This window comes from Heyndrickxia shackletonii, assembly GCF_001420715.1.
GTDB classification, from domain to species: Bacteria; Bacillota; Bacilli; order Bacillales; family Bacillaceae_C; genus Margalitia; species Margalitia shackletonii.
Genome location: NZ_LJJC01000004.1, coordinates 3,669,082 through 3,784,424, shown reverse-complemented (window position 1 = coordinate 3,784,424; position 115,343 = coordinate 3,669,082). Strand labels below are relative to the sequence as shown.

At 37.7% G+C, this 115,343-nt stretch carries 109 protein-coding genes and 1 tRNA gene (2 of these 110 only partly in view); 87 read left to right on the top strand and 23 right to left on the bottom strand.

What is annotated here, in order from left to right:
* Together AN964_RS18185 and AN964_RS18180 are read left to right on the top strand one after the other, a co-directional pair.
* Window positions 1-125, top strand: partial view of a ribonuclease J gene (locus AN964_RS18185; protein ID WP_055741046.1) — the 3' portion only. The gene continues 1,549 nt to the left of window position 1, outside the view; the window shows 125 of its 1,674 coding nt (coding positions 1,550-1,674); its start codon lies beyond the left edge, outside the window; the stop codon is at window positions 123-125.
* Between the two features lie 570 nt (window positions 126-695).
* Complete coding sequence (locus tag AN964_RS18180; protein WP_055741045.1) at window positions 696-1,073, top strand: RidA family protein; 378 nt, start codon at window positions 696-698, stop codon at window positions 1,071-1,073.
* 169 nt (window positions 1,074-1,242) lie between these two features.
* On the opposite strand, the gene AN964_RS18175 is transcribed toward AN964_RS18180, so the two are convergent.
* From AN964_RS18175 to bla, 5 genes are all read right to left on the bottom strand, one after another.
* Window positions 1,243-1,428, bottom strand: coding sequence for a type Z 30S ribosomal protein S14 (locus AN964_RS18175; RefSeq protein ID WP_055741044.1), 186 nt, complete (start codon window positions 1,426-1,428; stop codon window positions 1,243-1,245).
* 195 nt (window positions 1,429-1,623) lie between these two features.
* A complete protein-coding gene (locus AN964_RS18170; protein WP_055741043.1) occupies window positions 1,624-2,133 on the bottom strand; it encodes a DUF3231 family protein in 510 nt (169 codons plus the stop codon).
* A 226-nt stretch (window positions 2,134-2,359) separates the two neighbouring features.
* Entirely contained in the window at window positions 2,360-2,842 is a 483-nt protein-coding gene (locus AN964_RS18165) for a hypothetical protein (protein ID WP_055741042.1), read from the bottom strand.
* A gap of 93 nt (window positions 2,843-2,935) precedes the next feature.
* Window positions 2,936-3,142 (bottom strand): hypothetical protein, encoded by a 207-nt coding sequence (locus AN964_RS18160; protein ID WP_055741041.1) that lies wholly within the window; start codon window positions 3,140-3,142, stop codon window positions 2,936-2,938.
* A gap of 205 nt (window positions 3,143-3,347) precedes the next feature.
* Entirely contained in the window at window positions 3,348-4,217 is an 870-nt protein-coding gene (bla, locus tag AN964_RS18155; protein WP_055741040.1) for a subclass B1 metallo-beta-lactamase, read from the bottom strand.
* A gap of 302 nt (window positions 4,218-4,519) precedes the next feature.
* Here bla and AN964_RS18150 point away from each other — a divergent pair, with 302 nt between their 5' ends.
* The gene (locus tag AN964_RS18150) at window positions 4,520-5,398 is read left to right on the top strand and encodes a M15 family metallopeptidase (RefSeq protein WP_055741039.1); all 879 of its coding nucleotides are present in this window, start codon (window positions 4,520-4,522) and stop codon (window positions 5,396-5,398) included.
* Between the two features lie 197 nt (window positions 5,399-5,595).
* Window positions 5,596-6,300 carry an FHA domain-containing protein gene (locus tag AN964_RS18145; protein ID WP_055741038.1) on the top strand — a complete coding sequence of 235 codons (705 nt, stop codon included), beginning with the start codon at window positions 5,596-5,598 and terminating at the stop codon, window positions 6,298-6,300.
* Between the two features lie 141 nt (window positions 6,301-6,441).
* Here AN964_RS18145 and pdxR read toward each other — a convergent pair whose 3' ends face one another.
* Window positions 6,442-7,845 carry a MocR-like pyridoxine biosynthesis transcription factor PdxR gene (gene pdxR, locus AN964_RS18140; protein ID WP_055741037.1) on the bottom strand — a complete coding sequence of 468 codons (1,404 nt, stop codon included), beginning with the start codon at window positions 7,843-7,845 and terminating at the stop codon, window positions 6,442-6,444.
* A 111-nt stretch (window positions 7,846-7,956) separates the two neighbouring features.
* On the opposite strand from pdxR, the gene AN964_RS18135 reads away from it, so the two are divergent.
* On the top strand, window positions 7,957-8,391 hold the full coding sequence (locus tag AN964_RS18135) for a GNAT family N-acetyltransferase (RefSeq protein ID WP_055741036.1): 435 nt from the start codon (window positions 7,957-7,959) through the stop codon (window positions 8,389-8,391).
* A 569-nt stretch (window positions 8,392-8,960) separates the two neighbouring features.
* Here AN964_RS18135 and AN964_RS18130 read toward each other — a convergent pair.
* Entirely contained in the window at window positions 8,961-9,950 is a 990-nt protein-coding gene (locus AN964_RS18130; protein ID WP_055741035.1) for a DUF4003 family protein, read from the bottom strand.
* Window positions 9,951-10,119: 169 nt separating this feature from the next.
* Between AN964_RS18130 and AN964_RS18125 the strand changes: the two genes are divergently transcribed.
* The 12 genes from AN964_RS18125 (at window position 10,120) to AN964_RS18070 (ending at window position 23,863) form a co-directional block, all read left to right on the top strand.
* Complete coding sequence (locus tag AN964_RS18125) at window positions 10,120-11,160, top strand: serine hydrolase domain-containing protein (protein WP_055741034.1); 1,041 nt, start codon at window positions 10,120-10,122, stop codon at window positions 11,158-11,160.
* Window positions 11,161-11,165: 5 nt separating this feature from the next.
* On the top strand, window positions 11,166-11,705 hold the full coding sequence (lepB, locus tag AN964_RS18120) for a signal peptidase I (protein ID WP_055741033.1): 540 nt from the start codon (window positions 11,166-11,168) through the stop codon (window positions 11,703-11,705).
* Between the two features lie 260 nt (window positions 11,706-11,965).
* The gene (locus AN964_RS18115; RefSeq protein WP_055741032.1) at window positions 11,966-12,991 is read left to right on the top strand and encodes a LacI family DNA-binding transcriptional regulator; all 1,026 of its coding nucleotides are present in this window, start codon (window positions 11,966-11,968) and stop codon (window positions 12,989-12,991) included.
* Window positions 12,992-13,125: 134 nt separating this feature from the next.
* Window positions 13,126-14,802 (top strand): ABC transporter substrate-binding protein, encoded by a 1,677-nt coding sequence (locus AN964_RS18110; protein ID WP_055741031.1) that lies wholly within the window; start codon window positions 13,126-13,128, stop codon window positions 14,800-14,802.
* A 221-nt stretch (window positions 14,803-15,023) separates the two neighbouring features.
* Window positions 15,024-16,007: an ABC transporter permease gene (locus AN964_RS18105; RefSeq protein ID WP_055741030.1), complete on the top strand. Its 984-nt coding sequence runs from the start codon at window positions 15,024-15,026 to the stop codon at window positions 16,005-16,007.
* Window positions 16,008-16,012: 5 nt separating this feature from the next.
* Window positions 16,013-16,954, top strand: a complete 942-nt coding sequence (locus AN964_RS18100; RefSeq protein ID WP_083489402.1) for an ABC transporter permease — start codon at window positions 16,013-16,015, stop codon at window positions 16,952-16,954.
* Window positions 16,929-17,915: an ABC transporter ATP-binding protein gene (locus tag AN964_RS18095; RefSeq protein WP_200915601.1), complete on the top strand. Its 987-nt coding sequence runs from the start codon at window positions 16,929-16,931 to the stop codon at window positions 17,913-17,915. The genes AN964_RS18100 and AN964_RS18095 overlap by 26 nt, the downstream gene beginning before the upstream one ends.
* Before the next feature lie 3 nt (window positions 17,916-17,918).
* Window positions 17,919-18,905: an ABC transporter ATP-binding protein gene (locus AN964_RS18090; protein ID WP_055741028.1), complete on the top strand. Its 987-nt coding sequence runs from the start codon at window positions 17,919-17,921 to the stop codon at window positions 18,903-18,905.
* A gap of 57 nt (window positions 18,906-18,962) precedes the next feature.
* Complete coding sequence (locus AN964_RS18085) at window positions 18,963-20,297, top strand: GH1 family beta-glucosidase (RefSeq protein ID WP_055741027.1); 1,335 nt, start codon at window positions 18,963-18,965, stop codon at window positions 20,295-20,297.
* A gap of 629 nt (window positions 20,298-20,926) precedes the next feature.
* Window positions 20,927-21,685, top strand: coding sequence for a sugar phosphate isomerase/epimerase family protein (locus AN964_RS18080; RefSeq protein WP_055741026.1), 759 nt, complete (start codon window positions 20,927-20,929; stop codon window positions 21,683-21,685).
* Window positions 21,686-21,712: 27 nt separating this feature from the next.
* Window positions 21,713-22,735 carry a Gfo/Idh/MocA family protein gene (locus AN964_RS18075; RefSeq protein ID WP_055741025.1) on the top strand — a complete coding sequence of 341 codons (1,023 nt, stop codon included), beginning with the start codon at window positions 21,713-21,715 and terminating at the stop codon, window positions 22,733-22,735.
* A 126-nt stretch (window positions 22,736-22,861) separates the two neighbouring features.
* Window positions 22,862-23,863: a DUF3231 family protein gene (locus tag AN964_RS18070; protein ID WP_055741024.1), complete on the top strand. Its 1,002-nt coding sequence runs from the start codon at window positions 22,862-22,864 to the stop codon at window positions 23,861-23,863.
* Window positions 23,864-23,920: 57 nt separating this feature from the next.
* Here AN964_RS18070 and AN964_RS18065 read toward each other — a convergent pair whose 3' ends face one another.
* Window positions 23,921-24,706, bottom strand: coding sequence for an ABC transporter ATP-binding protein (locus AN964_RS18065; RefSeq protein ID WP_055741023.1), 786 nt, complete (start codon window positions 24,704-24,706; stop codon window positions 23,921-23,923).
* Window positions 24,707-24,950: 244 nt separating this feature from the next.
* Here AN964_RS18065 and AN964_RS18060 point away from each other — a divergent pair, with 244 nt between their 5' ends.
* The 5 genes from AN964_RS18060 to AN964_RS18040 all read left to right on the top strand — a co-directional run bounded on the left by AN964_RS18060 (window position 24,951) and on the right by AN964_RS18040 (window position 30,764).
* The gene (locus tag AN964_RS18060) at window positions 24,951-26,138 is read left to right on the top strand and encodes a sensor domain-containing diguanylate cyclase (protein WP_055741022.1); all 1,188 of its coding nucleotides are present in this window, start codon (window positions 24,951-24,953) and stop codon (window positions 26,136-26,138) included.
* Between the two features lie 302 nt (window positions 26,139-26,440).
* Window positions 26,441-27,706 carry a glycoside hydrolase family 18 protein gene (locus AN964_RS18055; RefSeq protein ID WP_055741021.1) on the top strand — a complete coding sequence of 422 codons (1,266 nt, stop codon included), beginning with the start codon at window positions 26,441-26,443 and terminating at the stop codon, window positions 27,704-27,706.
* A gap of 370 nt (window positions 27,707-28,076) precedes the next feature.
* Window positions 28,077-28,880 (top strand): SGNH/GDSL hydrolase family protein, encoded by an 804-nt coding sequence (locus AN964_RS18050; RefSeq protein ID WP_055741020.1) that lies wholly within the window; start codon window positions 28,077-28,079, stop codon window positions 28,878-28,880.
* Entirely contained in the window at window positions 28,877-29,791 is a 915-nt protein-coding gene (locus tag AN964_RS18045; protein ID WP_055741019.1) for an ABC transporter ATP-binding protein, read from the top strand. The genes AN964_RS18050 and AN964_RS18045 overlap by 4 nt, the downstream gene beginning before the upstream one ends.
* Window positions 29,784-30,764: a DUF2705 family protein gene (locus tag AN964_RS18040; RefSeq protein ID WP_055741018.1), complete on the top strand. Its 981-nt coding sequence runs from the start codon at window positions 29,784-29,786 to the stop codon at window positions 30,762-30,764. Before AN964_RS18045 ends, AN964_RS18040 begins: the two co-directional genes overlap by 8 nt.
* 36 nt (window positions 30,765-30,800) lie before the next feature.
* Here the strand turns inward: AN964_RS18040 and AN964_RS18035 are convergent, their stop codons facing one another.
* The gene (locus AN964_RS18035; protein ID WP_163258580.1) at window positions 30,801-31,052 is read right to left on the bottom strand and encodes a hypothetical protein; all 252 of its coding nucleotides are present in this window, start codon (window positions 31,050-31,052) and stop codon (window positions 30,801-30,803) included.
* A 334-nt stretch (window positions 31,053-31,386) separates the two neighbouring features.
* On the opposite strand from AN964_RS18035, the gene AN964_RS18030 reads away from it, so the two are divergent.
* The 13 genes from AN964_RS18030 to AN964_RS17970 all read left to right on the top strand — a co-directional run bounded on the left by AN964_RS18030 (window position 31,387) and on the right by AN964_RS17970 (window position 47,520).
* Window positions 31,387-31,707, top strand: a complete 321-nt coding sequence (locus AN964_RS18030; protein WP_055741016.1) for an iron-sulfur cluster biosynthesis family protein — start codon at window positions 31,387-31,389, stop codon at window positions 31,705-31,707.
* A gap of 190 nt (window positions 31,708-31,897) precedes the next feature.
* Window positions 31,898-32,647 carry a GTP cyclohydrolase II gene (locus AN964_RS18025; RefSeq protein WP_055741015.1) on the top strand — a complete coding sequence of 250 codons (750 nt, stop codon included), beginning with the start codon at window positions 31,898-31,900 and terminating at the stop codon, window positions 32,645-32,647.
* 317 nt (window positions 32,648-32,964) lie between these two features.
* A tRNA-Gly gene (locus tag AN964_RS18020) sits at window positions 32,965-33,038 on the top strand.
* Between the two features lie 113 nt (window positions 33,039-33,151).
* The gene (queG, locus tag AN964_RS18015; RefSeq protein WP_055741288.1) at window positions 33,152-34,282 is read left to right on the top strand and encodes a tRNA epoxyqueuosine(34) reductase QueG; all 1,131 of its coding nucleotides are present in this window, start codon (window positions 33,152-33,154) and stop codon (window positions 34,280-34,282) included.
* A gap of 453 nt (window positions 34,283-34,735) precedes the next feature.
* Window positions 34,736-35,596, top strand: coding sequence for an amidase domain-containing protein (locus tag AN964_RS18010; protein ID WP_055741014.1), 861 nt, complete (start codon window positions 34,736-34,738; stop codon window positions 35,594-35,596).
* Between the two features lie 263 nt (window positions 35,597-35,859).
* Window positions 35,860-36,333 (top strand): tRNA (uridine(34)/cytosine(34)/5-carboxymethylaminomethyluridine(34)-2'-O)-methyltransferase TrmL, encoded by a 474-nt coding sequence (gene trmL / locus AN964_RS18005; protein WP_055741013.1) that lies wholly within the window; start codon window positions 35,860-35,862, stop codon window positions 36,331-36,333.
* Between the two features lie 375 nt (window positions 36,334-36,708).
* On the top strand, window positions 36,709-38,604 hold the full coding sequence (locus AN964_RS18000) for a PrkA family serine protein kinase (RefSeq protein WP_055741012.1): 1,896 nt from the start codon (window positions 36,709-36,711) through the stop codon (window positions 38,602-38,604).
* A gap of 296 nt (window positions 38,605-38,900) precedes the next feature.
* Window positions 38,901-40,067: a sporulation protein YhbH gene (gene yhbH / locus AN964_RS17995; RefSeq protein ID WP_055741011.1), complete on the top strand. Its 1,167-nt coding sequence runs from the start codon at window positions 38,901-38,903 to the stop codon at window positions 40,065-40,067.
* Between the two features lie 1,000 nt (window positions 40,068-41,067).
* Window positions 41,068-41,355, top strand: coding sequence for a hypothetical protein (locus AN964_RS17990; protein ID WP_055741010.1), 288 nt, complete (start codon window positions 41,068-41,070; stop codon window positions 41,353-41,355).
* 408 nt (window positions 41,356-41,763) lie between these two features.
* Window positions 41,764-43,254, top strand: a complete 1,491-nt coding sequence (locus tag AN964_RS17985) for an amino acid permease (RefSeq protein ID WP_055741009.1) — start codon at window positions 41,764-41,766, stop codon at window positions 43,252-43,254.
* 528 nt (window positions 43,255-43,782) lie between these two features.
* On the top strand, window positions 43,783-45,750 hold the full coding sequence (locus tag AN964_RS17980; protein WP_055741008.1) for a DNA/RNA non-specific endonuclease: 1,968 nt from the start codon (window positions 43,783-43,785) through the stop codon (window positions 45,748-45,750).
* 71 nt (window positions 45,751-45,821) lie between these two features.
* On the top strand, window positions 45,822-46,520 hold the full coding sequence (locus tag AN964_RS17975; RefSeq protein WP_055741007.1) for a hypothetical protein: 699 nt from the start codon (window positions 45,822-45,824) through the stop codon (window positions 46,518-46,520).
* A 649-nt stretch (window positions 46,521-47,169) separates the two neighbouring features.
* The gene (locus tag AN964_RS17970) at window positions 47,170-47,520 is read left to right on the top strand and encodes an SdpI family protein (RefSeq protein ID WP_055741006.1); all 351 of its coding nucleotides are present in this window, start codon (window positions 47,170-47,172) and stop codon (window positions 47,518-47,520) included.
* 484 nt (window positions 47,521-48,004) lie between these two features.
* Here AN964_RS17970 and AN964_RS17965 read toward each other — a convergent pair whose 3' ends face one another.
* A complete protein-coding gene (locus tag AN964_RS17965) occupies window positions 48,005-49,222 on the bottom strand; it encodes an IS110 family RNA-guided transposase (protein ID WP_055741005.1) in 1,218 nt (405 codons plus the stop codon).
* Window positions 49,223-49,574: 352 nt separating this feature from the next.
* Between AN964_RS17965 and AN964_RS17960 the strand changes: the two genes are divergently transcribed.
* From AN964_RS17960 to AN964_RS17920, 9 genes are all read left to right on the top strand, one after another.
* Window positions 49,575-50,528, top strand: coding sequence for a sigma-70 family RNA polymerase sigma factor (locus AN964_RS17960; RefSeq protein WP_055741004.1), 954 nt, complete (start codon window positions 49,575-49,577; stop codon window positions 50,526-50,528).
* An 81-nt stretch (window positions 50,529-50,609) separates the two neighbouring features.
* Entirely contained in the window at window positions 50,610-51,122 is a 513-nt protein-coding gene (locus tag AN964_RS17955; protein ID WP_055741003.1) for an SRPBCC family protein, read from the top strand.
* Between the two features lie 687 nt (window positions 51,123-51,809).
* On the top strand, window positions 51,810-52,130 hold the full coding sequence (locus tag AN964_RS17950) for a PadR family transcriptional regulator (RefSeq protein ID WP_055741002.1): 321 nt from the start codon (window positions 51,810-51,812) through the stop codon (window positions 52,128-52,130).
* 71 nt (window positions 52,131-52,201) lie between these two features.
* The gene (locus AN964_RS17945) at window positions 52,202-52,543 is read left to right on the top strand and encodes a DUF1048 domain-containing protein (RefSeq protein WP_055741001.1); all 342 of its coding nucleotides are present in this window, start codon (window positions 52,202-52,204) and stop codon (window positions 52,541-52,543) included.
* Between the two features lie 171 nt (window positions 52,544-52,714).
* Window positions 52,715-53,476 (top strand): ABC transporter ATP-binding protein, encoded by a 762-nt coding sequence (locus AN964_RS17940; RefSeq protein ID WP_055741000.1) that lies wholly within the window; start codon window positions 52,715-52,717, stop codon window positions 53,474-53,476.
* Complete coding sequence (locus tag AN964_RS17935; RefSeq protein WP_055740999.1) at window positions 53,477-54,226, top strand: ABC transporter permease; 750 nt, start codon at window positions 53,477-53,479, stop codon at window positions 54,224-54,226.
* Between the two features lie 480 nt (window positions 54,227-54,706).
* The gene (locus AN964_RS17930; protein WP_235950496.1) at window positions 54,707-55,093 is read left to right on the top strand and encodes an NUDIX hydrolase; all 387 of its coding nucleotides are present in this window, start codon (window positions 54,707-54,709) and stop codon (window positions 55,091-55,093) included.
* A 166-nt stretch (window positions 55,094-55,259) separates the two neighbouring features.
* Complete coding sequence (locus AN964_RS17925; RefSeq protein ID WP_205603379.1) at window positions 55,260-55,709, top strand: GNAT family N-acetyltransferase; 450 nt, start codon at window positions 55,260-55,262, stop codon at window positions 55,707-55,709.
* Between the two features lie 132 nt (window positions 55,710-55,841).
* On the top strand, window positions 55,842-56,147 hold the full coding sequence (locus tag AN964_RS17920) for a YjcN family protein (RefSeq protein WP_055740998.1): 306 nt from the start codon (window positions 55,842-55,844) through the stop codon (window positions 56,145-56,147).
* A 212-nt stretch (window positions 56,148-56,359) separates the two neighbouring features.
* On the opposite strand, the gene AN964_RS17915 is transcribed toward AN964_RS17920, so the two are convergent.
* From AN964_RS17915 to AN964_RS17895, 5 genes are all read right to left on the bottom strand, one after another.
* Complete coding sequence (locus AN964_RS17915) at window positions 56,360-57,238, bottom strand: DMT family transporter (protein WP_055740997.1); 879 nt, start codon at window positions 57,236-57,238, stop codon at window positions 56,360-56,362.
* A gap of 456 nt (window positions 57,239-57,694) precedes the next feature.
* On the bottom strand, window positions 57,695-58,069 hold the full coding sequence (locus tag AN964_RS17910; RefSeq protein WP_055740996.1) for a hypothetical protein: 375 nt from the start codon (window positions 58,067-58,069) through the stop codon (window positions 57,695-57,697).
* Between the two features lie 259 nt (window positions 58,070-58,328).
* On the bottom strand, window positions 58,329-59,330 hold the full coding sequence (locus tag AN964_RS17905; protein WP_055740995.1) for a hypothetical protein: 1,002 nt from the start codon (window positions 59,328-59,330) through the stop codon (window positions 58,329-58,331).
* A complete protein-coding gene (locus tag AN964_RS17900) occupies window positions 59,327-60,271 on the bottom strand; it encodes an ABC transporter permease subunit (protein WP_055740994.1) in 945 nt (314 codons plus the stop codon). Before AN964_RS17900 ends, AN964_RS17905 begins: the two co-directional genes overlap by 4 nt.
* Window positions 60,272-60,354: 83 nt before the next feature.
* Window positions 60,355-60,969, bottom strand: coding sequence for a DUF2238 domain-containing protein (locus AN964_RS17895; RefSeq protein ID WP_055740993.1), 615 nt, complete (start codon window positions 60,967-60,969; stop codon window positions 60,355-60,357).
* Window positions 60,970-61,200: 231 nt separating this feature from the next.
* On the opposite strand from AN964_RS17895, the gene AN964_RS17890 reads away from it, so the two are divergent.
* Window positions 61,201-62,088 (top strand): sugar phosphate isomerase/epimerase family protein, encoded by an 888-nt coding sequence (locus AN964_RS17890; protein WP_055740992.1) that lies wholly within the window; start codon window positions 61,201-61,203, stop codon window positions 62,086-62,088.
* 71 nt (window positions 62,089-62,159) lie between these two features.
* On the opposite strand, the gene AN964_RS25740 is transcribed toward AN964_RS17890, so the two are convergent.
* Together AN964_RS25740 and AN964_RS17880 are read right to left on the bottom strand one after the other, a co-directional pair.
* A complete protein-coding gene (locus tag AN964_RS25740) occupies window positions 62,160-63,746 on the bottom strand; it encodes an ATP-binding protein (RefSeq protein WP_083489401.1) in 1,587 nt (528 codons plus the stop codon).
* Window positions 63,747-63,922: 176 nt separating this feature from the next.
* Entirely contained in the window at window positions 63,923-64,801 is an 879-nt protein-coding gene (locus AN964_RS17880; protein ID WP_055740991.1) for a LysR family transcriptional regulator, read from the bottom strand.
* Between the two features lie 158 nt (window positions 64,802-64,959).
* Between AN964_RS17880 and hpaI the strand changes: the two genes are divergently transcribed.
* The 35 genes from hpaI (at window position 64,960) to AN964_RS26890 (ending at window position 100,795) form a co-directional block, all read left to right on the top strand.
* Complete coding sequence (gene hpaI / locus AN964_RS17875) at window positions 64,960-65,886, top strand: 2,4-dihydroxyhept-2-ene-1,7-dioic acid aldolase (protein WP_055740990.1); 927 nt, start codon at window positions 64,960-64,962, stop codon at window positions 65,884-65,886.
* Window positions 65,887-65,900: 14 nt separating this feature from the next.
* Window positions 65,901-67,382, top strand: coding sequence for a 5-carboxymethyl-2-hydroxymuconate semialdehyde dehydrogenase (hpaE, locus tag AN964_RS17870; RefSeq protein WP_055740989.1), 1,482 nt, complete (start codon window positions 65,901-65,903; stop codon window positions 67,380-67,382).
* 50 nt (window positions 67,383-67,432) lie between these two features.
* Complete coding sequence (gene hpaB / locus AN964_RS17865; protein ID WP_055740988.1) at window positions 67,433-68,902, top strand: 4-hydroxyphenylacetate 3-monooxygenase, oxygenase component; 1,470 nt, start codon at window positions 67,433-67,435, stop codon at window positions 68,900-68,902.
* Window positions 68,903-68,916: 14 nt separating this feature from the next.
* On the top strand, window positions 68,917-69,900 hold the full coding sequence (gene hpaD / locus AN964_RS17860; RefSeq protein WP_055740987.1) for a 3,4-dihydroxyphenylacetate 2,3-dioxygenase: 984 nt from the start codon (window positions 68,917-68,919) through the stop codon (window positions 69,898-69,900).
* Window positions 69,901-69,914: 14 nt separating this feature from the next.
* Window positions 69,915-70,697 carry a fumarylacetoacetate hydrolase family protein gene (locus tag AN964_RS17855; protein WP_055740986.1) on the top strand — a complete coding sequence of 261 codons (783 nt, stop codon included), beginning with the start codon at window positions 69,915-69,917 and terminating at the stop codon, window positions 70,695-70,697.
* Window positions 70,694-71,431 carry a fumarylacetoacetate hydrolase family protein gene (locus tag AN964_RS17850; RefSeq protein ID WP_055740985.1) on the top strand — a complete coding sequence of 246 codons (738 nt, stop codon included), beginning with the start codon at window positions 70,694-70,696 and terminating at the stop codon, window positions 71,429-71,431. The genes AN964_RS17855 and AN964_RS17850 overlap by 4 nt, the downstream gene beginning before the upstream one ends.
* Window positions 71,432-71,750: 319 nt before the next feature.
* Window positions 71,751-72,137 (top strand): 5-carboxymethyl-2-hydroxymuconate Delta-isomerase, encoded by a 387-nt coding sequence (locus tag AN964_RS17840; protein WP_055740983.1) that lies wholly within the window; start codon window positions 71,751-71,753, stop codon window positions 72,135-72,137.
* Window positions 72,138-72,170: 33 nt separating this feature from the next.
* Window positions 72,171-72,635, top strand: a complete 465-nt coding sequence (locus tag AN964_RS17835; protein ID WP_055741285.1) for a flavin reductase family protein — start codon at window positions 72,171-72,173, stop codon at window positions 72,633-72,635.
* Between the two features lie 88 nt (window positions 72,636-72,723).
* Entirely contained in the window at window positions 72,724-73,053 is a 330-nt protein-coding gene (locus tag AN964_RS17830; RefSeq protein WP_055740982.1) for a DUF485 domain-containing protein, read from the top strand.
* Window positions 73,050-74,573, top strand: a complete 1,524-nt coding sequence (locus AN964_RS17825; protein WP_055740981.1) for a solute symporter family protein — start codon at window positions 73,050-73,052, stop codon at window positions 74,571-74,573. Before AN964_RS17830 ends, AN964_RS17825 begins: the two co-directional genes overlap by 4 nt.
* Before the next feature lie 130 nt (window positions 74,574-74,703).
* The gene (locus tag AN964_RS17820) at window positions 74,704-76,725 is read left to right on the top strand and encodes a prolyl oligopeptidase family serine peptidase (RefSeq protein WP_083489399.1); all 2,022 of its coding nucleotides are present in this window, start codon (window positions 74,704-74,706) and stop codon (window positions 76,723-76,725) included.
* Between the two features lie 290 nt (window positions 76,726-77,015).
* Window positions 77,016-79,148, top strand: coding sequence for a YhgE/Pip domain-containing protein (locus tag AN964_RS17815; protein ID WP_055740979.1), 2,133 nt, complete (start codon window positions 77,016-77,018; stop codon window positions 79,146-79,148).
* 226 nt (window positions 79,149-79,374) lie between these two features.
* The gene (locus AN964_RS17810) at window positions 79,375-80,760 is read left to right on the top strand and encodes a peptide MFS transporter (protein ID WP_055740978.1); all 1,386 of its coding nucleotides are present in this window, start codon (window positions 79,375-79,377) and stop codon (window positions 80,758-80,760) included.
* A 167-nt stretch (window positions 80,761-80,927) separates the two neighbouring features.
* A complete protein-coding gene (locus AN964_RS17805) occupies window positions 80,928-82,253 on the top strand; it encodes a phenylacetate--CoA ligase family protein (RefSeq protein WP_055740977.1) in 1,326 nt (441 codons plus the stop codon).
* A gap of 41 nt (window positions 82,254-82,294) precedes the next feature.
* On the top strand, window positions 82,295-83,260 hold the full coding sequence (gene paaA / locus AN964_RS17800) for a 1,2-phenylacetyl-CoA epoxidase subunit PaaA (RefSeq protein ID WP_055740976.1): 966 nt from the start codon (window positions 82,295-82,297) through the stop codon (window positions 83,258-83,260).
* A 382-nt stretch (window positions 83,261-83,642) separates the two neighbouring features.
* A complete protein-coding gene (paaB, locus tag AN964_RS17795; protein WP_235950495.1) occupies window positions 83,643-84,005 on the top strand; it encodes a 1,2-phenylacetyl-CoA epoxidase subunit PaaB in 363 nt (120 codons plus the stop codon).
* Window positions 83,983-84,789 (top strand): 1,2-phenylacetyl-CoA epoxidase subunit PaaC, encoded by an 807-nt coding sequence (gene paaC, locus AN964_RS17790; RefSeq protein ID WP_055740974.1) that lies wholly within the window; start codon window positions 83,983-83,985, stop codon window positions 84,787-84,789. The genes paaB and paaC overlap by 23 nt, the downstream gene beginning before the upstream one ends.
* A gap of 17 nt (window positions 84,790-84,806) precedes the next feature.
* Window positions 84,807-85,307: a 1,2-phenylacetyl-CoA epoxidase subunit PaaD gene (paaD, locus tag AN964_RS17785; protein WP_055740973.1), complete on the top strand. Its 501-nt coding sequence runs from the start codon at window positions 84,807-84,809 to the stop codon at window positions 85,305-85,307.
* 61 nt (window positions 85,308-85,368) lie between these two features.
* Window positions 85,369-85,662 carry an EthD family reductase gene (locus AN964_RS17780; protein WP_055740972.1) on the top strand — a complete coding sequence of 98 codons (294 nt, stop codon included), beginning with the start codon at window positions 85,369-85,371 and terminating at the stop codon, window positions 85,660-85,662.
* A complete protein-coding gene (locus AN964_RS17775; protein WP_055740971.1) occupies window positions 85,655-86,431 on the top strand; it encodes an enoyl-CoA hydratase-related protein in 777 nt (258 codons plus the stop codon). Before AN964_RS17780 ends, AN964_RS17775 begins: the two co-directional genes overlap by 8 nt.
* Window positions 86,432-86,444: 13 nt before the next feature.
* Window positions 86,445-87,218: an enoyl-CoA hydratase-related protein gene (locus AN964_RS17770; protein WP_055740970.1), complete on the top strand. Its 774-nt coding sequence runs from the start codon at window positions 86,445-86,447 to the stop codon at window positions 87,216-87,218.
* 13 nt (window positions 87,219-87,231) lie between these two features.
* Window positions 87,232-88,095 carry a 3-hydroxyacyl-CoA dehydrogenase gene (locus AN964_RS17765; protein WP_055740969.1) on the top strand — a complete coding sequence of 288 codons (864 nt, stop codon included), beginning with the start codon at window positions 87,232-87,234 and terminating at the stop codon, window positions 88,093-88,095.
* Window positions 88,095-89,294 (top strand): acetyl-CoA C-acyltransferase, encoded by a 1,200-nt coding sequence (locus AN964_RS17760; protein WP_055740968.1) that lies wholly within the window; start codon window positions 88,095-88,097, stop codon window positions 89,292-89,294. Before AN964_RS17765 ends, AN964_RS17760 begins: the two co-directional genes overlap by 1 nt.
* A gap of 321 nt (window positions 89,295-89,615) precedes the next feature.
* Window positions 89,616-90,503 (top strand): phenylacetic acid degradation operon negative regulatory protein PaaX, encoded by an 888-nt coding sequence (paaX, locus tag AN964_RS17755; RefSeq protein ID WP_055740967.1) that lies wholly within the window; start codon window positions 89,616-89,618, stop codon window positions 90,501-90,503.
* A 130-nt stretch (window positions 90,504-90,633) separates the two neighbouring features.
* Window positions 90,634-91,590: an NAD(P)H-dependent flavin oxidoreductase gene (locus AN964_RS17750; protein ID WP_055740966.1), complete on the top strand. Its 957-nt coding sequence runs from the start codon at window positions 90,634-90,636 to the stop codon at window positions 91,588-91,590.
* Window positions 91,591-92,064: 474 nt separating this feature from the next.
* Window positions 92,065-93,066 (top strand): ABC transporter substrate-binding protein, encoded by a 1,002-nt coding sequence (locus tag AN964_RS17745; RefSeq protein ID WP_055740965.1) that lies wholly within the window; start codon window positions 92,065-92,067, stop codon window positions 93,064-93,066.
* A gap of 15 nt (window positions 93,067-93,081) precedes the next feature.
* Entirely contained in the window at window positions 93,082-94,131 is a 1,050-nt protein-coding gene (locus AN964_RS17740; RefSeq protein WP_055740964.1) for an ABC transporter permease, read from the top strand.
* The gene (locus AN964_RS17735; protein ID WP_055740963.1) at window positions 94,109-94,909 is read left to right on the top strand and encodes an ABC transporter ATP-binding protein; all 801 of its coding nucleotides are present in this window, start codon (window positions 94,109-94,111) and stop codon (window positions 94,907-94,909) included. Before AN964_RS17740 ends, AN964_RS17735 begins: the two co-directional genes overlap by 23 nt.
* 39 nt (window positions 94,910-94,948) lie before the next feature.
* Window positions 94,949-95,344 (top strand): thioesterase family protein, encoded by a 396-nt coding sequence (locus AN964_RS17730; protein WP_055740962.1) that lies wholly within the window; start codon window positions 94,949-94,951, stop codon window positions 95,342-95,344.
* 105 nt (window positions 95,345-95,449) lie between these two features.
* Window positions 95,450-96,559 (top strand): Leu/Phe/Val dehydrogenase, encoded by a 1,110-nt coding sequence (locus AN964_RS17725; RefSeq protein ID WP_055740961.1) that lies wholly within the window; start codon window positions 95,450-95,452, stop codon window positions 96,557-96,559.
* Window positions 96,560-96,601: 42 nt separating this feature from the next.
* Complete coding sequence (gene pdhA / locus AN964_RS17720; RefSeq protein WP_055740960.1) at window positions 96,602-97,669, top strand: pyruvate dehydrogenase (acetyl-transferring) E1 component subunit alpha; 1,068 nt, start codon at window positions 96,602-96,604, stop codon at window positions 97,667-97,669.
* Between the two features lie 11 nt (window positions 97,670-97,680).
* Window positions 97,681-98,664 carry an alpha-ketoacid dehydrogenase subunit beta gene (locus AN964_RS17715; protein ID WP_055741284.1) on the top strand — a complete coding sequence of 328 codons (984 nt, stop codon included), beginning with the start codon at window positions 97,681-97,683 and terminating at the stop codon, window positions 98,662-98,664.
* Between the two features lie 14 nt (window positions 98,665-98,678).
* Window positions 98,679-99,857, top strand: coding sequence for a dihydrolipoamide acetyltransferase family protein (locus tag AN964_RS17710; RefSeq protein WP_055740959.1), 1,179 nt, complete (start codon window positions 98,679-98,681; stop codon window positions 99,855-99,857).
* 558 nt (window positions 99,858-100,415) lie between these two features.
* Window positions 100,416-100,616 carry a hypothetical protein gene (locus AN964_RS17705; protein WP_055740958.1) on the top strand — a complete coding sequence of 67 codons (201 nt, stop codon included), beginning with the start codon at window positions 100,416-100,418 and terminating at the stop codon, window positions 100,614-100,616.
* Window positions 100,617-100,633: 17 nt separating this feature from the next.
* Window positions 100,634-100,795: a hypothetical protein gene (locus AN964_RS26890; protein ID WP_163258579.1), complete on the top strand. Its 162-nt coding sequence runs from the start codon at window positions 100,634-100,636 to the stop codon at window positions 100,793-100,795.
* 113 nt (window positions 100,796-100,908) lie between these two features.
* Here the strand turns inward: AN964_RS26890 and AN964_RS17700 are convergent, their stop codons facing one another.
* The 3 genes from AN964_RS17700 to AN964_RS17690 form a co-directional block, all read right to left on the bottom strand.
* On the bottom strand, window positions 100,909-102,207 hold the full coding sequence (locus AN964_RS17700) for an NCS2 family permease (protein WP_055740957.1): 1,299 nt from the start codon (window positions 102,205-102,207) through the stop codon (window positions 100,909-100,911).
* 231 nt (window positions 102,208-102,438) lie between these two features.
* Window positions 102,439-103,437, bottom strand: coding sequence for an inorganic phosphate transporter (locus AN964_RS17695; protein WP_055740956.1), 999 nt, complete (start codon window positions 103,435-103,437; stop codon window positions 102,439-102,441).
* Window positions 103,438-103,449: 12 nt separating this feature from the next.
* Window positions 103,450-104,070 (bottom strand): DUF47 domain-containing protein, encoded by a 621-nt coding sequence (locus tag AN964_RS17690; RefSeq protein WP_055740955.1) that lies wholly within the window; start codon window positions 104,068-104,070, stop codon window positions 103,450-103,452.
* Between the two features lie 344 nt (window positions 104,071-104,414).
* Here AN964_RS17690 and wrbA point away from each other — a divergent pair, with 344 nt between their 5' ends.
* From wrbA to AN964_RS17670, 4 genes are all read left to right on the top strand, one after another.
* On the top strand, window positions 104,415-105,026 hold the full coding sequence (wrbA, locus tag AN964_RS17685; RefSeq protein ID WP_055740954.1) for an NAD(P)H:quinone oxidoreductase: 612 nt from the start codon (window positions 104,415-104,417) through the stop codon (window positions 105,024-105,026).
* A gap of 195 nt (window positions 105,027-105,221) precedes the next feature.
* On the top strand, window positions 105,222-106,409 hold the full coding sequence (locus AN964_RS17680) for a CaiB/BaiF CoA transferase family protein (protein ID WP_055740953.1): 1,188 nt from the start codon (window positions 105,222-105,224) through the stop codon (window positions 106,407-106,409).
* Window positions 106,410-106,422: 13 nt separating this feature from the next.
* Window positions 106,423-107,616, top strand: a complete 1,194-nt coding sequence (locus AN964_RS17675; RefSeq protein ID WP_055740952.1) for an acyl-CoA dehydrogenase family protein — start codon at window positions 106,423-106,425, stop codon at window positions 107,614-107,616.
* 54 nt (window positions 107,617-107,670) lie between these two features.
* Window positions 107,671-109,125: an NAD-dependent succinate-semialdehyde dehydrogenase gene (locus tag AN964_RS17670; RefSeq protein WP_055740951.1), complete on the top strand. Its 1,455-nt coding sequence runs from the start codon at window positions 107,671-107,673 to the stop codon at window positions 109,123-109,125.
* Window positions 109,126-109,654: 529 nt separating this feature from the next.
* Here the strand turns inward: AN964_RS17670 and AN964_RS17665 are convergent.
* Window positions 109,655-110,551 (bottom strand): RluA family pseudouridine synthase, encoded by an 897-nt coding sequence (locus tag AN964_RS17665; RefSeq protein ID WP_055740950.1) that lies wholly within the window; start codon window positions 110,549-110,551, stop codon window positions 109,655-109,657.
* A 109-nt stretch (window positions 110,552-110,660) separates the two neighbouring features.
* Here AN964_RS17665 and AN964_RS17660 point away from each other — a divergent pair, with 109 nt between their 5' ends.
* On the top strand, window positions 110,661-111,065 hold the full coding sequence (locus AN964_RS17660; protein WP_055740949.1) for a DUF5365 family protein: 405 nt from the start codon (window positions 110,661-110,663) through the stop codon (window positions 111,063-111,065).
* Between the two features lie 138 nt (window positions 111,066-111,203).
* A complete protein-coding gene (locus tag AN964_RS17655; RefSeq protein ID WP_055740948.1) occupies window positions 111,204-112,931 on the top strand; it encodes a phospho-sugar mutase in 1,728 nt (575 codons plus the stop codon).
* Window positions 112,932-112,984: 53 nt separating this feature from the next.
* On the opposite strand, the gene AN964_RS17650 is transcribed toward AN964_RS17655, so the two are convergent.
* Complete coding sequence (locus tag AN964_RS17650) at window positions 112,985-113,245, bottom strand: YhdB family protein (protein WP_055740947.1); 261 nt, start codon at window positions 113,243-113,245, stop codon at window positions 112,985-112,987.
* Between the two features lie 549 nt (window positions 113,246-113,794).
* On the opposite strand from AN964_RS17650, the gene AN964_RS17645 reads away from it, so the two are divergent.
* A complete protein-coding gene (locus AN964_RS17645; protein WP_161809277.1) occupies window positions 113,795-114,994 on the top strand; it encodes an MFS transporter in 1,200 nt (399 codons plus the stop codon).
* A gap of 79 nt (window positions 114,995-115,073) precedes the next feature.
* Here AN964_RS17645 and AN964_RS17640 read toward each other — a convergent pair whose 3' ends face one another.
* Window positions 115,074-115,343, bottom strand: partial view of a hypothetical protein gene (locus AN964_RS17640; RefSeq protein ID WP_055740945.1) — the 3' portion only. It continues 15 nt past the right edge of the window; 270 of the gene's 285 nt are visible here — the last part of the coding sequence; its start codon lies off the right edge, out of view; it ends in the stop codon at window positions 115,074-115,076.

Below are 115,343 nucleotides of genomic sequence, written 5' to 3'. Positions count from 1 at the left end.
TACAAGAAGAAAATCGAAACGATTGGAAAGTAATAAAAAGAGAAATAAAAAAATCCATTCAGCAGCATGTGTTTCATCAAATGAAGAAAAAGCCAATGATTGTTCCGATAATTATTGAAATATAAAGATGAATAGAAATCAATTAAAATCGGCGCTTTACCAAGAAAAACGTAAAGCGTTGATTTTTAGCCTTTTTAAGAATGGTTTTACTGAGGAAACCAATATTTATTATTATATTCCGTAAAACATTGAAAGAGCTATTTGTACTAACCCTTTATCAATAGCTCTTAATTGAGAAAATTTGACTTATTATTCTAAAATGGAATGAAAGAGAGATTATTTAGATCCAGTGAAAATGGTAAAATCCCGTTAACAATGTTACATTGCAAATTAGCAAAAACCACAATATTACCGATTCTCCAATTTGAAACTATTCAACCTTAATATTGAAACCAATCCCTATTAGTTAGCGTATTTGTATTCAGGGGGTGGTGAATCTGAAAATACGAAACTAGGAATATCATAGATTATTCCTAATGTATTTTGTTATTTTAAGCTAATCGGTTTAATCATTTTTCAAGGATAAATAAAAATGGATTATATCGTTTTCTCTTAATGCTTTTATTTGTATGTGTTGGCAGTTATCAAATATTAAGTGTTTATCACTTTTTAATTAAAAAAGGAGAATCAGGAAAATGAGAAAGGCTTATGATGCAAAGGGTGCAGTGACATCCGGACCATATTCACATGCAGTTGAAGCGGGTGGGACAGTGTATTTATCCGGTCAAACTCCAATTAACCCAGCAACAGGAGAAATGATAAAAGGGGATATTGGAGAACAAACGAGACAATGTTTTCGTAATTTATTTGCGGTTTTAGATGCAGCGGAACTGAATCCCGATCATGTAGTGAAAGTAAACGTGTATCTTACTGATATGAAGAATTTTTCTGCAATGAATGAGGTATATGAAACACAGTTTGCTAAACCATTTCCTGCAAGGACTACTGTAGCTGTTTTAGAGCTTCCACTTGGAGCAGAGGTAGAAATTGAGATGATTGCCAAAAGACCTTAGCAAGGAATTAATGTCCAGAAATATTAAATATGATCATAGGAACTAAATTCCACTAAATATTTTCGAGCAATTCGTATATGAATTATTGTGAAGAAAACCCTAGACCGAGCCTAGCGTTTTCTTTTCACAATAAAAATCCCCCATTCATCTAATGAATGGAGGTATATTATTACCAACTAGCCTTCTTCACTCCGGGAATTTGTCCTTTATAGGCAAGTTCACGGAAGCAAATGCGGCAAAGCTTAAATTTTCGTATGACAGAGTGTGGACGCCCGCAGCGTTCACAACGTGTATATTGTCTAACTGGATATTTTTGTTCTCTGCTCTGTTTGATTAATAAGGCTTGTTTTGCCAATATTATTTCCTCCTTTTAATTTTAGTCGGAGGTAGGAGAGTTAAATAATTATACACCTGCTTGTTCTCATTGTATACAGGTAATTTATGGTCAGGATAAGTTATGGATTATTTGCGTATGTAGTAGATCTATCTGATCAGGAAGGCAAGCAATAAATCCCCAGCAAGAAAGTTCTTACTGGGGAATACAGAAACATTAACATTCCTTACTTGAATAATGGAGCGGAGGAGGGACAAGCCATCCTTTTTCCTTGTTAAGTCGGAGTGCTTTTAAGCCTAAAGCAGCTTTCTGGGCATGGAATTGACCGTACATCATAGCAACATCTTCTCTAATGGACTTACCTATAACCTGGCTGAATGCAACCAAACTTGCTGCAATTCCACCTGAAAGCTGTGCTGCAATTTCTGGGTCTTGAATTCTTGCCCCAGCTGGAATATCTTCTAAGCAAGCTTCTGGGCGTTCTGGAGGAGCTGGTGGCAGCGCAACACCGTTTTCTTTTAACATTTCTTCTACTTGTTTTTTCTCCTGTTTGCAAATATCAATAGCTTCTTGTAAAAGTTTCTTTAAATCCTCGTCACCTGTATGATTTAACATCGTCTGATACCCTGCTATTGCACCATTTCCAACTAATAGGGTAGACCATATATCAAAAACTTCACCATAGTGCAGAGGTTCTTCTTTTGGATTGCCACTAAGAATTCCCATTGCCATCCTCCTTACATAAAATATTCTGTTTTTAGTTAAGTACCATAATCATTAGGCACAAATATAGCTTTTCCATTGTAGTTTTTATTAGCATAAATAAATTTTTCCTTTTATGAAAAAAACACAAAGCTATTCCGAATACATTCCTAATACGAAGCAAAAACTAAGATTATTCCTGTTTTAATGGAAAAAAAACTTATTCCGGATTTCGCTATCTCCCGAAAAATTATTTTGATTTTATTGTAAATGTCTCAGCTTTATGGATAAGCTCGTGTGATTCTCCATCTAATAATGGGGCTGTCTTAAAGTGAATTTCGTTTGGAACGGATGGAAGTTTATCTCCCAAAATTAATCCTATTTCACCATTCCGTAATTCGCCTGGCTGGTAATCGATACGTGAGGCATCGGTTGTCCCCATTAAGGTATCTTCTGAGGAAATAAAGTTTTGGGAAGGAACGTAAAAATAAAAATTGTTCCCAAATACGTTCACCATACTAAAGAATTGTTCTTCGTTTTTATTTTTATTTTTTATTGTGTATGTAATATCTAAATAGCCCACACTTTTATCAATTTTCCATTTGGAACGATCCACAATCTCATTTGCCTCCTGTAAATTATTCGCTTTATATCCTTCATGAAACAGAGATTGAAGAGAGGTTCCAGTATAGGAATAAAGATAATCTTTCGCCTTGTCGGTTAAATCGGTCAATTCTATCCACTTCAATTGTTTTATATATAAGTCCATATTAGAAATGACATAGTGTTTTTGGACGGTGTAAATATTTTTTAATGTAAATGTAGCTCATCCTTTTTGGCGAACTTTTTGTCCTGTATGAACCAATAAGGAGTTGCCATCTTTTGTTGTAACAGGAATAGGTTCTTTCTTCTGAACTGTATGGATAGGATGCTTCTTCTTTTCTATTTGCGGTGTGGACTGTTTTAGTGCAAAAACGAAGCACCCGACGATAAAAAGAAGAAGGATGACAACCATAAATAATATTTTTTTCATTGTTTTTCCTCTTAATCATTCATTAAATAAAAACACAACACGAGGGAATTCAGATAGAAAACCCTCGTGTTTCTTATAACTATCATCTGTCTAATAAATGAATTAACAATAATACGATAATCAGATAACCTGTTTTTATTACTTCTGCCAGCATTTTTTCATTCTGCCTTTCACGTAATTTTACATAAAAGAAGTATAGATGCTTTTAAATGATGTCTTTTTCATACTGACTGAAATCCATTTGTTTGGATGATTGATAAGTTTTCAAGTTATCTATTGAATGAGAAAGGAGTGAAAAATCGCCCCAATTGTAATGACCAGGAATAACCATTCTAGCATCAGGATACTTATTCATCAAATTTTGTATCGTATATGGCCACGCTTCCATATTTGCCTCATCGATAATACCTACGTTTCGTTGTTCCAGTGCAAAAAACATATCTCCAAATAAAATCTTATATTGAGGCAACCAAACCGTCATATTATCTTTCGTATGTGCCTCACCCGGATAATATGTTTCGACAATCGTTTTTCCAAGTTTCAGGACGGGTTGATTATCCAAGGATGGTTTAGGTGCTGGATAACCGGCAGCTTTTGTCATTTTTGCAACAAGGGATGTGCTTTCAACTGGGATATTAGCCTTCATAAGGGCCCTAATCCCGCCAACTCGGTCAATCTTATGATGGGTAATGATTGCCCCTTTCACTTTTTGGTGGAAATTTTGTTTGATTAATTTTACTAACTCCTTCGCCAATTTATCATTCCAGGTCGCATCGACAAGATAAAGACCTTTGGATGACCGGATAAGCAATCCATTGGCCGGTACCGAATGCCCATCCATTTTCGTATATGTGGTATGTACCCAGACATCATTATTTATTTTCGTTAAATTAACAGAACCATCTTTATTGCTAATGCGTCTTTTATTGGTGCTTCTTATAGCATTTAGAGTTTTTTTACCTTTATTTGCTGCATAAACTTTATACGATATTCCGGAAAATACTAGCGCTCCAACCATCAATATAAAGCTTAATAACAGTAATAAGTCTTTATGATTGAGTACAGTTGTTTGCATGTTCTATTTCCTCCCTTTCCTATGTCATTTTAGAGTGAGAGGCTCCTGTTTTCAATCACATGACGGTAATAAAACAATAACAATTTTGAAATATGGATGTTAGTTGTTCGAAATCACTAACAGTTTGGCGATCATTTGTTTGTTGCATCTTTGCTACGAAATGCGAGATTCGATTACACATGAAAAAATCTAACATTCCTATTACTTCTTAAGAAAAATTTAATAATTATCCTAAGTTTTTTTTAAATGTATAAGGTATTCTAGGTATCTGGTACATCTTAATTTTTTGGAGGAAGTAAAGAATGAAAAAATGGGGTTTTATATTTATTTTGATTATGTGCCTCGTCATTTTTATTATGAAATGGGGACCATTTGATCAAGATAAAAGGGATTCATCTTATCATAATGAATCTATTGAAAAAGGTTCTTCTAATAAGGAAGTTGAAAAAAGTTCTTTTGAACAAATTACTATTACTAAAATACAGGTCTATCGTGGGAATCTATTGTTAGTAAACTCTCAGTATCCTGTTCATAAAGATAGTGTAAAATCAGATATAGTGAAGTTGAATAATCGAAAAGACTTAGTAAATGGATTTGTGCTTAATGGTCCCATTTATTTATCGGAAGGTATCGATCAAAAATTTTCAGAGATGGTCAAAGATGCTGAAAAAGTCGGGGTGAATCACTTTATCATTAATAGTGGTTACCGTGGATTCGATGAGCAGGAATCCCTCTATAAAAGTATGGGATCTGATTATGCTTTACCGGCAGGATATAGTGAACATAATCTCGGCCTTTCTCTTGATGTAGGATCAACGCAGCAAAAGATGGAACAAGCTCCTGAAGGGAAATGGATTCAGGAAAATTCATGGAAATATGGATTTATTTTGCGTTATCCTCCTGATAAAGCAGATATTACAGGTATTCACTATGAACCTTGGCACATCCGTTATGTTGGTCTCCCTCATAGCAAGATTATGTACGAAAAAAACTTTACCCTTGAAGAGTATTTGGCATACATAAAAAAACATAAAGAAATCTCGACATCAGTCGACGGAAAAGAATATACCATATCCTACTATCCTGTTTCTAAGAATATTTCGATTCAAATTCCTAAGAATCACGGCGTAGATATTTCAGGGAACAATGTAGATGGTGTAATTGTGACCATAACAAAATAATGATTGGATATCTTCCTTATAAATCGGTAATACATAGCATTTTAAAAGCTTTCTCCCCAACATATCATAGATTATACTACAATGAGAGTAATATACATTGCTTGTTAGTTTACTAATGCTATAATTAAATACATTTAGATGTATACTATTTTTATAGCTAACTTTTTTGGATAAATTAATTTTCGAGGAGAATACATATGCAAATGCAAGATGTGTATCTTTCAATAAAACGGGGAGAAACAGACGTTGAAAATGATATCATACCACTAAATGATGGTGAAATATTATTAGGTCGCAAATGGGGTGATATCACTCCAGACATCTCTTTTACGAGTCAATATATCTCAAGGAAACATGCCCTAATCGGTGTCGAAAATGAAAAATTTTACATTGTTGATTTAATGAGTAAACACGGAACAAAAATTAATCATATTAGTTTAGAAAAGAATAGGCCTTTCTTTTTGCGTGATGGGGATATTATTAATCTGGCAGAAGGGAATGCCATCCTCGCTTTTCATAATCATTTTGAGAATAATCTTGGAGATACACTTGCATTTCCTTCCATACAAAATGAAAGTTTACATGAGGAGATGGGACTTACGATTAATATTGAGCGAAGAGAGATATTAATTGATGGTGTCCAAATCTATCTTACAAGTAAAGATACCGAATTGTTTCGGGTGTTATATCAAAATAACGGCAGTGCAGTGAGCTATGATGAAATCAAAATAAACGTCTGGCCAGAACGTGTCTCAAATGAAATGGAAATACCCGATGTAGGGCGTGAAGAAATTAATAGCCTTGTATATAGACTGCGCAAAAAATTAGGTAAATATGGGGAATGTATTATTTCTGTTCCGCGTTATGGCTATTTGCTAGATTTGAAAGCTTTGCACTTGTAGACTTTTTCAAAGTGACGGTGTAAATAGCCATGTAAAACAAATAAGGATTGTGTGTTTCGTTTTTTATGACCGAACACGCAATCCTTTTTGATTTGGCTGTGTACCGAACGATTTTCCTTCGTAACTAAGAAAATCAATTTCCTATAAGCCCCATGCTTCTTTTAATAACCGAATTCCTGTATCAATTTCAGATTTTGATAAACCTCCAAAACCCAGTAAGACTCGAGGCAGAACGTTTTCTATAGAATGGTGATAATAGATTGATAACGGATATATTTTTACACCGAAATGTATGGCCTTTTTGATAAGCTCGTTTTCATCCATCCTATTTTTTACTTCCAATACAATATGAAGTCCGGAATTTTCACCGATTACTTGCACATTGTCTCCTAAGTGTTTTTTAATAGATTGCATTAAGGTGGTATGCTTTTTTCGGTAAAGAGTTCTCATTTTATTTAAATGACTTTGCCAATATCCTTCCTTCATAAAATGATAAAGGGTATTCTGATGCAGACGAGATGCTGTTTGCTTATAAATCGTAAAGTGGTCTAAGTATTTCCTCAGCAGTAATGGGGGTAAAACGATATAACTTATACGGATAGAGGGGATCAAAGACTTGGAAAATGTCCCTAAATAGATAACATTCTCGTTATTATCTAACCCTTGTAATGAAGGAATCGGCTTTCCTTTATAGCGATATTCACCGTCATAGTCATCTTCAATGATGTAACCATTCTTTTCCTCAGCCCATTTTAACAATTCTATTCTGCGTGTGATTGGCATTACCATCCCATAAGGGAATTGATGAGATGGAGTCACATAAACAACATTGGCACCACTGTTTTTCAGTTGCTTTATATTAATCCCGTCTTCATCAAGCGGTATAGAAATCGTGTTGGCTCCAAAATCCTGTAAAACGGTTCTTGTTCGATGATATCCGGGATTCTCCAGTGCGTATGATTGTTTTTTTCCAATTAGTAAACACAATAATCCTATAAGCACCTGAGTCCCCGCGCCAATAATGATTTGATTAGCGGAACACTTAACTCCTCTAGAAGCATAAAGATACTTAGCAATTTGTTCTCTAAGAGCTTTTTCCCCCTGGGGATTACCAATATCGAACAACTCTCCTTCCTCTTGAAACAAGGATTGGTGGGTTAATTTTCGCCATGCAGAATAAGGAAAGTGTTCTAAATCGACTTTTCCAGAATTGAAATCAATTTTGGCACTTTCCTCCTCAGGCTCAATGATTGTCTCCATTTTTTGATGATATATATGGTGTGAGATTATATCGTCTTCGATTACCGTAACAAATAGCCCTTTACGAGGCTTGCTTTCTAAGTATCCTTCTGCACATAACTGGTCGTAGGCTGACTGAATGGTATTTAAGCTTAAACCTAGATAATTAGATAATTTCCTTTTTGAGGGTAATTTCTCTGTTGGCTTTATTCTTCCCGATAAGATTTCTTCTTTTATGTAATCGGCTAATTGTATATACATCGGTTTATCATTCCTATAATCCAAAACGGGTGTTAATTCAATCATTCTTTTCCCTCCAAACAACTGGAACCATTAAATTTAATAAATCTGGCACTTTAGATTATACCAGATTGTGATTAAATATTGGTTAAAGGAAACATGAAGGAGATGAAAGTAATGGAAGGTACTACTATAAAGGAATTGAAAAATCAACAGGAATGGAAAGATGCATTTCAAGTTATGAAACAGCTGCGTACTCATTTAGATGAAGAAAGTTTTCTTCAATTGGTTCAGGAAGCAGTAGAAAAAGAAGGATATAAATTAGCAGCTCTTTATGACTATGATAAAATCGTTGCTGTAACAGGATTTATGCCAATGATTACCTTATATAACGGAAAATTTATTTGGGTGTGCGATTTAGTAACGGATTCAGAAAATCGTTCGAAAGGATATGGAGAAGCACTTTTAAGTTATGTACACCATTGGGCAAAGGAAAACTCTTACGATATTGTCTCCCTTTCATCAAACTTACAACGGATCGATGCTCATCGTTTTTATGAAGAAAAGATGGACTATGACAAGGTTAGCTATGTATTTTTAAAAAGGCTTTGAATTAAAATCTTTTGTGCATGAAAGAATGATGGGGCTAACTTCCTTTTTAATCGGGGAAATATCCATATGAGAGCAACTAAAATAGTATTTTTAAAAAAGCAGTAATCACTAGAATAACGGGTTTACATTTGAGGTGCAAACATTATAAAACACATAGCAAAACGCACTTGAATTCACAAAGTGATATTTAAAATAAGCGGAGATTTTCCGGTTAGACTGAAGAAAAGAACTCATTTCGAGGTATATAAGCGGAAATTTTCCGATTAAGCAAAGCAAAATTACCCATTTTCACGTTTTTCGAGTCAATAGTCGGAATCTTTCCGTCTATTTATTCTATTTTCAGTCCTATTTCCCAATTAAGAGAAATTTTTCCGCTTATTTATCAAACTCGCTTTCACTTACAGATGCTTTAGCGAAAAAAAGAAAATTTTAAAAAGGGCTTGGAGATATTTGTATCTCTAAGCCTTTTTGATTCAATATACGGTGAAGTGTGATGTAAAATTTATGTGATTTGTGATTTACCGTTTTGCACCTCACAAGTAAACCCGTTATCACTAGTTTCTCCACTATTAATCACTAGACGAACTTGCTGCAGTAGCCGTAGTTGCTGTAATCGCTGCAATACTGGCAGCCTCCTGAGCTTGTAAAATTGCCTGGATATTTACGGCCATTCCAATCGAGAGGATATCATTATTCTCTATGGTGTCTTGAACATACATTTGAATGGCTAACAGGAAACATAAATCTTTATACCAACGTAATGGCTTCTTTTCTTTTAATAGGGAATAGATCATGAAAATATCGGGAATCGCCGTTTCCGGTTTTTTTAATAAGGCTAACACACCTAAAGCCGGATAATGCATTCCTTTTATTTTAATGGAGTGTTTTTTGAATGCTTCGAATAACTGCGCACAATCCTCTGCTAATGCATCTCGATTATTCTCCTGTCCGTAAGTAAGGATATGGGACAGGAACTGCAAATCATTTCCTCTTTTAAAAGTGTGATTTCCTAAAAATTGATAGTAAAATTCAATATCCTCCATCTGTTCCTCAACATTACGATCCGTTTGTGAAAGTAACACGGCAAGTGGATAGTCGTCGTAGGATGTAAGAAAGAAGTGCTGTTTTTTCATAGCTTTATAGATTTCCATTGCGCCTCTTATTTGATCTGTTTTATTACTTTCTTGATGGTGAGACAGTAAAATATATGCTGCAATATAGGTGTTTGGCCCTTTTTTGAAACCATTGTCCGTAAGTTCTTCATAGCAAACCTTTAATTCGTCAAATGCTTGCAATGGGTCGGAAAACTTATTAATAAGAAGTGCTGCTATAGCATAACGCATTTCTTGACGGACATTGGAAAACCATTTCAATCCTTTTTTAATATAATCGGATACTTCAAGAAATTGTTTTGCATTTAATTCATTTTCACTAGTGATAAATTGTGCTGCAATGCTTAGTCTAATCCGTTTATCAATCCCCCAGCTAATAGCGTTTGTAAGAGCATCAAAATCTGAGAGTAGCCTTTCTATTTTTTGTTCCACCATTTCTTGATTCAACGTAATTCCTCCATTTGTGTTAACTACTTGAAAATACGATTTTAATGAATGAAAAGTTTCAAGATCATCTGGTTTTTACAATATTAAATCGATGGAAGAAATGAGGAAGGAATTATTTTACCTAATCACGAACTATTCCTTATAAAATAGGAGCTAACGGAGGAATTAAATGATTTCGATAACACAGAGGACATTTGATCCACTAACTATATATACGGAAAAAATTAAAAAGGAAATGTATGCATCCGGTACAGCCACAGTGATGATGAAGGATAATAAAATAATCTATGAATACTATTCTGGTACTCATCATTTTGAGCCTGGAGCCAGAATGATTGACGAGTCTTCACAATTTAATGTTTACTCCACCAGGGTTACCTACATTGGATTAGCAGTAGCTATAGCCATTAATGAAGGATATTTTAGCCTTGAGGATAAATTAAGTGCCTATTTGGATCAATTTGATAAAGATATTCTGGGGGAAGCAACGATTCGGCATCTTTTAACTAGATGTACAGGAATAAAATTTGGTAAGGATAAGGCAGACAGAGTGTTTGACTTAGGAATGAATATTGAAGGGAAAAGACCGGACTTGTTAGCATATATTCTTAAAAAGACAACTGGAAAAACGGTTGCCGAAATTCTTAATGAGAAAGTATTTACCCCGTTAAAACTGAAAGAAACGGGGTGGATGTCAGAAGGAAAGGATACTTTAGTATGTGATATACATTCTCCGGATAGTTATCCGACGTTAAGATTAGGGGCAAATACAGGGGAAGAGAGAAATTTATTTGTAAGTGCCAGGGAGTTAGCTTTATGGGGGAACCTGCATCTAAATAACGGTTTAATCGAAGGAAAGCAAATTTTACCGAAAGAGGTATTTCAGCTTGCCACGACCATTCAAAGCCCCACTGCTTTACCTAAACGCTTTCCGAAATTTGGTTTTCTTTGGTGGATAAAAGATCAAAATGTTTCATATGATTATGACGAATTAGGCGAAAAACTGCCAGCAGGCACCTATCAAATTTTCGGTGCTTCAGGCTGTTCCTGTACCGTGATTCCAGCATTAAATGCCGTTGCAGTAAGGATGTACAATAGCTTATACACGGAAGATAGTAATGTTTTTGACTATTTAGGGGACATACGAAAGTTCGGAAGTTTAGTAGTTTCATGTATGGAAGAATATTCAAAGCTACGTAATGGAGTGTGAATAAGATGAGAGACAATGTAAGAAAAGAAATAAAAAGCTGGGGAAAATCACTGCTGATTGCATTAGTGATTGTGTTTGTAATAAGAAGCTTCCTTATTTCTCCATATATTGTAAAAGGAGCATCAATGGAGCCAACACTGCATAATAATGAAAAAGTAATCGTGAACAAATGGAATTTTACAGGAAGGTTTGATAGAGGAGAAATTGTCATTATTAGAGGAAAAGAGAAAAACTATGTTAAAAGAATCATCGGACTTCCTGGTGATAAGATTGTCATCAAAAATGACAGATTGTATATTAATGGGGTTTTTTGCAAGGAGCCTTATCTCTCTGAAAATCGCAAATTGGCCAGACAAATGGGAAGTCGTTTAACAGGCGATTATGGTCCTATTACGGTGCCAAAAAATAAATACTTTGTGATGGGAGATAATAGACTCAGAAGTACGGATAGCCGCAATGGATTAGGTCTTATTCAAAAAGAGAGAATTGTTGGAAAAGGGGAGATTGTTTTTTATCCGGTATCTGATTTTAGAAGTGTTCAATAGTTTTGTTACATGACCGGATGAAATACGGATATTTTGCATAAAGGATGCAGAGGATTGTGCTAATTGTCATGATGACTTAACACAATCCTTTTTTCTTTCGTTTAAATATTGATAAAGTTAGACCCAAAATAGATTATATGAACGACTCATTACAATTATTTTTCAAAAATTTTAAATTTTTTAAAATGAAACCCTTTACATTTTGATTATTCTGATAAATAATATAGTCAAACGTAACCGGTTTCGAAGGAGTAAAGTATATGCTAACAATCTATGATATTGCTAAAAAGGCAGGTGTTTCAGCGGCAACCGTTTCGAAAGTACTAAATGGAAGATCCGATGTGGGGAAAACTACCGCCGAGACTGTTAAACGAATAATTGACGAATTGGGGTACCAGCCTAATTCCATTGCAAGGGGGCTCGCAACAAAGATATCCAAAACAGTAGGTGTCTTTTTTCAAGACCATCTAAACACTGGGTTCCGGCACCATTTTTTGCAAGATATTTTAGCGAGCTTTAAGGATGTGATTGGAGAAAATGGCTATGATCTTGTTTTTTTCGCAAACAATCACCCGGATAACCAGGCTGAAACATTCGAAGCACGTGCAAAAAATCGGAATGTAGATGGATTATTATTGCTTGGCGTTCCGAGGACAGACCCTAATCTTAGCGGAATTGTTCAAAGTGGCATACCATGTATGTCTATTGATTTAGATTTAATAGGTCCCTGTGCAAATTATCTATGCTCAGATAATATTGGCGGAGCAATGATGGCAGTGGATCATTTAGTTGAAATGGGACACAAAAAGATTGCTTTTATATCAGATGTATTTGTCACAAAACCTGGTTCCGATCGGTTAATCGGTTTTAAAAAAGCGATGGAAAAGCATCAACTGCCGATACTGTCCAAATGGATTCTTCCAGGGGATTTCTCTGAGAATGGCGGCTACCTTTCTACTAAACAATTATTAGAAAGCGACCATTTACCTACAGCAATTTTTTGTGCAGGGGACATGATGGCAATTGGTGCAATGGAAGCCATTCGCGAAAAGGGATTCATAGTAGGGAAGGATATTTCATTAATAGGTTTTGATGATATTACTCTTCTAAAATATGTAACTCCAAAATTAACAACAGTAAGGCAAAAGAAAGAAATAATGGGACAATTAGCAGCAAAGGAATTGTTTAAGCTTATGAGTGATTCTAATTACTCGTCTAGTCCGATTACGATTGAAACGGAATTAGTTATTCGTGATACTGTTGCCAATGTAAAAGATGAAAATTAAATTTACAAAAAAATATTAAGGAGGTGGTTTCGTTTTAAAGGAAGGACCCATAAGCACATTCATTGTATCCACCCTTGCTTTTTTAATATCTTCTCCGAAACCGCTTTCGCTATAAAATTATAGGAGGAACGAAAATGAAGATGAAAAGACTGGCATCACTTTTACTTATGAGCTTTTTGGCTCTCACCTTAGTGTTGGCAGGATGTACAGATAAGACTTCTACAAACTCTGGGGGTACAAAAAATACAGGTAACGCTGCTAAGAATCCTAAACCATTAGTTATTGGTTTATCACCAGCCGGCCAGTGGCAAGAAAACTTTAACCCATTTTCAAACACTGCAATGGGTGGAACGAACGGTTTGATTTTCCAGCCTCTTTATTATTTTGACCCTGTCAGTGGGAAGGAAAATCCAATGCTTGCAACAAAATACGAATGGACTAATAACAATAAAACACTCGTTGCTACCCTTCGTGACAATGTAAAATGGTCAGACGGGGAAGCATTTACCGCTGACGATGTTGTGTTTACGTTTGATTTATTGAAAAAAGATCCAGCTGCTGATTCATCTGGTATTTGGAAAGAAATAACTTCCGTTGAAAAACAAGGGGATAATCAGGTTGCATTTAATTTTGATCAAGCAAATGTTCCTTTTCAATCCTATGTCTTAGGTGTAGATATTGTTCCGCAACATATTTGGAAAGACCTTGGTGATCCTTCCAAAGCGAAAATCACGAAAAATCTCGCAATTGGAACAGGTCCATACTTATTAGATTCGTTTACACCGCAACTATATAAAATGAAGGTAAATCCTAAATTTTACGGAGGCGAATATGAAGTTAAGGAGCTTCATTTCCCAGTATACAGCGGCAACGACAGTGAGCAATTAGCCTTAACGAAAGGGGAACTTGATTGGGCAGGTATTTTTATTCCTGATGCAGATAAGGTTTATGTCTCAGCAGATAAGGAGCATAACAAATACTGGTTCCCGCCGAGCAACAACGTTACCCTTTATCCAAATTTGACGAATCCTCTATTGAAAGACATCAATGTACGTAAAGCCATCAGTTTAGCGATTGACCGTAAGAAGCTTTCAGAGCAAGCAGCATCCGGTTATGATCCATTATCCAGCACCACGGCACTAATTCTCCCTAGAGACCAGGCTTGGGTCGATCCAAGTATTCCAAAAGATAAATTAGAGTTTGTTTTTGATAAAGATGCAGCCGCGAAAACATTAGAAGACGCAGGTTATAAAAAAGGCAAGGACGGAATTTTTGTTTCACCGGACGGAAAGAAATTGTCCTTCACCTTACAAACCGTATCTGGTTGGACGGACTGGACTACCATGGCACAGTTAATTTCCCAAGGATTAAAGGATGTTGGGATTGATGTGAAAGTACAACAGCCTGAGTATGCTTCGTATGCGAAAAATGTTACTGGCGGAAATTATGATTTAGCCATTTCATGGACCAACTCCGGACCAGATCCATATAAGCAATATCAAGATATGTTGAACAGCCATGGAGGCTGGAACCTTGAAAAATGGAATGATCCACAGACAGATGCGGCTTTGAAGAAATTCCAAGGAACGACGGACAAAGCAGTACAGAAAGAAGCGATTAATTATCTTCAAAATGTCATGGTTAATCAAATGCCAACCATTCCATTAGTGAATGGCCCGGTTTGGTATGAATACAGGACGGCTAATTATACAGGTTGGCCTACGGAAGATGATCCATATGCGAACCCTGCCCCATTCAACTGGCCAGCACCTGCTATTACATTATCGAAATTAAAACCGAATACTAAATAAACAATGGCTCTTTTCCGAAATGCTAAGCTACAACCTTTTTTAGGCTCATAATGAATCAACTTGGTAAGAAAAGATGCCCAGAAACAAAGCCTACTTAAACAACGACGAAAAGCAACAAGATAAAATCGGCTTTTGGATTTTAAACAATTATTGCGAAACCGGCTTTAAGGAAAAGGGTCTTTGCCCTTTTCCTCTATTTCACTAATATCAGGGGGGTAAAAATGCGTTACGTTATCAATCGCCTCGGTTTTTTTATCCTGTCATTATGGGCTGCCATTACCATCAATTTTATATTGCCGCGCATGATGCCTGGGAGTCCTGCTGATGCCATGTTTGCAAAGTTCCAGGGCCAACTGACACCCGCCGCATTAGATGCCATGAAAAAAGCATATGGGATTGGACAATCTACTTTATGGCAGCAATACATCGATTATTTGCACGGTCTATTTACATTTAATTGGGGCCTTTCTTTTATGCAATACCCCACACCCGTCAGTGATATGATTCGTGGAAGCTTACCTTGGACCATTGGTCTAGTTGGTATTTCCACCTTGCTGTCCGTCTTTATTGGTACAGCACTGGGAGTGTATATTTCCTGGAAAAGAAGAGGGTTTTTAGATAATACTCTGCCTGTTGTTTCCATGATTTTTCAGGCAATGCCATATTTTTGGGTGGCATTATTATTCGTCTTTATTTTTGGTTTTAAGCTTAACTGGTTTCCGATGGCACATGGGTACGACCCTGCCATCACACCGGGATTCAATGGAACTTTTTTTACCAGTATTTTAAATCATGCATTCTTACCCGCTCTCACGTTACTAATTGGCTCACTTAGCGGGTGGATTATTGGAATGCGCAACAATATGATGTATACGCTTGGAGAAGATTACGTCACTTTTGCAGAGGCAAAAGGAGTAAAGACGTCACGTCTAATGTTTTCTTATGCGGCAAGGAATGCGATTTTACCGCAGCTAACCAGTTTTGCGATTGCAATTGGAAATGTTGTTAGCGGCTCTATCTTAACGGAACAGGTTTTTTCCTATCCAGGGATTGGAAATCAATTAACATCAGCCGTACAATCACAGGATTTTCCAATGATTCAAGCATCATTTCTATTAATTGCCGTCGCTGTACTTGTTGCTAACTTGATCGTGGATTTGTTGTACAGTAGGTTAGATCCGCGGATTCGTACTGGAGGGGAGTAGCGAACATGAAGGCTGAAATCACACCAACTTCGCAAATCAACACAAAACAGCAGAACTATTTACTAATGGTGCTAAGACCGTTGAAGCCTTTTTTTAGTAATGGAAAATCGGCAACTGGATTTATCATCTTTTTAATCTTTCTCATCATAGCTATCTTCGCTCCACTGATAGCACCATATTCACCAAGTGCCGCCATTTATGATCCGAATTTGCCGCCAACCGCTGATCATTGGTTCGGAACGACAAATACCGGTCAAGACATCTATTCGCAATTTATTTTCAGTGCGAGAAATACAATGGTTGTCGGATTTGGAGCCGGTATTCTCTCCACCATTATAGGCCTTATATTTGGGGTAATAGCGGGCTACCGTGGTGGTTTGACAGATGCCATCCTTAGCTTTATTATGAATCTCTTTTTGGTAATGCCGGGTCTTGCTTTACTAATTGTTATCGAGGCATATTTGAAGGCTTCTACTCCTTTTGTAAATGGTTTAATCATTGCATTTACGGGATGGGCATGGGGTGCAAGGGTTTTTCGTTCTCAAACAATGACACTGGCAAGGAGAGATTTCATTTCGGCAGCCAAAATGTCTGGAAAATCATCGCTGAGAATCATGATTACCGAAATCTGCCCCAACATGATGTCCCTTATTGCTGGGAATATTATGTTCGCTACCTTAGGCGCCATTCTTGCTGAAGCTGGCCTAGCATTTTTAGGGCTTGAAGATATTAACTCCACCAGCTGGGGGATTATGCTTTACTGGGCAAGCTCGAATGCAGCATTACTACGAGGTGCATGGTGGTGGTTTGTTCCTCCGGGGGTTGGAATCGCATTGGTGGGACTAAGTTTGGTACTAATGAATTTTGCTATCGATCAAATTACCAACCCTCGTTTAAAGACACAAAAAAGGAGGAAGAATCGTGGAAGAAAAGCAGCCCGTGCTTGAATTGCAAAATGTTTCGGTTGGGTATGATTCTCCGGCAGGAATGGTTCAAGCCGTTAATGATATTAATCTCAAAATCTACGAAAATACGATTGTTGGTTTGATAGGGGAATCCGGATCAGGGAAATCAACATTGGGAAATGCCATTATGCGACTGTTAAAGAATAACGCTGTCTTAACCTCCGGGACGATAAAGGTAATGGGAAAAGATATTTATGGTATGAACAAAAATGAATTACGGAAATTCCGCTGGAGCCAAATGTCGATGGTGTTTCAAAGTGCCATGAATGCTTTGAATCCGGTCTTAACCATTGAGGAGCAAATACTAGATGTTTTTCTAAGTCATGATAAAAGCATGTCCAAAACAGAAGCCAAAAAGAAAGCAATCGAATTAATGGATATTGTCAGTATTGATCCAAGATATTTAAAAAGCTATCCCCATGAGCTTTCAGGAGGGATGAGGCAGAGGGTAGTCATCGCCATTGCCATTGCTCTTGATCCGAAGCTCGTTATTATGGATGAGCCCACTACTGCATTAGATGTCGTAGTGCAACGTTCCATTCTGGATAAGATTAAAGAAATTCAAAGAGTTAAAAAGTATGCCATTTTATTTATCAGTCATGACTTTAGCTTGGTTTCTGAGCTTGCTTCAAGGGTTGCAATTATGTATGCAGGGCGTTTTATTGAAGTGACAGATTCGAAATCGCTAGTTCATTCTGAAAGACATCATCCATATACACAAGGTTTGCTTCGAGCGATTCCTCATCTAACGGAGGATGACGTGACGATAGAGGGCATACCAGGGAATCCGCCGAATTTGGTGGATCTTCCAAGCGGATGTGCTTATCATCCACGTTGTCCGTTTGCTTTTGATTTATGTAAGAAAGAACGTCCGGGAATCCGACATGTGGATGGCAGGGAGATTGAATGCCATCTATATGATACCGTTCAGGGAGGTGTGTAATTCTTGAACGAGCAATCAATTGTTTTAGTGAAAGTCGAAGATCTTGTTATTAAATTCCCGGTTCGCGGGGATCGGAAAAAGAAATACATTACTCCCGTTGATAACGTGAATTTGGAGATAAAAAAAGGCGAAGTGCTTGCTTTAGTAGGTGAGTCAGGCAGTGGTAAAACAACAATCGGCCGTGCGTTAGTCCGATTAGTAAAGCCAACCGAAGGAACTATTACGGTTCATGGTAAAAAGGTGAATGAAATAAGAGGAAAGGATTTAAAAGACTACCGGCAAGTGGCACAAATCATTTTTCAAGATCCATTCGGGTCATTAAATCCTGTAAAAACGATTGAGGGTCATTTGCGGTTTCCGTTAAAAAAGCATCAGGGATATAGGGGGAAAGCATTAGATGAAAAAGTGGCAGATTTGCTCCTTCAAGTTGGTTTAACACCAGTTCAGGAAATACGGAAAAAGCATCCCCATGAATTATCAGGCGGGCAGCGGCAACGTCTTGCGATTGCCCGGGCATTGGCTGTTAATCCGCAATTTATTGTAGCGGATGAGCCTACTTCCATGCTGGATGTATCCATCCGAGCTGGTATTCTGCAGCTTATGAATGATTTAAAGAGAGATTTAGGTTTGTCTTATTTATATATAACGCACGACTTAGCATCTGCACGCTATTTTGGCGACCGCATTATGGTTTTATATGGCGGAAAGGTCATGGAAATTGCAGATTCAAAGGAATTAATTAAAAATCCGTTAAACCCTTATACCAGGTTGCTTTTAGCAGCGACACCCGGCAGTGAGTCTCAAATTGATCTTACAGATATGACAAATGATCCTCCAGATTTATCAGAAGATAGAAGAGGCTGTCCATTTGTTCATCGCTGTCCATTAGCAACCGATGTCTGCAGAGAGACGATGCCAGCATTGGAAGAAGCCGCAGAGAATCATTTTGTTGCCTGCCATCATTTAGATAAAAGGGAGCAATGGAATTAGTGGAACCTGAATTTAAAATTAGTCTACACCATAAGTGTGAATAGGAAGGTGGAGAAAATGGAAATATTTCCTGATACTTTTACATGGGGGACCGCTACGGCTTCCTATCAAATTGAGGGTGGCGCACATGAGGAAGGGCGGGGAGAATCGATTTGGGATCGTTTTGCCCGTCAACCAGGAAAGGTTTACAAGCAGCAAAATGGTGAAATAGCCTGTGATCATTTTCACCGCTATCCGGAAGATGTTGAGTTGATGGCCGATCTCGGAATCAGCTCCTATCGCTTTTCTTTTGCATGGCCGCGGCTTTTTCCAGAGGAAGGCAAGTTTAATTCGGAAGGGCTTGCATTTTATACCCGGTTGCTGGATGAGCTGGATGCTAAGGGAATAACACCTGCTGCCACTATTTATCATTGGGATTTGCCAACATGGCTTCAGGATAAAGGCGGCTGGACCAATCGAGAAACCGTTGACCAATTTGTGACTTATGCGAAGACGCTGTTTGATGCATTTGGAAGCCGAATTCCATCATGGATTACTCATAATGAACCTTGGTGTGCCGCTTTTCTGGGTTATGCATTTGGTGTTCATGCTCCCGGGCATACCGATTGGAATGAAGCCTTGATCGCTTCCCATCATTTACTGTTGTCACATGGGAAAGTGGTGGAGTTATACCGTTCCATGGGATTGGCTGGGGAGATTGGGATTACGCTTAATTTATCACCAACTATTCCAGCTTCGGAAGCTGCAGAAGATGTTGCTGCGGCCGAGCGTTCGGACGGTTTTGCCAACAGATGGTTTCTCGATCCTATTTTTAAAGGAAGATATCCGGAAGACATGGTGACCCTTTATAAAAATAGATTTGGACCACTATCCTTTATGAAAGAAGGTGATCTGGATACCATATCCGCTCCAATCGATTTCCTGGGAATTAACTATTATTCTCACAATATCGTAGAGAATGATGAGAAAAATGATATTTTGGGAGCGGGAGTAATCAGTGAAACAGAAAATGTCACGGATATGGGGTGGGGTATCCATCCGGAATCCTTATACGATTTGTTAACGCGAATTAAGTCAGATTATACGGATATTCCGCTTTATATAACGGAAAATGGGGCGGCGTTTCCTGACGTATGGAAGGATGGAAAAATCGAAGATCACGCCCGTATCAAGTATCTCCATGATCATTTTGCAGCAGCACATCGTTTCATAGAAGAAGGCGGAAATTTACAAGGATACTATGTATGGTCGCTTATGGATAATTATGAGTGGTCCTTTGGCTACTCCAAGCGGTTCGGCATTATTTATGTGGACTATGAAACACTGGAGCGCACACCGAAGGAAAGCTATAAATGGTATCAAAAAGTGATCAAAGAGAATGGGATTGAATAGGGAGAAAAACTTACCATAATTAGTTCTTCACGATGGGGATGTATGACATTGTATGGTTAGGAATTTTAATGAGTGTCCTTCATTAGGGAAATGAAAGCCATGCGAGAGCAAGAAATTACGAAAAGTGTCCTTCATCGAGGATATGAAGGCCATGTGATATCAAGAAATTACGATGAGTGTCCTTCATTGGGTAAATGAAAGCCAAGCGACAGCAAGAAATTATCAATAGTGTCCTTCATCAAGGAAATAAAGGCCAAGTGCCAGCAAGAAATCACGATGAGTGTCCTTCATCAAGGATATGAAGGCCAAGTGACAGCAAGAAATTACGAAAAGTGTCCTTCATAAGGTAAATGAAGGCCAAGTGACAGCAAGAAATTACGAAAAGTGTCCTTCATAAGGTAAATGAAAGCCAAGTGACAACAAGAAATTACGATGAGTGTCCTTCATTGGGTAAATGAAGGCCAAGTGACAGCAAAAAATTACGAAAAGTGTCCATCATCGAGGTTATGAAAGCCAAGTGACAGCATGGAATCACGGACAGTGTCCTTCATCAAGATAATGAAAACCATTATACCACTATAAAAAGTATCAATTGTTATCACTGAAATTTTAAAAAAGGAGAAATGAACATGACCAAAATACCAGTTGCACTTCAAATGTATTCTCTTCGAAATGAAGGGGAAAGGGACTTCGTCGGAACGCTTGAAAAGGTAGCAAAGTTAGGTTTTGCTGGAGTAGAATTTGCAGGCTATGGCGGGATGGAAGCAACACAATTAAAAGAGGTATTGGATGATTTAGGACTTAAAGCTGCATCAAGCCATGTTCCGCTTGATGTATTAGAAAATCAGCTTTCAGACGTGATTCGTTACCAGCAAACAATAGAAAATTCTCACATAGTATGCCCATTTTTAATGCCAGACCAGCGTAATCAAGACGCTTATGCTCGGCTGATTCAAACGCTAAACCAAGTTGGGGAAGAATGCTACAAGGAGGGTATCACTTTCTCGTACCATAATCATGATTTTGAATTAGTAACACTTGCAAACGGGTTAAAACCTCTTGAATGGATTCTTAATGAAACAAATCCGGAGTGGGTTAAAGCAGAATTTGATGTGTATTGGCTGACAAAAGCAGGGGAAGAACCTACTGAATGGCTGAAACGTTATAAAGGAAGAACACCGCTTGTTCATCTAAAAGATATGACCAAAGATGAAGAACAATTTTTTGCTGAACTTGGAACTGGAGGAGTTGATATTGAAGCAATTTTAGCTCTTGGGGACGATTGTGATGTGGAATGGTGGATTGTCGAACAAGACGCCAGTAAGCGCTCGCCTCTTGAAAGTATTGAAATGAGCAGTCGTTATCTTAAACAAAAAGGGATTCTATAATATACGGTATAGCGAGGGGAAATCAGTATGGAAAAAATAAAAGTTGGTGTAATTGGCTGCGGTTCTATTGCTAAATATCGTCATTTACCAGAATATGCAGCCAATCCAAACGTTGAAATTGTAGCAGTTTGTGATGTTTTAGAAGAACGGGCAAAGGTTACAGCAGAAAAATATGGTGCTCAAGCTTTTACAGATTATAATCAATTATTAAACACTGTTGATACAGATGTCATCAGTGTTTGCCTCCCAAATTATTTGCATGCACCTGTTTCTATAGCAGCTTTACATGCAGGTAACCACGTCCTTTGTGAAAAACCCATGGCCACGTCACATGAAGAAGCTTTAGCGATGATTAAGGCTGCCAAAGAAAATAGCAAAATATTAATGATTGGCCATAATCAACGATTTGTTGCTTCTCATCAGAAAGTGAAGAAAATGCTTGAAAACGGAGAATTTGGGAAAGTTTATAGCTTTAGAACGACCTTTGGGCATGGCGGGCCGGAAGGTTGGAGCATTGACGGAAGGGAAAGCTGGTTTTTTGATAAAGAGAGGGCCTTTATTGGGGCACTAGGTAATCTAGGTGTTCATAAAGCAGATCTTATACGCTATCTTCTTGGGGAAGTGAAGGAAGTAGGGGCATTTGTGGAAACCAGTGCGAAGAAGGATACGGATGTGGATGACAATGCTGTATGTATATTGAAATTGGAGAATGGGACAATTGGTACATTAACTGCCAGTTGGTCATACGTTGCAGGAGGGGACAATTCGACAGTTATTTATACGGAAAATGCAGTAGTGCGTCTAGAAGATGACCCAACTCATTCTCTCATTATCCATTATAAAAATGGTGAAATCGCCCGATATCAGCTGGATAAAATTCAAACTAATGAAGAGGGCGGCCAGACAACATCGCATGTAATAGACCATTTCATTGATGCGATTCAGAATAATAAGACACCGCTTATTACTGGTGAAGAAGGCATGAAATCATTAGACGTTATTTTAGCAGCTCTTGAGTCCAATGAAAAAGGGAAGTTTGTAAAAATTTAAAGATAACCAGGAAAGGAACGATGCTGAAAACTAGCATCTTCCTTTTTTTATTAATGATTAGAATATCCACAACTTATAAGGTAAAACTATTGGTAAGTATTAAAAGATTAAAAGGAGTTTTAGGGTATGCTAATGAGCAATTCACAATTATCGGCGGCAGAAATGGGAAAGCTCTGGGCTTCCTATATGGGGAATTCAATGGGGAAATGTGTTCTAAGCTATTATCTAAAGCATGTGGATGATCAGGACATTAAAGCCATTTTGGAATTTGCTTTAAACTTAAGTACCACTTTTGCACAAAGAATTGAAGATATTTTTAATCAAGCCGAATTCCCAGTACCAATCGGATATACGGAAGATGATGTAAACTTAGAAGCACCTAGATTATTTCACGATCAGTTTTACCTTCATTACCTGGACTATTTAGGAAAAGCCGGCATGAGTATTTATAGTATAGCCATTCCATTAGTTACAAGAAAAGATATAAGGGATTTTTTTATCGATTGTCTTAGAGAAACAGTTATATTAATGTCAGGTGTGAATGAATTATTGAAAGCAAAAGGTGTAATCATGAATCCACCGCCTATCCCGACACCTAAGAAAGTCGAATATATTCAGAAACAGAGTTTTTTGAATGGTTATTTCGGGGATCTTAGAGCTCTTCATGGACTAGAAATAGCCCACCTTTATGGAAACCTTAATAATGATGTCACAAGTAAAGCTCTAATCATTGGTTTTGCTCAAGGTGCTCAGCTTGAAAAGGTTAGAAAGTATTTAGAACGAGGGAAGAAATTGAATCAAAAACATATTGAAATAATGACAAAGAAGCTTACTGATAATAACCTGCCTGCCCCATCACTTTTGGACCATTTGGTAACTACATCTACCATTACTCCATTTTCGGACAAGCTAAAAGTCGCTCATAAAATTGATATGTTTGCCATGAAAATAAGAGAATATGCGAACGGAGCTTCTTTAAATGGTAGGAGGGATCTGGGTGTAATGTATGCTAAATGTCAAATGGATGTTTCCTTATATGTGGAGGACGGAGCCAATATAATGATTGAGCATGAATGGTTTGAGCGCCCTCCAGAATCAGTGAATCGAAATCATTTGCATGGCAGTTAAATACTATTAAAATTGTTGCAGAAATGGTATCAAAAGGGGAATGTTTTCCCCTTTTGATCAATAGATAACCTCTTCAAGTGAAAGCCAAACTCTTTTATTTTTCTCATCCACTTTTATAGGGACTTGGTAAAAGTCTGAAAGTGTTTCCGAAGTTAGAACTTCTTCTTTTCTCCCTTCTTTAAAAACCTCTCCCTTATTTAGTAACAATACCTTTTTAAAGCATGGAAGAATTTCTTCCACATGATGAGTGACATAAATGATGGTAGGTGCGTCAGGGTGCTCCGTTATTTTTTCAATCATTTGTAATAAATGTTCACGAGCTAATAAATCAAGTCCAGTACATGGTTCGTCTAAAATAAGCAGTTTTGGATCTGCCATTAGCGCTCGTGCTATCAGAATCCGTTGCTTCTCTCCTTGAGAGAGAGTTTGATAGCTTTTATTTTTTAAATGCTCACAGCCGAGCATTGTTAATAATTCTGTTGCTTTTTCATCATCTTCAACATGAATCCGGTCATAAAGACCGATGCTAGCAAATTTGCCGCTTACGACAATGTCTCTAATATTTTCATTTTCATGCAATTGCTGCTGCAAGGAAGAGCTGACCCAGCCGATGGATTTGCGAAGCTCTCGAAGATTAACATGACCAAACTTGTTTCCTAATACGTGAATTTCTCCTTTGGTTGGCCAAATATACCCATTTATCATATTGAGCAGAGTTGTTTTTCCAGAACCATTAAGCCCTAATATACAACAATGCTCCTTCTCTTTGACCTGCCAAGAAATATTTTTAAGAATCCACTCGTTTCCTCTTTGCCATGAAACATTTCTAATATCGATGACCATCTGCGATTTCTCCTTAGATTAACTGATATTTCTGAAATATAAATCAATAATACCACTTTTGATTTTGTTGACAAGCTTTATACTTTTAAAAGAGTATAACTGTCCATCCTAGAAATACAAATTATTGAAATGTCCATTGGTGGTGCCTGACACCACTACTTGAAAGAATATTTCGAAAAACATATAATGAAAGGAAGAGGGACTTTAGAATTAGTAGATTAAAATACGTTGTGGAAGTGTTGGCATGGTAGATTATGACGGTAATAATGCTACGTTGGAAATGATTTATGATTTGTTAAAAAAAATTGGTACTGAACATAAATATATTTCGAAAGAAGATTATTCGGTAATAAAAAGTAAATGCAATGTTAGCAGTCAAGACCAGCTTATGGATCGCATTTTCTTTCAATTGGAAGAAATCCAGAATCAAATGGAGCGTCTAAACTGGTTAAATAGTCACTATCGAATCCTGCATAACTTTGCACAGATATGCAGTAAAACCTTAAGTGAAGAAATTCTTTTTAAGGAAGCATATCAAATGGTGTCACAGGTAATGCCGACCGATTCATTTTATATAGCTACTTATAATGAAGGTGATTCCCATATTCAAGTTCCATTTATGATAGACAAGGGAAAGGAGTACTCTCCTGTTACGATTGAACTTGGAGAAAATCATACTTCTCAGGCAATAATGACAAGGGAAATCATCCATCATAAAGAATCGAGAATGGAAGAGGAATACGATGTTTATTTAGGCGATGAGGAGGCCGGGTTGACTAACTCCTGCCTCTTTGTTCCCGTTTTAATTGATAATCAAGTAAAAGGTGTTATATCTGCTCAATGCTATGCTGAATTTGCCTATCGTAAAGAGCATGAAGAATTGCTGCAAATCATTGGAACACAAGTTTTCAGTTCGATTGACTCCGTTAGGTTATACGAACGTATTTATAAAATGTCGCTGCTCGATGATTTAACAGGTCTAAAAAATTATCGTGCTTTCCACGAAGATTTATTATCTTTAATAAGTGAAAGCAATCACACTATTCAACTTATCATGCTTGATTCCGATTCCTTAAAAAAAGTGAATGATCATTTTGGACATGATGTAGGCGACAAATATTTAAAAGTACTAGCAGATGGTATTAAAAGTATTTGTAATAAAACTATAGAAGGTTACCGTTACGCTGGTGATGAATTCATGATAATTGTAAAATCATCACAGGAAATTATGCCGTTGTTTGAGAAATTAAAGGAATATTATCTACTCCATCCCATTACAATTCGTGGAGAGCAAATATTCATATCCATAAGTACAGGTGTATCCGTTTATCCCAAACATGGTGTAACTGTTGATTCCTTAAAAAAATCGGTAGATACTGCCTTGTATAGTGCGAAAAAACAAGGCGGAAACCAAATTGTGTTTTCTGAATAAATGGTAAGTAATCGGCCTTTCTCTGAATACGAGGGAAGGGCTTTTTTTATACTTATTTAAAATTGTGAAAGAAGATTTTCTTTTACCAGAGATATAAAGACATAGAGAGGTAGAAATATTCATAAGGACATCTTCGGGAAGAAGGTCGTCCGAGATGTTTTTACAAATGGTTTAAAAAAGTCAATTAGGGAAAATCATATCAATTTCTTTTTACATTATGTTTTATTTTTTATCGGAAAATCATCTATAGAAGTATATTAATAAGGAATCCCCATAATATGATAAAAAGGAGGGGATTGTAAATGGCGGTCCATGTAGTGAAAGCTGGAGAAAATTTGTGGGGCATTGCTGAATTGTATGGTGTTTCTATGCAAACACTTATAAATGTGAATGGATTAACAACAACTTCTTTAGTACCTGGACTCGCTCTATATATTCCGGACAATTTATTGCCAATCCGCACCTATCGTATTAAGAAAGGAGATCAATTAAGACTTCTAAGTAAAACATTTAATACAGAGCTTTCCTACATACTTTCATTAAACCCCAACATTAATCCTAATCAGCTTTCAATCGGACAAATCATCCATATTCCGTCCCCTAATAAATTGGAAATAACTACACTCGGTTTTATTTTTCCTTCATCTATAACAACTATTACACCTATCCTTCAATCCCTTGCCGGACAGTTAACATATTTAGCGATTGTTGCCTATTCCTTTACTGAAAAAGGTCTTGCTTTTAATCAAATGGATGATACAGCCATTATCGAGCTATGTCATCAATTAAAGATAAGTCCATTATTAATGATTAGAAATTTTTTAAATGACCAATTTAGTGCGGATCTTGCGGGAGATGTGCTAGGAAATCCAACGTATCGACAAAATCTTGTGACAAGTATTGTGAATCTTACTAGAAATAAAGGCTTTAGCGGAGTCAGTATTGATATTGAGTTTATTCCGCCAGCACGCCGGAATGATTTTATTACCTTTCTGTCATCCTTAAAAAACGCACTAGGAAATCTCTTATTGCATGTGAATGTACATGCTAAAATAGCTGATTTACCAACTAATCGAATAGTAGGTGCCTATGATTATGCAAGAATAGGAAAAATAGCAGATTTTATGGCTGTCATGACCATTGATTATGGCTACCCGGGGGGTCCACCTGATCCTATTTCCCCGATAGGGTGGGTAGAACAGGTTATTAAGTACGCAATATCACAAATGCATCCAGCAAAACTACAAATAGGGATGTCTTTATATGGTTATGATAAAACAGTTTCAAATAATCAAACGAGAGCATTATCTGTGCAAGCCTCGCAAAATCAAGCAATAACAACAGGAACAACTATACAATTTGATAATACTGCATACTCTCCATGGTATAGATATTGGAGAAATACAGCGGAACATATCGTATGGTTCGAAGATATTAGAAGTTATATAGCAAAGTATAGATTAATGGATCTTTACCAAATAGCAGGAACAACCTATTGGCAAGTTAGTCTCCCAGCCCCTCAAAATTGGGAATTTGTAAAGCGAAATATAAAAGTGATAAAAAGATAAGCGTAATTAAATACCCTTATGTAGTTATTCAAAATAAACTGCATAAGGGTATTAATTTTTGTATATGCCTTATAAATATGTCACAGAATTTTATAAATAATGATGCGAATATTTTTTAATCTTTATATGTTTCTATCTCTCTATAGTTTGATTAAAAAATTCCCTCCTCCACCTCTATTAGACAATCCAAGAATAAGACTTTATATGAATGGCCATATGTTTTTGAATAATGTGTATAAAAGGAAAGCATTATATTTGAAACGGTAATATAAAAATGTTTCAATATTTTTAACAAAAATAGATTGGAATTTTTGCCTAATGGTTATAAATAAGGATGATTCATTCTAAGCATGTAGAAAGGAATGGCAGGATGAAAAAATATACAATTACAATCATCTCCATCATTTCTATTTTCTCTGCTCTGCTATTTCTTTTCGGCTTTGGCTGGGTGCTAAAGGATCAATTAGCAGTGGGGCAGGGAAAACAAACGGTTAAAAGGCAGATGACCCCATCAGAAATGACAACTAAGTCAAAAAATAGGCTGCAAATTGCTGCTCTTGGGGATTCTTTAACAAGAGGAACGGGGGATCCTGAGGGAAAGGGGTATATTGGTTACCTAACAGACAGCTTAAAAAAGAAAACAAAAAAATCGATCCTGCTAACAAATAGTGCGATAAAAGGCCAAACATCTTCACAATTAATCACTCAACTAAAAGGACCGGAAATTAAGCGTCAGCTGCAGGCGGCTGATATTATTCTTTTAACCATTGGCGGGAATGATCTCTTTCAAGGTGGAAATGTAATCAATCATCTTGACCCCGCTTATATGAAAAAAGAAGAGAAACCGTATCTTGCAAATTTAAAACAAATATATACTGCCATTCGTTCTATCAATCCGGATGCGACCGTCTTCCATGTAGGCTTATACAATCCTTTTATCGATTTAGAAAAGTCTAAGCTTACATCATCCATTGTCCGCAAGTGGAATTATGATTCCGCGGGTCTTGCTGCAAATTATAAAAAGATTATTTATGTTCCAACCTTTGATCTATTTGAATTACATGTTAACGATTATTTATTCAGTGATAAGTTTCATCCGAATGCTGCCGGTTATAAATTAATCGGGGAACGTGTTGCTTCACTGATAAAGTTTAGCGAGGGGGGAACAAAATGAAGGAAGTTCCGGCACTCGAAGTAAAGGATTTACGGAAAACGATTCGAAAAAAGGAAATCATAAAGGGCTTATCGTTTACCTTATACCGTGGAGAAGTTTTCGGTTTTCTTGGACCAAATGGAGCCGGGAAAACAACAACAATCCGAATGCTTGTCGGATTAATTAAACCAACTTCAGGAACGATTTTAATATCAGGCAAAAATGTTCAAACAGATTTTAAAGAAGCGATGAAAAACCTCGGGTGTATTGTAGAGAACCCGGAACTTTACCCATATTTATCAGGTTGGGAAAATCTTGAATATTTTGCTCGGATGGATCCCTCCATTACACCGAATCGGCTTCATGAAGTGGCGGATTTGGTAGGATTAACCGATCGTATTCATGATCGGGTTGGAACTTATTCGCTAGGGATGAGGCAAAGGCTTGGGATAGCCCAAGCATTATTGGGAAATCCTCACCTGCTTATTTTAGATGAACCAACAAATGGACTAGACCCCGCGGGAATTAGGGAAATGAGGGAATTTATTCGCTTTCTTGCCAAAAATGAGGGATTAAGTGTGCTTGTATCTTCCCATTTATTAAGTGAAATTCAGCTCCTATGTGACAGAGTAGCCATTGTGTTAGATGGTGAAATTATTCGTACCGATACCGTTGAGTCGTTGCTTGCGGAACAGGAACGGGTAATATGGAAAGTGGAGCCATTCCAAGCAGCTAAAAAGCTTTTACAAGAGGAAACAGATGTGAAAGAAGGAGAAGATCATACCTTAATTACTCCTTTTATAGAGGAGAAAGTTGCAGATTGGAACAAAAAACTTGTGAGTGCTGGCATTAAAGTGAAAGAGATGCAGGCGAAGCTTCCGGCTCTTGAAGATCTATTCCTCGAATTAACGGGGGGAAAGCATCATGATTAATCTTGTTTATAATGAACAGTTAAAGATTTTTCGCAAAAAACGTTTATTTGTCATTATTTTAATCATCGCCATTCTCGTTCCAATTATTACGTATGCCCAATATAAACAGGACAAAACAGCAGAAAAGAAACTGGGAACGAGGGATTGGCGTGTTCAGCTCCAACAAGAAATTGTGGATATACAAAATCGCTTGAGTTCGAGCCAACTCCCGGAGGATTTTGCCCAATATTTAAAAATTAAACTGACACAGGAACAATATTATCTGAATCATAATATTAATCCGAATTCCCCAGGAGCACCAACATTCATGAGAATTTTTGCAGAAAATGCAATTGATCTTCTGCTGCCTTTATTAGTCATGGTCGTGGCTGCGGACCTTGTTTCCTCTGAGGCAAGCGGAGGAACGATTAAATTATTGCTGACTCGGCCGGTAAAACGATGGAAAGTATTATTAAGCAAATATCTCGCTTTGTTGCTTGCTATATCCTTTATTGTTTTATGTGTAGCAATCCTTTCCTATGCCATTTCCGGAATTGTGTTTGGATATAAAGGGTGGAATATGCCGATGCTGACGGGGTTTGTAACAAAGGGAGAAGATTTAGTCACAACCCATGTTCATCTGATAGCACAATGGGAATACATATTAATGGAATTCGGTCTTGTTTGGTTTGTTTGTGTGGTCGTGGGCACCCTTACTTTTATGCTGTCCGTTCTAGTTCGTTCAACAGCTGCGGTCATGGGCATTATGCTCGCTGCCTTAATTGCCGGTGCGATTCTGGTCAACATGGTTTCTTCGTGGCAAAGTGCAAAATATTTATTCATGGTAAATTTGCAGTTAACGGATTACGTGAATGGAACGAAACCGCCGATTGAGGGAATGACAATGGGATTTTCCATTACCGTTCTTCTTGTCTGGATGGTAGCAGCTTTAATTGTGTCATTCGTCGTGTTTAATCGAAGGGATGTATATTAAAAGAGGAAGGAGTATGTACTCTTTCCTCTTTCTTTATTAAGCAGAAACAATATGTTCTTTTATTTCTATAATCGGTTCCTCAAGTTTTGCATTTCTGAAGACAGATCTTATTTTTATTGGGAGAACTTTTACAATTTGTTCTCCTTCCTCCATTGAAATTGCTTTTCCCATTACTAAATCTAATTCAAAAATACAGCTAGGATCCTCGTCCTCTTTTTGAGGGGGATTTAAAAAGACACCGCCATTAACTGACCACGCAGATGTGTGCAGCAGCATGGAATGTATCATATTTTGTTCTTTTTCCGTAAATACTTCATTCGTCTTAACGTTAATATAAATGGATGTTATTATGTGATTCTCCACCTTTTCGTTTTAAATTGTCTTCACCATGAAAGAATCGAATTTTGTAAACATAATAATCAACCTCCTTTTGTACATAAATGATTCGACAAATTTTGTATAATTCCTTCCATTTTAGGGAAAATTATTTAATTTTATGTACCGCTGTTTTACTTAATTTACTTATGAGTGGTGAAGGAGTAAGCTGAAAAGGTGAATAAGCGAAGAAAAAATACCATTTTCGTTATGAAAACATTCATTGCAAAAGATAGGAGTTACAATCATGGAGATTACCATAACAGATGAAGCGGTAGTAAAAATAAAGGAAAAGACAGAAGGAAAGAAAGGCTATTTAAAATTGAAGTATAATACGGATGGATGCGGATGCGCTGTAAACGGTGTAATCGAATTATGGTTCGTTTCGGAAATAGAGGATGGTGATATTGCGATTGAAACCAATGAATGGTCCGTGTATATAGAAAAGGCAAAAACAGTATATTTTGACGAGAAAATGAAAATTCACTTTTCTAAAGATGTCAATAGTTTTCAATTAATAAGCCCGCAGCAAATATTAAATGGGTTCATGAACTTTGTAATAAGGTAACGAATTTCACTTTTGGAAGTTAAAAAAACAGGGTGGGCAATAGTAGTACCATTTCCTAATAATCTTTTTTATGGATAAAAATGAATAAACAAAATAATTAATATTTATTCCGAAAATATGCTATAATACTTTCGCTCGTCAAATAAATACAGTTATTTTTTTACCTGTATAGCTAAAAGAGGAGATAACTATGATTACGACAGAAGTAAAAGCACTTCTTAAAGATAAAATGGCGATTCTTTCGCAAGCCGATAAAACAGATATTTGTCTAGTTGGTCCCATTAAGTTGCCTGTTCAACTAGATGACCAGGTTGTCCATTTTAACTGGTATACTTGGTTAGTATTAGATGGCATTTCCTCTGATAAGGAAGCCATTTTAAATGCTTTGCCATCTTTGAATCTAGCATCCTTACAGCAATCCTCCGTTTTAGTATACGGGGATTTCGAACATGATGAACATGCTTTAATTAGAATGCATAGCATTTGCCATACAGGTGATATTTTTGGAAGCAAACGCTGTGATTGTGGATATCAATTACGTCAATCGATGAGAATGATTGTAGAAAATAAATCCGGAGCAATTTTCTATCTTGCTAACCATGAAGGAAGAGGGATTGGCTTATTTTCAAAATCGTTCGCCTATCTGCTTCAACAGGAAGGCTTAGATACAGTGGAAGCAAATCAAGCGTTGGGATTTGCCGATGATATACGCAGTTACGAAGATCCTATCAGGGTTTTACAACATTTACGCTCGAAGCCTGTTACGTTGATAACCAATAATCCGAAGAAACTAACTGCACTTAAGCAACATGGATTATCGGCAGAAGATCACGTTCCGCTATGGGGAGATGTATCTGATTTTAATAAACGGTATCTTGAAACGAAGGTAAATAAATCAGGACATATTCCAGCAAAAAAATTAAGCGGCACAAGTATTTAAAGTTTAAAGTGTTCCATCCGTATACTTAGGATTGGAGCACTTTTTTATATTTTATCGGAATTAGGATAATGAACTGAGAGCAGGTAATTCCGTCTGTATGGGGTATTACTTTGAAAAATAGTAGAATGCCGTGAAATTGGATAGGAACGGCCCGAATATAGATAAGTGCACGAAATGTCCGCACAAAAATAATGATCACTTTATCCGTAAAAATATCCCCTTAGAAAAAAATATAAAAAAACACTTGAAAAACATATAGAAGGCATGTATAATAAAAAAGTCGACAAGAGGTTGTCGAAAAATAATTGAAACCTTTTGCGGGTGTAGTTTAGTGGTAAAACTACAGCCTTCCAAGCTGTTGTCGTGGGTTCGATTCCCATCACCCGCTCCATACATAACATTAGAACCAACGCAGTATTTCGTTTTCCAGAAGAACGGGATATTGCGTTTTTATATTTTAAACTTAAGTGTAAGAAAATGAAATCTAGAATCGAGGTGATGATAATGGACTTTACAAAGTTTAAAAAGGAACTTATTCAATATAGTAAATCGATTGGAATCGACAAAATTGGCTTTACAACTGCAGATCCTTTTACTGAAATGAAAAACAGGCTGATTAAACAACAGGAGCTGCAATACCAATCAGGATTTGAGGAGAAGGACATTGAAAAAAGAACGAATCCTTCCCTGATTTTCGATAAACCTCAATCCATCATTTCGATTGCGCTCGCTTACCCTTCAAAAATGAAGGATGCACCTAAAGGAAAAGCGGGAGAAAGACGGGGAATTTTTGCAAAAGCTTCCTGGGGAGAAGACTATCACCACATTTTAAGAAGGAAACTTACTGAACTAGAAGCTTTCATCATGGATTATTATCCTGAAGCAAGATGCAAATCCATGGTGGATACTGGGGAACTAGTAGACCGAGCCGTTGCCCAGCGAGCCGGTATTGGTTGGAGCGGGAAAAACTGTTCCATTATCACACCGGAATTTGGATCTTATGTATATTTAGGTGAAATGATTACCAATATTCCTTTTGAACCGGACGCACCAATGGAAGATCAGTGCGGAACCTGCACGAAATGCCTAGATGCATGTCCAACAGGAGCTTTAGTACAAGGCGGACAATTGAATGCTCAGCGCTGTATTGCTTTTTTAACACAGACAAAGGGTTTTCTTGCAGAAGAATTTCGCGTAAAACTAGGAAATCGTTTATATGGCTGTGATACATGTCAAAGTGTATGCCCGAAAAACAAGGGGATAGATTTTCATTTCCATGAAGAAATGGAGCCTGATCCGAATCTAGCAAAGCCGGAATTAACCCCACTTCTATCTATCAGTAACCGCGAATTCAATGAAAGCTTTGGAAAAATGTCCGGATCCTGGAGAGGTAAAAAGCCAATTCAGCGAAATGCATTAGTAGCGCTTGCTCATTTTAAAGAAACTTCTGCTGTACCGGAAATTATTACAGTATTAAAAAATGATCCTAGACCGGTATTGCGCGGAACAGCTGCGTGGGCTTTAGGAAAAATCGGCGGAGAAGAGGCGAAGAATGCACTTCTCACAGCGAAAGAAAAAGAATCAGATGAAGAGGTTTTAAAAGAAGTAGAGGATGGCCTATCGAAATTGGGATAGGCCTTTTTTTAATGATAAGATTTCACATGGTCTTTAGAAGGGATCAAAACAGGAGGGAGAATGGTCTTTTGAAAGCATCAAAAGATCCACCAGAGGAAGAATCCGAGAGCCAATGGTCTTTATAAGTGTTCAAAAGACCAACCAGAGGAAGAATCCGAGAGCCAATGGCCTTTATAAGAGTTCAAAAGACCAACACGAGGAAAAATCCGAACCCAAATGGCCTTTAGAAGGTTGGTCGCTTATAAAAGTTTGTTTTGTTTTCCCTTCTTCGTTCATATGTTTGTATTGAGGCTGTTTTCGAATAGATTGTTAAAATCCAAAAGCCGATTTTAACCTGTTGCTTTACGTCATTTGTTTTATAAATCCTAAGTAAACTGGTTTTCGGGGCCTCTTTTCATAAACTAAGGTGGGCAACTAAGTTTAAGAAAAGAGGCCAAGAAGGAGGGAGTTTTCATGAAATCTCAGCTTCAAAAACAATTAGAATCACGTTTAGAGCAATTAGTGAATAAACTTGGCGATGATGAAAAAATAAATAGAAAAAAAGACCTGATGGCAAAGCGCAATGCAGAAATTGTAAAAGTGCAGGCAAGAGCAAAGGTTAAGAATAAAATAGAAAAAGATAATCAAACATTCCTTCATTACCAGATACACTTAAAATATTTAATCAAACAGAAAGAGAAAATGTATATTGAGGAAGAAATCGAAAATCGCAAAGCAACCTTTTATCAAGAACAATTATACAATGATCAAGAAATCGTCCCCGAATTTCATGTTCCAAATGACCAACCGCCATCTTTAATAAATGATGCAAATGACGATCGAAAAAGTTACAACTATGACCGTTTAAAAGCAGTTCAGTATGCGGAAAGATGGTGGAATAGCTACAATCCGAAATATCGAAAATTTACCGATGATTGCACTAATTTTATCTCTCAATGCTTGCATGAAGGCGGAGCACCGATGAGAGGCTACCCTAATAGGGGGCAGGGCTGGTGGATGCAAAATAATAATTACAGTTATAGCTGGGCAACTGCTCACTCTTTAATGCAGTATTTAAGTACTTCAAAAACTGGTTTACGTGCAAAACAGGTTAGCTCCCCGCAAGAATTAAATTTAGGCGACGTCATTTGCCTTGATTTTCAAGGAGATGGCCGTTTTGATCATAATACCATCGTAACGGGGAAGGATGCTTATGGAATGCCGCTTGTTAACGCCCACACGTATAACAGCCGTAATCGGTATTGGGCATATGAAGATTCTTCCGCTTATACCCCAAATATTAAATATAAATTTTTTACGATTGTGGATAACTAATGGTGAATAGAGAGCATGAAAAGTACAAAAGTAAATATGCTATAATGGGAAAGGGAAATAAAGCTGTTTTCGTATAGATTGTTAAAATCCAAAAGCCGATTTTAACTTGTTGCATTTCGTATATATTTAAAATCCTAAGTTTGACCCAGTTTCAGGGCATCTTTACTTTAAAAGATATTCATTTTTACCTTAAATTGGGTGGATTCTACGAAAGCAACAAAGTTTTAGAAAAGAGCCTTAAATAAAGATAGAGGTGACCATTCTTGGCAATTCATGTCGTATTATATCAACCAGAAATTCCAGCAAACACCGGCAATATTGCACGCACATGTGCTGCAACCGATACAAAGCTGCATTTAATCCGCCCGCTTGGATTTTCAACCGATGATAAAATGTTAAAAAGAGCAGGGCTAGATTATTGGCATGCGGTAAATATAACTTATTATGACTCTTTAGATGAATTTTTCTCCAAAAACCAAAATGGTGAATTTTATTATATCGAAACATACGGAGAAAAACCTCATTCATCCTTTGATTTTAGCGATGTGGATAAAGAGCATTACTTTATGTTTGGAAAAGAAACGACAGGACTTCCGAAAGATTTAATGGAAAAAAATAAAGATCATTTTTTAAGAATACCAATGAATGATAATGTCCGCTCCCTGAACCTTTCCAATACAGCAGCGATTCTAGTATACGAAGCATTAAGACAACAAGGCTATCCGAACTTAAAATAAAAAAAATCTTCCGACGGGAAGATTTTTTTTATTCGGGAAATTATTTATTCACACCTGGCTTATCTTCATATCCTGCAGTAAAGATGGCAGCTAGAAATGCAACGCAGCCAAGCAAAATGATTAGTGTTTTCATGAATATGTACGCCTCCTTTGCCCCATGTACATGTACTTTCTGTTATTATAGCCCAATTTAAATAAAATGTGAATGCTCTTTCATTTCAATTCTAACAATTGTTTGACAATCTTTCCTGTAACGTTATCACTATATTTCCATAATATATATATCATTATTCTTGTCTGATTCATTCATGTTCACTTCGCTAAAAGCATAAAGTATATAAATCGTCTCTTAACAAGTGACAAGGGGAGGTCTATATGGATATTTTAAAACGACTTTCACATTACCGTGAAGAGGAAGAGAAGTTATATTGGGAAGGGACATTTGCTGATTATTTGGAGTTGTTGAAGGAAAGACCATGGATTGCTCAGTCGGCTCATTCCCGTGTTTACAATATGATAAATGATGCTGGGGTTGGAGAAGTAAATGGAAAGAAAAAATATGAGTTTTTCAGCCGTCAATTATTCGGTTTAGAGGAAGCATTAGAAAAACTAGTTGAAGAATATTTTCATCCCGCAGCAAGACGTTTAGATGTGCGAAAGCGGGTTTTGCTATTAATGGGGCCGGTCAGCGGTGGTAAATCCACATTAGTAACGATGTTGAAAAGAGGTCTTGAAGCCTATTCGCGTACAGATAAAGGGGCAGTATATGCCATTAAAGGCTGCCCAATGCATGAGGATCCACTGCATTTAATTCCAAGTCATTTAAGACAGGACTTCTATGAAGAATACGGAATTAGGGTAGAAGGAAATCTATCTCCGCTTAATTTGATGAGGCTTGAACAGGAATATGGTGGACGAATCGAAGATGTTATGATTCAACGTATCTTCTTCTCCGAGGATCGCCGTGTTGGAATTGGAACATTCAGCCCATCAGATCCTAAATCTCAAGATATTGCGGATTTAACAGGAAGTATAGATTTTTCCACTATTGCAGAATATGGTTCCGAATCTGATCCGCGCGCCTACCGCTTTGATGGGGAATTAAATAAAGCAAACCGCGGTTTAATGGAATTTCAAGAGATGCTAAAATGTGATGAGAAGTTTTTATGGCATCTATTATCCTTAACACAAGAGGGCAATTTTAAAGCGGGAAGATTTGCTTTAATCAGTGCAGACGAATTAATCGTTGCCCACACAAATGAAACGGAATATCGCTCCTTTATCGCCAATAAGAAAAATGAAGCTTTACATTCTCGGATAATCGTTATGCCTGTTCCGTATAATTTAAAAGTTTCCCAAGAAGAAAAAATTTACGAAAAGATGATTAATGAAAGTGATGTGGCAGATGTTCATATTGCTCCACATACGTTAAAAGTGGCTGCGATGTTTACAATCCTAACTCGTTTAAAAGAGCCAAAGCGCGGCGACATTGATCTTTTAAAGAAAATGAGATTATATGATGGTGAAAATGTCGAAGGATTTAACTCAGCAGATGTAGAGGAGCTGAAAAAAGAATATCCGGAAGAAGGAATGAGCGGCATTGATCCGCGTTATGTCATTAACAGGATTTCCTCCACGATTATTCGCAAGGAAATACAATCCATCAATGCGCTTGATGTTCTCCGCTCTTTAAAAGAAGGTTTGGATCAGCATCCATCTATTACCTCTGAATTGAAGGAGAAATATTTAAACTATATCTCACTAGCGCGCAAGGAATATGATGAATTAGCGAAGAAGGAAGTGCAAAAAGCCTTTGTGTACTCTTATGAAGAATCGGCCAAAACACTTATGGATAATTATTTAGACAATGTCGAGGCATATTGCAATAAAGTAAAACTTCGTGATCCATTAACAGGAGAAGAAATTAATCCGGATGAAAAATTAATGAGATCCATTGAAGAGCAAATTGGCATCTCCGAAAATGCGAAAAAAGCATTCAGGGAAGAAATATTAATCAGAATTTCTGCCTATGCAAGAAAAGGAAAACGGTTTGACTATAATTCACATGACCGTCTTCGTGAAGCAATCCAGAAGAAGCTATTTGCTGACTTAAAAGACGTTGTAAAAATTACTACATCCACCAAAACACCGGATGAAACTCAGTTGAAGAAAATTAATGAAGTAGTAGCCCGTCTCATTGATGAACATGGCTATAATTCTACTTCTGCTAATGATCTGCTTCGTTATGTGGGAAGTTTGTTAAATAGATAATTAGAAAAGCGAAAAGCGCCTTGTTCATTCACTAGTCGATAGGGGCCGGAGCTAGACAGCATAAAAAAGGTAGGAGTTATTCCTACCTTTATCTTTTCTTTAAAAAATAAGCTTGTCCAACATTAGGCACGAGTACATTTCTCGCAATTATTTGTAAATAAATATAAATTTCTGCATAGGATAGAGTATCAATATTTATCTTTTTGGTGATTTTGGTAACCAGAATATTGTATGTCAAAAACGATTCGTTTGTGACACTTTTTTTGAAAAAATTTTATAGGAGGGGAGTATTTCAAATGTCTGAATCAGAACATCAACAATTTGTGATTTCAAGTGAAGATTGGTCCCTCCATCGAAAAGGGCATGATGATCAAAAACGTCATCAGGAAAAGGTCCAGGAAGCAATTCGCAATAATTTGCCTGATCTCATAACAGAAGAAAGCATCATCATGTCAGATGGCCGTGATGTGGTCAAGATTCCAATTCGTTCATTAGATGAATATAAAATACGTTATAACTATGACAAAAACAAACATGTCGGCCAGGGGGACGGCGACAGCAAAGTGGGAGATGTAGTAGCCCGTGATGGTAATCCGCAAAAAGGGCCAGGAAAAGGCCAAGGTGCCGGGGATCAGCCAGGAGAGGATTACTATGAGGCAGAAGTATCCCTAATGGAGTTGGAGGAGGCTTTATTTAAACAGCTGGAGCTTCCGAATCTGCAAAGAAAAGAACAAGATTTTAACACCGTTGAAGATATCGAATTTAATGATATTCGAAAGACAGGTCTGATGGGAAATATTGACAAGAAAAGAACAATGATGTCCGCTTTTAAACGGAACGCCATCAACGGGAAACCGAGCTTTCACCCAATTGTTCCGGAGGACTTAAAGTTCCGGACGTGGAATGAAATTGAAAAGCCAGAATCCAAAGCTGTGGTTCTTGCCATGATGGATACAAGCGGAAGTATGGGAGTCTGGGAAAAATATATCGCAAGAAGCTTTTTCTTCTGGATGACACGTTTCTTAAGAACAAAATACCAATCCGTTGACATTGAATTTATTGCCCATCATACAGAAGCTAAAGTTGTATCAGAGGAAGACTTCTTCTCAAAAGGAGAAAGCGGCGGAACGATTTGTTCATCTGCCTACCGAAAAGCACTTGGATTAATTGAAGAAAAATATGATCCAGCCAGATTCAATATTTACCCATTCCACTTTTCAGACGGTGATAACCTAACTTCCGATAACGCACGATGTGTCAAGCTGGTGGAAGAATTAATGAAGGTTTCAAATATGTTTGGATATGGTGAGGTCAATCAATACAACCGGCATTCCACTCTCATGTCAGCCTATAAAAACGTGAAAGATGAAAAATTTCGTTATTATATTTTAAAGCAAAAATCCGATGTCTTTTTTGCGATGAGAAGCTTTTTTCAGAAGGAAGAGGAAAAAGCATATAGTTAGTTGGGCGGGTTAAATTAAATAGTGAATTAATGATAGGGAATAAATAAATCGTTTTGATTTTGGAATAAAATGTTAATATAATATGAATAATAAAATAATAGCAATGTCCTATGATGAGGAGAAGTAATTCAAATTTAGCTTGAGTTAGGGTGGTTGAGAACCTAGCAAGAAGAAATTTATTGAATGGACCTCGAAGGAATAAGGTGAAATCTATCTAAGTGGTGGGCTGCATCTTATAGCAGATAGAGTATGTCAGTACTTGATAATGAATGGTGTAATATATTTATTATTACACAATTTAGGTAGCAACACGGAAACGATCTCCGTCCTATTAATTAGGGCGGAGTTTTTATTTTTTCTAATAAAAATATTAAAGAGAAAACACGGTTGAATTACAACACCAATATAATAGGTTTATCATGATTGCAGATCAACAAGCCTTAACAGACAATGCAAGAAATCCCGAAAAAATTAGAGAGTGTTGAAGTATTGAAAAAGGGAAGGATAGTTGGGTCGGAGCGGAATGGAATGATTTACCTTAATAGGGGGACAAAAGACCAAGAGGAGGGAAAAACGAAGTCGAGTTGTCCTTTATAAGGGTTCAAAAGACCAAGAGGAGGGAAAAACGAAGTCGAGTTGTCCTTTATAAGGGTTCAAAAGACCAAGAGGAAGGAAAACCGGAAGCGAGATGTCCTTTATAAGGGTTCAAAAGACCAAGAGGAAGGAAAACCGGAAGCGAGATGTCCTTTATAAAGGTTCAAAAGACCAAGAGGAAAGAAAACCGGAAGTGAGATGTCCTTTATAAAGGTTCAAAAGACCAAGAGGAAGGAAAAACGAAGCCGAAGTGTCCTTACTGGGGTACAATGACTTTCCTTTTTTCCGAATGATGATACTTAAAACGGTGAGAATATAGGTTTATAGTTTTTGGGCATATGCCGTTACACAACAATAAAAGTGTACATATTTTATAGATATTAACCCAAGAGGAGAGATGTCTTTCATGTATGCTTATGGAAACTACGATTTACCTCAATATCCGTCTATTTATTATCCATATGTGCAGCTAAATGAAAATGAACTCTACAGACAACAACAATTATCACAATTATTTCAGCTGCCGCAATGGACTCAACTTCAACGCAGAGTTAATCAGCTTGAAAGGCAAAATGATCAACAAGAAAGAGAAATTGACCAGCTTAGACGACGTTTACAGAGAGTGAACCAGCGACTTCGTACAGTCGAAAGAAGACTAAATATTCATATCACTCCTTTTGAAGGAGAATATTAAAAAAGTAGAAAACCGAGCGAATAGTAGCTCGGTTTTTAATAAAACTTCTCCAATCATTTATGTAAAAGGAAATGATCAGGGAAGTTTTTTTATTGCTTGCCTTAATTTATTTCCGCCTATTTTTTCTTAAATAAGCGCCATACTAATAGTATTCCTCCTCTTTAACCTCAACACTGAAGATTTAAATTCTAATATTATATAATTATTCCTATATTTGAATACTAATAAAATTTCACCATATTATAAAAAATACTTTTCAGAAAGTTATCTTTATTGTAAGATTAATTATGTTTTCTTATATTTAATTCTTAAATTAGAATACAAATTTTAGAAAGCGTTTACATATATTACCTTTTATTAGAATAGCTTTACAATGCCACATAACGAACTTAGAAAGGACATGATAGGATGGCTATACCGAAGGAAAAAGTAACTTATTCTACGCCAACAGAACAAGAAGCGCACAAATTAAAGCGAGGATTAAAATCCCGCCATTTAACAATGATCTCAATTGGTGGAGCTATTGGCACCGGTTTATTTCTTGGGAGCGGGGCTGCAATACATACTGCAGGTCCTGGGGGAGCACTCCTAGCTTATGCTCTAGTAGGTGCAATGGTGTTTTTTGTCATGACGAGCTTAGGAGAAATGGCAGCTTTTATGCCGACAAGTGGTGCATTCAGTACGTATGGAACAAAATTTATTGACCCAGCATTTGGATTTGCCTTAGGTTGGACCTACTGGTTTAACTGGGCTATGACTATTGCCGCTGAATTAACGGCATCCACTATGATTATGAAGTTTTGGTTTCCAAATAGTCCATCTCTATTATGGAGTTTATCGTTTTTACTGCTAATCTTTCTATTAAACTATTTATCTGTTAAAGGATATGGTGAAGGAGAATATTGGTTTTCGTTTATTAAAGTTTCAGCAGTTGTCATTTTTATCATTGTGGGTGTTTTGATGATATTTGGGATTATGGGCGGAGAAGTGATTGGTTTTAAAAATTTTACCGTTGATAAAGCCCCATTCCCAGGCGGATTCCTTGGTGTTTTTATTGTATTTATTGCCGCTGGTTTTTCCTTTCAAGGAACAGAAATTGTTGGAGTCGCGGCAGGCGAAAGTGAAGATCCAGCAAAAAATGTACCAAAAGCGATTAAGAGTGTTTTCTGGAGAATTCTCCTATTTTATATATTAGCTATTTTTGTAATCGGTCTCATTATTCCTTATACGAACTCTAATCTAGCAAGTGAAGATGTTATGGTGAGTCCGTTCACACTTGTATTCAAAAAAGCTGGCCTTGCTTTTGCAGCCTCTCTAATGAATGCCGTCATATTAACAGCCGTTTTATCAGCGGGGAATTCCAGTCTTTATGCTTCTACCAGAATGCTGTATTCCATGGCAAAAGAGGGACAGGCACCGCGTATTTTTGCAAAATTGAATAAACGGGGAGTCCCGGTGGCAGCCGTCATATTGACATGCATTGTTGGAATGCTTGCCTTTTTATCATCTATCTTCGGTGACGGAATTGTTTATTTATGGTTAATGAATTCAATCGGAATCACAGGCTTTATTTTCTGGCTCGGTATTTCCATTAGCCACTATCGATTCCGTAAAGCCTTTCTTGCTCAAGGGCATTCACTGGACAAGCTTCCTTACCGTGCAAAATGGTATCCATTCGGACCTATTTTTGCCATTATCATTGGACTAATTGTCATTTTAGCTCAAGACTACCAAGCTTTTCTTTCTGATAAAATTGACTGGGGCAGTGTAATAGCGGCCTATATGGGTATACCTCTATTTCTTTGCCTGTGGTTTGGCTTTAAATTTATAAAGAAAACGAAAGTCGTTCCTTTAGAAGAATGCGAGATTATTTTTGATTACGAAAAAAAATATGATTAGAGAAAAGATATAAAAACCATCAGTAAATAATGTTGAATAACAATTTACTTTTTTAATTAACTATCTGTTGAATTCCGCTTCAGGCAACCACCTTTCCGCGGGAGGCCCAGTGCTTAGGTTTATCTTTGAACACAGAGTCTTACGCTTCAATCAATATTAACAAAGAGCTTTAATCAAGGAAGCTATTCCCCCTGGAATAGCTTCCTTTTTTCTATTCATTAGATAAACTGCTAATGCATTTATAAATCAATTGTCATTGCAGATAAAATCGGCATTAAACATCCAAATAAACCGAAGAATGGCGAACCGTTTGTGATGACAACCATGGACGAACTATGCGAAGAGAAAAATAAGAAATTGGACCTGTAAATTTCATATTCCTATTATTATTTTGGAAAATTTGACCTATTCTCATAACTATTGTTATAAGGTATAGTATTAAACCATAAGTAATGAAATCTTACCAAAAGTTCGCCAGAAACCTAATAAAAGAATACTCCCCTATACTCATGAATCGGAGTGTGAGGTATGATAAGCCGGATTGAAAACTTTAGATTCAAAACAAGGACGATGCTGGAGTCTACTCATCATCTTTGGAAAGAATGGATCCGTAAACATCCGTGGATTTTGCGTATTTATGCCATTTTCTCTTGGGCTTGCTTGATTGTCTTCGTTCTCAGTTTAATTTTCATGAAAGACTCACGAAAAATATTCGTTCAGTTTTTTTGGTCGTTTTATGTGATTTTACAATTTTGGCTTTTATGTCGCAGTAAAACGTTGTCATGGAAACAGTATACATATTTCTTTCTTGCTGGAGCATGGCTGATCGTGCCGCTGAATTCCATTTTAGTAGGTTCAATTACCGCGCTTTTCGGCGGGAAGGCAACAGATGTATGGAGCCAAGCTATTTTAACACCCATTGCGGAGGAAGTGTTGAAATTGATCCCGCTTGGTGTCTATCTTTTTTTGTCACGCCGTGCTTCATCCTTAAGTTTATCAGACTATGCCCTTATTGGAGCTGCATCGGGAGCCGGTTTTCAATTTTTAGAGGAAACAACCCGACGTTTAATATCTGGAGATCATTATGGAGTTTCCTTTCTCTCTGGAAAAGTGCTTCATTGGGATTTGTTTACATTGTTTCCTGGGTATTTTGAGGAAAGTCTTTTGCCCGATAAAATGACCGCTGGGCATTCATTACTCACGGCAATGATTGCATTGGGAATCGGGTTTGCAGTGAGGTATCAAAATCGATTTAAGCGTTATACCTATATCTTTCCCATGTTCCTTTTGGTTTGGTCTATTTTTGATCATGCCATCTGGAATGCTGACTATCATGTTCCGAAATGGCTAGATGGGATACATCATTTGTTCGGAGGCGGCTATGCCTCAAAACCACTATTTTTACTGATGCTCGTCGTTGCTTTACTTATCGATTATTGGCAATTAAACCAATTGAAGAATCGTATTCCGAAACTTGAAGGCGAAAAAAACATTAATCCTGTAACGGAATTATGGAACTTGGCTAAATCTCTCATAAAGGATCGACAGCGGTTTGGTTCTTTGCTTTACTTCTACAGAGAACGAAGGGAACTTGGTTTTACATTCATACATGGGAGTGCTGAAGCGAAGAGCCGTTTGCCGGTGCTAATGGCCAATGTTCAAAAGTATCATCAAGCTTTAACACTAATTGCAGCAGCACTTTTGTTTGTCCTTGTCCTCGTCCATTGGGAAAATTCATATGGTGGTCCGGTAGCTTGTTTTGCCTGTCTGTTTGATAATCTACAAAATTGGTGGGACGGCTTGTCCGGATGGGAGAAGGGAATCATTATTGCCGGAGCATTTACCTTATCAGTGCCTTTTCTTGGAGTCTGGTCGGCTATTGGCGCTGTTTCAGCCGGGGTCGGATTTGCAGCCAGCGGGCATCAAACGGCAGATATGATACGGAATCCTAAAAAATTGCTTACGCCGGAATATGCAGCTGCAGCTATCTTTACTATCGGGTTTAGTCGTTTACCATTTGGAAAAATTGCTGCAGCAAGAGTTTTGAAAACGGCAAAAGGATTTACAAGACATGAATTTACGACTACTGGTGGTCTAACTTATCGTACCATTCATGGAAGTCAAGGTGAACTGCGGTCTGTTTTCGCAAAAATTGAAAAGCGTCATATTAAAAAAGGGACCGATACTAATAATGCGTCCAGAGAATATGTAAGAAATCTTGGGAAACAGACAGATGATGCCGGTCATGGAATAGGTAAAAACCTTGGAGGACTTGGAAGCATCAACTCAGGAAATATCTTCCCACAAAACCTGTCCATTAACAGAGGGAGGTTCAGACAATTTGAAACTATGATTGCAGATGAAGTGAAAGCAGGGAAAACTGTTTTTGTTCGTGTCGTACCCAAATACACTGTCGGTTCCACAAGACCATTTGAGGTTCTATATCAAGTAAGGATCGATGGAGAAACGATCACGAGGATTTTTCCAAACCCTTAAATCAGAATGATTAGTTTTAGGAGACGATATAAGATAAACTAAATTTATACTGAAACGGGAGATGAAAGGAAATGGAGTCTAGTTATATATTAAAAATGGATCCGTCTGATCAGCAACAAAAAGAAAGTGACCAATCATTTATCGGTGGCCATCCTTGTATTCCTGCTTCTATGGAAATTCCAATTTGCCAACTATGCGGTGCTGAGCAAACCTTCTTTTTTCAAGTAGCATTTCCTGAAAGCCATAGATGGCATGATCTATCAATGGCCGTATTTTCATGCACTTCTTGTGCACATGAAGAATACCTTATCCCGGAAATGTTACAAGATTCCCTGCATGGTGTAGATATCCCAAAAGGCTTTTTGGAAACTTATCAGCGTAATTTTAAAATCATTATGTTTGAAACGAGAGCCGGCATTTTGCGAAAGGATTACAAAGAAAAGGTCCAATTTAAACGCTGGAATCTTGCTCCTGTTTCTGAAACTGCTATCAATGAAAATAGAATAGGCGGACAACCGAACTGGTTACTGGAAGATGAAACTCCGGCTTCTTACAATTCAACTGTTCCAATGTTTTTTTTAATGCAACTTATGGAGGAATTTAAATTCGATATCGTACCTGATGCTCCTCCGCAAACAGTAATTAGCTTAAGAGGGAAACCAGAGCCTTCGAAACACCGTTATTACGAACTTTTCCTTGCCAACCAATTATATTTTTTTGGAACGAATAACCGTTCAGAACCGCTCGTTTATATTCTTACACAGGTATAAAGTCAAGTTATATAAAATGGTAAAAATATATAAGCGTATATATGTAGATTACGAGCTGGTAAAAGCATCAATAACACTTCAAAATCCCAATATTACAGCCATCATCAATGAAATAGAAATTTTTAGACTGTATTGGAAAAAAGCAATCTGTTGCAAAAGCTGGTGATGGGAAAAGGGGTTAGGAAAGTGTAGGTGCTCGATTGTTCATTTAAACGTTATTAAATTATAACCGGGGTTATCAAATGTTAAAGTATGCAATAATTGAGGGCTGTTTTGCAATAGGGTTAATTTTATCCGGATGTGGACAGCATATTAGTCAATCCTCAGATAGTAAAAGCAAACTCTCGTAATAATAAATCCTCTTACTAGGCATATGAATATAAAAGTGATTTCATAATGATCACTTACGGGGCTCAGGTTTTTTTTAGCTATTACTGGGGTCAATTTTGTTATGCTATTTTTTGGGTTTTTTACTTTATCTATTTTCATTGGAGTTTTAGTACATTTCTTCACAAGCAAAATTACTATCTTCTATTTTATTAGAATTAAATATTGGGAAAATCATTTTGCTTGAAAATATACAGATTAAAGATTGTTCCATAAATATGATATAATGTAATTAGATGGTAATCGCAAGGGGGGTGTCTATATGGATACAATATTAATTAATGTTGGAATGAGTATTCTGATTGGCATGATCTTTATCATTTGTGGATTAATCTTACTTTATAAGCCCCCAAAGGATATTAATGGACTATATGGCTATCGAACTAAACGGTCCATGAAAAACATGACTCTTTGGCAAGAAGGAAATAAATACAGTGCCAAGCTATTAATTAAATATGGTATTTCAATAATGTTTTTGGGGATTATTATAAGTTTTATTATTACAAAAGTTGAGTATGCTCTTCTTATAATCATTTGCCTGATGATATTAGCATCAATCATTTTGATACTAACTGTGGAAAAGAGACTAAAACAACTAGAGAACATATCTTAATTATAAACTCTCTCTTCATTATATTCACTTGAATTAAGAAATAAACTAACGGAAGAAATCAAAGAATATTTAGTATCAAAGAGTGACCGTGAATCTATAGAAGAACTCGCAGATATCTTGGAGATAATTCATTCCTTGGCAAAAATGCATAATAAATCTTTTGAAGATATTGAGAATGTAAGACGTAAGAAATTCATTGAACGTGGCGGTTTTGATAAGAGGTATTTTTTAGTAAGTACAACCACACTCTCATAAATTTAATCAAGTTGGTTCATGTAGTTTAAAAGAACTCTGTTTTCGTGAAAATTGTTGCTATTTAGATAAATGAGGTAAAATAGAATTACTGTTACTTTACTGAACTACCATGAAAATTAACTTCTGTGGTACCCGGAAAATGGCAATACTTAAATAGACGCAGCTCATTCATCTTTTTTAAAAGGGGAGGAGCGTCTGATCAATGGTGTATTTGTGCTTAAACAATGGATTAGGAAGCTTCTGTTATTGTTACAATGTAACCTAAGTTTTCTAGCCTTCGAACCGAATGGCGTACAATAGATACCTGTCTTTGTTTATCAAAGTAGTCTTCACCTAAGTCAACATACATTTCTTTTCTAGTTAACAAGTAATATGCAATCCGTAAAATTGCATGGGCAACCACAATAGCTGCTCTTTTGTTGCCTTTTCGCCCAGCTGTTCGTCGATACAATGCACCAAGGTAGTTTTTTGAACCCCTGACTGATTGAGCTGCTTCAGTTAAGGCTGATCTTAAATACTTATTTCCTTTTTTGGATCTAGTCGATTTTCTTTTTCCGGCACTTTCGTTATGTCCAGGTACGAGAGCTGCCCACGAACAAAGATGAGCCGCAGTAGGAAATTGTTTTTTAACATCAGTACCGATTTCAGCTAGAATTTGTTCAGCCATTCTTCTTGCGATTCCAGGAATCGAATCCAGTCTTTCAATATCTTCTTCATATGAGTCAACGCGTTGGGCAATCTCTTGGTCTAATATTTCAATTTGCTCGGTTAGAAAATCGATATGACCTAAAATTGTTTTAAGCATTAAACGTTGATGTGAGTTTACATAGCCCTGAAGTGCGAGTTCAAGTTCTTCTTTTTTCTTTTTCATTGTACGACGAGCGAAGCCTGCTAGTTTTTCAGGATCATCCTCGCCATTCGCTATAGCTCGAAGCATATCCTTGGATGAAACCCCCATAATATCAGATACAACAGAACCAAGTTTAATGTTGGCTCCTTCTAAAACCTTTTGAATCCGATTGTGTTGTCTAGCACGTTCTTCAATAATACTACGGCGATAACGTACAAGCTCTCGCAGTTCTCTTTGAATCCGATTCGGAATGTAACTCGCCTTTAGTAAACCATGACGAAGAAGTTGTGCAATCCATTCAGCATCTTTAACGTCGGTCTTACGACCAGGGAGTGCCTTCATGTGTTGAGCGTTTACGACTAAAAACTCAATTCCTTCTGATTCTAGCAGGTTGACAATAGGTTTCCAATAAACACTTGTGCTCTCCATTGCGACATGAGTACAGCGATGTTCCTTGATCCAATCGATTAACTTAAGTAGAAAAACTGTTTTAGTAGAAAAAGTTTGTATCTCCTTTCCGTCAGGTGTCATAATACACGCAGTGATATTGTCCTTATGAACATCCATACCACATGCTCTTTCAATGATTACATCCATTGAAATTCATCCTTTCTAGGCTTGTAAATTGGAGGCTGGTGCAACAATCAGAATAAGGATTAATCTACCATGAGTGCTTCCCGTAAGGGAGCGACAGTTTGTGGTGCACCGTGGTCGTTGGAGTCAGACTATCGGATGGGCTCTAAGGCACCATAGTTCATCGACCTTCCTCTCCAGCCTTAGGAACAAGTATGGACGGATTCAATACATTTTCATTCTTTGTGGTGAAGAGCTGTTTTTTAGCGATTCATGGGTGGCTATCGGGAGTTTAATTGCCATTGTAGAAGTATTTTCAGAAATGGTGGAGTCTCTTCTCATTATCTATTATTTTTACATTTGGAGGCCAAAATAAATGGGTCATACATTAGGACTTCAGTTATTTGAAGGCTTAAAGCCGGAGTTAACATCGTTCTGTTATAGAATGTTAGGATCGATCGATGACGCAGACGATGCCGTTCAAGAAACCTTTATTCGTGTCTGGGAAAATTGGAACTCATTCAGGCAGGAGTCCTCTTACAAAACGTGGGTTTATCGCATTGCATCAAACTTATGCCTGGACAAGCTAAGACAAGCGAAACGCCGCACTCGTCCCGTTGACTTTTCCGATGCCGCTACATCTATTATCGCACCCAGCGAAACGTTACCTGACTCATCCTGGGTATGGCCAGCTCCCGCCGTTTCGGAAAATCCGGAAGATATCCTCATTCGCAAAGAAACGCTTCAACTATGTTTTATAACACTCTTGCAAACCTTGCCTCCACGTCAACGTGCTGTTCTCCTTTTGAAAGACGTATTCGAATGGTCCTCTAAGCAGATTGCAGAAACGTTAAGAATGTCGCCGGCAGCCGTTAACAGCGCCTTGCAAAGGGCTAGAGAGACGATGGATCGTTCGAAACATCGTTCTGAAGAATATAGCTTGATGGATCTCGAGCCTGATCAAGAATTGCTCTCACGGTATGTGGAAGCGTTTGAACAATTTGATATCCATGCACTGGTCGCCTTGTTTCATGAAGAAGGCCATATGTCTATGCCACCTTTCCCAATGTGGGTGTGCGGCAAGGACAATTTGTTCCAGTTTTTCACGCTTATGCGCTGGCATTGCGAAGGATCGCGTTTTTTGCCAACTACGGTGAATGGCGGTTATCCCGCTCTCGCTCAATATATTCCGAGCAACGACAAATCCTGCTTGGTCCCCTGGGGCATTCACGTCATTGTCATGAAAGACAAGAAGATCTTCCACATCCAAAATTTCATTAACGCAAAATTATTTTCCAGATTTGGGCTACCTGAACAATTAGACCGATGAATTTTGCAATCGAATTTCGTCTAAATAAATGAGAATAAAAAAACAATAATCGATTGAGATCATTGTAAAAGGAGGATTTTCATGGATAATAATCTGAATCAAACTTTCGAAATTGCAATTACGCGCGTATTCGATGCCCCTCGCGAACTCTTATTTAAAGTATGGACAGAGCCCGAGCATTTCGCGAAATGGTGGGGACCAAAGAGGTTCACCCTCGAAGTCGTTAAAATGGACGCTCGATCAGGTGGCGAGTTTTTAGGTATTCAAACGTCTCTTGACGGAAAAGAGGTTATGTGGGGAAAATTTGCATACCAAGAGGTTGTTGAACCTGATAAAGTGACTTATATCCGATCCTTTTCTGATGAGCAAGGCAATACGGTCCGAGCTCCTTTTAGCTTGAGCTGGCCTCTTGAAATTATGAATATCATAACGCTAGAAGATGACGAAGGTAAAACTGTTTTAAAATTGAAGGGTTTCCCTGTGAACGCTTCCGCTGAGGAACAAGAAAACTACAAACGTATGGCTCCAAAGCTTCAACAAGATCTTGAGGGTACTTTCGATCAACTTGCCAACTATCTTGTCTCCCTGAATTAGAATGCGATAAAAAACTTAATCACTTTGAATATTACGTTTCAGGTGAGAATTTTGTTCAATAAAATAGGAGCAGTCTAGGATTTTATTTTTATCGTCCATGGCTGCTGCTGTTTCGTTTTTCGCATTAGTCTAATACCTATTTTTTGGGTTTGACGGATTGTATATCGAAAAACTGCACGGATACACATGCAGTCTAATGGGTTTCCGCCATCACAATACCCGTCATGTCATTGAAACTCCATGATTCAAAAGCCTCCATATGAATACTTTTCCAAACCTTAGCGTATCCATTTATGAAGGTATTGCATAGCAGCTAATATTGGTATCGAAAATTTTTTTTAGAAAAATAGTTGACACCCTCGCTACTCGGTGTTACGATATACTTGTAATAAGCAATACTTAATAGCTTCAAGCTATTAAGTAAAAATTTACCTCGGTACTAAGTTATACTGAATATAAGTCATGCAAAATAGAGGTGGCTCTGAACATGGAAAAATAGCCGTAAATATAGGTATTAAACTATTTTTAAGAAAAATAGTTGACATCTCTCACTACTGAGTGATACAATGCACTTGTAATAAGTAATACTTAATAGCATGACTCCCCAAAAACTATCGAGTAAAAATTTTTACCTCGGTACTAAGTTATACTGAATATAAGTCAGACAGAATAGAGGTGATTCTGAACATGGAAAATTTAACTGAAATGCTGAAGGGTTCGCTGGAAGGCTGTGTACTGGAAATTATCAGCCGCCATGAAACATATGGCTACGAGATTACCCGCCGCCTGAACGAACTTGGGTTTACCGAAGTCGTGGAGGGGACGGTCTACACGATCCTCGTGCGATTAGAAAAGAAAAAACTGGTGAGCATACAAAAAAAACCGTCGGATATGGGGCCACCCCGCAAGTTTTACACACTTAATGAGGCTGGCCGCAAGGAGCTTGAATTGTTTTGGAAAAAATGGGATTTTGTATCGTCGAAAATCAATGTCTTAAAGTCAACCTAGCTTCATAAGATATTCTGTCCGATATTTTTGGAGTGTCTTATTCAGCTTTATAAAATAGGAGGAAAAATAACATGATGGAAATGTTCAAAAAAATGATTGGTGATAAAAAAGAATACAAGATGATGATGGCACGGGTAGAAGCTTTACCTGAGGATTACCAGTATGTATTTAAGAAAATTCAAAACTACATGTGGAAATTCACAGCGGGCAACGGAATGGATATGTTGCAAATACAGTATGAATTAATCGATTTATTCGAAGCCGGTGCAGCGGAAGGCAGAGAAGTGCTGGAAATCACTGGGGACGACGTAGCATCCTTTGCCGACGAATTAGTGGCAAACGCTAAAACCTATGTTGCCAAGTATCGTGAAGATTTGAATGAGAGTATCTTGAATCGCTTGGGAAAAAAATAAACTGATTAAATAATGCTGACTGAATAGCTGGTTACTAATATGAATTGCCACCTTTGTTATTCATTTATATTTTTCACTCGGTAATAAGTTGTACAGATTATCAGTGATGCTAAGTAGAAGAGGATAGGCATTCTAGCTCCGAAAGGCGCTTATTATAAGGAGGAAAAAAGGATGAGCAATGCAGCGATTTCTGTAAAAGGATTAAAAAAATCTTTTAAAGACAAGGAAGTCTTAAAAGGGGTAAATTTTGAGGTGCAGCGTGGCGAAATTTTCGCTCTGCTGGGCTCAAATGGAGCGGGCAAGACGACAACGGTCAATATCCTCTCTACACTTATGAAGCCTGATGGCGGTGAAGTAGGTATTTGCGGGTTTGACGTCCAGCGTCAACCGGATCAGGTTCGCCAGAACATCAGCCTGACAGGGCAGTTCGCAGCTATAGACGGAATGCACACTGGGAGGGAAAACCTGATGATGATCGCCAAGTTGCGGGGAGTTTCTAATCCCGCACAAGTCGCCGACAATCTGCTTACAAGATTCAGTCTGACCGATGCGGCCAACCGCAGGGCGGACCAATATTCCGGCGGGATGAAGCGCCGGCTTGACATCGCCATGAGCCTGATCGGGACGCCAGCAATCATTTTTCTCGACGAACCGACGACAGGGCTTGACCCCGAAGCGCGGATTGAAGTCTGGGATACCGTTAAGGAGCTTGCCAACGGAGGCACGACCATCTTGTTGACAACCCAGTACCTGGAGGAAGCCGAACAACTGGCGGACCGCATCGCCATCCTGCATGGCGGAAAAATCATCACGACCGGTACCCTTACCGAACTCAAAGAGATGTTCCCGCCAGCGAAAGTGGAATACATTGAGAAGCAGCCGACTTTGGAGGAAATTTTCCTAGCGATCATCGGCAAAAAGGAGGAAATGTAAATGAAAAGCAAAACAGGTGTATTACTAGGTCGATTAATGCGCAACATCATGCGTAGCCCAGATACGATTATCACGGTGGCGATTACGCCGATTATGATGATGCTGCTGTTTGTCTTCGTGTTTGGCGGTGCCATAAAGACAGGGACAGATAACTATGTCAATTATTTATTGCCGGGAATCTTGCTGATGGCTATCGCATCCGGTGTTGCTTACACTTCCCTGCGGCTGTTTACGGATATAAAAAGCGGTTTGATGGCGCGTTTCATTACCATGCCCATTAAGCGCTCGTCGGTATTGTGGGCTCACGTCTTGACTTCACTTGTTTCCAATGCACTTACTATTGTGGTGGTTTTCCTGGTTGCACTCTTGATTGGCTTCCGTTCCAACGCTGATATTCTGCATTGGCTTGCAGTAGCTGGGATACTTGGGCTATTTACGCTGGCACTGACATGGCTGGCGGTCATTCCCGGATTGACAGCGAAGTCTATGGAAGGGGCGACAGCCTACTCGTACCCTCTGATTTTCCTGCCGTTTATCAGTTCGGCCTTTGTTCCCACCGAATCCATGCCTAAAATTGTCCGTGTGTTCGCTGAGAACCAGCCTGTAACTTCGATCGTGAATACGATTCGTGCTCTCTTGTATGATGGGTCTGTTGGCAACGGTATCTGGATCGCGCTTGCCTGGTGCGTCGGCATCATGATCATCGCTTACTTCTTTGCAAGTAAACAATTTAAACGCCAGTTAGGGTAAGTTCACCATTTAGGATTAGTCACATCAATAACGCCGCTGTGGTCATTTTATGTAGTATTTTAGATCTATATAAAAAAATTAGGGTGTTGATCAAACAGATCTGCACCCTAATTTATTATTTGGACTTATATAAGTAAAGGAGAAGTTTAGCTAAAGAAGGAATTTTTATGGTAATAAAGAATATAACAACAGTGGTTTGGTGCAAATTTTGTTTAAGTCCGCTAACTTTGATACTTCTTATTCAAACGGGTGCAGGCATTAAAGTTTCAGCTGCCAATACGGTGGCTTTTTCTTCTTCAGCTACCGGGAAGATTTGTTTAATAAAATGATTAGAAAATTAGAAATAATAGAGAGGATGTTATTATTGGAAGTAAGACAAATGGCAACTGCATTCTTAATTCATCAAAACAATATGTTAATGATGAAGAAAGAAAAGAGTAAAATCTTCATTTTGAATTTTGGGGTGGTATTGGAGGTCATATGGAATCTACTGAACTTAATTCTCCAATGGAAGCAAGTTACAGAGAAATCGAAGAAGAGACAGGATTTAAAAAAGAAGAAATTAAGAACTTTAGGCTTAAATACATACTGCTTGAGAAAAATAGCGGAGAAATACGTCAACAATATTTCTACTTTGGAGAAACAGAGCATATTAACTTTACTCCTTCTGAAGAAGGAGAATTATTTTGGATTCCTAAGAATGAATTATTAGGCTTATATACCTCAAAAATTATCAAATTAACCCTTAAGCACTATTTGAATGATAAAAATAACAATGATGGTATTTTTGTTGGAACAATGATGACTACCAATGAATCTAACCCCGCAATACAATGGTCAACGATCACAGAGACGGTAGGTTTTTAGTTTTTATCTAACCGGATGAAAGTTTCCAATTCTTTTCGAATCAAATTTCAACTAAATTTAGGGGAATAGTAAGAGTTATTGAAGTAACGGTGTGATGCTTTAAGAATGATTGTCTTTATAGATAGCGAAATATAAAAATCGAGATGTTAGGAAAGGGGGAGTACCTTTGAGTTTTGATTACATTATTATTAATTCCATACCTGATGCTGATGTTTTAAAAGGCATTCTCGAACTTCATGAAGACATTTTTGGTGCTAATGATGATTTATTTAACAAAATGATAAGTAAACCTCAATTGTTAGTTATCATTGCGATGGATGGTAAAAGAGTTATCGGATATAAGATTGGATATGAAATCGACAAAAATATGTTTTATAGTTGGTTAGGTGGAGTAGATATTAATTACAGAAAACAAGGTATTGCCTCAACATTAATGGAGAAGCAACATCAATATTTAAGGAATAATGGTTATAATGTTGTCCAAACAAAAACTATGAATAAATGGCGAAATATGTTGGTATTGAATATTAAAAATGGATTTGACGTCATAGATACTTATATAGATGAAAAAGGATTACATAAAATCGTTCTTGAGAAAAAATTAAACGAGCAATAATGGAAGATCAAGCTGTTATTTAGGCGTTTCTTTTCTTATTAAAGTAAATGGGCAATCTTACTGGATGAAGGATTTGTATAATGTATTGGAGAATAAAACCTCATAAAGGAAAAAATATGGGGGGGGAAATCTTTGAAAAAATTAATTAGGATTACAGTAATATTGGGAATCATTTTTCTTGTGTTACACTCAACTCCAAAACTTGCATTAAGGACTTGTGTATTTTTTATGGGGTATCCAAAAACAGCTTTTATAAGCAACATAGCTGAAGATGGATATCATAATAAAATGGATAAGAATAAATTTGCTAGGTTAAATGCAAAAGCCTACACCCTAACAAAACCACCATTCGAAAAAGCAACTGAAAGTGAGTTAAGGAATTACCTTGTACGGAAGAAAGGCTTTTTATATTTTGCTAAATATTATGGTGAATTATAAATTAACAAGGGCATTCTTTTAACAAAGAGATGAAAAAAATATTATTTCATACAAATCCATAAACCACAGTACCCTTAAAATTATTGACCGTTCAGTAATAGTTAAAGAAATAATATTAAAATATATAGATATAAAGCAAGGGCAACGTTTCAGAGTAATAAAAGCATATGTAAGCAAAACCCCTTCCATTAGATTGAAGGGGTTATTATATTTTATTTTTTCTCGTTAATAACGAATAGAACACCTGTGAGAATTAAGATAGAGCCTATCCAAAACGTTACTCCTATGCTTTCTCCTAAAATAAGCCACCCAAGTAAGGCTCCAACTACGGGTTGAAAGAAGAAAAATAATCCTCCACTTGAGGCATTAAGCATTTGTAACCCACGATTCCAAAGTAAAAATCCACCTGCCGTTGAGACAATACCCAAATACAAGAGTCCACCCCAAATGGTTGGATGAGTCAGTTGTGAGATATTCATTTCATCGTGTAACCGCGGCAATACAAAAGGAGTCAGCACAATTAAAGCTACCAAGATAGAATAGGTGGTCACCACAATTTGTGAATAATTACTGGGCAAAAGCTTTACAAGTACAGACATGAGTGCCCATGTTAAAGCAGCAATAAGTAGGGAAATACCACCGAGTGAACTGGACATATTCACATCACTAATTCCAACAATCAGTATTACTCCAATTGTTGCTAAACCAACGGAGATTCCCTTTTTTAATGTCATCCGTTCTTTAAGGATGAAGCCGGCAAAAATCACCATAAATGCTGGTGTTGATGAAGTGATAATTGCTCCCATTTGTGCTGTGGAAAGCATAGTGCCAGTTTCCTGAGCAACAATTGAAATGGCATTGCCTATGATTCCAATTGCTATGATTATGATGACATAACGTTTTTCAATCCGCCATTTTTGTCTTGTTATCAAGCCGATCACGAGAAGTGTGACAATCGCCACTAAATAACGCAACCACACAAGTTCCAGCGGAGGTATGACAGCTACCACAACTTTAACAACAACGTACATACCGCCCCAAATGCTTGAAGCTAAAATTAAATATAATGAACCTAATAAGGTGTTTTTCATTTTTTGTACCCTCCGTTTTGAAATTAGGTCGACATTTGCCCCTAACGGAGAGATGTAGTCACGCCTTCACTCTACTAAGAGCAGAAGTGTACTACTGGTACATCATTTTCAAATAACGGAGTCCAATACAATATTATCCCTCCTTGTACGTTTCATTTTTTAACTACAATTACATATATTTTATTATAGCAAATACGGTGTTATAAGGGTTTATTAATATATGATAGTAGATGGTAAAAAAGTAACGAGGAGTTTTAGTTAATAATCAAACTTTTATATAAAAGTATCATTCTTCTTTCAAAAAATAAAAGTTAATCTATACAACTGTATTTTAATCGCATGTCAGTCTATAAAAACGTCAAAGACGATAAATTTCGCTATTCTTTTATGCAATGAGAAGCTTTTCCTAGAAGGAAGAAGAGAAGGTGTAAAGCAAACTGCGTTTTGCATGTAATGTTATTGTTTCGCTTTTGTCCACGATTCACAAATAAATCTTGCGTCCGATGTTAACCATTGAATGGCTGCAGGCTTCTCAAAAAGTCTATTGTGTTCTAAAAATATTCGTTTCGCATATGGAAGACGCATTTCTCTTATGGACTGATTCACGAGATTTAATATATTTTTTTCCGCTTGTGTTAATTCGTTAGATCTGCCTGTCACTGCTTCTTCCTGCATGATTTTAAAAATTTGCTTTGCATTGCTGTTTAATAATTGATAATTCTTATATTCATTAAGATATTTCCATTCTTTTTGAATTAAGGAGCGAACCTTTGAATAATTGTTTTCATTCGAATAATGATTAATTAAATTTATGGTAGTTTCGATTCTCACTAACAGATCCCCTTTGTCCCGAATCATTTCATATAAGTAAATATACCTAAATTTTCAGATGGTTGGAATAAGAAAAAAGAACTATAAAAAGGTGATAATCTGTAAAACTGAAAAAATCTAGCCGATGGCTAGATTTCCCAGGTAGAAAGTTTCCTATAAAAGGAGGGATTAATCTTTTATAAAGTTTATTCTAGCTGATAAATGTTAAGAACAGATAAAAATTATAAAACGAATTTATAAATAGTTGATGACATTTTTATTACTTGGACCATTCTTTTTCTTGTTTGAAGAAAGAATTCATCAGAAAGAGATTTTTAAGTAACAAGTTTTCCCTTCTGCTAATTAGCCCCTTTTGTTTTAATAAGGAATACTGCATTATTCCTTTGCCTAATGCAATAAAGGAAAAGATGGTAAATGTTATAAAGATACAAGCGAATATTGGCACCCACGGACAGTTATTTATATCATTAAAGGTGTTGGATAAAAATGTCGGCCAGGCAATCGAAGTATTTTCAATCTTATAAAACGCTATATGTGTCCCAGGAATACCGCCAATTTGAGTTAATTTTTGGGCAACGAAAATATTGAAAAACCCTAATTGTCCAAGTAAAAATAACATGTTTCCCATATGCAGAATAAAATAGGAAAGCCATTGTGAAAAACAACCTGGTACATAATACCATCTCCACAGACCGAAAGTCCTTGTGCCAGATACAATGCCAGCATCGTAATATGCTGTTTGCTGTATTTCCTTTACTGATTTATGTACAAATTCAGCTGCTTTTCCAACCTCTAAAAGGATAATTACACTAATTGTCCAAATAGGTCGCTGCTGAGAAAAGATAAAAAATGGGATCGTTGTCAGTAATACAACGAAGAAAAATACGGGTATTCTAGAAAATAAATAATTCCATCCTTCTAGTATTCTTCTTAAAATTGGTATATGTGCTGATAATATTCCGAATGGAAGAGCCAACAGAATGGTAATAATAGATATTACCCCAATCTCAATGATGGTAGTCCTTGTTCCTAGAATTAATGCACTGTACATATCTCTTCCAGCTGCATCGGACCCCAGTAGATATCGTCCCGATGGTGGGTAAGGCGGGAGAATAAAGTCTAAATTTCCACCTTTGCCTAAAATATAAGATTTTGGGGCTAGTTGACTATCAATCTTTGGCAAATGCGGTCCAAAAATAAAAACAAAAGCAATAATGCTGCATCCTATAATACCAATCCATAATAGAGGAACTTTTCTCATGATTGCTCATCCTTTCGAATTGGAATAAGAAAATGTCTGATAATTTGATTAGCCCATTGAGCCAGCAACAGAATGACCATGAACCCCAAACTAAAGCCAATTACGGTTGGTGTTTCAATTGGAAGAATTGTATCGTTGGAGGCAATCATGTCTTTTACCTTAATCGCTTCCATAAGCCTTGTTCCCATTCCGCGATATAATGTCATATACTCCACTAAAACCATAGAAGATAGTAATGTTAAAATGATAGGCATAAAATGGATAAGAATTTTAGACCAGCAATTTCGTAAGACATGCTTCCAGAGAATGATCCATTCCGGTACTCCTTTTGCTTTAGCCGTAAGAATATAATCATGGCCATCTTCTTCTTTCAATGCTTGAGTAGTATAACTGGCTATTACGGCTGCCGGATACATGGATAAGAATATAATAGGTAAAAAGATATTATACCAATGGGCATACCCATATAGTTGAAGATGCGGAAAAATACGATTGATGGTCATGGAAAAAATTAATTCTATAATGATGATGACAAAGAAATCCGGAATAGATTGTCCTAACCAGGTTGTCCCTTCACCAAAGACTTTCCACAAACCGCCGTTACGACGATAATCAAATACCCCTTTTAAAATTCCAATTAGAAAACTGAAAATCAAAGCTGGAACTAAAATCGCAATACTTCTTATTCCGTAATGCATCAGTTCCCATTCAACCGGCTGTTGATCTATTGCCTTTCCTAAACTCTTATTTTCTTTTACTTCCGAAATAAAATGAGTGATATTATCCTTATAACCTGACCATGTAAAATGGTAGGACATCACATCTGTGACATCGACGCGTTTTACTTCAATTTCCCTTGGCAGTAAAATAATCAAAACTAGAACAACCATCATTACTATCCAAAGAAATAGACTGCTTGATAAACGAAGAAGTAATTTCATGAAGGACTCCTTTCTAAAACAAAGTGAGAGTTAAATTATATCACAAAATAGGGATAATTTTCATATTTTTTAGATAAAAGGTTCTATTCAATTATTTTTCGTAAGTATTTATTATGCAGATGCGACAATACAATTAGGCATAAAATTCCTCCTAAAAATGCTAAAGACATATCCCATTCGGAATCCCACACATCCCCTTGGGTGCCAAGAAAATCCTTAGCCGATCTTCCTAATATCTCAGCTCCCAGCCATTCCATGATTTCATATAAAGCTGAAAGTGCTAGTATAAAGGATAATGTGATAATAATGAGCCATTTTGATGGTCGAAGGAATGACTTTCGTATTAAAATTTCTCTAATGATAATTGCAAAAAAGCCTTTTGCAAAATGGCCAAATCGATCATATTCATTCCTTTGTGTATGAAATTTCTCTTTGAGCCAATTAAATAAAGGAACATCATCATACGTATAATGGCCACCAATAAACATTAGAATCATCAAAATTGTAACGATCAAATAAGAGAGAGTCGTAAAGCGAAATTTCCAATATGTTACAAGTAATAGTAATATGATAAGAACCGCTGGAGAAACCTCTAAAACCCAAGTTAAATAATCCGCTGCTTTTATGGAAGACCAAATAAAAACACAAATAATAATCAAAAGTAAAAGTAAATGAATCCATTTAGATTGTTTAGACATGAAGATATCCTCCTTTTTATGAAATAGTTTTTCCAATATAGTTGAAAAGATAAATAAGAAAAGCGCAAGCCGATAGACTGCTTACGCTAGACAAGATTAAACATGTTAAATTATTTAGATGTTGAAAAATTTTATACTTAACTATCCTTAAAAAAGTATGGATTTGAAAAATTTTAAAAATTATAATTGAATTCAAGATAATTGGAAATATTCTTTAATGGGAGTAAATCAATGAGAAAATTAATAATAGGTATGTGGCACAGTGTAAATGTGGAGGAATGGAATCAACTAAATATGGGGATGATCAACGGTTTGGAAGCATCTCAATATGAAAAAGAAGAGGATTGGAATAAATTAAGAGATTTTTGTAATGAAAATAATATAAGCTATGGCATTCATTCGCCTATTTATGGAAATAAAAAAATGAATTTACCGGAAATTACTTCTAGTGATGCAGAAAAAAGGAGAGAGGCGGAAAAGTGGATCGAAAGGGAAGTGGAATTAGCTTCGAAATTTGGTGCAGACTATATCCTGTTTCATTATCCTTTTCCATCCATTACACCAAGACAGGTTGATTATGAATATTGGCCAAGGAAAGTTGACTTTCCGACCCTTAAGTGGAATGAATTATCGAGAGAAGAGTTTCTGAATCTAAGTCATCATATATTTAAAAGATTAATGGATATCCAGGAAAAATATAAACAAAAAATTGTTCTGGAATACGATTTTTTTGGAGAATATGAAGAGGAATATCTTCAAATAATTGAAATGTATAAAGATATTCAAATCGTCATAGACACTCAAAGATTAGATGTACATAAACGTGCCTTTCCAGGGTTCGATCCCTATCCATTTTTGCGGAAAGCAGCACCATATGTCTATTTGGTTCATCATAGTACCACCCTTTACAGTGAACATTCTAAGCGACATGTTCCAGTAATACGAGAAAGTATAGATGATCCGCAATATGGGGATGCACATCAATACTTAGTTTATCTTTCGAAGTACAATCAAACATTTCATCTTCACTTCGAGCACAATCCGACTCTGGTAACAGAAGATCAATTGAAAGAATGCTATGAATTGGCTAGACAGGTGATGTTCCAAAGAAATAGTTAGGTTAAAGAAAAAAATCCCTCACTTCCGCATGTAAAAAGAGAGGGATTTTTATAATGTTGTATAAATAAGGATTATATTTGCGAATTTGATACAAGCGGATTCAATATTTTCGGATCATTTAGCAGTTCAGTAAGTGCTAATTGTAACGTTCCCTTCGTCATAGCTTTTTCTTTGAAGCTTAGATCATATTTCAACATATTTTTTACAATTTCAGATCGCAATCCTGTAAGAACTGTTTGACATCCCATCATAGAAATGCCATCAATAATCTGAATTAGCTTTTGAATAATTACCGATTCCATTTGTGCAACACCGGAAAGATCAATGATTAAGAATTGAATATGGGTGTCTCCGATGTGATCAATGACTTTATTCCCAATCGTTTCAATCCTTTTTGAATCGATAGCACCAATTAATGGAAGAATGCAAATCGCTTCTGTTATCGGGATAATAGGTACAGATAAATTTTCCACTATTTTCATTTGGGACGAAAGGAGTTCATCTTTGTATTTTGAATAGCTAATGAAGAAGTGGTTTAAAAATTGATCAACCATCGCATTAATATTTTTCTCCATCGAAAAAAAGTCCTCATGGTTAGTCTTATCAATCGTCATGTTTGTATAGTTAAATAGAAATTCCCAAAGTGTTCGGCGAATAGCTTGCACCCACTCTAATTTAAACGCTAAAGTTAAAGAATGCTTGGCCCACGCAATTCCTTCATTTTTGGCAAACTGAATTAATTCATGCTCTCGATTATCCACTATGAATAAGGTAAGCTTGTGAGCATTTTCTATTAGATTAATATTTCCGACTGCCTGTATTTCGGCTATTTTATCTTTAACATTGATGGCCTCACATAATAATTGCTCTTCGAAACTTTGTCTGTTTGTGATGAAAAAATCTCTAATCGAAGTATCTTTTGCACATTCAAGTTTCAATCTGGAAACGCTCCGCTTCGTTATTATATTTTGTATGGGTAAAGTAACTTTAAAGCTAGTCCCGATATTTTCCTCACTATCTACACTGATTTTTCCGCCATGTTGATATACAACAGAAAAAACTTGTGTCAGCCCCATTCCAGTTCCATTTTCCTTTGTAGAATAGAAAGGAGTGCCCAATAATGACAGTTTTTCTTTTGGTATTCCGATTCCAGTGTCACTTATAATAACTGTCGCTTCGTCTTGTGAAGCGAAGTGGGTTATTTTTATGGTGCCAGTTTCAGTAATCGATTCAATGGCATTTTTTATAAGATTGAAGAATACTTTTTTTAATTGATTCTTTCTCCCTGAAATAGGAATATCTGCATTTTGAAAATCGGTAATGATATTAATTTTATATACTTTATCCTGAAATAAGTTTAAGATCGTTTCCAGTTCAACGGCTAAATGAATAGGCTGAAATTCCTCATCTTCAAGATCCGGCTTGGAAACTTGTAATAAATTATTCAAAGTAATTAAGGCATTGTCTAATTCTGACTGTGCGATTTCTATGTATTCTTGTTTTGAATCTTGCTCTAAGAGCTGCAAAAAGCCCTTCACTGCAGTCAAGGGGTTCCGAACTTCATGTGCAATGCCTGCGGCAATTTGGCCAACAGATGCTAATTGACTTAAATGAGCTTCTTCATTTAAGCCATTTTGCCTAGGATGACTTTCCTTCATGCCATACCACTCCTAAAAAAGTATTACAATAGTTTTGAATTATGTAAAAGGTCTTTATTCGAGTAATTTTACTAAATTAAACCAATTTGGTAAATGGATTAGTGTAAAAATTATGAATAACATGACTTTGTTCCTGCAAGTAAAAAAGGAGACAAAATTTATAAATTGTCCCCATTTTATTGAAACATTTGAATAAAATACTTTGCATTTTTGGATAAATATCTATCTTTTTGCCAAATAATAGCTGCCTCAGTTGTGATTGTGGAATCACAGATTTCGAGCACTTTTATATGATCAGACGGAAAGGAAAGAAGAGCATCCCTTGGAATAATCGTTGCTCCGATTCCAGCGGAAACAAGGGATAAAATCATTGAAACATCCGGACATTCACAGACAATTTTCGGTTCAAATCCGTGCCGTCTGCATTCATTTACTACTAGTTCAAATTGCCCAGAACCTTGAATGCGATGGAGCAGCAGCAGCGGCAGATCTTTTAGATCCAACATACTGATTTCGTTTTTAGAAGGCTGTATGTTCATAAATTCGTTTGGAAGAACCGCTACATATGGATCCTTGGATAAGCGAATAAAAGAGAAATCGTTAAGGTCCATTGGAAGCCGAGTAATACCAACTTCTATTTCTCTATTTTTTAAAAGCTCACCAATGACAAAGGTGTCCCCTTCCCTAAGTTGTAGGGTGACTAATGGATATTTTTGGAGATATTCTTTCATTTTTTGGGGCAAGTGGGCAAAGCATGACTTTACGGATCCTATCGATAAGACTCCCCGAAGTCCCTCATTTGATTCACGTACCTCATCTATTGTTTCTTCTAATTGTTTTAGTAAATTTTGTGCGTGCTTATACAGTACCTCGCCAGGTTGTGTGAGCTCTAACTTTCTGCCATTTCTTGCGAATAGTGTAACCCCTAATTCTTCTTCCAAAAGCTTTAGCTGATGACTGAGCGGAGGTTGTGCCATGTGTAGTTTTTTTGCCGCACGGGTTATTTGTCCCTCTTGGACAATAGTGGAAAAATAGCGCAATTGCTTAATATCCATCTTATCTCCTCCCCAAATTATTTTTTGCATACTTTTTTTATATATAAAACAAATATTTTAAATATTTTAAATATAATTTAACATATGATACATTTCGGTTGTAAGGGTTTTCAAAAATGATTTTTTCAATTTAACCAACTTTTGAGGAGTGGAGGAATATGAATCGTTACGAAGAAGCAAAACAAAAATTGCGAGGATCGATAGCCCCAATAATAACCCCATTCAACGAAGATTTTTCGATTGATTATCCGACCTTTGAAAAACTGATTCACTGGCATATAGAAAGTGGAACACATGGGATTTCCGTTACTGGAACAACGGGGGAACCAAGCTCATTAACGGTAGAAGAGCGTGTAAAAGTCATGGAGACTGCGGCAAAAGCAATAAATGGCAGGGTTCCTTTCGTTCCCGGAACAGGCTCCACCAATCATCAAGAAACCTTATACCTCACGAAAAAGGCTCAGGAACTCGGGGCAGACGCGGCACTTGTCATCGTGCCATATTACAATAAACCTTCACAACATGCCTTATACAAACATTTCAAAGCAGTAGCTGACTCAGTGGATATCCCAATTATTGTGTATAACATTCCAGGAAGAACGGCAACCAATTTACATGTCGATACATTGGCAAGACTAGCGAAGGATTGTCCTAATATCATTGGTGTGAAGGAATCCAATAAAGACTTTGAACATGTGAATCGTGTATTGCTTAAATGCGGAAGAGATTTTCTGCTTTATTCCGGTATTGAATTGTTATGCTTTCCAATGCTTGCGATTGGTGGAGCTGGCCATATTAGTGCAACAGCTAACATTACACCAGACAAAGTAGCGGAAATTTATAACGCTTGGGCAGAAGGGGATGTGAAACGAGCTCAGGAACTCCATTATGAACTAATGGAATTAAATGACGTGCTTTTTAAAGATACGAATCCTGCTCCATTAAAGGCTGCATTAGGAATGATGGGGAAAATCAAACCGGTTTTGCGCTTGCCAATGGATTTACCATCAGATGACTTACAAAAAGAAATTCGTTCGGTTTTATCACACTATGTCGAATTACATGATGAGATCGCTTCAAAATAGCAGGAGGGTTTGGAATGGAGAAAATACAAGACGTAAAGCTCTATATCAATGGACAATTTGTGGACGCCCATTCAGGAAAGACATTTGAAAATCTTAATCCGTTTACGAATGAAGTGATAAACAGAGTTGCAGAAGGAGACAAGGAGGATATCGAAGCGGCGGTGGAAGCCGCATACACTGCGTTCAAAGGCGAATGGGGCAATATGAAAGTCAGCGAAAGGCTTAAATATATTCATAGAATTGCAGATTTAATTGATGAACATATCGAAGAAATCGCTCCACTGGAATCACTAGATACAGGGCTTCCCATTAGCCAAACGAAAAACATGGTAGCACGTTCCGCACAAAACTTTCGTTTTTATGCGGAGATGGTTGCGAGTCGTATGGTTGGTGAAGCATACCAAGTGGATGGGGAGTTTTTAAATTATACAATCCGAAAGCCTATTGGTGTTGCTGGATTAATTACTCCTTGGAATGCACCGTTTATGCTTGAAACATGGAAGATTGCCCCCGCTTTGGCAACGGGAAATACAGTTATATTAAAGCCAGGAGAATGGTCGCCGCTGACAGCGAACCGATTAGCGGAAATCATTGATAAGGCAGAGCTTCCAAAAGGTGTGTTCAATGTAGTACACGGATTTGGAGAAACAGCGGGAGCATCATTAGTTGCACATCCGGACGTCAAACTGATCTCTTTTACAGGAGAAACCACAACAGGGTCGGAAATTATTAAAAATGGCGCTGATTCCTTGAAACGTGTTTCGGCTGAATTAGGCGGAAAATCACCGATTATTGTTTTCGAGGACGCAGATTTTGAAAGAGCGCTTGATGCTAGTACATGGGGAATCTTCTCCTTTAATGGGGAAAGATGTACAGCAAACTCAAGACTATTTTTACATGAATCCATCTACGATAAATTCGTTTCTGCCTTAAAGGAACGCATTTCCAATATCGTCATTGGGGATCCGCTACATAAAGATACAGAGGTCGGCCCATTAATTCATGTCGAGCATTTTAACAATGTGAAACGATATTTGGAAATTGCAGTGCAAGAGGGTGCTGAAGTGTATTCCGGTGTAATACCGGAAGAATTTCATAAAGGAAATTTTGTTCCGCCGACATTGCTTTTAAATGTTGAAAATCATATGAGAGTGGCCCAAGAGGAAATCTTCGGACCGGTAATGACTGTTATGAAATTTAAAACAGAAGAGGAAGTCATCGAGCTTGCCAATGATGTAAAATACGGGCTTGCAGGCTATGTATGGACGAAGGATATCATGCGCGGACACAGGGTGGCTCAAGGAATCGACTCTGGAATGATATGGATTAATTCGCAAAATGTTCGGGACCTCCGCATTCCATTTGGCGGAACAAAAGCAAGCGGAATAGGGCGCGAAGGCGGACATTACGCTTTCGATTTTTATACTGAAGTACAGGTTATTCATGTCGCATTAACAGAACATCATATTCCGCAATTTGGGAAACCAAAGGCGTAAATTAGGGTGAACTACATCGTAGCGGTCTTAATAATAAAGGGGGATAAAATATGCCAGCTAAAACAGGAAAAGAATATATCGAACGGTTAAAGAAAGCAAATAACAATGTGTATATACATGGAGAGCGAGTAAGCGATGTAACAGAGCATCCGGCCTTCAAAAATGTAATTCAATCGATGGCTAAATTATATGATCTTCAATATGAAAAGCCAGAGAAAATGCTATATTCGTCTCCAACCACTGGCAATAAGGTTGGGATGACTTTCCTGCAGCCAAAAACGATTGATGATTTAATTGCACGAAGAGAAGCCATCACAGAATGGGCACGAACATCCGGCGGTTTAATGGGTCGTTCCCCGGATTATCTCAATGCCGAAGTAATGGCGATGGGTGTGTCCAATGAATTATTTGCTGAAGCAGACCCAATGTTCGCAGAAAATGCAAAAAAATATTATGAGTATGCCAGAGAGAATGATATTAGCTTAACTCATACATTAATCCATCCTCAGGTGAATCGAGCTAAAGCCCAGCATGAACAGAAGGATGCCAATGTGGCATTGCATCTTGTAGAGAAAAAGAAAGAGGGAATCATTGTCGACGGAATCCGTCTTCTTGCTACACAAGGAGGTATTACGGATGAAATTCTTGTCTTTCCATCCACGGTGAAAAAATCCGGTGAGTTAGATGATCCTTATTCCATCGCATTTGCGATTCCAAACAATACTCCAGGTTTAAAATTCATCAGCCGTGAATCGTTTGATTATGGCAAAAGTGAGTGGGATCATCCACTTTCCTCCAGATTTGAAGAGGGAGATGCAATTGTTTCGTTTGAAAATGTTTTTGTTCCGTGGGAAAGGGTATTTGTTTGCGGTAATTCATCCATCTGTAATCGCACGTTCCGGGAAACAAATGCCGTTGTTCATATGGCTCATCAAGTCCTGGCGAAAAATATTGTCAAAACGGAATTCCTGCTTGGTTTAGCATTAAGTGTAATGGATGCTATTGGAATTGATCAATTCCAGCATGTTCAGGATAAAGGTGCCGAAATAATGATGACCCTTGAAACGATGCGCAGCCACTTATACAGGGCAGAGCATAATGCCAAGCTGGACAAATGGGGGACGATGACACCGGATTATGTTGCTTTAGACACGGCAAGAAACTGGTATCCTCGTGTGTATCCTCGCCTTGTGGAAATTTTACGTGTTTTAGGTGCATCCGGATTAATGGGAATCCCAACCGAAGCAGACTTCCGAAATGAGGACATTGGTGCGATCATTCATCGTGGACTTCAGGGGAAAAATCTCGAAGGCTATGAACGCGTCCAACTGTTCCGATTAGCATGGGATATGACGATGAGCGCCTTTGGAAGCCGTCAAATGCATTATGAATATTATTTCTTCGGTGATCCAATTCGCATGGGGATGGCTTACTTTGATTCTTATGAGAAAGATTCCTATAAAGAGATCATTCGCGAGTTTTTAGGGAAGGTAAACACTAGTAAGCCTAGCTTTGTATGAGGAGGATTGGAGAAATGAATTTTAATATTATTCGTGCCGCCAGAGCCGTTTTCAATGTAACCAATTTAGAGGAGTCCCGAAGGTTTTATATAAATGCACTTGGTTTTGTCGAAACTGCCAGTGATGAAAATCATATTTATTTAAGAGGACTCGAGGAGCATTGCCACCATAGTCTTGTACTGCAAAAGGCGGAAGAACCGAGCGTAGAGGTTATAAGCTATAAGGTTCAATCGGAGGCAGATCTTGATGCATTATCCGCGTTTTTTTCCGAAAAGGGCTCTCAAACGAAATGGATGGAAATAGGTACGCAAAAAGCAATGGGGCGAACTCTGCGTGTTCAAGATATTTCTGGTTTGCCGCTTGAGTTTTTCGCAGAGATGGAGACGGTAGACAGATTGCTGCAGCGCTATGATTTATATAAGGGAGCTCGTGTCCAACGAATTGATCATTTTAACTGTGCTGTGGAAGATGTTGAGAAGGCATATCACTTCTATATCAATGAATTAGGATTTGCCTGCTCTGAATATACTACCTCCAATGATGAACAAATATGGGCTGCATGGCTTCACCGTAAACCAACCGTCCATGATGTTGCCTTTATGAACGGCGTTGGCCCGCGGTTGCATCATGTTGGTTTCTGGCTAAGCGATCCAATGAGTGTCATTAACACATGCGATGTTTTAGCTTCCCTCGGTTACGGTGCAAGCATTGAGCGAGGGCCTGGCCGCCATGGATTATCCAATGCCTTTTTCTTGTATTTACGTGACCCGGACGGTCATCGCATCGAACTGTATAACGGTGATTATTTAACAAGTGATCCAGATTTCAAGCCAATTCGCTGGGATTTGGATGATCCGATGCGCCAAACATTTTGGGGCCATGCCGCACCAGACTGTTGGTTCAATGAAGCTTCCGTTGTGTTGGATGTTCATACAGGAAAAAAAGTCGAAACGAAAGAGCCGAAATTAGAAAAGAAAAAGCCGACGATTATTATTTAATAAGGAGTGACTCTATGCCAAAGGTTACATTTAAATTTCAAGGCTCTCAGCTTTTCCATGATGGGGAAGTAAGGGAAAATACTCTCCATTATAATAGTGAAACCTATGAAATTGGCAAACTTCTATGGGATGCTCCAGTATCAGGAACCATTTATGGCACTTTACTAAATTATAAAGGAGCATTGGAGCAAATGGGGGATTCGGTTCACGATGCCCCCTATAACAAACCGCCGGAAGCTCCCATCCTTTATATAAAGCCTATCAATACCATTACAGGGTATGGGATGCCCATTCCGTTACCGCTAGATTCTAAGGAACTTGAAATAGGAGCTGCTTTGGGAATCGTCATTGGGCGTTCAGCGACACACGTCAGTGAATCAAAAGCATTAGAATATGTGGAAGGCTATACCATTGTGAACGACGTTACTATTCCGCATGAAAGTTTTTATCGTCCCGCAGTCAAACATAAAGCAAGAGACGGATTTTGTCCGGTTGGCCCATGGATTGTCGTTAAGGAAGGAATAAATCCCGATTCTCTTCGTATTAAAGTTTTTATCAACGATGAACTTAAACAAGAGAATACAACTGCAAATTTAATAAGATCTGTCTCAAAATTGATTGCAGAAGTGACGGAATTTATGACTCTGTCAAAAGGGGATGTCTTGCTGGTTGGTGTACCAGAGAATCCGCCGAAAGCCAAGGCTGGAGATCGCGTTCGCATTGAAATTGAAGGAATTGGAAGTTTGGAAAATGTAGTTGTGGATGAAAAGGAATTGGTCGCGGGGGTGAGATTATGAAAAGGGCTCGAGTCGTATACAGCGGGTCCATTCACCACGCTGTTGATCAAGACGGGCGCCTCCTACTCGACAATGGGAAAACCGTCCGGGAAGAGGAGGTTATGTGGCTACCGCCTGTTGAACCTAAAACCGTATTTGCTCTCGGTCTGAATTATGCCGATCATGCTTCTGAACTTTCTTTTCAGACACCGTCGGAACCGCTTGTTTTTCTGAAAGGACCAAACACCTTCATCGGGCATAATGGGCAAACAATAAGACCTGCAGATGCAACCTATATGCATTATGAATGTGAGCTTGCTGTAGTTATAGGAAAAATGGCGAAAAAGGTCAAGGCTGACAATGCCTATGAATACGTCAGCGGCTATACCATTGCAAATGACTATGCCATTCGGGATTATTTAGAGAACTATTACCGACCTAATTTAAGGGTGAAAAATCGCGATACCTGCACACCGATTGGTCCCTGGCTAGTAGATGCAGAAGATGTTGAGGACCCGATGAATTTAACGTTGAAAACGTATGTAAATGGAGAGCTGACACAAGAAGGCAATACAAAGGATATGATTTTTAGCATCCCAGTTTTAATCGAATATTTAAGCAGCTTCATGACATTAAACGCAGACGACATCATTTTAACGGGAACACCAAAAGGATCATTCGATACAGCTGTAGGGGCTGAAGTAATTACCGAAATCGAAGGAATTGGCCGCTTAGTGAACACTATTGTAGATTGAGTGTGGGGAGTGGGATAGGTCCCTCGTCCCTGCTTGTAGGTAGTTCAATAACCTGTCCATAATATGGGGTCAAAAGGCCAAAGTGGTAGGAAAAAGGAAGCGCCAAGTCCTTTATAATCCATAAATAGCCACTTTGCCCGGAATTTCGGAAAGGGAATTAAGAAATAGATAACCGCTAACAAAAAAATGATAGAAAAACCGGATAACTCTAGCGGATCTTGTAGCTAATTCCGCCAAAACGAGCGATAATTCCGCCAAAACAGGAAATAATTCCGCCAAACCAAAAAAGACAAACCTTGTCCCAGAAAGGAAGGGAATCATGCCGCATTTCATTCTTGAATATACCGACAATCTAAAACCAGATGCCAATATTCCGCTGCTGCTTGAAAAAATCAATAATGTTTTAATTTCCTATCAACCTATTTTTCCTATTGGAGGCATCCGGTCAAGAGCAATTGAATTGCAGGATTATAGAGTGGCGGATGGTAAGGAAAATGATGCATTTGTTCATGGAACGTTAAAAATTGGTGCCGGTAGATCCGAAGAGATCAAAAAACAAGTTTGTGATGCATTATTTGCTGTAATAAAAGATCATTTTCAAGATTTGTTTGAAAAGCGTTATCTTGCTCTATCTATGGAACTAATTGAATTCAGTGAAGCGGGAACCTATAAACATAATAATATTCATAATCGATTTAGGAGGTAACGGAACATGAGTGCATTAAAGGAGGCCCACATAATGGATGATCGTACATTTCGCAATGCGATGGGGAAATTTGCAACGGGGGTTACGATTATTACTACTTCAGTGAATAATCAAGTACATGGCATGACTGCAAATGCCTTTATGTCTGTTTCTCTTAACCCAAAGCTTGTTTTAATCTCGATTGGAGAAAAGGCAAATATGAATCAGCGAATTAAGGAATCTGGAAAATTTGGTATTAGTATACTCACAAAAGACCAGCAGGATATGTCCATGTACTTTGCAGGACAATTGAAGGAGCAGCGAATGATTGATTTTGATTGGATGCAGGATATCCCAGTAGTTCCAGGTTCAATCGCGAATATTACTTGCAATGTCCATGCAACACACCAAGCAGGCGATCACACTTTATATATTGGCGAGGTTTTAGACATTGTTGTTAAAGATGGCGATCCACTTACGTTTTTTGAAGGGAAATATAGAAATCTAGTTAATTTGTAAAGGCGTTTTGAAATCAAAAGTCTAAAGACTCTTTATAACATTGTAAATGGATGTATCGAAACTTATTACGAAAGAAGTGATTCGGACTATGAGGGATGAAGAGAAATATGAAAAAATAGCTCAAATGCCGGGCTTTCAACAACTTTTATCGAAAAAAAAGAAATTCATTCTTACATCTACTCTCACCATTTTTATTCTATTTATGGCCCTGCCCGTTTTGACTTCCTATTCAACTATTCTTAATCACTCTATTGTCGGTCCTATTACATGGGCTTGGTTTTGGGCCTTTATGCTATTCGTCATGACCTGGCTCTTCTGTGTCCTCTATACAAAAAAAGCGAATTCATTTGATCGATTAAGTGAAACAATTAAAGAGGGGGCAAATAAAGAATTGGCTGTCAAGGAGGCAAAGGTATGAACTATACAGTCATTAGTCTATTTCTGGTAATCGTTGTTGCTACCCTTGTTATTACCTATTTCGCAGCCAAATTAACCAAAAATACAAATCAATTTTATACAGCCGGAGGGGAATTGAAGGGCTGGCAAAATGGGGTTGCTATTTCCGGTGACTTTATGTCTGCCTCTTCTTTCCTTGGAATTGTAGGTGGAATTGCATTAACTGGATTTGACGGATTATATCTATTGCTAGGTGCATTACTTTCTTACCTGGTTGTTATGTATTTAGTGGCGGAACCTCTTAGAAACTTAGGAAAATACACGTTGGCAGATATGATTACGGCCCGTTTTAAAGCCAATAAAGTACGTGGATTTGCGGCACTTAATACTGTAACCATTTCTGTCTTTTACATGGTCGCTCAATTAGTCGGAGCAGGGGTTCTGATTAAAATGCTCATTGGGATACCTTATGTACCATCCCTAATTATCGTTGGAGTACTCATGACGGTCTACGTTCTGTTTGGAGGGATGACCGCAACAAGCTGGGTACAAATCACAAAAGCATTTTTATTATTAGGCGGTACATTCGTTCTTTTTATTCTTGTTTTAAGCAAATTTCATTTTAATATCATCGATATCTTTGAAAAAGTAAAAAGCGCTACTCCATTTGGAGAAAAATATTTAGAGCCGGGAATTAAAAATAAAAATGGTCTCGACGCCATATCTCTGAACTTTGGATTATTGCTTGGTACAGCAGGTTTGCCACATGTGTTGATACGCTTTTTCACGGTTAAAGATGCGAAGACAGCCCGAAAATCTGTGACTGTTGCTACATGGGTGATTAGCATATTTTATGTTATGGCTATTTTTCTGGGGTTTGGTGCGGCGGCACTAATTGGAACGGATAAAATCATTGCTGAAAATCCCGCCGGTAATATGGCTGCACCAGCATTGGCCCGAATTCTTGGAGGGGATTTCTTATTCGCCTTTATTGCTGCAGTTGCATTTGCGACCATCTTGGCAGTCGTTGCCGGAATTGTATTATCGGGTGCCTCCGCATTTGCACATGACTTTTATAATGGGATCTTGAAGCAAGGCAAAGCAAGTGAGAAGCAGCAATTGAAAGCTGCGCGGATTGCTTCCATTCTCGTACCTGTTATTGCGATTATTATCTCTTTATTTGTACAAAATTTAAATGTTGCCTTTCTTGGATCATTAGCGTTAACCCTTGCTGCCAGTGCTAATCTTCCTGTTATTCTACTAACTATTTACTGGAGAAGATTTAATACCGCAGGGGCGATAACAAGTATGATTGTGGGATTATTTTCAACGATTATTTTCGTTCTCTTAAGTCCAAATGTTTGGGATCCAAGCGGACATGCTATTTTCGTAGGAAAACCAATATTCCCACTTGCCTCACCAGGAATTGTTTCGATTCCTCTTGGATTTATAGGAGGATTCATAGGTACATTACTATCGAAAGAAAAGGATAGAAACTATGAAAAAATCCTTGTCCAATCGAATTTAGGTCAGGATGTTTAGTAAGAAGATTCTTTAGCAATCTTCTTTTTTTTTGGAAATAATTGAATCTTTCCGTTTTTTAAAAGGGATTTTTATTTCGAACGGCGAAGTATAGAGAAAGATAGTCATAAAAGGTTCAGGGGGAATGAGGATGTTAACCATTAAAAAAAGTGATATTGTGGAGGATTTTCATGGCACGAAGGTTCCCGATCCATATCGGTGGCTGGAAGATCCAACCTCACAAGATACGATAGATTGGGGAAAATGGATGTCGGAGCAAGCTGATGCCTATTTTGAACAAATCGGTACACGTGAAAAGGATAGAGAAAGATTAACAGAGCTATTTAATTATCCAAAATATTTCGTTCCGAAAAAAGTAAAGAACCGCCTTTTTTATCAAAAAAATGACGGTCTGCAAAATCAAGCTGTTTTATATATGAAGGAAGGCGAAAAGGAGTCTGTTCTTATTGATCCGAATACGCTAAGTGAAGATGGAACCGTTGCAATGACCAATTACTCCTTCAGCAAGGATGGACATTATATTGCATATGCAACTTCCACTCATGGAAGTGATTGGCAGGAGCTTCATGTAATTGATATTAATAGCGGTGAAAAACTGACTGATCATATCCAACATGTTAAATTTACTGGGATTTCTTGGGCACCTGACACTTCAGGTTTTTATTACAGTCGTTTCCCGGCGCCTGGTTCGGTAAGCAAGGAAGACGAGAGCAACTATAATAAAGTATATTTCCATAAACTAGGGACTGGTCAAAGTGAAGATCAATTAATCCACGAGCAGCCGGAAGAGAAGGAATTAATGTTCAGTGCATTTATAAGTGATGATGAACAATACTTATGCCTCCATGTGAATCTTGGAACAGCAACGGAAAATCGTTTTTACTTGAAAAAGTTAGATTCAAATGATGGTTTTACACGTTTATTAGATAAACAAGATGCGGAGTATTCGTACATCACGAATATCGGCACAACCTTTTATTTTAAAACAAATTTAAAAGCGCCAAATGGCAGAATTATCGCGGTTGATGTGGATAATCCCGATCCGGAAAATTGGACGGAAGTTTTACCGGAACAACAGGATGTAATCGATGTTGTCAAATATGTAAAAGATCGATTTGTGGTTGCAACCCTTCATGATGCCCATCATCAACTTCATGTTTATAAAATGGATGGGACGTATGAAAATGAAATAGCTAATCCAATGATTGGTTCATTAACAAACATAACAGGAAGCAGCGAAGATGATCAAATTTATTTTGGAATGACATCATTTTTAAGTCCAACAACCGTTTATCATTACAATGTTTCTGAAAATCAGCTGGAAACCTTTGCGGAATCCCAATTAGAAATGGACATATCCGCTTATGAAACAAAGCAAATTTTTTATACATCAAAAGACGGCACAAAAGTCCCTATGTTCCTGACTCACCATAAGGAAATCGAACTTAATAGGCAAAACCCTGTGATTTTATACGGTTACGGCGGATTCAATATTAGTATGACTCCATCTTTCAACCCAGCTGTTTTACGTTGGTTGGAAAAAGGCGGTGTCTATGCTGTTGCAAACCTCCGCGGAGGAACCGAGTATGGAGAAGAGTGGCATAAAGCAGGGATGTTGGAAAATAAACAAAATGTCTTTGATGATTTTATTGCGGCTGGTGAGTGGCTAATTAAGAGTGGTTATACAAGCAAGGAAAAACTTTCCATCATGGGTGGTTCAAATGGCGGACTCTTAGTAGCAGCATGTATGGTGCAAAGACCGGATCTGTTTGGCGCAGTGCTTTGCCGTGTACCGGTAATTGATATGCTTCGTTATCATAAGTTCACGATTGGCCGATACTGGATACCGGAGTATGGAAATGCTGAAAATCCGGAACATTTCCCATTTATGTATGCTTATTCTCCACTTCATAATGTGAAAGAAGGGCAAAAATATCCGCCTATATTAATTGCAACAGCGGAAAGTGATGACAGGGTAGTACCTGCCCATGCGAAAAAGTTTGCCGCTACATTGCTGGAGAAAGCAGATAAAGGATCTACCATTCTCCTACGTATCGAATCGAAGGCTGGTCATGGTTTAGGAAAGCCAACATCCAAACTAATTGATGAATGGGTAGACTTTTATGCGTTTTTAGATAAGGAATTACAATAATGGAAGAAAGCCTTGAGTACCGAATAAAGTACTCAAGGCTTTTTTATCGTATAAGAAGTTGTGCTTCACTTTGATTTAGTTGGTCATTGTCTAGTGCAAGCAGCATATCTGCTAGTGGATTCACCTTCTCCATGATTTACCTTGCTGTGTTTCCTTCATCTCGCAAGTGCTACGAAATCCGTATACCAATGGGCAAGGTCAATAAATAAAATATTCCCATTTGGAGAACCTTTACATAGAGAGCAATTATGATGCTGAAAAGAAATAAGGAGAGCTCAGGTGGGGAAAAGATGGGTACTATTTTGCGCATTTATGCAAGAGATATGAAGAATATTATAACAAACTGGGTTGCATTAGTGATTATGTTAGCCCTAATTGTCTTGCCATCCCTGTATGCATGGTTCAACATTAAAGCTTCTTGGAATCCTTATGGAAATACGAGAGGAATTGCCGTTGCAGTTTCCAATCTGGATCAAGGAACCGTTATGAAAGGGAAGCGCATTAATGTAGGCAATGAAGTCGTCCAATCCCTTCACCAAAACAAAAAATTAGGGTGGCAGTTTGTAAGCGAGGATGACGCGCTTGATGGGGTGAAACATGGGAAATACTATGCCAGCATTACAATACCAAAAGATTTTTCCGAGAAAATAACTTCTATTTTAAACGCAAATCCAAAGAAACCTGTCATTGTGTATACAGTAAATGAAAAAATCAATGCTGTTGCTCCGAAAATCACCTCTTCTGGTGCAAGTGGAGTCGTGGATCAAATTAGTAAAAACTTTGTAAAAACTGCCAGTGAAACCATCTTTTCCATATTCCGTGAAATTGGGATTGAATTGGAAAGAGATTTACCTGCAATTGAAAGAGTTAAAGAACTCATTTTTAAAATAGAAGCAGATATTCCGAAAATCAACAGATATGTCAATATAGCTTTAAATGATGCAACAAAAGCTCGCGATATCGTAAGGAATGCTCAGGGAAGTCTTCCGAAAGTGCAAGAAATAACGAAAAATGGAATGGAACTTACTAGCCAACTCTCCAATTTTTTATCTAAGGGTGAAGCTGTTTTAAACAAAATAGAACCTGCTACTAAGGAAAATTTGATTTTGCTTAGTGAAATAGCCAGTACATCTCAAGGAATAGTCTCACATATTCAGAATAATACAGCGTCAAAAGCTGAAATTGAAAAGGCCATCATGAGTTTACAATCCGGTGTGAACATAACCGATACTTTAAATAATACATTAAAACAATTGGATGGTATCAGCGGAAGACAGGAAATGATGCCAATTAGTCAGCAAATCGCAGCTGTAATGAATCAATTTCAACAAGAGATAAATCTTTTAAAGGTAGTCTCAAATGATATTGACAGAGGGCAACAAATCTCTAAAGATGTCATCGATCGTATAAACGGATTATCAAGTACTGCTTCTAATACATTGAATCGATTAGTAACAAATTATGATTCCATTATCGTCCCAAAAGTACAGCATTCCATAGACATTGCTAAGACAAGTGTAAATAATGCAGGTCAAATATTGAATCAAGCAAATAAAGATCTTCCAACTATAAAAAAGCTTTTAAATGATGCTTCCAAAGGAGCTGTAATGGGTATAAACGAAGTTACAAGGCTAAAAAGGGAACTCCCTGGAGCAGAAACACAAATTAAAAAAATTGCAAATCGAATACGTGATTTCGAAAAAAAGGAAAATATTCACGACATTATTCAATTATTGAAGCATGATGTTCAAAAGGAGAGTAATTTTTTTAAGGAACCAGTTTTATTAAAAGAAAGACAGCTGTATCATATTCCTAATTATGGATCTGCCATGTCCCCATTTTTTACGACATTATCTTTATGGGTTGGGGCAATGCTATTAATATCGCTCCTAACTGTAGATGTTGAAGACCTGCATATAAAAAGCTATCAAATATTTTTTGGGCGCTATTTGACATTTTTAACCTTAGGATTATTACAGTCTTTGCTAGTAACGATTGGAGATATTTACTTTCTGCATGCATTTGTTTTGGAAAAACTTTGGTTTATCCTTTTTGGGTTATGGAATAGTGCTGTTTTTATCACAATGGTATATACATTGGTTTCCGTATTTGGTAATATTGGAAAGTCAATTGGAATTGTATTATTAGTTTTACAAATTTCTGGGTCTGGTGGAACTTTTCCTATTCAAGTTACTCCAACCTTTTTTCAAAAATTAAATCCCTTTTTACCCTTTACCTATTCAATTAGCCTGATGAGAGAAGCGGTAGGAGGAATTTTATGGGATATTGTTCAGAAGGATATGTTGATTTTATGCCTTTTTGCGCTATTGTTCTTCCTCATAGGAATTTTTCTAAAACGGCCAATCAACCGAGTTAGCGATAATTTTGTAAAAAAAGCAAAAGAAAGTAAATTAATACACTGAGAAATTATCCTACAAAAATTTAATTTGAATTCGAGGAATAATATACCATGTTAAAAAATTCAAATGTAAATAATGATAAGGCTTCGAAAGATTAATTTTAACTAATCCCTTAATTAAAAAGATTTCCAATTTTTCTTTTTCTAACAAATTTATTGACGATTTAATTGTTAATAAATTATGCTAATTCTATATTAAAATAATTTTTACTATTGAGGGGAGCGAAATTATGGAGGCAACAGTGAATAATCAGCAGGATTCCAATAAATCGCGTAAAAAACACCCACCGGGTCTTTATTTGTTATTCTTAACTGAGATGTGGGAGCGCTTTAGTTATTATGGAATGCGGGCTATCCTAGTCCTTTATTTAACGAAATCGCTTGTTAACGGCGGTTTAGGAATGAATGAAAGTTTTGCCTTAGCACTTTATGGTTTCTTCACAGGAGCTGTATATTTAACACCTTTAATTGGTGGATGGTTATCAGACCGTTTCCTAGGTCAACGCTTGGCAATAACGCTTGGCGGTATTACAATGGCAATTGGAAACCTTGTTTTATTCGGCATCCATAGTGAAGCCGGTGTTTATTTAGGTCTAATTATTCTGATTATTGGGAACGGGTTTTTCAAGCCGAATATCTCTACCATTGTTGGGGAGTTATATGAAAAAGATGATCCAAGACGTGATCCTGCGTTTACAATCTTTTACATGGGGATTAATGTCGGTGCATTCTTTTCACCGCTTATTATTGGTATGATTACAGACAAGCTATTTGCAGTTCATAATAATGGTGTTATTGCCTACGGTTATAAGTATGGTTTCTTGGCGTCTGCAATCGGAATGGTCATCGGTCAAGTTTTATTTAATCTTTTAGGAAATCGTTACCTTGGTGACATTGGTAAAAAACCGGTTGGAAAACCGAAGGAAGCTGCTGGCGGAGAAAAAATAAAAGCGCCATTAACTAAAAAAGAAAAACAAAGAACAGCAGTGGTTGTTATTCTAACTGTATTTGTTATTTTCTTCTGGGCTGGATTTGAACAAGCTGGTGGGGCATTAACTGTTTACACAGATAAATTCGTAAACAGAAATGTATTCGGATTTGGAATTCCAACATCATGGTTCCAATCAGTGAATCCATTATTTATCGTTCTTTTGGCACCTGTTGTTTCTGCATTTTGGATTAAGCTTTCTCATTCAAAACGCGGGGATATGCCTGTACCAACAAAAATGGGACTTGGAATGATCTTGCTAGGTATTGGTTATCTTGTCCTATTATTAGCAATTATGCGTACCGGAAGCAATGAACATGATATTACAGTGAAAGCTAATTTATTGTTCATTGTTGTCACGTATCTATTCCATACAGTAGGGGAACTGTTCCTTTCACCAGTTGGTTTATCCACTGTAAGTAAGATCGCTCCTCTAAAATATGCATCATTATTGATGGGTGTTTGGTTAGCAAGCTCTGGTATTGCAAATATATTAGCAGGTCAATTAGGTAGCTTCACTGAATCATTAGGTTACTTTGAAGTATTTGGCTTAATTGGATGTGTTACGATCGTATTTGGTATTATTTTATTAGGATTTTCCAGAAAACTTGTGAAAATGATGGATTAAGCCGGAGATATATTCTCCGGTTTTTTTTTTAAGTAAAATGGGAAGTTGAATTTTCAGAATCAAATTGACAATTGTGGTTTTAGGTCGTATTCTATAATTAAATATGACGGTAAAATGTATAGACGGAAAAAATACGTCATATTAATGAGTGGGTAAGGAGGAAATATATGATTTTGCATGATATTGAATCTGCCGAAAGAAAATCCATCGAAGATCAGCAGCTTCATGATTTGCAAAAAACGATTGAAAGAGTGTATGAACGTGTTCCATTTTACCGAAATAAGCTTCAAGAAAGTAATGTAAATCCTGATAGCATTCAAACTTTGGATGATATTAAGAAATTGCCTTTCACGACGAAACGTGACCTAAGAGATCATTACCCATTCGGATTATTTGCTTCGGAACAAAAAGATCTTGTCCGTTTGCATGCCTCATCAGGAACTAGTGGAAAACCAACAGTAGTTGGATATACAAAGAAGGATATTAAGGACTGGGCAATCATTGTTGCAAGAGCGATCTCCATTGTCGGTGGCGGACCGGAAGATATTCTGCAAAATGCTTATGGATATGGTTTATTCACGGGCGGGCTGGGGCTTCATTTTGGCGGTGAAGAATTAGGGGTAACGGTTATACCAATATCTGGAGGAAATACAGAACGACAAATTTCCATCCTTGAGGATTTTAAACCTACTATACTTTGTTCTACACCATCCTATGCCTTAAATATAGGAGAAAAGATGCTGGAAATGGGAAAAGACCCGAGGTCAACCACTTTAAAGTACGGTATCTTCGGTGCAGAGCCATGGTCTGAAGAAATGAGAAAGAAATTAGAGGAACTTTTTGATATAAAAGCTTGTGATATATATGGTTTAAGCGAAGTGGTTGGACCCGGAGTCGCAATGGAATGCAGTGTCGGGCAGGACGGTTTACATATAGCAGAAGATCATTTTCTAGTTGAAGTCATAGACCCTATAACATTGGAACCCGTTCAGGAGGGAACAATTGGAGAGCTTGTTTTTACCAGCCTCAAAAAGGAAGCGCTTCCAATTATTCGATATCGAACAGGAGATATAGCATCCATCACCAAAGCCAAATGTATATGTGGAAGAACTACAACACGTATGTCGAGGGTGAAAGGGCGTATTGACGACATGATCATCGTGCGAGGCGTCAATGTTTTTCCATCCGAAATAGAGCACCATCTGATTCAAATGAAAGAATTAGCACCTCATTATCAATTACATCTTCATAGAACATCCTCCTTAGATGAAGTAGAGCTGCATGTTGAAATAACTGGAGAGCTTTATCAAAAAACATCACAGAATCTAAAACACCCAATACTGCAAGCATTAAAAGCCGAAATTCAAGAGAAAATGAAAACCTATTGTTATGTGACCATGAATGTTGTATTGCTGCCACCAAAATGCATTGCACGCTCAGAAGGAAAAGCAGTAAGAATTATCGATCATCGTAAAGAAATAGTAAAAAAATAACACCTTCATAGAGAAAACGGAGAATAGAAAGGGGATCAGATATGAGCACAGTCGATTTTTCTAAATTGACGGAGGAAGAGAAGCTGCAGCAATTTATGGAACGAATTGAAAATGGCGAAAAGATAGAAGCCGACGATTGGATGCCGGATGAATATCGAAAAGTATTAATTAAGCTTATATCTATGCATGGCATCAGTGAAATCATGGGGGCGCTCCCTGAAAAGGAATGGGTTCCAAAGGCACCATCATTACGAAAGAAATTAGGAATTATGGCGAAGGTACAAGATGAAATGGGGCATGGACAGCTCCTTCTCAGGGTTGTGGAGGACCTTCTTGAACCATTGGGAAAAAACAGGGAAGACATCATGGAGGATCTCTTAACTGGAGATTTAAAATTTCATAATGTGTTTCATATGGAAGCTCCAACCTGGGCAGATGCAGGTATTATCGCATGGCTTGTTGACGGAGCCGCAATTATGACACAAACCAATATGCTACAAGCATCATACGGTCCATATTCCCGTGCACTGCATCGTATTTGTGCAGAGGAAGTATTTCATGCCCAACATGGTGAATCCATTATCATGGCATTAGCGGAAGGGTCAGAACAGCAAAGAGCGATGCTGCAAGAGGCGATCAATCGCTGGTGGCAATCCTTACTGATGTTTTTTGGACCAGCAAGTGCTGAGACTACCGGTTCCTCTAAGCAGGATATCACGATCAAATATAAAATACGGACGAAAACAAATGAGCAGCTGCGCCAAGATTTCTTTACAAAATACGTACCACGAGTATTAGCGCTGGGATTTAAGATCCCGGACGATACGATGCATTTTGATGAAGAAAAGGGGAAATGGGTCTATCAGGAGCCGGATTGGTCTGAATTCAAAAAAATAATTGCAGGTCATGGCCCAAAATCACAATCAAGATTACAGCTAAGAAGAATGGCTTTTGAAAATAGCCGCTGGGTCCGTGAAGCCTTAGGAGCGAAGAGTGACGCAATGTAGGGAAAGGAAACTAGCGGACAGAGGAACCGTTATTGTATTGAAAATCAGTGTTTTTAACATGAATTTAAGCAAATAACGGAATGTATGTCCTCTAACTCCATAAAAGTGAAGTTTTTTAGCAAAATAGCGGAACCAGAGTCCGCATAAATGTACACAAGTTAGGCAATCGGACAGGAGAACCGTTATCTGTGACAAAATGGCTAAAATCACAAGTTAAGCGGACAGAGGATCCGTTATTGTATTGGAAATCAGTGTTTTTAACATGAATTTAAGCAAATAACGGAATGTATGTCCTCCAACTCCATAAAAGTGAGGTTTTTCAGCAAAATAGCGGAACCAGAGTCCGCATAAATGTACAAATCCCGATGGAAGGATGAGGTTTTTGCAGAACGAACAATTTTACCATGTGTTTGAAGTATTCAGTAAACGAAATCATAAATCAGATTTCCAGCATCAATTCAGTTTACTTGCTCCGAATCATGAAATGGCATTAGTAATGGCTCAGGAAAATTTCATGAGGCGGGAGCCTGTGGTAGATATATGGGTTGTGAAACGTTCTGATATTACAAAGCTACAACCTGAAGAAAAAAAGGCATTAGAACGGCTCGATAATAAAGAATACCGCCTTACAAAAGGATATGGATATTTGAAAAAGAAATGGCGGAAATACGAGCAGCAAGTGCTGGATGAGAAGGAAATTATGTCATGGGGAGGGCGTCAGAATGGACCAGGCGATTCAAAATAACGAATATAAAACTGCTTTGGTGGAACTTTTATACCAGCTGGCAGACGATGATTTTATCCTTGCTTTTCGTGGTTCAGAATGGCTTGGTTTGGCCCCTCATATTGAGGAGGATATCGCATATGCATCGATAAACCAAGCAACGATGGGGCATGCAGTGATGTACTATGAACTTCTTGAATCGTTGGGGGAAGGTGCAGCAGATGTGCTTGCCCACGAACGAAAAGCATCAGAACGAAAAAATGCTATATTACTAGAGTTAATGAACGGAACAGGCACCTACTTAGAAAATCCAAACTACGATTGGGCTTTCACAGTAGTCAGACATTATTTCTATGATATTTATAAAAAACTAAAACTGGAATCTCTAAAACAATCCTCCTATCTTCCGTTAGCTCAAGCAGCCACCAAAATAAAAATGGAACAATATTACCATGTTATGCATTGGAAGGTTTGGTTCAACCAGCTAATCTTGAGCGGAGGAGAAGCGAAAACACGAATGCAAGCTGCCATTCAAAAAGTTTGGGATGAATTTGCAGATGTCTTATCGTACGGGACTCATAGCCAAGATTTTTCAAAATATAAATTAATAGAGGAAGAAAGCCTCTTTAAGCAAAAATGGGAAGCTGAAATGAAACAAGTTTTTGAAAAGGTAGGCATTGATTATCCAGGATTTCCAACTGCCAAAAAAGGAGATGGACGCTCAGGAATGCATACCGAGGATTTGAATCAAGCATTATCCACCTTAAGTGAAGTATACAATCTCGATCCACAGGCAGCATGGTAGGAAAGGTGAGGGGAGAAGTGGAATCGTTTGAAGCATTACAATTCAACGTTCTGAAAAAATTGGAAGATGTAAAGGATCCTGAAATTCCCTTGGTAAGCGTAATCGATCTTGGGATGATTTCGGATGTGCAATTGGGAAGGGATGGAAGTGTGAAAATTAAAGCGCTTCCTACCTTTGTTGGTTGTCCCGCATTAGAAATTATTAAGAAAAATATTAAAGAAGCTATTCAAATGGTGGAGGGAGTAAAAGATGTTGAGGTGGAATTCGTGTATGACCCTCCTTGGACATCCGACAGAATTTCGGAAAAAGGAAAAGAAAACCTAAAACAATTTGGAATTGCTCCACCGCCAAAATTTATAGAAGAAAAGGAACTATGGGATGTAGAATGTCCGTATTGCGGTTCCCACTATACAACAATGGAGAATCTGTTCGGACCAACAGCATGCAGAAGCATTTTATACTGTAAAAGCTGCAAAAACCCATTTGAGGCTATGAAGCCGATTTCTAATTTAATGTAAATAAGAAGTCGGCGCTAGAGCTAGACAATTGAAACTAAAAAAAAAGAGAGGATGTATGCCCATGTATAAAATGATCGCTTTATTTAAAAAACCGGAGGACACTGAAAAATTTGACCGATATTATTTCGAAACTCATATCCCAATAACAGAAAAAATACCAGGACTTAGGAAAGTAGAAATTACAAAAATGTCGGGGTCAAGCCCATATTATTTAATGTGCGAAATGTATTACGACAGCAAAGAAGCTTTTAAAGAGGCATCAAAAACAGAGGAGTCAAAGGCATCAGGAAAGGATGTTATGGACTTTGCGGGCGATCTTGTGACATTCATGTTTGGTGAAGAAGTCAATGGCTGATTATAAGTACATACAAGTTGAGACGAAAGATCAGCTTGGCTTGGTCATGCTTAATCGTCCTAAGGTACTGAATGCGTTAAATCGCCAAATGGTTTCAGAGATTGTTCAAGCATTAGAAAGCTTCGAACAAAATGACCGTATTCGTGTAATGGTTGTTTACGGTAACGGCAGAGCGTTTGCGGCGGGAGCGGATATTGACGAAATGGCAGTCGATAATCCAGTTAGCCTTGAACTTCTAAACCAATTTACCGAATGGGATCGGCTTTCTTTATTGAAAAAGCCAGTTATTTGTGCAGTGCACGGATTTGCCTTAGGAGGCGGCTTTGAATTAGCATTAGCTTGCGATTTATTGTTTGCAGCGGAGGATACTAAATTTGGCTTTCCTGAGGTCAATTTAGCGGTTATGCCTGGAGCGGGTGGGACGCAAAGGCTCACAAAGTTAATTGGAAAAACGCTAGCCTTAGAATGGCTTTGGTCAGGAGAAATGAGAGAGGCAGGAGAAGCCAGCCGGTTAGGAATTGTAAACAAACTATTTCCTAAAGAAGTGCTAATAGAGGAAACAATTAAATATGCGCAGATGCTTTCTAAGAAGCCACCGCTTTCTCTGCGTCTCATAAAGGAATCGGTTTCAAAGGCAGTGGATTATTCCTTATATGAAGGAATGCAATTTGAAAGGAAAAATTTCTACTTACTATTTGCATCTGAGGATCAAAAAGAAGGTATGAATGCGTTTATCGAGAAGAGAAAGGCAAATTTTAAGGGCAGGTAAAGGTGGGGTATGGATGTTTGATACGATTCTTTATGAAGTAAAAGATCATGTGGCATGGATCACGATGAACCGTCCACAAAACTTAAACGCATTTAACAGCAAGATGAAAGAGGAAATAACGAAGTCTATTAAACTGGCAGCAAATGATAAAGAAGTAAGGGCTATCGTTATTACTGGTGCTGGGAGAGCATTTAGTTCCGGTCAGGACCTGCAGGATGTAGAAGTGGATACCGATTATGGTGAACTAATAAGAAAATACTATAATCCGATGATAAGGCAAATCGCTTCAACAGAAAAGCCGATTATTGCAGCTGTAAATGGAACAGCTGCCGGTGCGGGTATGAGCCTTGCTTTAGCTTGTGACTTTAGATTAGCTTCATCAAAAGCGAGTTTCATAGAAGCCTTTATCCATGTTGGCTTGGTTCCTGATTCCGGCAATTTTTATTACTTGCCAAGGATGGTGGGGCATGCAAAAGCAATGGAATTAGCCATCTTAGGGGAAAAAGTTTCAGCAGAAACGGCAAAAGAATATGGATTGGTTACCAAAGTAATTTCGATTGAAAATTGGGATGAAGAAGTAGAAGCATTTGCCCTAAAGCTAGCAAACATGCCAACGAAAACAATCGGGTTGATAAAGAGATATATGCATCAAAGTTGGGAATCCAATCTTTATGAAATGCTGGAAAAGGAAGCCTATGCCCAAAAAATCGCCGGGCAAACGCTTGATCATAAAGAAGGGATCGCAGCCTTCCTGGAAAAAAGAAAGCCTCATTTTCTAGGAGAATAAGGAGGTAAATCGGTTGATACAAAATATTTCCGTAATCGGCTCTGGTGTAATGGGAAGGGGAATAGCTTATACCGCTGCTATTAGTGGATTTTTCGTGCAGCTATTTGATGTAAATGAAGATGCACTTTCCCATGCCCAGGCAGAAATAGAAGGGATTTTTTCGAAAGGAATCGAGCGGAAGAAAATTACTCCTGACCAAATGACCATGGCAAAAAATAATCTATTATATGTGACAGACTTTAAAAAAGCTCTCGGGTCCGCCGATTTAATCATAGAAGCAGTTCCGGAAAAAATCGAAATTAAGAGACAGGTATTTGAAGAGATGGATGCAAATGCCCCGGAGACTTGTATTTTTGCATCCAATACTTCAACAATGAGTCCAACAGAATTAGGTTCTTTTACAAAGAGACCAAATAAAGTGATTGCCATGCATTTCTTTAATCCCGTTCATAAAATGCCTCTTGTGGAAATTATTAAAGGATTGGAAACAGATGAAGAGACGGCGAATCAAATCAAATCTACTGCTGAGCAAATGGGGAAGGAGACCGTGATCGTAAATGAATTCCCGGGTTTTGTGACAAGCAGAATAAGCGCCTTAGTTGGAAATGAGGCATTTTATATGCTACAGGAAGGAATTGGTTCACCACAGGATATTGATAAAGCGATTAAGCTTGGATTGAATTATCCAATGGGCCCATTTGAATTAGCTGATCTAGTCGGTCTCGATACAAGACTGAACAATCTTCAATATTTACACAAAACACTCGGTGAAAAGTATCGTCCAGCCCCGCTGCTTATTCAGTATGTGAAAGCAGGACGTCTTGGCAGAAAAACTGGCAAAGGGGTATACGATTACACCAATAGGAGTGATGGTTAATGGAAACGATCGTCATTGTAGATGCAGTACGTACTCCGATTGGAAGATACAAGGGCGCTTTAAAAAGCATCCGTCCAGATGATCTGGGTGCCATTGTCATTAAAGCATTGGTTGATAGAAATCCAGGACTTCCTATTCAAGAAATAGAAGAGGTCGTGTTTGGGAATGCGAATCAAGCTGGGGAAGATAATCGCAATGTGGCGAGAATGTCCGCATTACTAGCAGGCTTGCCGGTTGAAACTGCAGCAACCACGATTAATCGTCTTTGCGGATCCGGACTTGATGCGGTTAATTATGCAGCAAGAGCCATTGCCTTAGGAGACGGGGGAATTTTTATTGCAGGCGGTACGGAAAGTATGACAAGGGCACCTTTTGTCATGGGGAAGTCAGAATCCGAGTTCCCGCGAGGTAATACCGAGCTTTTTGATACAACGATTGGCTGGCGTTTTGTGAACCCGCGTATGAAGGAGATGTATGGGACAGATTCGATGCCGGAAACTGCGGAAAATGTCGCCAAAAGGTTTAATATTTCCCGGGAAGAACAAGATTTGTTTGCTTTTGAAAGTCAAATGAAGGCGAAAAAAGCTGTATCCGCAGGGGTGTTATCCCGAGAAATCGTCCCTGTAACTGTATCCGATAAAAGAGGGAATCAGATGGAAGTTTCTTTAGATGAACATCCTCGGCCGACAACAACACTGGAAGCATTAGCAAAACTAAAGCCGTTATTCGCAGGGGGAACCGTAACAGCAGGGAATTCTTCTGGTGTGAATGATGGAGCTTCTGCCCTTTTAATGATGAGTGAAAGAAAGGCAAAAGCTCTTGGCTTTAAACCGTTAGTAAAATTCCGGAATGGTGCAGTGGCAGGACTTGAGCCGGCTGTAATGGGGTTAGGGCCAATTTATGCAACAAGAAAATTGTTAAAAAGAGCAGGTGCTTCTATAAAGGACATTTCATTGGTGGAACTGAATGAGGCATTTGCTTCTCAGTCACTGGAATGTATAAAGCAAATGGAAGTAAATCCGGAGATTGTGAATGTAAATGGCGGTGCCATTGCTTTTGGGCATCCACTAGGTGCCAGTGGAGCAAGAATTTTAACAACATTAATTTATGAAATGAAACGAAGAAATGCAGAATTGGGACTTGCGACGATGTGTATCGGTGTTGGTCAAGGCATCGCAACGCTTGTTGAAAATATATAGCTAGACTCTGTCAAGCTACAAGTGAAATTGGCACTTTAAATTTCACCAGCACCTATCGGCTAGCGGATTTCTCCGTCTTCTCCCAACGATAAGTCAACATCAGTTGAAAATGGAAGTGCTATTTTCACTTGTTCGTGAACTACCTCACTGTGTTTCCTTTATCTCAGTCGAAAACTACGAAATCCGTACGCCGATAGGCAAGGCGCTTCTGCTTTTCTAATTTGCTGTTCATTGTCGAAAAGTTGTGAATTTGATAGAATACAAACACTAACAATTTTGAGACGAAAGCAAATATACAATAAAAAGGTAGTGAAAATATACATGAACAGCAGTTTAAACACAAGATCAATGATATTTACCCTGTATGGTGATTATATTCGGCATTATGGAAATGAAATTTGGATTGGCAGCTTGATCAGGTTATTAAAGGAATTTGGACATAATGAGCAATCTGTCAGGGCTGCCATTTCTAGAATGTACAAACAAGGCTGGGTAGATTCAAGAAAGGAAGGGAATAAAAGCTATTATTTTTTAACTTCACGCGGGATTGATCGGATGGATGAGGCGGCAAAACGTATTTTTAAGCTCAATCCGGAAAAATGGGATGGAAAATGGAGAATGCTGATTTATTCCATTCCCGAGGAAAAAAGAAATATACGTGATGAGCTCCGTAAGGAATTGCTGTGGAGCGGATTTGGTTCCATTGCAAACAGCAGCTTTATTTCCCCTAATGATTTAACGAAGCAAGTTTATATGTTAATAGATAAATATGATATTAAAGAGTATGTCCATTATTTTATAGCAGAATATAGCGGTCCACGGGAAAATCAGACACTTGTTAAAGAGTGCTGGGACTTAAACGACATTAATGAACACTATAAAACATTTATCGATTTTTATTGTAAAAAATTCTCCCAAGATAAAAAGAAAATCGCTAAGAATCAAATGACACAGGCGGAGTGTTTTGTGGAAAGAACAAAGCTTGTCCATGAATACAGAAAGTTTTTATTTATTGATCCGGGATTACCGGAGGAATTGCTTCCTAAAAAGTGGTTAGGAAACAAAGCTGCGGATCTATTTACTGAATATTATCGGGAACTTACAGAACCGGCATGTTACTTTTTTGAAGCTGTTTTTAAAGATGGTAATGAAATAAAAATGAATGAAGAATATGATATGTTTCATCATCCTCTTATTATAGAAGAATAGTAAAGGCGGTTTTCCGTCACTTGGTACAAATTTAATGCAAATTAGGCTACGGGGCATCTTTTCTTATAAAGTTCAAAGCAACAAGGTTAAGAAAAGAGCCATTGTAAAATGAACTTTCGGGGGCAGTCTCATGAATCAAGTAACAACAATTCTCGGTATTGAGAGACCAATTATACAAGGCGGAATGGGGAATATTAGCAATGCTAAACTTACTGCTGCAGTTTCTGAGGCAGGGGGCTTAGGAACCATTGGAACTGGCACAATGAATATAGCAGAAATTGAAAACATTATGGTAGAAACAAAGCATTTAACCAAAAAGCCCTTTGCCGTAAATATTCCCGTTTCCGTTCATCCGGAAGCAGCTAAAATAGTAGAACTTATTATAAAACATGATATTCCAGTAGTATCCTTATCGGCTGGCAACCCAGCACCATTTATTCCACTCTTTCATGATAAGCATGTTAAAGTGATGGTTGTCACAGCTAGTGTGAAACACGCCAAAAAGGCGGAAGAAGCCGGAGCGGATATCATTGTAGCGGAAGGCGTGGAGGCAGCTGGAATAAACTCTCCCTATGAAACAACAACGATGACCTTGATTCCGCAGATTGTTGATTCTGTAGATGTTCCTGTTGTTGCAGCAGGAGGAATTGCAGATGGCAGAGGGATGTTAGCTGCATTTGCGTTAGGAGCACAGGGGGTGCAAATGGGAACAAGATTTGTAGCTACGAAGGAAGCTCCTTTTTCAAAAGAATATAAAAAGAGAATAATAGATGCAACAGACCACAGTACCGTGGTAATAGGGAGATCTTTAGGAAGAGTAAGAAGGGTATTAGATGGGGAGTATGCTAAATCAATTTTATGGAAGGAAAAAAATGGTTTAACGATTGGGGAATATGAAGAACTAACAACGGAAGAATTTCATTGTAACGGAGCTTTAGATGGAAATGAACAAAAGGGATTTATGAATAGCGGTCAGATCGCTGGCTTAATTAGAACAATTCCAACCGTTAAAGATGTAATCGATTCGATGTTGAAGGAATACGAACAGCAGTTGAAGTATTTAACTAACCTAAATGTTCATAAGTAAAAAATATGATAATGGAATTTTTTAAATATTTTAAATTGAATTGACCGAATATAGCATAAAATGTTAATATAACGTTAATTAAACGTTAGCTTTTATTTCGTAATAGGAAAAGCGGAGGCGCCTTGTTCATCGGTGTACGGATTTAGTAGTCGCTCACCTCGAGATAAAGGAAACACAGTGAGGTTGTTTACGAACTGATGTTGACTTATCGTAGGAGGGAGACGGAGAAATCCGCTAGCCGATGGGCGCTGCAGCTAGACAGAGTCTGTACATGATAATAAAAGCTTTTTTAATGCAAACAATCATGAAGAAATGAAACCGTTTTCAGTGGGGGAGGAATGTAAAAAAACTAAGCTTTTATTACAGCTAGGTGTAGTCATTCTTTGTTTATAGGATGAAGGTACAAAAATTTCTAGTCAAATAGGTTTTACATGCAATTCTCATTCAAAAAAATATTTTTAAAGGGGTATTGGAATGATGAAATGGAAAAAAACCGCTGTTGTATTATTAAGTACCATTCTACTAGCTGCTTGTGGTTCCAAAACATCGACGCCTTCATCATCGGGGGGACAAGCAAATAAGGGAGAATCAAAGGAAAAAACATATACCATCGGGGTTACCCAGATTGTCGAACATCCATCACTAGACGCTGCATTTAAAGGTTTTAAAAAGGCAATAGAAGATGGTGGAATAAAAGCCGAATATAAAATACAAAACGCACAAGGCGATAATAGTGCGAATACCTCAATCGCAACAAATTTAGTTAACTCAAAAGTTGATCTCATCTTCGCAAACTCTACACCAAGTGCTCAAGCAGTAGCAAGTCAAACAAAAGATATTCCGATTGTCTTTACTTCTGTCACGGATCCAATAGGGGCAAAGCTTGTTTCTTCTATGGAGAAACCGGGCGGAAATATTACAGGAACAATCGATACCCACCCAGAAGCAATTCCAAATACCTTGAAATTTATGAAAGAAAAGCTAAATATTACGAAAGTTGGTATGGTTTATAATTCCGGTGAACAAAATTCACGTGCACAAGTAGATAACGTAAAGAAATTAGCCGGCGATATCGGCCTGACAATTAAGGAAGCTTCCGTCGCAACTTCTGCTGATGTTAAACAGGCTACCGAATCATTAGTAGGAAAAGTGGATGGATTATATATCATTTCTGATAATACCGTCGTGTCCGCTTTAGAATCGGTTATTTCTGTCGCCAATAAAAATAAGCTTCCAATGATGGCTGCCGAGTTTGATTCCGTTAGAAAAGGGGCTTTTGGGGCATACGGCTTTGAATATTATGATATTGGTTATGAAGCTGGACAAATGGCAGTCAAAATATTAAAGGGTGAAAGCAAGCCTTCAGATATTCCTGTTCAGGTTCCGCAAAACCTTAAGCTAGTCATAAATAAAAAGACAGCAAGCACCATCGGTATTGACATTAAAGATGATTGGAAAGCAGAAACTACTGAATAAATAGGAGATGGTTCAATGTTTGGAACGATCTTTGGATCACTTGAGCAAGGAATCATCTATGCGATTCTAGCACTTGGAGTTTATCTTTCCTTCCGGGTGCTGGATTTTCCTGATTTAACGGTTGATGGAAGCTTTGTAACCGGTGCAGCAGTTGCGGCAACGATGATTACCTTTGGGTATAATCCTATTTTAGCTACTGTTTTGGCCTTAGTTGCCGGTTTTGCTGCAGGATGTATTACCGGACTTCTGCACACAAAAGGAAAAATAAATCCACTCCTTTCAGGAATTTTAATGATGATTGCCCTTTATTCTATCAATTTACGTATTATGGGACTCACTACTGAAACCTCTGTAGGAAGACCCAATATTCCTTTATTAAATTCAGATTCCGTTTTTACAATATTCGGGAAAATATGGGCGCCGCTAGGCATTGATAATTGGCTAAATAATCTTCTTGGAAAAATAGGAGTGCACTATGTTCCATCCACATGGGGGACTCTCGTCCTAATGCTGATTGTAACCTATATAGTAAAAAAGTTTGCCGATTGGTTTTTGCAAACAGAGGTTGGCCTTGCAATAAGGGCTACAGGTGATAATCAGAGAATGATCAGGAGCTTTTCAGCTAATACAGATTGGTATATTGTACTTGGTCTTGGAATCTCCAATGCACTCGTAGCATTTTCGGGTGCTTTGATTGCCCAATATTCGATGTTTTCCGATGTCGGAATGGGAATCGGGATGATCATTGTTGGTCTTGCTTCTGTTATTATCGGCGAAGCAATTTTAGGTACGAAATCAATTATAAGAACGACATTGGCCGTTATTTCTGGTGCCATTATATATCGTATCATACTTGGCGTTGCGCTTAGATGGAATGTTTTGGATACAGGAGATATGAAGCTTATTACTGCAATCATCGTAATTCTGGCATTAATACTGCCGAAGGTTATCGAAGCACAGCGTGAAAAGAGAAGAAAATCGAGGCGTCATGTCCAAAGGTTGGCAGCTTCACAAGCAGATGTAAGGGAAGAGGGGGAGACAAGTGCTACAGCTCAATCAGATTAGCAAGCTATTCAATGAATCTACCCCAGATGAAAAGATTGCCTTAGACCAAATTAATTTAAGTTTAGAAAAAGGGGATTTTGTGACAGTAATCGGAAGTAACGGGGCGGGGAAATCTACTTTGATGAATATGATTTCAGGGGTCCTTACTCCCGATATTGGTACTGTCCATATTGATTCTGAGGATGTTACGAAATTACCGGAATATAGAAGAGCGAGATTAATCGGAAGAGTATTTCAAGATCCAATGGCAGGAACAGCCCCATCTATGACAATTGAAGAGAATTTGGCAATGGCATACTCAAGAAATCAAAAACGAAGACTGCGAAGAGGTGTGGACAAAAAGAGAAGAGATTTCTTTAAAGAATCCCTGGCAATTTTACATTTAAATCTTGAAAATCGGTTAAACGCTAAAGTAGGTTTATTATCCGGAGGTGAAAGGCAGGCTCTTTCATTATTAATGGCCACTTTTACACACCCATCTATTCTTTTATTAGATGAACATACTGCAGCGCTTGATCCTTCAAGAGCGAAGCTAATTACGGAGCTGACTAAAGAGCTTGTTGAAAAAGATAAACTGACGACTATAATGGTGACGCATAATATGCAGCAAGCATTAGATCTTGGCAATCGCTTAATTATGATGGATAAAGGTCAAATAATTCTAGAAGTGAATGAAGAAGAGAAAAGAAACCTTACGATAGATCAATTAATGGCAGAATTCCAGCGGATTCGAGGTGCGAAAATGACCAGTGACAGAGCTCTTTTGTCAGTAGATTAATAGACATAAGGTTTTAGCTGTTAATAAAGAGGTGATGTAATGAAGAAAGGAATGGAAATTGGTCAGACTGCTTCCGTTTCATTTGAAGTAACACCGGATATGTTTGCTCAATTCGAGGGGAATGTAGTCCATAAGGCATATTCAACTGTTTCCATGGTATATCATATGGAATGGGTGTCACGGCAAATCATTCTCCCTTATCTTGAAAACCATGAAGAAGGAATCGGAGGCGCAGTACAAGTAAAACACATTGCCCCGACAACAGAAGGAACGGTTGTGAACGTAAAGGCAACATTAACTGAAGTAATCGATAATGTAATCATTACTAAGACGGAAGCGTGGACAGAAAAAGGGTTAATTGGGAAAGGGGAGGTAAAACAAGTTATCCTGCCTAAAACTCAAATTCAGGAGAGACTAGAAGCTTCAATAATTTGAAATAGCGGTGGCAGAACATGAAATTGGCTATCTGGCCAATTTCTCCCCATCTAACTTCGGACATCTAACTCTCAATCTATAACCTCCAGAAAGGGGAGAATATGAATGGATTTATTTAATGAGATTAAAAGCCATGAACAAGTTGTATTTTGTAATGATGCAAGAACTGGATTAAAGGCAATTATCGCAATACATAACACAACACTTGGACCAGCAACTGGCGGATGCAGAATGTATCCTTATAAATCCTTTGAAGACGCACTAAATGATGCATTGCGGCTTTCAAAAGGAATGACCTATAAATGTGCAGCAGCGGATTTAGATTTTGGAGGAGGGAAAACCGTTATTATCGGTGACCCTGCAAAAGATAAAACACCAGAATTGTTCCGATCCCTTGGCCAATACATTGACTCCTTAAATGGGCGTTATTATACGGGAACGGATATGGGAACAACACCTGAAGATTTTGTTCATGCCATGAAGGAAACAAATTGTATTGTCGGGTTACCGGAAGAATACGGTGGCAGCGGTGATTCCTCCATTCCTACTGCACATGGTGTTATCTATGGTATTAAGGCTACAAATGAGGTGTTAGATGGTTCCCAATCCATTGGAAATAAAACATATGCAATCCAAGGTCTTGGAAAGGTTGGCTTTAAAGTGGCGGAACAATTATTAGCAGAAGGTGCCAACCTGTACGTTTCGGAAATTAATCAGCAGTCGATTGAGGCATTAATTAGACGAGGCAAAGAAATCGGGAATGAATCAATTAGGGTCGTTTCTGGAAGTGATATATATGGAGTAGAAGCAGATATCTTTGTTCCATGTGCGCTAGGCGGAATTATTCATGATGAAACGATTGAACGATTAAAAGTAAAAGCCATTGTCGGATCAGCCAATAACCAATTATTAGACGATCATCATGGTGATGTTTTATTAAAAAAAGGCATCCTTTATGCTCCTGACTATATTGTCAATGCTGGAGGGCTAATTCAAGTATCAGATGAATTATATGGACCAAATAAACAAAGAGTGATGAAAAAAACAAAAGCAATTTATACTTCATTGCTTGAAATATATCGTACTGCTGAAAATGAGCATATTTCTACTGTTCAATCTGCAAACCAATTTTGTGAGCAGCGTTTAGAAGCAAGAAAACACCGCAATAGTTTCTTTTCACATCATAAACGTCCGAAATGGGAAGTAAAGCACTAAGTCTTGTATGGTTAATCCTGCAAAAGAGAGGATGTGTGGGAAGTGAAGGAATTTCAAACAAAGCAATATTTAGATGAAAACGGAAGGATTTTAAATGGGGAATTAAAAGAGTTGATTACAGATGAACTAGCTCGCATCTTATATGAAAAAATGCTATTAGTAAGAACCTTTGACCGCAAAGCAATTAGCCTGCAAAGACAGGGAAGACTCGGAACATATGCCCCTTTCGAAGGGCAGGAAGCAGCTCAAGTTGGAAGTGCATTTGCCTTGCACGAGCAGGATTGGCTTTTCCCTACTTACCGAGACCATGCGGCAAGCATAACCTTTGGTCATTCTTTAACAACTATTTTTCTTTATTGGAATGGAAGGGTGGAGGGATGTGTACCGCCTGATGGAAGAAGGATTTTTCCTCCTGCAGTGCCAATCGCAACACAGCTTTTACACGCCACCGGTGCGGCACTAGCAGAAAAGTGGAAACACACCGAAAATGCTGCAATTGTTTATTTTGGCGATGGGGCAACATCTGAAGGTGATTTCCATGAAGGCTTAAACTTTGCCAGTGTGTTTAAAGCACCAGTTGTGTTTTTTAATCAAAACAATCAATATGCTATATCTGTTCCTATTCACAAACAAATGAATTCGGAAACCATTGCCCAAAAGGCAGTAGCATACGGTATACCAGGTGTCCGAATTGATGGAAATGATGTTTTTTCCGTCTATTTTGAAACGAAAAAAGCATTGGATCGTGCAAGAAATGGGGAAGGACCAACCTTAATCGAGGCTGTCACCTGGAGATATGGTGCCCATACAACCGCAGATGATCCGACCAAATATCGTAACCAAGAGGAAAGCAAAGTAAAACGGGAAACGACAGACCCTATCCTTCGTTTAGAACGTTATCTAAAAAATGAAGGATTATGGGATGAAATCTGGTTAAATCAATTACAGAAAAGAATAGATGATAAAATTGAATCAGCAATCAAAGAAATGGAAGCGTTCCCAAAACCGGATGTAAAGGATTTATTCGATCACGTTTTTGCTGAGCCAACCTGGACCATTCAAAAGCAGAAGGATGAATATTACGAATACTTAAGAGGGGTGAGAAGGTGAGTATAGATGTCATGAAGACCCAAAAGCTCTCTTTAGTGCAGGCGGTTACAGATGGATTACAAACGATGATGCGTGAACGTAAGGAAATAATTGTTATGGGGGAGGATGTTGGCCGTAATGGCGGCGTTTTCCGTGCAACAGATGGACTGGTCGATGAGTTTGGAGAAGAACGAGTTATTGATACACCATTAAGTGAAGCAGGTATTATTGGTACAGCCATTGGACTTGCGATTAATGGTTTTTTGCCTGTCGCGGAAATTCAGTTTCTTGGTTTTATCTATCCGGCATTCGAACAAATCATGACACATGCAACGAGGATACGAATGAGGACGATGAGCAAATTTCATGTGCCACTGGTCATTCGTGCGCCATATGGAGCTGGGGTAAAGGCACCCGAAATACATTCAGACAGTATGGAAGCTCTGTTTACTCATATGCCAGGTATTAAAGTTGTTTGTCCTTCCAATCCATATGATGCTAAAGGTCTCCTTATTTCTAGTATCGAGGATCCGGATCCGGTGCTTTTCTTGGAATCTCTCCGTTCCTATCGAGCTTTTAAAGAAGAGGTGCCAACCGGCAAATATACGGTAGAAATAGGAAAGGCGAATCTTCTAATGGAAGGGGAAGACATTACGATTATTGCTTGGGGTGCAATGGTACCCGTTGCCATGAAGGCTGCTGAAAAAGCAAAGGATGAGGGAATTGGTTGTGATGTCATTGATTTACGTACCTTATATCCGTTAGATCATGAACAGATTAGCGAATCGGTGCAAAAAACAGGCAGAGTGGTAATTGTTCATGAAGCACATGTAACAAGCGGTTTAGGTGCAGAAATTATTTCCGTTATTCAGGAAACTTCGTTTTTATATTTAAGAGCTCCGATTGAAAGGGTTGCCGGCTTCGATGTACCCGTACCTTTTTATTCGTTAGAAAACCACTTTTTACCTAATGAAGGAAGGATTACAAGGGCAATTGAAAAGGTAATGCATTTCTAACTGGAAAGAAGGTGATGATGTTGGTAGAAGTAAAGCTGCATGACATAGGAGAAGGAATGACAGAGGGGGAAGTATTAACCTACTTCGTAAAAAAAGGGGATCGGGTAAAAAGTGATCAACCTCTTGTAGAAGTACAGACGGATAAAATGACGGCTGAGCTTCCTTCTCCTATATCAGGTATCGTTCGAGATATTTTAATAGAAGAAGGAACAAATGTAACAGTTGGGACAACATTATTAATCATTGATACGGAAGAAATACATTCAGATTCTTCACATAGACCGGAAAAACCGTTGCCAAAAAAAAGAATTATCGCGGCACCGCATACAAGAAGAATTGCCAGAGAGCTTGGCGTAGATATAGAACAAGTTGTAGGAAGCGGCCCTATCGGAAGGGTGACGGATGAGGATATTTATAAATTTGTCAGTAAAGCTGAAAATCCTGCACCTCCGCTAGTTGAAGAAATAGAGGAAGCACCGAAACAAATGAAAATATCACCTATAAATCCGGTGGAAATTCCGTTTAAAGGAAGAAGAAAGCAAATTGCTGCCAAAATGACGAAATCACTGTATACGATTCCACACGTTACACATTTCGAGGAAGTCGATGTGACCAACTTACTTTCTTTAAAAAATGAATTAAAGGATGATGGCACAAATATCTCAGTAGCTGCATTTTTTATCAAAGCAATATATTTGGCATTAAAGGATTATCCAATCTTTAATTCAATTTTGGATGAGGAAAAGGAAATTATCCAATTGAAACAGGAATATAACATTGGAGTTGCGGTAGATACAAAAGAAGGGCTAATTGTTCCGGTTATTCATCATGTTGAACAAAAATCGCTTAAAACCATCCACCAAGAAATGAAGGAATATATTCAAAAAGCGCAAGATAATAAACTTACAAGAGAAGACATTACTGGCGGAACGTTCACAATAAGTAATGTTGGCCCGCTTGGGGGAATTGGAGCAACACCAATCATCAATTATCCAGAATCCGCGTTAGTTGCATTTCATAAAACGAAAAAGCGACCAGCAGTAATAAACGATGAAATCGTTATCCGTTCCATTATGAATATATCTATGTCCTTTGATCATCGTGTGGCGGATGGAGCAACAGCTGTTGCGTTTACCAATCGGCTTGTGAGTTTATTAGAGAACCCTTCAAAAATGCTTTTAGAATTGAAGTAAAATAAAACGTTTAAGTTTTTTGTTAATTACTTTCAATTTAAAGGTAGAATCAGGTGAATCAAGAATATAAACGCATTGAAATTTACTGATGAAGTCACAAGAACACTTGCAAAACCTTGATGAAAGACATTATCCATGAAACACAACCAAATTTTGTTCTTCATCGCCCTGATGAAGGACATTCTTTTTGTTAAAGAACTGAGTAATGTCCTTCATAACCATGATGAAAGACATTATCCATGATACACAACCAAATTTTGTCCTTCATTGCCCGGATGAAGGACATTCTTTTTGTTAAAGAACTGAGTAGTGTCCTTCATAACCATGATGAAGGACATCATTTTTGTAAAAAAACAGAGTTTTGTCCTTCATAACATGGTATTTGTATATTAGAACATTAGCTAATTTCAGTACTAATATTAAATTAAAGCTTTACTGGATTTTTATGTTAATACCAAGGAGATACGTTATTAAATAACGAATCAGTTGGGTGGAAGGAGAGGATTGGATGATTAGCGAAATAATAGCGGAGGTAATGTACAAAAAGGGGGATAAAAAGTGGATTTATTGCTTTGGATTACTGTTGGCTTTGTCGCAATCGGATTTGTTGACCTAGCTTTTATAACTAGAAATATGAAAAATAAGTTCCATCAAAGTTTAGCTACCCGATCCATAGTTTGGAGGATAGTGGGGACTACAATTTGGGGGATAGTGAGTATCATTCTTATTGTGTGGTGGTTTCTTGACCACTTTGGATAACGGTTGGTTTCATCTTTATGAGGAAATGTAAACAATTGGTGCTTTACTATAAACAAATGGATTCCTGGATTGTCCCAATGACAGCTCGTAAACCTTCTGGTGACGGAAGTAATGAGGAAGAAAAGAGACGAAAATCAGACTTGAGAGGTTTAGTTCAAGGAACGATGTTGAAATGGTGAAATTTCAAAAAAAATGCTTAGGGCAAAATAGCCCCAACCATTTTTTCTTTTGAATATAAAACTACACTTCAAATTTCACTCACTCGTACACCAGCGGAGTCGCCTACGCTTTTTTATTGAGGAACAAACGCTAGCTGAAGGATAAATAAAACAGCAAATAAATATACAAGCACATGAACATCGCGCCATTTTCCTTTTACAATTTTTAAAATAGGATAAGAAATAAATCCAAGTGCAATACCCGTCGCAATGCTAGATGTTAATGGCATGGTTAATATAATTAAAAACGCAGGAAATGCTTCATCAATTTCTTTCCATTTAATATTGGCAACACTGCCTATCATTAAGCTTCCTACTATAATTAATGCAGGTGCAGTAATAGCTGATAATCCGGATACCGCACTTACTAGTGGACTAAAGAAGGAAGAAATAATAAAAAGTACCGCAACAATGGTTGTAGTTAATCCTGTACGGCCACCGGCAGCAACACCAGATGTCGATTCAATAAATGCGGTTGTTGGACTCGTTCCGAAAACAGCACCAATCGTTGTGCCGATAGAATCTGAAAGTAATGCCCGACGCGCACGCGGCAATTTTTTCCCTTTCATTAGACCAGCTTGTTCGGCAACCCCTACCATCGTTCCAGTTGTATCAAAAATCGTTACAAGCAAAAATGAAAAGACAACGGCATATAAGCTGTGGTGGATAACATCACCAAATGCAGATATTGGGTTATCAATCATAAAATGTGGAAGAGAAGGCTTTCCGACAACGCCTTTATCAAACTTTAATTTCCCAGTGAAAAATGCAATAATTCCAGTAATGATCATGCCAATAAATAAAGCACCAGGAATCTTTCTTGCAAATAAGATTAAAGTAATAGCAAGTCCTACTAATGAAAGGATCGTTAACGGATCATGCAAATCTCCAAGTTTAACTAAATTTTCTTTGTCCCCGATAATAATGCCTGTTTGCTTTAATCCAATAAATGCGATAAAAAGTCCAATACCAGCAGTTATTCCGTGTTTTAAGTTATCCGGAATAGCTTCAATAAGCTTTTGGCGAAAAGGAGTTAACGATAAGATAATAAAAATGATCCCAGCAACAAATACTGCAGAAAAAGCAGTGGTATAAGTTATATGTCCATGATTGCCGACAACGGAATAGGCGAAATACGCATTCATCCCCATCCCAGGAGCAATGGCAATCGGATAATTAGCACATAGCGCCATCCATAATGTCCCTATTACAGTGGCAATAATAGTCGCCATAAATACATCATTAAATGGCACACCCGCATCATGAAGAATAACAGGATTCACTACCACAATATATACCATTGTTAAAAATGTAGTAAAGCCTGCGAGAACTTCCGTTTTCACATCGGTGCCATTTTCTTGTAATTTAAACATAAAATACCTCCAAAACACGAACGATTAAAAAACACAATTTATATATTATTCGTTTTTAATTGAATAGGCAATAGTTTTTATAGTAGTTTTTCCTATTTTCATGAAAAAATGTTCCTTAAAGATGTTGCCATATTTTTAATTTCTAAAGTTAAGATGCGTGCAATTTGGATCGTTCATGTTGCTGATCATAAAAGGTATTCCAAAACAAAAAAAAGGCCCGCATGTGCCTTTTTACATAAAAATATTAAGAATATAATATACAATCGCTGAAAATATGGCGGTAATTGGTAAAGTAATAATCCATGTAAAAACAATTCTTTGGGCAGTATCCCATTTAACCCCTCTTACGCGGTGTGCAGTACCTACTCCAAGAATCGAGGAGGAAATAACATGAGTGCTACTTACAGGAAGGTGAATAAATGTTGCACCAAAAATAATTAAGGCGGAACTTAAATCTGCAGCTACACCATTGATAGGTTTAATCTTCATTATTTTTCCGCCAACTGTTTTAATAATTTTATATCCGCCAATAGATGTTCCTAATCCCATTGCTGTCGCGCAGGCAATTTGGACCCACAAAGGGATACCGGTCCCTTTAATCATATGACTGGAAATTAATGCCAATGTGATAATACCCATTGATTTCTGCGCATCATTTGTCCCGTGGCTATATGATTGAATGGCAGCAGTTAAAATTTGAATTAAGCGGAATTTTTTATTAGTCTTTGCTAAATTTAAGTTTTTAAATGCTACTTTGAAAATACTATAAATGATAAATCCTATAACAAATGCAAGAATAGGTGAAATAATTAAGGCTTCAAGTATTTTAAGAAATCCTTTGTATTTAATAGCAGAAAAGCCTGCAGCTGCAATGGCTGCACCTGCTAAAGCACCTATAATGGCATGGGAGGAACTGCTGGGAATGCCAAAATACCATGTAAGTAAGTTCCAAGCTATCGCAGCTATTAATGCAGCCAGTATGACGATGGCTCCATTATGGATGGTATATGGGTCCACAATATCCTTTGAAATGGTTTGAGCTACCCCTGTGAAAGTCAATGCTCCAAGAAAGTTCATACATGCCGCAAGTATAATAGCATGCCTTGGTTTTAAAGCCTTCGTTGAAACTGAAGTTGCGATCGCATTTGCAGTATCATGAAAACCATTAATAAAATCGAAGCCAAGAGCAAAGATGACTGTTAACAAGGTTATAATAAAGACACTGTCCATTGCGTACGCTCCTTATGCGTTTTTCATAATGATGCTTTCAAGTATGTTTGCGACACTCTGGCAATCATCTGCAATCTCTTCCAAATTTTCATATACCTCTTTGTATTTAATTAAACGGATAGGATCCTTCTCTTTTTGAAAAAGCTCCTTAATAGATTCGCGTAAAATATCATCACATAAGGATTCATATTCCTTGATTTTGATGGCATGCGGACGCATATTAGGCAGTTTTTTGTTGAAAAGAAATTCAATCGCTTTTTCAATTTCTTTCGTACAATTCCGAATTGCTTCTACAAATTTATACATATATTCATCCGCATGTAGGATTACATATACTTCAAATATGTAGGCACAATGTTCGAGTCCGTCCAGGACATCATCCAGAACATTTGTAAGAATAAGCAAATCTTCTCTCTCTATCGGTGTAATGAATGCATCGTTCAGTTCCATAATCATTTCATGAACGTATGAATCCCCTTTTGTTTCATACTCTTTCATTTTTTGCGCAAATTCTTTCAAATCGCTCTCATCATTTAATTTGTAATCAGCGAAATAATTAGCACTTTCATGTAAATTTGCTGCAATGTTTTCCAAAAGAACGGCAAACTTATCCTTTTTATTTTTAAATACCATTACCTAACCTCCTGAAAGCTTGGTTTACCAAACGTATCTATTTTAGCTGATTTTTTAACAAGTTAAAAGAAAAAAGTGCGAGGATTAACTTTTAATATTTATTAGTTTTACTCAGGTAGGGGAAAAATACACTTATTAATTTAAGAGAAGCATAAGAGTTGACGTTATATTTTTTGAAGGTTAAAATTATCTCGAATTCAAGATAATTGGATTATCATGTGAATTTAATAAGCGAAACTTTTTCTTAAATTAAATTTACATCAGCAGGCATAATTAATATCCATTAATAAAATATTAATAATGTTGTATGTCTGCTAATAATTTTTTTATAAAGGAGATTTCAAATGACAAACGTAAAACTAGCCATTATTTACTATAGTTCTACAGGAACGAACTATCAACTTGCCAAATGGGCAGAGGAAGCAGCAAAAGAAGCTGGCGCTGAAGTAAAAGTATTAAAAGTAGAAGAACTTGCACCAGCTGCTGCAATTGAATCCAATCCTGCTTGGAAAAAACATTATGATGAAACACAAAATGTACCAGTTGCAACAGCAGCAGATATTGAATGGGCAGATGCTATTATTTTCAGCGCTCCAACTCGTTTCGGTAATATTCCTTCCCAAATGAAACAATTTTTAGATACATTAGGCGGATTTTGGGCACAAGGAAAAACAGTAAACAAAGTAGTTAGCGCTATGGCTTCAGCTGGAAATTCTAATGGTGGACAAGAGCAAACGATTCATGCCATTTACACTTCTATGATGCATTGGGGTACGATCATTGTTCCTCCTGGATACACTGATCAATCTATTTATGCAGCCGGTGGAAACCCTTATGGTACAACTGTAACACAAGGTCAAGACGGCAAAATGGTAGAAGACGTTCAAGGCGCTGTTAAACACCAGGCAAAGCGCACTGTTCAAGTGGCTGAATGGGTAAAGGCAGGACTACAATAATATAAGCTTTTCGTATGAAAAACTCGCATCTATTTTAGATGCGGGTTTTTTTTATTAGCTCTTTTTGATCTTAAAAGCTTAGGCATAAATTTATAAATGTTCTCGTAAACATAATATTGCAGGAAACTGTTTTTTCAGGATTTTAAAATAGGTCAAGCTAAGCCTTACTAGAATTTCTTAAAGGAGTGATGCTATTTGGCCGGAGCATTAGCTGGAATAAAAGTTTTGGATTTAACAAGGGTACTGGCAGGGCCGCTTTGTACGATGATATTGGGAGATTTAGGAGCAGAAGTAATAAAAATAGAGGCTCCAGGGGGCAGTGATGACACAAGAGATTGGGGACCTCCCTTTCAAAATGGAGTAAGTGCTTATTATTTATGTGCCAATCGGAATAAAAAAAGCCTTACTGTCAACTTAAAAACTGAAAAAGGGCTGGAAATGATTAAAAGGCTAGTTTTGCAAAGTGATGTAGTGATTCACAATTTTAAAACAGGGACAATGGAACGGCTGGGATTAGGGTATGAGACACTGTCGCAGCTAAACCCTAAACTAGTATTTTGTTCTATTACTGGATTTGGGGAAACAGGTCCTTATAAAAATTTAGCGGGATATGATTATATCATTCAAGCAATGTGTGGATTGATGAGTATTACTGGGTCCAGTGATTCCGGACCGCAAAAAGTAGGAATTGCCATCACAGATATTTTAACGGGCCTTTATGCATTAAGTGGTATTCAAGCCGCACTGCTCGAAAGGCAGAAATCAGGATCAGGCCAAAAGTTGGATATTTCCCTATTTGATTCTGGGATTAGTGCACTTGTGAATATTGCCAGTAATTATTTGATGACGGAAAAACTTCCTAGATTGCTAGGAAATTTGCATGCCAATATCGTACCCTATCAAACCTTTGATACAAAAGACGGAAAAATGGTAATAGCTGTCGGTAATGACAGGCAATTCGATAAGCTTTGCCATATTCTCGGCTTAGATCATCTGTGCAATGATTCTAAATTTATGACAAATGCTAGTAGAGTAGAAAATCAGGAAGCATTAATTCCTATTTTACAAAATAGATTGGTTGAACAACCGACTGATTATTGGTTGCAAAAATGCAATGAAAACAGCATACCATGTGGTCCTATCAATAATTTGAAAATGGTTTTTCAAGACCCTCAAGCTATAGCTAGAGACATGTTAATAAAGTTGAATCATCCGACTGCGGGTGAAGTGAAATTAGTAGGAAGCCCTTTAAAATTGTCTAAAACACCGGTTCAGGTCACGGGGCATCCGCCATTACCTGGTGAACATACGAGGGAAATCTTACTATCTCTTGGTTATTCAGAACAAGAAATCACGCATTTGATAGAGGACAAAATTGTTTAGGAGAGTGATAGAAATGAATTTTGATTATACAGAGGAACAGGAATTGCTAAGAAAAACAGTAAGAAGTTTTGTTGATAAAGAAATCCAACCTTTTATCGGGGAATGGGATTCTAAAGGACATTTTGAACCTAGAATTATGGAAAGGTTAGCGGATCTTGGTTTAATGGGAGTTTGTATCCCAGAAAAGTACGGTGGAGCCGGAATGGATTATAATTCGTTAGCCATTGTTTGTGAAGAACTGGAAAGAGGAGACACTGCTTATCGGACTGCAGTTTCTGTACATACTGGTTTGAACAGTATGACACTGCTTCAATGGGGAACAGAGGAGCAAAAGCTGAAATACTTAGTTCCGCAGGCAAGGGGAGAAAAGGTTGGTGCGTTCGGTTTAACAGAGCCGGGTGCCGGGTCAGATGTAGCAGCTATTAATACGACAGCTGTAAAAGATGGTGAATTTTATATTTTAAATGGGCAAAAAACATGGATATCCTTATGTGATGTGGCAGATCATTTTATTGTTTTCGCTTATACGGATAAAAGCAAAAAACATCATGGAATATCCGCTTTTATTGTGGAAAGAACGATGGACGGATTTTCATCAAAAGCTATTAAAGGAAAGCATGGAATACGAGCGGGAAATACGGGTGAAATCTTTTTTGACCATATTAGGGTACCTAAGGAAAATCTATTAGGTCAAGAGGGAGAAGGCTTTAAAATTGCAATGGCAGCCCTTGACAATGGCAGATTTACCGTTGCTGCAGGAGCCTGCGGGCTCATCATGGCATCTTTGGAGGCATCTCTTAAATACTGCCATGAAAGAATGACATTTGGTCGTGAGATAGGGAGACATCAACTTGTTCAGCAGATGATTGCCAATATGGAGGCAGGTTTACAAATTAGCAGGCTTCTCGTATACAGAGCCGGTGAATTGAAGAATCAAGGAAAACGAAATACAAGGGAAACCTCTCTGGCAAAATGGCAATCCTGTGATTTTGCCAATAAGGCAGCAGACGATGCGGTGCAAATTCATGGTGCATACGGATATTCGGATGAATACCCTGTAGCGCGATTCTTAAGGAACTCTAAAGCACCGGTCATTTATGAAGGAACGCGTGAAATTCATACTATCATGCAAGCGGAATATGCACTTGGTTATAGAGTGGATAAACCCCTCAATAAAACACTTCCTTCATGGCCATTTGAGGAGTAATGATTTTGATCAGCATCCATTTTGGGGATTTATAAATAAAGGTGGTAGGTAGAAATGCAATTAGATGGCCAATATGAAAAAAGCATGTATATTAATGGTCTTTGGTGTAATGCAGAAAGCGGAAATCAGGAGCATGTTGTAAATCCTGCAAGCTTGAACAAAATTAAAGCTTTTTCCTATGGAGATGGAGCAGATGCCAAGAAAGCAGTAGAAGCAGCAAAAAAAGCATTTACGGATTGGGCAAATCTTTCTGCCAGAGAGCGCTCCAAATATTTGTATTCTGCTTATACATTAATGATGGAAAAGCAAGAAGAGCTTGCAAGAATTTTAACGACGGAACAGGGAAAGCCGCTTGCTGAGGCAAGAGGAGAAATTGCATCTGCTGCAAGCTACCTGCAATGGTACGCGGAAGAAGGAAATCGTGTGTATGGGGAAATTATTCCTTCATCGAATAAAGGAAAGAGGCTTTTTGTCGTTCCACAGCCAATAGGAGTTGTTGCTGCCATCACACCATGGAATTTTCCATCCTCGATGATTACCAGAAAGCTTGGGCCAGCACTTGCGGCAGGATGTACAGTTGTCTTGAAACCTGCGGAACAAACGCCTCTGTCAGCCATCGAGATTGTGAAGATCTTCGAAGAGGTCAGATTGCCAAAAGGTGTCTTGAATCTAGTAACAGGAGATCCAACCTCGATTGGTCAGGAATTCATGAGCAATCCTGATGTCCGTCTAATTACATTTACTGGATCCACAGAAGTAGGAAAATTGCTCATGAGGGGTAGCGCAGATACTGTGAAAAAACTGTCATTAGAATTGGGCGGTCATGCACCTATCCTTGTGTTTGATGATTCAGATCTTGAACAGGCGGTCAAGATGACCATCATGAGTAAATTTCGAAATTGCGGACAGACATGTATATGTGCCAATCGCATCTATGTGCAGCATTCCATTCAAGAGGAATTTACTGCAAAATTAATGGAACAACTTGAATCAATGAAAATCGGAGAAGGTTTGGATGAACAAGTAAATATTGGTCCATTAATTGATGAAAATGCTTTACTAAAGGTTAAACACCAATATGAAGACGCAATTTCAAAAGGGGCTAGTACAGCATTAGGTGGAAAGGTGTACAAGGAAAAGCTAAATGGGTACTTTTTCGAACCTACCGTTTTAACGAATGTCTCTAATCAAATGAAAGTGATGAATGAAGAAACGTTCGGACCGTTATTACCTATTCAAACCTTTGAAACAGAGGAAGAGGTAATTGAACTAGCGAATCATGACAGATATGGTCTTGCCGCATATTTATTTACAGAAAATCTAAACCGTGCCATTAGAGTAATGGAAAAACTTGAATATGGAATTGTAGGGATAAACGACGTATTCCCTGCAGTAGCAGAAGCCCCATTTGGGGGAATTAAACAGTCCGGTCAGGGTAAAGAAGGCGGTCGCGAGGGAATCATGGAATATTTGGAAATGAAATATGTTTCGATGGGATTGAAGCGGTAAAATTAGAATGGATGTGTGGATCTGAAAAAATCGGCGAATTGGCCGATTTTTTTATGAAATTATTAACCCGGGATCTTATGTAAATTTATTATTTTATACATAGGTAAAAAATGCTGAAAGTGGGAGTGTCCTTTATAAAGCATCAAAAGACCAACTGGTAGAAGAATCCGGTTCTGAGTGGTCTTTATAAGGGATCAAAAGACCAATTGGAGGAAGAATCCGGTTCCGAATGGTCTTTATAAGGAATCAAAAGACCAACTGGAGAAAGAATCCGTTCCCGAAAGGTCTTTATAAGGCACCAAAAGACCAATTGGTGGAAGAATCCGTTCCCGAATGGTCTTTATAAGGGATCAAAAGACCAATTGGTGGAAGAATCCGGTTCCAAATGGTCTTTATAATTCACCAAAAGACCACCTGAAGGAAGAATCAAAGACCAGCTTTTGCTAATAAATAACCTGCCCGAAACGCTCATTATTAGGTAATTTAAAGAAAAATACGTTAAATATTATCGTCATCAATCTAATCACTTTTACAAGAATATCGGTGGCTCATCTAGAAACGGTGCAATACATTCCAGTTTTTTCCCGGTAAATGGATGGGTGAAAGTTAATTTCCGAGCATGGAGTGCCTGCCTTTTAAAAATTGGCTTCCCCCCATATAAAACATCGCCTGCGAGTGGATGCCCTATCGAACTTAGATGAACCCTTATTTGGTGGGTTCTTCCGGTATCGAGAGTACACTCAATCATCGATAGATTTTTAGCTGGAAAGGTTTTTACTAATTTATAATGAGTAACCGCGTTTTGGCCGGTTTTGGAGACTCGTCTTCTTGTTGGATGGTGGCGATCACGACCAATAGGTTGATCAATGACTCCGGAACGATTTTTGAGTATGCCTTGTACAAGCGCTAGGTAAGTACGCTTAATGTCTCTTTCATTTAACATCCGATCAAGTATTGCATGGGAAAATGCATGTTTTGCAAATAAAACTGCTCCTGTTGTATCCTTATCAAGCCGGTGAATATGGCGGACACGGCGCTGTTCGCCTTTTTGTTTTAAATGATAAGCTACTGCATTTGCTAATGTATGTGACTGACCGGGTTCATTTGGATGCGTCTCCATTCCAGCGGGTTTATTGACAACAAGAAGATGCTCATCCTCATACAATAGGTCTATTTCAATCGCATCTGGAAGAACTCCGTAATCTTCTTCCTGAAACAAGGCAATTTGTAAAAAATCACCTGTTTGAAGAGGCCGTTCCCATCTAGCATTTTCTCCATTTACCCTAACACTTTTTTCCATTCGGAAATGATGAATCATTTTTTTAGGGGCTGCCCAAACCTGCCGAAAAAGTTGATCAACCGTAATCTTATCCCATTTTTCTGGTATTTTTAAATCAAACCAACTATCGCTTTTATCCATTTTCATTTTGAAAGTCCTTTCACATGGTCATAATTACCACGGTATTACTGATTTTTTCTATGGTATTCTTAACATAAATACACGAAAGAGAAGTATTTAAAAGGGTGGGTTACAATTGAAAGTTGTTTTTGCATCAACAAAAGAACAGGAAGATAAAATACAAGAACTAGCTGACTATATGTTTACATTTATTTTTCCTAATTATTATGATGATGATGAAATTGCTAATTTTAAAAAAATTAAAGTGTTGCATACATCTAAGCGTCACTTTGAATATTTTAGTACGTTAAAAGAAGCATATCAAGTTATAACATGCCTTCAAACCATCATCTCAATCTTGGAATATAAATTAAAACATCCGAAAGACACTGATTATGAAGAAATTTTTAATCACAATGTTTCTATTTTAGAAGATTATGATGTATTTTTTCCGTTTTATTATTGTCAATTTAATTCTACTGTTAAATCAAAGCTTTCCATGAGTATATATAAAAAAGCAGCAAATGAACTCTTGATTTAAAATCCGCCACACTAGGAGCGGGTTTTTTTATTTTAAAAAACTTTACGATCAATCTCGACATTTTCTTTCATTGAATTAAAAAAATATTTTCATTAGTATAGAAAGTGTCTAGTAAAAACCCTAGAGGGGGATATAAATATGTGGGAAAAATCGTACTTAAAGTGGAAGCAATTTGAAAACTTGGATTCTGATTTGAGTATTCAGTTGCAAGAATTGGAAAAGAATGAAGTTCAATTAGAAGACGCCTTTTATAAAAATTTAGAATTTGGCACCGGAGGAATGCGTGGTGAATTAGGGCCGGGCACCAATCGGATGAATATTTATACGATTCGCAAGGCATCTGAAGGACTTGCACGATTCATAGAAGGCTTTGGAGAGGCAGCAAAGGGACGTGGAGTTGTCATTGCCTATGATTCCCGTCATAAATCTCCGGAGTTCGCCATGGAAGCAGCAAAAACCCTTGCTACACACGGAATTAATACATATGTTTTTGAAGAGCTTCGTCCGACTCCTGAACTGTCTTTTGCTGTCCGATATCTACATGCATTTTCAGGAATAGTGATTACGGCAAGCCATAATCCGCCTGAATATAATGGCTATAAGGTGTATGGAGAGGATGGTGCTCAATTGCCGCCAGCAGCAGCGGATGAGGTCATTGCCAAAGTAAATGAGGTCGAAAATGAGCTGGAAATAAAGGTTGAAACGGAAGCGGATTTAATATCCAGAAGTTTAATTACCATGATTGGAGATAAATTGGATCAAGCTTATTTAAGGCAATTATTCACTATTAGTGAAAATCCGGAGTTGGCAAAGGAATCAAACATTCGAATTGTGTTTACTCCATTACACGGTACGGCAGAAAAACCGGTGAAAAATGCCCTTCAAGCATTTGGTTATCAAAATGTATTTGTCGTCGCTGAACAAGAGAAGCCAGATCCTGAATTTTCAACGGTTGCCTCACCGAATCCTGAAGAAAAAGCAGCGTTTGAGCTTGCGATTGAATATGGAATAAAACAAGATGCGGATATTTTAATCGCCACTGATCCGGACGCAGATCGTTTAGGTGTTGCTGTGAAGGATAAAAATGGTGAATATGTACTGTTGACCGGAAATCAAACCGGTGCGATTTTATTGCATTATCTTTTATCTCAAAAAGCTGAAAAAGGAACTATCCCCGCAAATGGAAAGGTATTTAAAACCATTGTAACATCAGAAATTGGCAGAAAAATCGCAGAGTCTTATAATATCCCTACAGAAGACGTGTTAACTGGCTTTAAATTTATTGGGGAAAAAATTAAACAATATGAGGCAACTGGTGAGTATAAATTTTTATTTGGATATGAAGAATCCTATGGCTATTTAATTGGTGATTTCGCGCGTGATAAAGATGCTGTTCAAGCGGCAATTTTAGCATGTGAGGCTTGTGCCTATTATCAAAAACAAGGAAAAACTTTGTACGATGCACTGCTTGATATATATGAGCAGTTTGGCTATTACAAAGAGGACCTTCAATCATTGACGTTAAAAGGGAAAGAAGGAGCGGAGAAAATCAAACAGTTATTAGAGCATTTCCGCACAGAGCCTCCTGCCCACATAAATAATATGAAATTAACCATCATCGAGGATTATAAAATAAGTAAAAGAATTAATGTTAAGCAAAATATTGAGGAAAATATTAATTTGCCTAAATCGGATGTTTTAAAATTCTATTTGGAGGATGGTTCTTGGATTTGTTTACGTCCTTCAGGAACTGAACCGAAAGTAAAATTCTATTTTAGTGTGTATACTGAAAGTTTAAAGGAAAGCAATGAAAAATTGCAAAGTCTTACAGAAGATTTTATGAAACAAATTCGTTCTCTCATCTAAATGTAATAATTTCAAAAAAACGGCTCTCCAATTTGGAAAGCCGTTTTAAACTGTTACCTCATATATAAAAAAGACTCTTCGATAACAGGTTCAGCCTGTTTTCCCACTTCATTGGCATGATCAATGTACCTTAGAAGGGAATATAGATTTCGTTCTATTACGGAATAATCATGAGAAAAATGATAAGCGTGTAATAATCGTTCTATCCGCTTCGAAAGCATATCATCTTTCGTTCTCACCATTAATATGAGCAAATTATCCCATTGCGACCGGTGGGTATAATAAAGCGCACGATCATAATCAACACTGTTCATTTTATTCCCTCCTATTTAGTCCTTTCTAAAAAAGAACCTGCTATCCAACTTACATCAAATGGGGTTACCAACCCATCAAATGAAAGTACCATTTTAGGAGTTGTTTTTAGTGTATGCAAAAAGTTGAATTAGTGACGCAGTAAAAGTTGGGGATATTGGTTTAGAAAAAGGCATAATATAAAAAAGTGTTGAGAATTATGTATTTGAGTCATGAAAAAACCTAAGAGTAACAATGATTCGTGTGTAGGTCACATAAAAAGGAATTTTGGGAACATAAAAATAGACAAGGGTCCTATTCTGAATGAATTGAGTCACGAAAAAACAAAAGTGTAACAATCCTTCGAGTATAGATCACATAAAAAAGTATCTAAGTCTTTTGGTCCAACAAATTCGGGAACAGGTTATTTAAACTAAATCGAAGAAGAAAAAATATCCTTCATCAAATACCGAATATGTTAAAATAATGAAAAAAGAAGTGAAAGGTGATTAATCCAATGTGATGTTTTTCCTCTAAAAAAGACAAAAGAACAGACTTAAGGAGGAATGGCATTGCGTTCAAAAGCCTTTCGATATTTATGGGTAGGACAGTCCTTTGCAAATGCAGGTGATGTTTTATATATAGTTGCATTAATTGCCGCTATTTATCAAGCAACCGGTTCAGCATTTCAAATGACGTTAGTCCCTTTTATGATAACCTTTTCCAAATTTAGCAGCAGCGTTGTCGCTCCAATACTTTTGGACCGATATACGTTAAAGCATTTATTGGCTACTTCACAAGCATTAAAAACTGTTTTAATGTTTGTTTTGTTCCTAGTCGTTTTAAAAAGTATTTCTTTTATTTGGATCATCTTTTTATTAGCAGCATTGATTGCATTTTTAGATGGATGGGCACTTCCGGCCTCTAATGCACTTGTTCCATCCATCGTAAAAAGAGAAGAATTAATGAAAACAAATGGGTTTTTATCGACATTGGAACAATCGATACAATTTACTGGTTGGGCTGCCGGCGGAATAGTAACTGCAGTGATTCAGCCAACGGGAACTTTATTGATGACTGGAATATTTTATTTGGTAAGTACTATTTTCATGTATAGTATCCCTTTTTATCATGAAAAACATGTACAGAAGACAAGTGAGCGTAAGTTTTCAACCTATGCTGCACAACTTTCAGAAGGCTGGAAGGAAATATGGAAAAATAAAACACTCAGGCAAATTCAATGGATTAGCTGGATAGAAACGATTGCAGGTGTTGTATGGATAGCAGCCATTATGTACCTATTTGTTGACAAACGGCTGCACGCCAGTGAGGAATGGTGGGGATTTATTAACAGTGCTTTTATCGCAGGGCTTTTTATAGCGAGCGTAGTTTTGTTAAAGTTTCATGCCTTTTACCGCACGCATCAAAGCAATATTTTAGTCATATGTGGTTTCGGTACTGCCTGTGCTACCCTTGCATTTGGCTTAAACGAAATACCTATTTTAGCGCTTGTTCTATCCTTGCTATTTGGTGTGTTTGACCAGCAGAAAGCAGTGATATTACAGACCTTGGTTCAAACAAAAACTAATACGGATCGGTTGCCGAAAGTATATGCCACCCAGGGTGCTATTGCTGCTTTTTCATTTGGAATAGCATCATTGCTTTCAGGTACTGTCGTAGAGCTTGTTGGTGTGCGAAATATTTATATTATCGCTTCGATTCTTCTTTTTATAAGCATCGTACCGATTTATTTGTTAAGAAAGAATTTATAAAAAATAGCGAACTGATTGGCCGGAAACCAATCAGTTCGCTATTTTTTGTTTAGTTTTAGATTTTTACCTTACATCAACACTAAGGTTTAACAGAGCCTTTTATATAAGCCGAAAAATAAATAATCCCCGATGCGAAAAATAATGCCATGTTAATCACCATCCAACTAAGCGAGACATCAATGGAAAGATTCATGCGCTTCGCACCAAAAAAATAAACAACTTCTGAAATAACGGCAATCAAAAAAGCAATTCCGAATGGAAGAAATTTTTTCGAACTGTTCTCATTAAATAATTTTATGGAATATCGGCAGCCGATGATAGTTCCAATGATAAGTATGATAAAAACAGC

Bases quoted from the DNA above. Each gene is read 5' to 3' on its own strand.
- bla (WP_055741040.1), bottom strand. From the start codon at position 4,217: ATGCAAACAACTGTACTCAATCATAAAGACTTATTACTGTTATTAAGC.
- AN964_RS18180 (WP_055741045.1), top strand. From the start codon at position 696: ATGAGAAAGGCTTATGATGCAAAGGGTGCAGTGACATCCGGACCATAT.
- wrbA (WP_055740954.1), top strand. From the start codon at position 104,415: ATGACAAACGTAAAACTAGCCATTATTTACTATAGTTCTACAGGAACG.
- AN964_RS18055 (WP_055741021.1), top strand. From the start codon at position 26,441: ATGGCGGTCCATGTAGTGAAAGCTGGAGAAAATTTGTGGGGCATTGCT.
- AN964_RS17960 (WP_055741004.1), top strand. From the start codon at position 49,575: ATGGGTCATACATTAGGACTTCAGTTATTTGAAGGCTTAAAGCCGGAG.
- AN964_RS17840 (WP_055740983.1), top strand. From the start codon at position 71,751: ATGCCGCATTTCATTCTTGAATATACCGACAATCTAAAACCAGATGCC.
- AN964_RS17670 (WP_055740951.1), top strand. From the start codon at position 107,671: ATGCAATTAGATGGCCAATATGAAAAAAGCATGTATATTAATGGTCTT.
- hpaE (WP_055740989.1), top strand. From the start codon at position 65,901: ATGGAGAAAATACAAGACGTAAAGCTCTATATCAATGGACAATTTGTG.
- AN964_RS17835 (WP_055741285.1), top strand. From the start codon at position 72,171: ATGGATGATCGTACATTTCGCAATGCGATGGGGAAATTTGCAACGGGG.
- AN964_RS18030 (WP_055741016.1), top strand. From the start codon at position 31,387: ATGGAGATTACCATAACAGATGAAGCGGTAGTAAAAATAAAGGAAAAG.
- paaA (WP_055740976.1), top strand. From the start codon at position 82,295: ATGAGCACAGTCGATTTTTCTAAATTGACGGAGGAAGAGAAGCTGCAG.
- AN964_RS17890 (WP_055740992.1), top strand. From the start codon at position 61,201: ATGAGAAAATTAATAATAGGTATGTGGCACAGTGTAAATGTGGAGGAA.
- AN964_RS17775 (WP_055740971.1), top strand. From the start codon at position 85,655: ATGGCTGATTATAAGTACATACAAGTTGAGACGAAAGATCAGCTTGGC.
- AN964_RS17710 (WP_055740959.1), top strand. From the start codon at position 98,679: ATGATGTTGGTAGAAGTAAAGCTGCATGACATAGGAGAAGGAATGACA.
- AN964_RS18000 (WP_055741012.1), top strand. From the start codon at position 36,709: ATGGATATTTTAAAACGACTTTCACATTACCGTGAAGAGGAAGAGAAG.
- AN964_RS18085 (WP_055741027.1), top strand. From the start codon at position 18,963: ATGGAAATATTTCCTGATACTTTTACATGGGGGACCGCTACGGCTTCC.
- AN964_RS25740 (WP_083489401.1), bottom strand. From the start codon at position 63,746: ATGAAGGAAAGTCATCCTAGGCAAAATGGCTTAAATGAAGAAGCTCAT.
- AN964_RS17990 (WP_055741010.1), top strand. From the start codon at position 41,068: ATGTATGCTTATGGAAACTACGATTTACCTCAATATCCGTCTATTTAT.
- hpaB (WP_055740988.1), top strand. From the start codon at position 67,433: ATGCCAGCTAAAACAGGAAAAGAATATATCGAACGGTTAAAGAAAGCA.
- AN964_RS17945 (WP_055741001.1), top strand. From the start codon at position 52,202: ATGATGGAAATGTTCAAAAAAATGATTGGTGATAAAAAAGAATACAAG.
- AN964_RS17955 (WP_055741003.1), top strand. From the start codon at position 50,610: ATGGATAATAATCTGAATCAAACTTTCGAAATTGCAATTACGCGCGTA.
- yhbH (WP_055741011.1), top strand. From the start codon at position 38,901: ATGTCTGAATCAGAACATCAACAATTTGTGATTTCAAGTGAAGATTGG.
- AN964_RS18025 (WP_055741015.1), top strand. From the start codon at position 31,898: ATGATTACGACAGAAGTAAAAGCACTTCTTAAAGATAAAATGGCGATT.
- queG (WP_055741288.1), top strand. From the start codon at position 33,152: ATGGACTTTACAAAGTTTAAAAAGGAACTTATTCAATATAGTAAATCG.
- AN964_RS17665 (WP_055740950.1), bottom strand. From the start codon at position 110,551: ATGAAAATGGATAAAAGCGATAGTTGGTTTGATTTAAAAATACCAGAA.
- paaC (WP_055740974.1), top strand. From the start codon at position 83,983: ATGGACCAGGCGATTCAAAATAACGAATATAAAACTGCTTTGGTGGAA.
- paaX (WP_055740967.1), top strand. From the start codon at position 89,616: ATGAACAGCAGTTTAAACACAAGATCAATGATATTTACCCTGTATGGT.
- AN964_RS18080 (WP_055741026.1), top strand. From the start codon at position 20,927: ATGACCAAAATACCAGTTGCACTTCAAATGTATTCTCTTCGAAATGAA.
- AN964_RS17830 (WP_055740982.1), top strand. From the start codon at position 72,724: ATGAGGGATGAAGAGAAATATGAAAAAATAGCTCAAATGCCGGGCTTT.
- AN964_RS17965 (WP_055741005.1), bottom strand. From the start codon at position 49,222: ATGGATGTAATCATTGAAAGAGCATGTGGTATGGATGTTCATAAGGAC.
- AN964_RS17935 (WP_055740999.1), top strand. From the start codon at position 53,477: ATGAAAAGCAAAACAGGTGTATTACTAGGTCGATTAATGCGCAACATC.
- AN964_RS18045 (WP_055741019.1), top strand. From the start codon at position 28,877: ATGAAGGAAGTTCCGGCACTCGAAGTAAAGGATTTACGGAAAACGATT.
- AN964_RS18050 (WP_055741020.1), top strand. From the start codon at position 28,077: ATGAAAAAATATACAATTACAATCATCTCCATCATTTCTATTTTCTCT.
- AN964_RS17750 (WP_055740966.1), top strand. From the start codon at position 90,634: ATGAATCAAGTAACAACAATTCTCGGTATTGAGAGACCAATTATACAA.
- hpaD (WP_055740987.1), top strand. From the start codon at position 68,917: ATGAATTTTAATATTATTCGTGCCGCCAGAGCCGTTTTCAATGTAACC.
- AN964_RS17745 (WP_055740965.1), top strand. From the start codon at position 92,065: ATGATGAAATGGAAAAAAACCGCTGTTGTATTATTAAGTACCATTCTA.
- AN964_RS17700 (WP_055740957.1), bottom strand. From the start codon at position 102,207: ATGTTTAAATTACAAGAAAATGGCACCGATGTGAAAACGGAAGTTCTC.
- AN964_RS17770 (WP_055740970.1), top strand. From the start codon at position 86,445: ATGTTTGATACGATTCTTTATGAAGTAAAAGATCATGTGGCATGGATC.
- AN964_RS17820 (WP_083489399.1), top strand. From the start codon at position 74,704: ATGTTAACCATTAAAAAAAGTGATATTGTGGAGGATTTTCATGGCACG.
- AN964_RS17915 (WP_055740997.1), bottom strand. From the start codon at position 57,238: ATGAAAAACACCTTATTAGGTTCATTATATTTAATTTTAGCTTCAAGC.
- AN964_RS17905 (WP_055740995.1), bottom strand. From the start codon at position 59,330: ATGAGAAAAGTTCCTCTATTATGGATTGGTATTATAGGATGCAGCATT.
- AN964_RS17740 (WP_055740964.1), top strand. From the start codon at position 93,082: ATGTTTGGAACGATCTTTGGATCACTTGAGCAAGGAATCATCTATGCG.
- AN964_RS17980 (WP_055741008.1), top strand. From the start codon at position 43,783: ATGATAAGCCGGATTGAAAACTTTAGATTCAAAACAAGGACGATGCTG.
- AN964_RS17760 (WP_055740968.1), top strand. From the start codon at position 88,095: ATGGAAACGATCGTCATTGTAGATGCAGTACGTACTCCGATTGGAAGA.
- AN964_RS26890 (WP_163258579.1), top strand. From the start codon at position 100,634: ATGAGGAAATGTAAACAATTGGTGCTTTACTATAAACAAATGGATTCC.
- AN964_RS17725 (WP_055740961.1), top strand. From the start codon at position 95,450: ATGGATTTATTTAATGAGATTAAAAGCCATGAACAAGTTGTATTTTGT.
- lepB (WP_055741033.1), top strand. From the start codon at position 11,166: ATGAGAGACAATGTAAGAAAAGAAATAAAAAGCTGGGGAAAATCACTG.
- AN964_RS18035 (WP_163258580.1), bottom strand. From the start codon at position 31,052: ATGATACATTCCATGCTGCTGCACACATCTGCGTGGTCAGTTAATGGC.
- AN964_RS18105 (WP_055741030.1), top strand. From the start codon at position 15,024: ATGCGTTACGTTATCAATCGCCTCGGTTTTTTTATCCTGTCATTATGG.
- AN964_RS17690 (WP_055740955.1), bottom strand. From the start codon at position 104,070: ATGGTATTTAAAAATAAAAAGGATAAGTTTGCCGTTCTTTTGGAAAAC.
- AN964_RS18070 (WP_055741024.1), top strand. From the start codon at position 22,862: ATGCTAATGAGCAATTCACAATTATCGGCGGCAGAAATGGGAAAGCTC.
- AN964_RS17815 (WP_055740979.1), top strand. From the start codon at position 77,016: ATGGGTACTATTTTGCGCATTTATGCAAGAGATATGAAGAATATTATA.
- AN964_RS18145 (WP_055741038.1), top strand. From the start codon at position 5,596: ATGCAAATGCAAGATGTGTATCTTTCAATAAAACGGGGAGAAACAGAC.
- AN964_RS18170 (WP_055741043.1), bottom strand. From the start codon at position 2,133: ATGGGAATTCTTAGTGGCAATCCAAAAGAAGAACCTCTGCACTATGGT.
- AN964_RS17780 (WP_055740972.1), top strand. From the start codon at position 85,369: ATGTATAAAATGATCGCTTTATTTAAAAAACCGGAGGACACTGAAAAA.
- AN964_RS18160 (WP_055741041.1), bottom strand. From the start codon at position 3,142: ATGAAAAAAATATTATTTATGGTTGTCATCCTTCTTCTTTTTATCGTC.
- AN964_RS17850 (WP_055740985.1), top strand. From the start codon at position 70,694: ATGAAAAGGGCTCGAGTCGTATACAGCGGGTCCATTCACCACGCTGTT.
- AN964_RS17825 (WP_055740981.1), top strand. From the start codon at position 73,050: ATGAACTATACAGTCATTAGTCTATTTCTGGTAATCGTTGTTGCTACC.
- AN964_RS17650 (WP_055740947.1), bottom strand. From the start codon at position 113,245: ATGAACAGTGTTGATTATGATCGTGCGCTTTATTATACCCACCGGTCG.
- AN964_RS17810 (WP_055740978.1), top strand. From the start codon at position 79,375: ATGGAGGCAACAGTGAATAATCAGCAGGATTCCAATAAATCGCGTAAA.
- AN964_RS17730 (WP_055740962.1), top strand. From the start codon at position 94,949: ATGAAGAAAGGAATGGAAATTGGTCAGACTGCTTCCGTTTCATTTGAA.
- AN964_RS17900 (WP_055740994.1), bottom strand. From the start codon at position 60,271: ATGAAATTACTTCTTCGTTTATCAAGCAGTCTATTTCTTTGGATAGTA.
- AN964_RS18135 (WP_055741036.1), top strand. From the start codon at position 7,957: ATGGAAGGTACTACTATAAAGGAATTGAAAAATCAACAGGAATGGAAA.
- AN964_RS17805 (WP_055740977.1), top strand. From the start codon at position 80,928: ATGATTTTGCATGATATTGAATCTGCCGAAAGAAAATCCATCGAAGAT.
- AN964_RS17940 (WP_055741000.1), top strand. From the start codon at position 52,715: ATGAGCAATGCAGCGATTTCTGTAAAAGGATTAAAAAAATCTTTTAAA.
- AN964_RS18010 (WP_055741014.1), top strand. From the start codon at position 34,736: ATGAAATCTCAGCTTCAAAAACAATTAGAATCACGTTTAGAGCAATTA.
- AN964_RS17930 (WP_235950496.1), top strand. From the start codon at position 54,707: ATGGAATCTACTGAACTTAATTCTCCAATGGAAGCAAGTTACAGAGAA.
- pdxR (WP_055741037.1), bottom strand. From the start codon at position 7,845: ATGATTGAATTAACACCCGTTTTGGATTATAGGAATGATAAACCGATG.
- AN964_RS17655 (WP_055740948.1), top strand. From the start codon at position 111,204: ATGTGGGAAAAATCGTACTTAAAGTGGAAGCAATTTGAAAACTTGGAT.
- AN964_RS18100 (WP_083489402.1), top strand. From the start codon at position 16,013: ATGAAGGCTGAAATCACACCAACTTCGCAAATCAACACAAAACAGCAG.
- AN964_RS17880 (WP_055740991.1), bottom strand. From the start codon at position 64,801: ATGGATATTAAGCAATTGCGCTATTTTTCCACTATTGTCCAAGAGGGA.
- AN964_RS17715 (WP_055741284.1), top strand. From the start codon at position 97,681: ATGAAGACCCAAAAGCTCTCTTTAGTGCAGGCGGTTACAGATGGATTA.
- AN964_RS17675 (WP_055740952.1), top strand. From the start codon at position 106,423: ATGAATTTTGATTATACAGAGGAACAGGAATTGCTAAGAAAAACAGTA.
- AN964_RS17855 (WP_055740986.1), top strand. From the start codon at position 69,915: ATGCCAAAGGTTACATTTAAATTTCAAGGCTCTCAGCTTTTCCATGAT.
- AN964_RS17970 (WP_055741006.1), top strand. From the start codon at position 47,170: ATGGATACAATATTAATTAATGTTGGAATGAGTATTCTGATTGGCATG.
- AN964_RS17895 (WP_055740993.1), bottom strand. From the start codon at position 60,969: ATGTCTAAACAATCTAAATGGATTCATTTACTTTTACTTTTGATTATT.
- AN964_RS17950 (WP_055741002.1), top strand. From the start codon at position 51,810: ATGGAAAATTTAACTGAAATGCTGAAGGGTTCGCTGGAAGGCTGTGTA.
- hpaI (WP_055740990.1), top strand. From the start codon at position 64,960: ATGAATCGTTACGAAGAAGCAAAACAAAAATTGCGAGGATCGATAGCC.
- AN964_RS18060 (WP_055741022.1), top strand. From the start codon at position 24,951: ATGGTAGATTATGACGGTAATAATGCTACGTTGGAAATGATTTATGAT.
- AN964_RS18150 (WP_055741039.1), top strand. From the start codon at position 4,520: ATGAAAAAATGGGGTTTTATATTTATTTTGATTATGTGCCTCGTCATT.
- AN964_RS18065 (WP_055741023.1), bottom strand. From the start codon at position 24,706: ATGGTCATCGATATTAGAAATGTTTCATGGCAAAGAGGAAACGAGTGG.
- AN964_RS17985 (WP_055741009.1), top strand. From the start codon at position 41,764: ATGGCTATACCGAAGGAAAAAGTAACTTATTCTACGCCAACAGAACAA.
- AN964_RS18110 (WP_055741031.1), top strand. From the start codon at position 13,126: ATGAAGATGAAAAGACTGGCATCACTTTTACTTATGAGCTTTTTGGCT.
- AN964_RS18075 (WP_055741025.1), top strand. From the start codon at position 21,713: ATGGAAAAAATAAAAGTTGGTGTAATTGGCTGCGGTTCTATTGCTAAA.
- AN964_RS18125 (WP_055741034.1), top strand. From the start codon at position 10,120: ATGATTTCGATAACACAGAGGACATTTGATCCACTAACTATATATACG.
- AN964_RS18115 (WP_055741032.1), top strand. From the start codon at position 11,966: ATGCTAACAATCTATGATATTGCTAAAAAGGCAGGTGTTTCAGCGGCA.
- AN964_RS17975 (WP_055741007.1), top strand. From the start codon at position 45,822: ATGGAGTCTAGTTATATATTAAAAATGGATCCGTCTGATCAGCAACAA.
- AN964_RS18040 (WP_055741018.1), top strand. From the start codon at position 29,784: ATGATTAATCTTGTTTATAATGAACAGTTAAAGATTTTTCGCAAAAAA.
- AN964_RS17695 (WP_055740956.1), bottom strand. From the start codon at position 103,437: ATGGACAGTGTCTTTATTATAACCTTGTTAACAGTCATCTTTGCTCTT.